111 protein-coding genes and 2 tRNA genes are annotated in these 109823 nt (G+C 68.0%); 61 read left to right on the top strand and 52 right to left on the bottom strand.

Features of this window, described 5'->3' with window-relative positions; all coding sequences use genetic code 11:
* Positions 1-89: 89 nt before the first annotated feature.
* Positions 90-2219, bottom strand: coding sequence for a putative bifunctional diguanylate cyclase/phosphodiesterase (locus AC3WRN_RS10750; RefSeq protein ID WP_492622957.1), 2130 nt, complete (start codon positions 2217-2219; stop codon positions 90-92).
* Positions 2220-2240: 21 nt separating this feature from the next.
* Here AC3WRN_RS10750 and AC3WRN_RS10745 point away from each other — a divergent pair, with 21 nt between their 5' ends.
* Positions 2241-2684, top strand: a complete 444-nt coding sequence (locus AC3WRN_RS10745; protein WP_492622956.1) for a hypothetical protein — start codon at positions 2241-2243, stop codon at positions 2682-2684.
* A 223-nt stretch (positions 2685-2907) separates the two neighbouring features.
* Here the strand turns inward: AC3WRN_RS10745 and AC3WRN_RS10740 are convergent, their stop codons facing one another.
* The gene (locus AC3WRN_RS10740; protein WP_492622955.1) at positions 2908-3684 is read right to left on the bottom strand and encodes an iron-containing redox enzyme family protein; all 777 of its coding nucleotides are present in this window, start codon (positions 3682-3684) and stop codon (positions 2908-2910) included.
* Positions 3685-4120: 436 nt separating this feature from the next.
* Between AC3WRN_RS10740 and AC3WRN_RS10735 the strand changes: the two genes are divergently transcribed.
* From AC3WRN_RS10735 to AC3WRN_RS10725, 3 genes are all read left to right on the top strand, one after another.
* Positions 4121-6415, top strand: a complete 2295-nt coding sequence (locus tag AC3WRN_RS10735; protein ID WP_492622954.1) for a nitric-oxide reductase large subunit — start codon at positions 4121-4123, stop codon at positions 6413-6415.
* Between the two features lie 165 nt (positions 6416-6580).
* Positions 6581-7135 carry an SRPBCC family protein gene (locus AC3WRN_RS10730; RefSeq protein WP_492622953.1) on the top strand — a complete coding sequence of 185 codons (555 nt, stop codon included), beginning with the start codon at positions 6581-6583 and terminating at the stop codon, positions 7133-7135.
* Positions 7071-7349 (top strand): DUF1428 domain-containing protein, encoded by a 279-nt coding sequence (locus tag AC3WRN_RS10725; protein WP_492622952.1) that lies wholly within the window; start codon positions 7071-7073, stop codon positions 7347-7349. The genes AC3WRN_RS10730 and AC3WRN_RS10725 overlap by 65 nt, the downstream gene beginning before the upstream one ends.
* Before the next feature lie 3 nt (positions 7350-7352).
* On the opposite strand, the gene AC3WRN_RS10720 is transcribed toward AC3WRN_RS10725, so the two are convergent.
* From AC3WRN_RS10720 to scpC, 6 genes are all read right to left on the bottom strand, one after another.
* Positions 7353-8018 carry an NAD-dependent epimerase/dehydratase family protein gene (locus AC3WRN_RS10720; RefSeq protein WP_492622951.1) on the bottom strand — a complete coding sequence of 222 codons (666 nt, stop codon included), beginning with the start codon at positions 8016-8018 and terminating at the stop codon, positions 7353-7355.
* 2 nt (positions 8019-8020) lie between these two features.
* Entirely contained in the window at positions 8021-9853 is a 1833-nt protein-coding gene (locus AC3WRN_RS10715) for an FAD-binding oxidoreductase (RefSeq protein WP_492622950.1), read from the bottom strand.
* Positions 9854-10024: 171 nt separating this feature from the next.
* The gene (locus tag AC3WRN_RS10710) at positions 10025-10537 is read right to left on the bottom strand and encodes a DUF1697 domain-containing protein (RefSeq protein ID WP_492622949.1); all 513 of its coding nucleotides are present in this window, start codon (positions 10535-10537) and stop codon (positions 10025-10027) included.
* Between the two features lie 96 nt (positions 10538-10633).
* Complete coding sequence (locus AC3WRN_RS10705; protein ID WP_492622948.1) at positions 10634-11518, bottom strand: patatin-like phospholipase family protein; 885 nt, start codon at positions 11516-11518, stop codon at positions 10634-10636.
* Between the two features lie 111 nt (positions 11519-11629).
* Positions 11630-12058: a VOC family protein gene (locus tag AC3WRN_RS10700; protein WP_492622947.1), complete on the bottom strand. Its 429-nt coding sequence runs from the start codon at positions 12056-12058 to the stop codon at positions 11630-11632.
* 92 nt (positions 12059-12150) lie between these two features.
* Positions 12151-13659, bottom strand: a complete 1509-nt coding sequence (gene scpC / locus AC3WRN_RS10695) for a succinyl-CoA:acetate CoA-transferase ScpC (protein WP_492622946.1) — start codon at positions 13657-13659, stop codon at positions 12151-12153.
* Positions 13660-13886: 227 nt separating this feature from the next.
* Between scpC and AC3WRN_RS10690 the strand changes: the two genes are divergently transcribed.
* Positions 13887-16115 carry a penicillin acylase family protein gene (locus AC3WRN_RS10690; protein ID WP_492622945.1) on the top strand — a complete coding sequence of 743 codons (2229 nt, stop codon included), beginning with the start codon at positions 13887-13889 and terminating at the stop codon, positions 16113-16115.
* A 9-nt stretch (positions 16116-16124) separates the two neighbouring features.
* Here the strand turns inward: AC3WRN_RS10690 and AC3WRN_RS10685 are convergent, their stop codons facing one another.
* The 6 genes from AC3WRN_RS10685 to AC3WRN_RS10660 form a co-directional block, all read right to left on the bottom strand.
* Positions 16125-16820, bottom strand: coding sequence for a VIT1/CCC1 transporter family protein (locus tag AC3WRN_RS10685; protein ID WP_492622944.1), 696 nt, complete (start codon positions 16818-16820; stop codon positions 16125-16127).
* A gap of 95 nt (positions 16821-16915) precedes the next feature.
* A complete protein-coding gene (locus tag AC3WRN_RS10680; protein WP_492622943.1) occupies positions 16916-17962 on the bottom strand; it encodes an SDR family oxidoreductase in 1047 nt (348 codons plus the stop codon).
* A gap of 44 nt (positions 17963-18006) precedes the next feature.
* Positions 18007-18711, bottom strand: coding sequence for a glutathione S-transferase N-terminal domain-containing protein (locus tag AC3WRN_RS10675; protein ID WP_492622942.1), 705 nt, complete (start codon positions 18709-18711; stop codon positions 18007-18009).
* 96 nt (positions 18712-18807) lie between these two features.
* Positions 18808-19374, bottom strand: coding sequence for a host attachment family protein (locus tag AC3WRN_RS10670; protein WP_492622941.1), 567 nt, complete (start codon positions 19372-19374; stop codon positions 18808-18810).
* A gap of 46 nt (positions 19375-19420) precedes the next feature.
* A complete protein-coding gene (locus AC3WRN_RS10665) occupies positions 19421-20104 on the bottom strand; it encodes a GNAT family N-acetyltransferase (RefSeq protein ID WP_492622940.1) in 684 nt (227 codons plus the stop codon).
* Positions 20105-20119: 15 nt separating this feature from the next.
* On the bottom strand, positions 20120-21616 hold the full coding sequence (locus tag AC3WRN_RS10660; protein ID WP_492622939.1) for an amidohydrolase family protein: 1497 nt from the start codon (positions 21614-21616) through the stop codon (positions 20120-20122).
* Positions 21617-21761: 145 nt separating this feature from the next.
* Here AC3WRN_RS10660 and AC3WRN_RS10655 point away from each other — a divergent pair, with 145 nt between their 5' ends.
* From AC3WRN_RS10655 to AC3WRN_RS10645, 3 genes are all read left to right on the top strand, one after another.
* Positions 21762-22595 carry an NAD-dependent protein deacetylase gene (locus AC3WRN_RS10655; protein WP_492622938.1) on the top strand — a complete coding sequence of 278 codons (834 nt, stop codon included), beginning with the start codon at positions 21762-21764 and terminating at the stop codon, positions 22593-22595.
* A 126-nt stretch (positions 22596-22721) separates the two neighbouring features.
* Complete coding sequence (locus tag AC3WRN_RS10650; protein WP_492622937.1) at positions 22722-23192, top strand: SRPBCC family protein; 471 nt, start codon at positions 22722-22724, stop codon at positions 23190-23192.
* Positions 23182-23529, top strand: a complete 348-nt coding sequence (locus tag AC3WRN_RS10645) for an ArsR/SmtB family transcription factor (RefSeq protein WP_492622936.1) — start codon at positions 23182-23184, stop codon at positions 23527-23529. Before AC3WRN_RS10650 ends, AC3WRN_RS10645 begins: the two co-directional genes overlap by 11 nt.
* A 7-nt stretch (positions 23530-23536) precedes the next feature.
* Here the strand turns inward: AC3WRN_RS10645 and AC3WRN_RS10640 are convergent, their stop codons facing one another.
* A complete protein-coding gene (locus AC3WRN_RS10640) occupies positions 23537-24016 on the bottom strand; it encodes a YybH family protein (RefSeq protein WP_492622935.1) in 480 nt (159 codons plus the stop codon).
* A 215-nt stretch (positions 24017-24231) separates the two neighbouring features.
* On the opposite strand from AC3WRN_RS10640, the gene AC3WRN_RS10635 reads away from it, so the two are divergent.
* The 3 genes from AC3WRN_RS10635 to AC3WRN_RS10625 all read left to right on the top strand — a co-directional run bounded on the left by AC3WRN_RS10635 (position 24232) and on the right by AC3WRN_RS10625 (position 27018).
* Positions 24232-26028, top strand: a complete 1797-nt coding sequence (locus AC3WRN_RS10635; protein WP_492622934.1) for a DUF885 domain-containing protein — start codon at positions 24232-24234, stop codon at positions 26026-26028.
* A gap of 77 nt (positions 26029-26105) precedes the next feature.
* Positions 26106-26552: an SRPBCC family protein gene (locus AC3WRN_RS10630; protein ID WP_492622933.1), complete on the top strand. Its 447-nt coding sequence runs from the start codon at positions 26106-26108 to the stop codon at positions 26550-26552.
* 109 nt (positions 26553-26661) lie between these two features.
* A complete protein-coding gene (locus AC3WRN_RS10625; RefSeq protein WP_492622932.1) occupies positions 26662-27018 on the top strand; it encodes a DUF1428 domain-containing protein in 357 nt (118 codons plus the stop codon).
* A 12-nt stretch (positions 27019-27030) separates the two neighbouring features.
* Here the strand turns inward: AC3WRN_RS10625 and AC3WRN_RS10620 are convergent, their stop codons facing one another.
* Positions 27031-27324 carry a hypothetical protein gene (locus AC3WRN_RS10620; RefSeq protein ID WP_492622931.1) on the bottom strand — a complete coding sequence of 98 codons (294 nt, stop codon included), beginning with the start codon at positions 27322-27324 and terminating at the stop codon, positions 27031-27033.
* Positions 27325-27439: 115 nt separating this feature from the next.
* On the opposite strand from AC3WRN_RS10620, the gene AC3WRN_RS10615 reads away from it, so the two are divergent.
* Positions 27440-27745: a hypothetical protein gene (locus AC3WRN_RS10615; protein WP_492622930.1), complete on the top strand. Its 306-nt coding sequence runs from the start codon at positions 27440-27442 to the stop codon at positions 27743-27745.
* 77 nt (positions 27746-27822) lie between these two features.
* Here AC3WRN_RS10615 and AC3WRN_RS10610 read toward each other — a convergent pair whose 3' ends face one another.
* Positions 27823-28119, bottom strand: a complete 297-nt coding sequence (locus AC3WRN_RS10610) for a hypothetical protein (protein WP_492622929.1) — start codon at positions 28117-28119, stop codon at positions 27823-27825.
* Between the two features lie 211 nt (positions 28120-28330).
* Here AC3WRN_RS10610 and AC3WRN_RS10605 point away from each other — a divergent pair, with 211 nt between their 5' ends.
* The 5 genes from AC3WRN_RS10605 to AC3WRN_RS10585 all read left to right on the top strand — a co-directional run bounded on the left by AC3WRN_RS10605 (position 28331) and on the right by AC3WRN_RS10585 (position 32451).
* On the top strand, positions 28331-28795 hold the full coding sequence (locus tag AC3WRN_RS10605) for a GFA family protein (RefSeq protein WP_007511099.1): 465 nt from the start codon (positions 28331-28333) through the stop codon (positions 28793-28795).
* A gap of 60 nt (positions 28796-28855) precedes the next feature.
* Complete coding sequence (locus tag AC3WRN_RS10600) at positions 28856-29617, top strand: metallophosphoesterase (RefSeq protein WP_492622928.1); 762 nt, start codon at positions 28856-28858, stop codon at positions 29615-29617.
* Positions 29618-29716: 99 nt separating this feature from the next.
* Complete coding sequence (locus AC3WRN_RS10595) at positions 29717-30196, top strand: VOC family protein (protein WP_492622927.1); 480 nt, start codon at positions 29717-29719, stop codon at positions 30194-30196.
* 84 nt (positions 30197-30280) lie between these two features.
* The gene (locus AC3WRN_RS10590) at positions 30281-30925 is read left to right on the top strand and encodes a glutathione S-transferase family protein (RefSeq protein ID WP_492622926.1); all 645 of its coding nucleotides are present in this window, start codon (positions 30281-30283) and stop codon (positions 30923-30925) included.
* 137 nt (positions 30926-31062) lie between these two features.
* Complete coding sequence (locus tag AC3WRN_RS10585) at positions 31063-32451, top strand: chloride channel protein (RefSeq protein ID WP_492622925.1); 1389 nt, start codon at positions 31063-31065, stop codon at positions 32449-32451.
* Positions 32452-32496: 45 nt separating this feature from the next.
* On the opposite strand, the gene AC3WRN_RS10580 is transcribed toward AC3WRN_RS10585, so the two are convergent.
* Complete coding sequence (locus AC3WRN_RS10580; protein ID WP_492622924.1) at positions 32497-33033, bottom strand: GNAT family N-acetyltransferase; 537 nt, start codon at positions 33031-33033, stop codon at positions 32497-32499.
* Between the two features lie 78 nt (positions 33034-33111).
* Here AC3WRN_RS10580 and AC3WRN_RS10575 point away from each other — a divergent pair, with 78 nt between their 5' ends.
* The 3 genes from AC3WRN_RS10575 to AC3WRN_RS10565 all read left to right on the top strand — a co-directional run bounded on the left by AC3WRN_RS10575 (position 33112) and on the right by AC3WRN_RS10565 (position 35796).
* A complete protein-coding gene (locus AC3WRN_RS10575) occupies positions 33112-34362 on the top strand; it encodes a hypothetical protein (protein WP_492622923.1) in 1251 nt (416 codons plus the stop codon).
* A gap of 235 nt (positions 34363-34597) precedes the next feature.
* On the top strand, positions 34598-35638 hold the full coding sequence (locus AC3WRN_RS10570) for a cytochrome-c peroxidase (RefSeq protein ID WP_492622922.1): 1041 nt from the start codon (positions 34598-34600) through the stop codon (positions 35636-35638).
* A 14-nt stretch (positions 35639-35652) separates the two neighbouring features.
* Positions 35653-35796 (top strand): hypothetical protein, encoded by a 144-nt coding sequence (locus AC3WRN_RS10565; RefSeq protein ID WP_492622921.1) that lies wholly within the window; start codon positions 35653-35655, stop codon positions 35794-35796.
* A 216-nt stretch (positions 35797-36012) separates the two neighbouring features.
* Here the strand turns inward: AC3WRN_RS10565 and AC3WRN_RS10560 are convergent, their stop codons facing one another.
* Both AC3WRN_RS10560 and AC3WRN_RS10555 read right to left on the bottom strand, forming a co-directional pair.
* On the bottom strand, positions 36013-37542 hold the full coding sequence (locus AC3WRN_RS10560) for a hypothetical protein (protein ID WP_492622920.1): 1530 nt from the start codon (positions 37540-37542) through the stop codon (positions 36013-36015).
* Between the two features lie 596 nt (positions 37543-38138).
* On the bottom strand, positions 38139-39242 hold the full coding sequence (locus AC3WRN_RS10555; protein WP_492622919.1) for a HEAT repeat domain-containing protein: 1104 nt from the start codon (positions 39240-39242) through the stop codon (positions 38139-38141).
* 358 nt (positions 39243-39600) lie between these two features.
* On the opposite strand from AC3WRN_RS10555, the gene AC3WRN_RS10550 reads away from it, so the two are divergent.
* Positions 39601-40470: a hypothetical protein gene (locus AC3WRN_RS10550; RefSeq protein WP_027484305.1), complete on the top strand. Its 870-nt coding sequence runs from the start codon at positions 39601-39603 to the stop codon at positions 40468-40470.
* Positions 40471-40670: 200 nt separating this feature from the next.
* On the opposite strand, the gene AC3WRN_RS10545 is transcribed toward AC3WRN_RS10550, so the two are convergent.
* Positions 40671-41609 carry a cation diffusion facilitator family transporter gene (locus AC3WRN_RS10545; RefSeq protein WP_492622918.1) on the bottom strand — a complete coding sequence of 313 codons (939 nt, stop codon included), beginning with the start codon at positions 41607-41609 and terminating at the stop codon, positions 40671-40673.
* A gap of 127 nt (positions 41610-41736) precedes the next feature.
* Positions 41737-41877: a hypothetical protein gene (locus AC3WRN_RS10540; RefSeq protein ID WP_155950912.1), complete on the bottom strand. Its 141-nt coding sequence runs from the start codon at positions 41875-41877 to the stop codon at positions 41737-41739.
* Between the two features lie 157 nt (positions 41878-42034).
* On the opposite strand from AC3WRN_RS10540, the gene AC3WRN_RS10535 reads away from it, so the two are divergent.
* From AC3WRN_RS10535 to AC3WRN_RS10525, 3 genes are read left to right on the top strand one after another with little or no spacing between them, the layout of a single operon-like run.
* The gene (locus AC3WRN_RS10535) at positions 42035-42454 is read left to right on the top strand and encodes a DUF1924 domain-containing protein (protein ID WP_492622917.1); all 420 of its coding nucleotides are present in this window, start codon (positions 42035-42037) and stop codon (positions 42452-42454) included.
* A gap of 36 nt (positions 42455-42490) precedes the next feature.
* Positions 42491-42982, top strand: coding sequence for a diheme cytochrome c (locus AC3WRN_RS10530; protein ID WP_043795346.1), 492 nt, complete (start codon positions 42491-42493; stop codon positions 42980-42982).
* Positions 42954-43706: a cytochrome b/b6 domain-containing protein gene (locus AC3WRN_RS10525; protein ID WP_492622916.1), complete on the top strand. Its 753-nt coding sequence runs from the start codon at positions 42954-42956 to the stop codon at positions 43704-43706. The genes AC3WRN_RS10530 and AC3WRN_RS10525 overlap by 29 nt, the downstream gene beginning before the upstream one ends.
* A gap of 229 nt (positions 43707-43935) precedes the next feature.
* On the opposite strand, the gene AC3WRN_RS10520 is transcribed toward AC3WRN_RS10525, so the two are convergent.
* Positions 43936-44607, bottom strand: a complete 672-nt coding sequence (locus tag AC3WRN_RS10520; RefSeq protein WP_492622915.1) for an XAC0095 family protein — start codon at positions 44605-44607, stop codon at positions 43936-43938.
* A 264-nt stretch (positions 44608-44871) separates the two neighbouring features.
* On the opposite strand from AC3WRN_RS10520, the gene AC3WRN_RS10515 reads away from it, so the two are divergent.
* The gene (locus AC3WRN_RS10515) at positions 44872-45231 is read left to right on the top strand and encodes a helix-turn-helix domain-containing protein (protein ID WP_007511070.1); all 360 of its coding nucleotides are present in this window, start codon (positions 44872-44874) and stop codon (positions 45229-45231) included.
* Positions 45232-45532: 301 nt separating this feature from the next.
* Here the strand turns inward: AC3WRN_RS10515 and AC3WRN_RS10510 are convergent, their stop codons facing one another.
* The 7 genes from AC3WRN_RS10510 to hutU all read right to left on the bottom strand — a co-directional run bounded on the left by AC3WRN_RS10510 (position 45533) and on the right by hutU (position 52931).
* On the bottom strand, positions 45533-46321 hold the full coding sequence (locus tag AC3WRN_RS10510) for a PA3715 family protein (protein WP_492622914.1): 789 nt from the start codon (positions 46319-46321) through the stop codon (positions 45533-45535).
* A gap of 365 nt (positions 46322-46686) precedes the next feature.
* Complete coding sequence (locus AC3WRN_RS10505) at positions 46687-47202, bottom strand: hypothetical protein (protein ID WP_492622913.1); 516 nt, start codon at positions 47200-47202, stop codon at positions 46687-46689.
* Between the two features lie 635 nt (positions 47203-47837).
* Positions 47838-48530 (bottom strand): aspartate/glutamate racemase family protein, encoded by a 693-nt coding sequence (locus AC3WRN_RS10500; protein WP_492622912.1) that lies wholly within the window; start codon positions 48528-48530, stop codon positions 47838-47840.
* A 232-nt stretch (positions 48531-48762) separates the two neighbouring features.
* Positions 48763-50061: a coiled-coil domain-containing protein gene (locus AC3WRN_RS10495; protein WP_492622911.1), complete on the bottom strand. Its 1299-nt coding sequence runs from the start codon at positions 50059-50061 to the stop codon at positions 48763-48765.
* A gap of 504 nt (positions 50062-50565) precedes the next feature.
* Positions 50566-50883, bottom strand: coding sequence for a helix-turn-helix domain-containing protein (locus tag AC3WRN_RS10490; RefSeq protein ID WP_231381715.1), 318 nt, complete (start codon positions 50881-50883; stop codon positions 50566-50568).
* The gene (locus AC3WRN_RS10485) at positions 50867-51190 is read right to left on the bottom strand and encodes a hypothetical protein (RefSeq protein WP_492622910.1); all 324 of its coding nucleotides are present in this window, start codon (positions 51188-51190) and stop codon (positions 50867-50869) included. Before AC3WRN_RS10485 ends, AC3WRN_RS10490 begins: the two co-directional genes overlap by 17 nt.
* A 70-nt stretch (positions 51191-51260) precedes the next feature.
* Positions 51261-52931: a urocanate hydratase gene (gene hutU, locus AC3WRN_RS10480; protein ID WP_492622909.1), complete on the bottom strand. Its 1671-nt coding sequence runs from the start codon at positions 52929-52931 to the stop codon at positions 51261-51263.
* Between the two features lie 213 nt (positions 52932-53144).
* Between hutU and AC3WRN_RS10475 the strand changes: the two genes are divergently transcribed.
* From AC3WRN_RS10475 to AC3WRN_RS10455, 5 genes are all read left to right on the top strand, one after another.
* A complete protein-coding gene (locus tag AC3WRN_RS10475) occupies positions 53145-54218 on the top strand; it encodes a catalase family peroxidase (protein ID WP_492622908.1) in 1074 nt (357 codons plus the stop codon).
* Positions 54215-54757 carry a cytochrome b gene (locus AC3WRN_RS10470; protein ID WP_492622907.1) on the top strand — a complete coding sequence of 181 codons (543 nt, stop codon included), beginning with the start codon at positions 54215-54217 and terminating at the stop codon, positions 54755-54757. The genes AC3WRN_RS10475 and AC3WRN_RS10470 overlap by 4 nt, the downstream gene beginning before the upstream one ends.
* A 186-nt stretch (positions 54758-54943) precedes the next feature.
* Entirely contained in the window at positions 54944-55483 is a 540-nt protein-coding gene (locus AC3WRN_RS10465) for a hypothetical protein (protein WP_492622906.1), read from the top strand.
* A gap of 79 nt (positions 55484-55562) precedes the next feature.
* Positions 55563-57068, top strand: coding sequence for an AlkA N-terminal domain-containing protein (locus AC3WRN_RS10460; protein ID WP_492622905.1), 1506 nt, complete (start codon positions 55563-55565; stop codon positions 57066-57068).
* Complete coding sequence (locus tag AC3WRN_RS10455; RefSeq protein WP_492622904.1) at positions 57065-57577, top strand: methylated-DNA--[protein]-cysteine S-methyltransferase; 513 nt, start codon at positions 57065-57067, stop codon at positions 57575-57577. The genes AC3WRN_RS10460 and AC3WRN_RS10455 overlap by 4 nt, the downstream gene beginning before the upstream one ends.
* A gap of 117 nt (positions 57578-57694) precedes the next feature.
* Here the strand turns inward: AC3WRN_RS10455 and AC3WRN_RS10450 are convergent, their stop codons facing one another.
* Positions 57695-58099 carry a hypothetical protein gene (locus tag AC3WRN_RS10450; RefSeq protein ID WP_492622903.1) on the bottom strand — a complete coding sequence of 135 codons (405 nt, stop codon included), beginning with the start codon at positions 58097-58099 and terminating at the stop codon, positions 57695-57697.
* Between the two features lie 51 nt (positions 58100-58150).
* Between AC3WRN_RS10450 and AC3WRN_RS10445 the strand changes: the two genes are divergently transcribed.
* Positions 58151-59425 carry an alkaline phosphatase family protein gene (locus AC3WRN_RS10445; protein WP_492622902.1) on the top strand — a complete coding sequence of 425 codons (1275 nt, stop codon included), beginning with the start codon at positions 58151-58153 and terminating at the stop codon, positions 59423-59425.
* Between the two features lie 125 nt (positions 59426-59550).
* Here the strand turns inward: AC3WRN_RS10445 and AC3WRN_RS10440 are convergent, their stop codons facing one another.
* A complete protein-coding gene (locus AC3WRN_RS10440) occupies positions 59551-60837 on the bottom strand; it encodes an MFS transporter (RefSeq protein WP_492622901.1) in 1287 nt (428 codons plus the stop codon).
* Positions 60838-61155: 318 nt separating this feature from the next.
* Between AC3WRN_RS10440 and AC3WRN_RS10435 the strand changes: the two genes are divergently transcribed.
* The gene (locus AC3WRN_RS10435; RefSeq protein WP_068095769.1) at positions 61156-61449 is read left to right on the top strand and encodes a GYD domain-containing protein; all 294 of its coding nucleotides are present in this window, start codon (positions 61156-61158) and stop codon (positions 61447-61449) included.
* A 51-nt stretch (positions 61450-61500) separates the two neighbouring features.
* Here the strand turns inward: AC3WRN_RS10435 and AC3WRN_RS10430 are convergent, their stop codons facing one another.
* Both AC3WRN_RS10430 and AC3WRN_RS10425 read right to left on the bottom strand, forming a co-directional pair.
* Positions 61501-62487 (bottom strand): DMT family transporter, encoded by a 987-nt coding sequence (locus tag AC3WRN_RS10430; protein WP_492622900.1) that lies wholly within the window; start codon positions 62485-62487, stop codon positions 61501-61503.
* A gap of 109 nt (positions 62488-62596) precedes the next feature.
* A complete protein-coding gene (locus AC3WRN_RS10425) occupies positions 62597-63964 on the bottom strand; it encodes a formimidoylglutamate deiminase (protein WP_492622899.1) in 1368 nt (455 codons plus the stop codon).
* Positions 63965-64047: 83 nt separating this feature from the next.
* On the opposite strand from AC3WRN_RS10425, the gene AC3WRN_RS10420 reads away from it, so the two are divergent.
* From AC3WRN_RS10420 to hutI, 3 genes are read left to right on the top strand one after another with little or no spacing between them, the layout of a single operon-like run.
* Positions 64048-65607: a GNAT family N-acetyltransferase gene (locus AC3WRN_RS10420; protein WP_492622898.1), complete on the top strand. Its 1560-nt coding sequence runs from the start codon at positions 64048-64050 to the stop codon at positions 65605-65607.
* Positions 65608-65632: 25 nt separating this feature from the next.
* On the top strand, positions 65633-67102 hold the full coding sequence (locus tag AC3WRN_RS10415) for a chloride channel protein (protein ID WP_492622897.1): 1470 nt from the start codon (positions 65633-65635) through the stop codon (positions 67100-67102).
* Positions 67103-67127: 25 nt separating this feature from the next.
* Entirely contained in the window at positions 67128-68357 is a 1230-nt protein-coding gene (gene hutI, locus AC3WRN_RS10410) for an imidazolonepropionase (RefSeq protein ID WP_492622896.1), read from the top strand.
* On the opposite strand, the gene lpxK is transcribed toward hutI, so the two are convergent.
* From lpxK to AC3WRN_RS10340, 14 genes are all read right to left on the bottom strand, one after another.
* Positions 68343-69326 carry a tetraacyldisaccharide 4'-kinase gene (gene lpxK / locus AC3WRN_RS10405; RefSeq protein ID WP_492622895.1) on the bottom strand — a complete coding sequence of 328 codons (984 nt, stop codon included), beginning with the start codon at positions 69324-69326 and terminating at the stop codon, positions 68343-68345. The two genes, hutI and lpxK, sit on opposite strands and share 15 nt — an antisense overlap.
* 10 nt (positions 69327-69336) lie before the next feature.
* Complete coding sequence (msbA, locus tag AC3WRN_RS10400; protein WP_492622894.1) at positions 69337-71121, bottom strand: lipid A export permease/ATP-binding protein MsbA; 1785 nt, start codon at positions 71119-71121, stop codon at positions 69337-69339.
* On the bottom strand, positions 71118-71549 hold the full coding sequence (locus AC3WRN_RS10395) for an ExbD/TolR family protein (protein ID WP_068095758.1): 432 nt from the start codon (positions 71547-71549) through the stop codon (positions 71118-71120). The genes msbA and AC3WRN_RS10395 overlap by 4 nt, the downstream gene beginning before the upstream one ends.
* An 8-nt stretch (positions 71550-71557) precedes the next feature.
* A complete protein-coding gene (locus AC3WRN_RS10390) occupies positions 71558-72208 on the bottom strand; it encodes a MotA/TolQ/ExbB proton channel family protein (protein ID WP_068095755.1) in 651 nt (216 codons plus the stop codon).
* A 99-nt stretch (positions 72209-72307) separates the two neighbouring features.
* Complete coding sequence (locus AC3WRN_RS10385; protein ID WP_492622893.1) at positions 72308-74608, bottom strand: DNA internalization-related competence protein ComEC/Rec2; 2301 nt, start codon at positions 74606-74608, stop codon at positions 72308-72310.
* 130 nt (positions 74609-74738) lie between these two features.
* Complete coding sequence (gene lolD / locus AC3WRN_RS10380; RefSeq protein WP_492622892.1) at positions 74739-75437, bottom strand: lipoprotein-releasing ABC transporter ATP-binding protein LolD; 699 nt, start codon at positions 75435-75437, stop codon at positions 74739-74741.
* A gap of 7 nt (positions 75438-75444) precedes the next feature.
* The gene (locus tag AC3WRN_RS10375) at positions 75445-76686 is read right to left on the bottom strand and encodes a lipoprotein-releasing ABC transporter permease subunit (protein WP_068095753.1); all 1242 of its coding nucleotides are present in this window, start codon (positions 76684-76686) and stop codon (positions 75445-75447) included.
* Positions 76687-76783: 97 nt separating this feature from the next.
* Entirely contained in the window at positions 76784-77224 is a 441-nt protein-coding gene (locus AC3WRN_RS10370) for a protein YgfX (RefSeq protein WP_068095752.1), read from the bottom strand.
* Positions 77196-77444, bottom strand: coding sequence for an FAD assembly factor SdhE (locus AC3WRN_RS10365; RefSeq protein WP_492622891.1), 249 nt, complete (start codon positions 77442-77444; stop codon positions 77196-77198). The genes AC3WRN_RS10370 and AC3WRN_RS10365 overlap by 29 nt, the downstream gene beginning before the upstream one ends.
* A gap of 206 nt (positions 77445-77650) precedes the next feature.
* Positions 77651-78433: a succinate dehydrogenase iron-sulfur subunit gene (locus AC3WRN_RS10360; RefSeq protein ID WP_068095748.1), complete on the bottom strand. Its 783-nt coding sequence runs from the start codon at positions 78431-78433 to the stop codon at positions 77651-77653.
* A gap of 100 nt (positions 78434-78533) precedes the next feature.
* A complete protein-coding gene (gene sdhA, locus AC3WRN_RS10355; protein WP_068095746.1) occupies positions 78534-80321 on the bottom strand; it encodes a succinate dehydrogenase flavoprotein subunit in 1788 nt (595 codons plus the stop codon).
* Between the two features lie 4 nt (positions 80322-80325).
* On the bottom strand, positions 80326-80739 hold the full coding sequence (gene sdhD / locus AC3WRN_RS10350) for a succinate dehydrogenase, hydrophobic membrane anchor protein (protein ID WP_068095745.1): 414 nt from the start codon (positions 80737-80739) through the stop codon (positions 80326-80328).
* Positions 80736-81131 (bottom strand): succinate dehydrogenase, cytochrome b556 subunit, encoded by a 396-nt coding sequence (gene sdhC, locus AC3WRN_RS10345; protein WP_068095744.1) that lies wholly within the window; start codon positions 81129-81131, stop codon positions 80736-80738. The genes sdhD and sdhC overlap by 4 nt, the downstream gene beginning before the upstream one ends.
* 87 nt (positions 81132-81218) lie before the next feature.
* Positions 81219-81386 (bottom strand): DUF1674 domain-containing protein, encoded by a 168-nt coding sequence (locus AC3WRN_RS10340; protein ID WP_082823549.1) that lies wholly within the window; start codon positions 81384-81386, stop codon positions 81219-81221.
* A gap of 130 nt (positions 81387-81516) precedes the next feature.
* On the opposite strand from AC3WRN_RS10340, the gene ygfZ reads away from it, so the two are divergent.
* On the top strand, positions 81517-82320 hold the full coding sequence (gene ygfZ / locus AC3WRN_RS10335; protein WP_492622890.1) for a CAF17-like 4Fe-4S cluster assembly/insertion protein YgfZ: 804 nt from the start codon (positions 81517-81519) through the stop codon (positions 82318-82320).
* Positions 82321-82805: 485 nt separating this feature from the next.
* A complete protein-coding gene (locus AC3WRN_RS10330; RefSeq protein ID WP_492622889.1) occupies positions 82806-83240 on the top strand; it encodes a cell wall hydrolase in 435 nt (144 codons plus the stop codon).
* 83 nt (positions 83241-83323) lie between these two features.
* On the opposite strand, the gene AC3WRN_RS10325 is transcribed toward AC3WRN_RS10330, so the two are convergent.
* Positions 83324-83827, bottom strand: coding sequence for an outer membrane lipoprotein (locus AC3WRN_RS10325; protein ID WP_492622888.1), 504 nt, complete (start codon positions 83825-83827; stop codon positions 83324-83326).
* A gap of 28 nt (positions 83828-83855) precedes the next feature.
* Positions 83856-84443, bottom strand: coding sequence for a glycine zipper 2TM domain-containing protein (locus tag AC3WRN_RS10320; RefSeq protein WP_068095737.1), 588 nt, complete (start codon positions 84441-84443; stop codon positions 83856-83858).
* A 167-nt stretch (positions 84444-84610) separates the two neighbouring features.
* Here AC3WRN_RS10320 and AC3WRN_RS10315 point away from each other — a divergent pair, with 167 nt between their 5' ends.
* From AC3WRN_RS10315 to AC3WRN_RS10215, 21 genes are all read left to right on the top strand, one after another.
* Positions 84611-85378 carry a TatD family hydrolase gene (locus tag AC3WRN_RS10315; RefSeq protein ID WP_492622887.1) on the top strand — a complete coding sequence of 256 codons (768 nt, stop codon included), beginning with the start codon at positions 84611-84613 and terminating at the stop codon, positions 85376-85378.
* A 79-nt stretch (positions 85379-85457) separates the two neighbouring features.
* Positions 85458-85982: a MarR family winged helix-turn-helix transcriptional regulator gene (locus tag AC3WRN_RS10310; protein ID WP_492622886.1), complete on the top strand. Its 525-nt coding sequence runs from the start codon at positions 85458-85460 to the stop codon at positions 85980-85982.
* A gap of 11 nt (positions 85983-85993) precedes the next feature.
* Positions 85994-87466 carry an efflux transporter outer membrane subunit gene (locus AC3WRN_RS10305; protein ID WP_492622885.1) on the top strand — a complete coding sequence of 491 codons (1473 nt, stop codon included), beginning with the start codon at positions 85994-85996 and terminating at the stop codon, positions 87464-87466.
* Positions 87463-88671, top strand: coding sequence for an HlyD family secretion protein (locus tag AC3WRN_RS10300; RefSeq protein WP_492622884.1), 1209 nt, complete (start codon positions 87463-87465; stop codon positions 88669-88671). Before AC3WRN_RS10305 ends, AC3WRN_RS10300 begins: the two co-directional genes overlap by 4 nt.
* Before the next feature lie 8 nt (positions 88672-88679).
* The gene (locus AC3WRN_RS10295; RefSeq protein WP_492622883.1) at positions 88680-90242 is read left to right on the top strand and encodes a DHA2 family efflux MFS transporter permease subunit; all 1563 of its coding nucleotides are present in this window, start codon (positions 88680-88682) and stop codon (positions 90240-90242) included.
* Positions 90243-90321: 79 nt separating this feature from the next.
* Complete coding sequence (gene phaR / locus AC3WRN_RS10290) at positions 90322-90819, top strand: polyhydroxyalkanoate synthesis repressor PhaR (RefSeq protein ID WP_068095727.1); 498 nt, start codon at positions 90322-90324, stop codon at positions 90817-90819.
* 114 nt (positions 90820-90933) lie between these two features.
* A complete protein-coding gene (gene phbB, locus AC3WRN_RS10285) occupies positions 90934-91695 on the top strand; it encodes an acetoacetyl-CoA reductase (RefSeq protein ID WP_492622882.1) in 762 nt (253 codons plus the stop codon).
* 78 nt (positions 91696-91773) lie between these two features.
* Entirely contained in the window at positions 91774-93228 is a 1455-nt protein-coding gene (locus AC3WRN_RS10280) for an FAD-dependent oxidoreductase (protein WP_492622881.1), read from the top strand.
* Positions 93221-93628, top strand: coding sequence for a DUF3293 domain-containing protein (locus AC3WRN_RS10275; RefSeq protein ID WP_068095725.1), 408 nt, complete (start codon positions 93221-93223; stop codon positions 93626-93628). Before AC3WRN_RS10280 ends, AC3WRN_RS10275 begins: the two co-directional genes overlap by 8 nt.
* Before the next feature lie 61 nt (positions 93629-93689).
* Positions 93690-94325 (top strand): cytochrome c biogenesis heme-transporting ATPase CcmA, encoded by a 636-nt coding sequence (gene ccmA, locus AC3WRN_RS10270; RefSeq protein WP_492622880.1) that lies wholly within the window; start codon positions 93690-93692, stop codon positions 94323-94325.
* Positions 94326-94478: 153 nt separating this feature from the next.
* Positions 94479-95165 carry a heme exporter protein CcmB gene (ccmB, locus tag AC3WRN_RS10265; RefSeq protein ID WP_068091150.1) on the top strand — a complete coding sequence of 229 codons (687 nt, stop codon included), beginning with the start codon at positions 94479-94481 and terminating at the stop codon, positions 95163-95165.
* 6 nt (positions 95166-95171) lie between these two features.
* On the top strand, positions 95172-95930 hold the full coding sequence (locus tag AC3WRN_RS10260) for a heme ABC transporter permease (protein ID WP_492622879.1): 759 nt from the start codon (positions 95172-95174) through the stop codon (positions 95928-95930).
* Entirely contained in the window at positions 95927-96133 is a 207-nt protein-coding gene (gene ccmD / locus AC3WRN_RS10255; protein ID WP_068091155.1) for a heme exporter protein CcmD, read from the top strand. Before AC3WRN_RS10260 ends, ccmD begins: the two co-directional genes overlap by 4 nt.
* Positions 96134-96157: 24 nt before the next feature.
* On the top strand, positions 96158-96628 hold the full coding sequence (gene ccmE / locus AC3WRN_RS10250; protein ID WP_201028721.1) for a cytochrome c maturation protein CcmE: 471 nt from the start codon (positions 96158-96160) through the stop codon (positions 96626-96628).
* Entirely contained in the window at positions 96625-98604 is a 1980-nt protein-coding gene (locus AC3WRN_RS10245) for a heme lyase CcmF/NrfE family subunit (RefSeq protein WP_492622878.1), read from the top strand. Before ccmE ends, AC3WRN_RS10245 begins: the two co-directional genes overlap by 4 nt.
* Entirely contained in the window at positions 98601-99143 is a 543-nt protein-coding gene (locus tag AC3WRN_RS10240; protein WP_492622877.1) for a DsbE family thiol:disulfide interchange protein, read from the top strand. The genes AC3WRN_RS10245 and AC3WRN_RS10240 overlap by 4 nt, the downstream gene beginning before the upstream one ends.
* 140 nt (positions 99144-99283) lie before the next feature.
* Positions 99284-99709: a cytochrome c-type biogenesis protein gene (locus AC3WRN_RS10235; protein ID WP_492623002.1), complete on the top strand. Its 426-nt coding sequence runs from the start codon at positions 99284-99286 to the stop codon at positions 99707-99709.
* Positions 99706-100755 carry a tetratricopeptide repeat protein gene (locus tag AC3WRN_RS10230; protein WP_492622876.1) on the top strand — a complete coding sequence of 350 codons (1050 nt, stop codon included), beginning with the start codon at positions 99706-99708 and terminating at the stop codon, positions 100753-100755. Before AC3WRN_RS10235 ends, AC3WRN_RS10230 begins: the two co-directional genes overlap by 4 nt.
* Before the next feature lie 2 nt (positions 100756-100757).
* Positions 100758-101867, top strand: a complete 1110-nt coding sequence (metX, locus tag AC3WRN_RS10225; RefSeq protein WP_492622875.1) for a homoserine O-acetyltransferase MetX — start codon at positions 100758-100760, stop codon at positions 101865-101867.
* A 49-nt stretch (positions 101868-101916) separates the two neighbouring features.
* A complete protein-coding gene (locus AC3WRN_RS10220) occupies positions 101917-102498 on the top strand; it encodes a cysteine dioxygenase family protein (RefSeq protein WP_492622874.1) in 582 nt (193 codons plus the stop codon).
* Positions 102499-102525: 27 nt separating this feature from the next.
* Positions 102526-102611: transfer RNA gene (locus AC3WRN_RS10215), tRNA-Leu, on the top strand.
* A 43-nt stretch (positions 102612-102654) separates the two neighbouring features.
* On the opposite strand, the gene AC3WRN_RS10210 is transcribed toward AC3WRN_RS10215, so the two are convergent.
* Complete coding sequence (locus AC3WRN_RS10210; RefSeq protein ID WP_492622873.1) at positions 102655-104592, bottom strand: formylglycine-generating enzyme family protein; 1938 nt, start codon at positions 104590-104592, stop codon at positions 102655-102657.
* Between the two features lie 99 nt (positions 104593-104691).
* Between AC3WRN_RS10210 and AC3WRN_RS10205 the strand changes: the two genes are divergently transcribed.
* Positions 104692-105804 carry a ribonuclease D gene (locus tag AC3WRN_RS10205; protein WP_492622872.1) on the top strand — a complete coding sequence of 371 codons (1113 nt, stop codon included), beginning with the start codon at positions 104692-104694 and terminating at the stop codon, positions 105802-105804.
* Positions 105805-105863: 59 nt separating this feature from the next.
* Positions 105864-105939 (top strand) — tRNA-Ala (locus tag AC3WRN_RS10200).
* Between the two features lie 145 nt (positions 105940-106084).
* Here the strand turns inward: AC3WRN_RS10200 and ppk1 are convergent.
* Entirely contained in the window at positions 106085-108256 is a 2172-nt protein-coding gene (gene ppk1 / locus AC3WRN_RS10195) for a polyphosphate kinase 1 (protein WP_492622871.1), read from the bottom strand.
* A gap of 274 nt (positions 108257-108530) precedes the next feature.
* On the opposite strand from ppk1, the gene AC3WRN_RS10190 reads away from it, so the two are divergent.
* Positions 108531-109778, top strand: coding sequence for an MFS transporter (locus AC3WRN_RS10190; protein ID WP_492622870.1), 1248 nt, complete (start codon positions 108531-108533; stop codon positions 109776-109778).
* Positions 109779-109823 lie beyond the last annotated feature (45 nt).

Here is a 109823-nt window from a genome sequence, read left to right as displayed (position 1 = left end):
GGACTGCATCCAGTGTCCCGCTCCGCCCGCCCGCACGCCCTGATGCACATCAAGGCAGCCGGAGCGGTTCCGTGCGCGGGACCGTCCGCTCAGCTGCGCTTCGGCGGCACCAGTTTCAACCGTGTCGGCACCGGCGGCTGGCTCGGGCACAGCAAATGCTGCACCTCCTCGGGCCGCAACGGGTAGGAATACAGGTAACCCTGCCCTTCGATGCAACCGCTGCGCAGCAGGAAATCATGCTGTGCCTCGGTCTCGATGCCTTCGGCGATGGTGGTCAGGCCGAGACTCTTCGCCATCGCCAGCATCGCCCCGGTGATCGCCGCGTCGTTGCTGTCACCCGGCAGGCCAGTGACGAAGGAGCGGTCGATCTTCAGGCAGGCCACCGCCGGCAGCTTCAGGTAGGCCATCGAGGAATAGCCGGTACCGAAATCGTCGATCGCCACCGCGATGCCGAGCGCGTCCAGGGTCTGCATGGTGCGCTCGATGTCGTCGCCCAGCCGCAGCATCGCGCTCTCGGTGATCTCCAGCAGCAGGCGGCCGGGCGCCAGCTGCCGTGACTGCAGGGTGCGGCTGACCCCGTCGACGAAGGCCGGGTGGCCGAACCAGCGCGCCGAGATGTTCACCGCCACGCGGATCGGCGGCACGCCGGCCAGGTCCCAGGCCTGGATCTGAGCGCAGGTGGTCTGCATCACCCACTCGTCGATGCGGCGGATCAGGCCCAGGCTCTCCGCCACCGGGATGAACTCGCCCGGCAGCACCTCGCCGCGCTCCGGATGCCGCCAGCGCAATAGCGCCTCCACCGCCACGATGCGCCCCGTGCGCAGCTCCACGCTGGGCTGGAACACTAGCTGGAATTCGTTGCGCGCCAGCGCCTGGCGCAGCTCGGTGGCCAGTTGCAGGCGCCGTCGGGTGTCGGCGTGCATCATCGGCGTGTAGAAGCGGAACGCGTTGCGCTCCTCGGTCTTCGCCGCGTACATCGCCGCGTCGGCGTTCGCGATCAGCGCCAGCGCGCTGTCGCCGTCCAGCGGATAGCCGGCCACGCCGATGCTGGCGCTCAGCACGATCTCGTAATCGTCCACCAGCAGTGGTTCGCACAGGCTGGCGAGCAGCCGGTTGACCATGGCCCGCGCGTCCTCGCGCAGGATCAGCCGCGGGATCAGCACGGTGAACTCGTCGCCGCCGATGCGCCCGGCCACGTCGCCCTCGGACAGTTGCCGGCGGATCCGCTCGGCCACCTTGACCAGCAGGCGGTCGCCGATCGCATGGCTGTAGCTGTCGTTGACGATCTTGAACGCATCCAGGTCGATGAACAGCACCACCACTGCCAGCCGCTCGCGCTCGGCCACCGCGATCGCCTCGGCGCAGCACCGCTCGAACTCCGCCCGGTTGGCCAGCCCGGTCAGCGGGTCGTGCCGTGCCAGGTGCTCCAGCCGGAGCTGGTTCGTCTTGGCCTCGTGGATGTTGCTGAACACGGCAACGTAATGGACCACCTGGCCATCGGCATCGCGGATCGTGCTCAGGCTCAGGTGCTCGGGGTAGCTGCTGCCGTCGCTGCGGATGCTCAGCACCTCGCCCATCCAGGCGTGGCCAGCGTTGACACTGTCCCAGATCGACTGCGGCAGCGGCTTGCCGTCGGGCAGGCGACGGCTGTCGTCGAGGCGCCTGCCCTGCAAGGCCTGGCTGGTGAAGCCGGTGAGTTCGGTATGCGCCGCATTGGTCGAGATCACCCGTCGCCCGGCGTCGGCGATGATCACGCCTTCGGCGATGCTGGCCAGAGCCTCGGCGGCGATCCGGCGCTCGCGCTCCATCACCACCCGCTCGGAGATGTCGCGGATGATCGCCTGACGCACCGGTTGGGCGCCCCAGTTCGCCACGCTGGTCTGCGTTTCCACCGGGCGGGTCTGGCCATCGGCGCCCAGCAGCACGTTGGTGGCAGCCCGCCCGGCCTGCTGGCCCGCCATGGACTGCATGAACAGGTGCACGAAGCGGTCGCCGACCAATTCCTTCGCAGTCCGTCCAGTCCACGTTTCGGCCATCCGGTTGACGCCGAGTATCCGTCCGCTGGTTTCATCGACCATCACGATCGCATCGGCCGCGCTGTCGAACAGCAACTGGTATCGCTCCTCGCTGCCGCGGAGACTGGCCAGAGTGCGGCGCGCCATATCCAGCCACAACAGGACAGCAATGCAGGCTGCACTCAGCACCCCAGCAAACAGCATCCGCCCCATCCAGGTGGTGCCGTGGGCGATTTCGAGCGAAAACCGGTTGGCCTTCGGCTCAATCAAGTCATTCAAAGTGTGAATGCGACCACGCTGGAGGGCCGCCTGCTCAACCGGCAAGGTCCCGGCGGCATATGCGTGCTCCAGCTCCGTGGCAATCAAGGCAAGCTGAGCAATCTCGGCATCACTGGATCGCCACGCATCCAGTGCTTCATGCAGATAGGGCGCCCCGGAGAAATGCTTCAGCACGAAAATCATGCCCGGCTTCGCCGTCGGCATGACGTTGCCATGAATAAAGGCCTTGTCCACCACTTTCTGGTCGAAATGTCCGGATGCTATCTCGTCGCGCGCCAGCCGATCGGAATCGAGAATGGAGTAGTTCCGTCGAAAACCAGCAAGATCGGCGGAATTACCCGTAATTGCATAGGCATCAAGAGCAATCACTGCCTGCTTCTGGGCCTTTGACCAGACACTCTCGCTGTTGAGGAATCCAGCGAGAGTGACCTGGATTTGCAAGGCGAACCATGTCAGCCCAAGGATCGTCGCCAACATGACTACCAACGCGTACGCCAGTGGCAACAGGCGTCGTGACAAAGGTCTCTGCAACATGGGGGACACCTTGCGCATGCGCAAGTTATCTCATGCCTGCCCCATCAATGGAACGCCTTGCCCTCCATCACGACGACCATCAGGCAGCCGCTTCCTCCATCGCCATGGACGGTCGATGTGCCTGGATACAGAGGTCGCCGACGATCCGCATACTTGTATAGCTCCTGCGGACGCACTCGCCCAGATGAGCCACTTCATCAGCCTGGGGTGTCATGCCTACCAGGGTGCAGACAATCTCCAGTGCCTCCCAGGGATGAATGTCGTCGTAGGCAGCATGCAACTGAAGCCAGCGCAGACTGCCTACCCTGGTCTTCGAAGGGAGGCTCTCGGCGTAAGCGGCGCTTTCATAGATGGGCCGCGACCATTCGCCAGTCACCCCCTCGATTGCATAGTTGGTGGCGATCATTCCCGCAGCCAGGGTTCCGCCAGCACTGATTTCCTCGCACCAATTGGCCAGAGTCTGGGTGCCATGCGGTGGCCGTGCATGCAGCACCTTTTCGCGTGGCACACCCGAGCCCTCGGCCCAGTTGAGCCAGTATTCGGCATGATTCTGTTCGACCCGGATATTGCGCACCAGCCAGCGGCGCGCCAAGTCGTCGCCAGGGCTGCGGCCATAGCGGGTTTTCAGCAAATTCAAGGCCATGAAGCTTGGGAAGCGCTCAATGAATGGCCAGACACCCACCATGAAATTAGCGGTGGAAGCATGGTCCAGCCGCACCTCGCGCATCATCGCCCACAGCTCGTGATCCAGCACACTTTGCTTCGTGCTTTCGCAGTCGGCCACCATGTCCTGCGCCCACTGCGGATAACTGCTCAGTTCGGTCAACGGGCCGGTACGCTCAAAAGGAGTATGCATAACGTTTTTCCTCGGTCGTCAATGGGTGCTGCATCCAACCGCAGCGTCAATGACCGGCACGGAAGACAAAATTCCCGATACCGGCCGTCATCCGGCATCGCGGGTGATGTCGGAATTCTTCATGCTCGACCACCGTGGCGGCGCCTTTCCACGCGCGCTGTCGGAGCCGAGCGTTGCCACTGGCGCGACGCGGTGCTCCAAGGCGCATGTCCGGAGTGCGCGCGTCCGCCTGTTTCGCTGCCGATCCGATTCGCCTCGACCGAATGGATGGCCAGCCCAACCGTCGTTCACATGTCCTGCACGGAAAGAAGAAAATGCTTGCCGCCACAATTCGGGGAAAATCTGCACAAGGCTCGGTCCGGTTCCGGTACTGGCGGGCGGACGCGTTTCCGATACCGCCCGATACTCACCCACACGTCGCGGAAGAGGAAGCACCATGAGCATTACCGCTCAGCCATTGACCCCGGAGGATCCCGAACTTTCCCCCTGGTGGCTGCGCACGGTGCTGATCGTGATGGTGCTCGGCTTTGCCGGGTTGTTCGCGATCACCGGGCTGGCCTACCGCAATGCCCCGCCGATTCCCGCCCAGGTGGTGGACGCGCAGGGCGCCCGGCTGTTCAGCGGCGACGACATCCGCGACGGCCAGGCGGTTTTCCTGAAATACGGGCTGATGGACAACGGCAGCATCTGGGGCCACGGCGCCTACCTGGGGCCGGACTACTCGGCGGTGGCGCTGCACCGGATCGGCGAGGACACCGCCGCGGCCACTGCGCAGCAGCAGTACCAGCAGCCACTGGCCGGGCTGACCCCGGGCCAGCGCGCCGCGGTGCGGGCGGAAACGGCGGTGGACCTGAAGACCAACCGCTACGACGCCGCCAGCGACACCCTGCAGCTGACCGCGCCGGAAGCGGCGGCGTACCGCCAGCAGTTGCCCTACTGGACCGACTACTTCCTGCACCCGGAGCGCAACGGCGGCCTCAAGGCCGGGCTGATCACCGACCCGACCGAGCTGCACCAGTTCACCGCGTTCGTGACCTGGGCCGCCTGGGCCTCGGTGGCGAACCGCCCCGGCGAGAACTACTCGTACACCAACAACTTCCCGTACGACCCCGCCGTCGGCAACCTGCCGGTGCCGGGGGCGCTGCTGTGGAGCGCACTGAGCCTGATCGTGCTGCTGGCCGGCATCGCCGTGGTGCTGCTGATGTTCGGCAAGTTCGACTACCTCGGCTGGATCAGCCGCGGCCAGCACATCCACCCGCACCTGCTGCCGGGCGTGGCCAGCCCCGGCCAGCGCGCGCTGGTGAAATTCTTCGTGGTGGTGGCGCTGCTGTTCCTGGCGCAGACCCTGGTGGGCGGCGCGGTGGCGCACTACCGCGCCGATCCGGGCAGCTTCTACGGCTTCCAGCTCGAAACGATCTTCCCCAGCAACCTGATGCGCACGTGGCACCTGCAGACGGCGATCTTCTGGATCGCCACCGCCTACGTGGCGGCCGCGCTGTTCCTGGGCCGCACGCTGCGCAACGACGAGCCGCGCTGGTTCGCGCCCTGGGTGCACCTGCTGTTCGGCGCATTCGTGGTGGTGATCGGCGGCAGCCTGCTCGGCGAGTGGCTGGGCATCGCCCAGATGCTCGGCAAGTGGTGGTTCTGGTTCGGCAACCAGGGCTGGGAATACCTGGAGCTGGGCCGGGTCTGGCAACTGCTGCTGGTGGTCGGCCTGCTGGTGTGGTTCGCCCTGCTGTGGCTGCTGGTGCGCCCGCGGTCGCTGGTCAGCCAGGAGTCGAAGCCGCTGGTGAAGATGTTCCTGTTCGCCGCCGTGGCGATCCCGGTGTTCTACATCCCTGCACTGTTCTTCGGCGCGAAGACCAACTACACCGTGGTCGACACCTGGCGCTTCTGGATCATCCACCTGTGGGTCGAGGGCTTCTTCGAGTTCTTCGCCACCACCGTGGTGGCGCTGACCTTCTACCAACTGGGGCTGACCCGCCGCAACGTGGCGCTGCGGGTGATCTACCTGGACGGCATCCTGTACTTCCTCGGCGGCCTGATCGGCACCGGCCACCACTGGTATTTCACCGGGCAGACCAGCGTCAACATGGCGATGTCGGCGATGATCTCGGTGCTGGAGGTGGTGCCGCTGACCCTGCTCACGCTGGACGCGTGGGACTTCGTGCACACCACCCGCGGCCAGTGCGACGTCTGCGGCAAGTCGGTGGCGGTGCCGCACAAATGGACGTTCTATTTCCTGGTCGCGGTGGGCGTGTGGAACTTCGTCGGCGCCGGCATCTTCGGTTTCCTGATCAACCTGCCGATCGTCAGCTACTACGAAGTCGGCACCCAGCTCACGCCGAACCACGGCCACGCCGCGATGATGGGCGTGTTCGGCATGCTGGCGCTGGCGCTGATGGTGTTCACGCTGCGCCAGACCAGCAGCGAAGAGCGCTGGGCCGGCATGGAGAAATACGTCAGGGTCGGCTTCTGGGGCACCAACATCGGCCTCGCCATGATGGTGGTGTTCAGCCTGTTCCCCAGCGGCGTGCTGCAGGTGTGGGACGTGATGCAGCACGGCTACTGGCACGCACGCTCGCTCGACTACATCGGCAGCCCGCGCTCGCACCTGATCGAATGGCTGCGCCTGCCCGGCGACCTGGTGTTCATCATCTTCGGCGCGATCCCGCTGACCATCGCCGCGGTCAAGGGCTACCTCGGCGTGCGCGCCTTGCCGCGCCAGTGACGGGCCTGCTACCGGCCGGGGCGCGCTTGACGCGCTAATCCCTGGCCGTAATTTGTCGTTGGGCAAATTATCGCCAGGCATCCCGCCGCCCCGGTCCCGGCAGCGGGCGAAAAAAGCCGCCCCGCACCGATCGCGCATGCGCAAAACCACAGAGGCAACCCCGCCATGAACCCATCCGACGCCGATACCGGGCCACTGGCCCAGGTCGATTGCCGACGCGATGCCGACGGCTGGACCCTGGCCTTCGTGCGCGAACTGCCGCAACCACCCGAGCGCGTGTGGGACGTGCTCACCGACCCCGCCCGCTTGCGCGCCTGGTCGCCGTATACCGCCGACCGCAACCTCGGCCAGGCCGGTGACGCCAGCCTGCGCATGCTCGACAGCGAGCAGCCCGACATCCCCACCGCGGTGACCCGCGCCGACCCGCCGCGACTGCTGGAATACGGCTGGCAACTGGAGCAGTTCGGCCGGAGCGTGCTGCGCTGGGAACTGGAGCCGTGCGCGGGCGGCACGCGGCTGACCTTGCGCCAGACCATCCGCGACCGGGACTGGATCCCGAAGGTGGCCGCCGGCTGGCACCTGTGCCTGTTCGTGGCCGAGCGCCTGCTGCAGGGCCGGCCGATCGCGCCGATCATCGGCGAGACCGCGCTGGCCCATGGCTGGGCCAGGTTGCGCGACGCCTACGCGGCACGCCTGCACATCACCAGCGACGACCACTGACCTTCTAACCGCGTTCCCGCAAGCGGTAAGACTGAAGAACGGCAAGGCCGCAGTGTTCTCGTGGATCGTCTACCGCTCGCGCAAGGATCGCGACCGCATCAACAAACAGGTGATGACCGACCCGCGGCTGGCCCCGATGATGGATCCGGGAACGCTGCCGTTCGACGGCAAGCGGATGTTCTTCGGCGGCTGCAAGACGATCATCGAGTTATAGCGGTCACCGGCCGAGCGCACTGATATCCGCCGCCTCCAGCACCGGCTTCGGCGCCCCGCGCCGGGCCACCGCCAGCATCGCGCGACCGACAACCGCGGTGCTCAGCACGATGTTCGGCATCAATGCGCGCAGCAACGGCAGCAGCGGCCGGCTCAGGCTGTAGAACCAGCGGTACGCATCCGTCTTCGAGCGGATGCCGTGCAGCGGCTGGATGATGCCGGGGCGGAATACGTAGACCGCCTTGAACGGTAGCCGCTGCAACGCGTTCTCGATCCGCCCGCGCACCCGTTTCCACATGGTTGTGCTGGTTTCGCTGCTGTCCGCGCCGGCGCCGGACACGTAGACGAAACACATCGACGGGTTGAGCCGGGCCAGCGTCTGCGCCACCGCCAAGGTGAGGTCGTGGGTGAACCGGGTGTACTCGGCCTCCGCCATGCCGGACGAGGCCACGCCGATGCAGAAGAAGCCGGCGTCGAAGCCTCCCAACTGCGCCTCGATCGCGCTGCAGTCGAACAGGTCCGCATGCACCAGCTCGCGCAGCTTCGGGTGCCGCTGCCCGGTCGGCGTGCGGCCCAGCGTCACCACCTCGGCCACGTCCTCGGCGAGCAGGCATTCGCGCAATACGCCTTGCCCCACCATGCCGGTGGCACCGAGCAGCAGCACCTTCATCTTCAACCTCCTTTCAGTCGGGTGAACCCGTCCGCGCTCCACGCCTCGCTGCCCACGCCGTGGTGCACGAAGAACAGGCCAGCCGGGTCGTACTTCTGTTTCGCCGCCGCCAGCCGCGGGTAGTTTGCACCCCAGAACGAGGTCGGCCAGTCGCGCTCGAAGTAGTCGCTCTCCGACACATACGAGCCCACTCCGGGCGCCGCGCGCCGCAGCGCCTCGATCGCCTTGCCCATGGCCTCGGCGCGATCGCGGGCGCGCGCCAGATCCGGCTTCGGGCCGGGCATGCCGGGAAACGCCGGCGGCCCGTTGCCGGCGATGATCGCCAGCGCGAACGCGTCCAGCACCTGCGGGTTCGTCGCGGTATCCCCGGCCGCGGCGAGTTCGGCCGCCGGCGCACCGGCCAGGCCCTTGTTGAAATGCAGGCCCACGCCCCAGTGGCGCGTGCAGGCGAACAGCGCATCGGCCAGCCGCGCCTGCCGTTCCCCGCGCAGCAGCGACGCCGGCAGCCACGCCGACTTGAAGCCGTGGATGAACCAGCCCACCTGGCCCTGGTCGCCCGCCCACAGCACGTGGTTCCGCGGCGCGGCGGGACGGTCGTCACCGACCTGGACGCCCGGCGCGTGCTGCCGGAAGAACTCGGCATCCCACATGTGCCTGGCCGGCAGCGCGCGCGCCTGGATCGGTTTGACCAGCTCGTATTCCTTGCGCGCGCGAACCCAGTCGAGCAGCGGCGCCCAGGCCTGCTCCGCCTGCGCCTGGCTCAGGCCCTGGAACACCATGTCGACCCGCACGGTGTTGTCCGAGCCGAAGCCGATCTGCTCGCCCCAGTGCGGGTTGAACAGGCTGCTTTGGTAGAAGCCGATCACCCGTGCGATCAGGGCGCGGTACGCCGCATCCGACACGGCCTTGATCGAACCGGACACGCCGCCGAAGAACTCCGGCAGTTCGCGCGTGCGCAAGGTCAGTCGGGTCACCACGCCCAGGCTGCCGCCACCGCCGCCCTTGATCGCCCAGAACAGGTCCGGGTGGGTGCAGGCGTTGGCGATGCGCGCCTGGCCATCGGCGGTGACGATCTCCGCCTCCAGCAGGCCCGCCGCCGCGGTGCCATAGCGCTTCGAGAAGCTACCGAAGCCGCCGCTTTGCACCAGTCCGGCCACGCCCACCGTGGTGCAGCCGCCGCCCTGCACGTAGCGCCCGCCGCGGGTGGTCACCGCGTCGTAGGCGTCGATCCACATCGCACCGGCACCCAGCGTCACCGCCGGCTGCGGCGCCTGCGTGCCCGCGCAACCCTGCGCCGTGAAGGCGTCGTGCAAGGCGACGTCGTTCATGTGCCGCGTCCACACCAGCAGCGAATCGGGCGCGTCGGAGGTGCCCTGGTAACTGTGCCCGCCGCCCTTCACCACCAGGCGCAGGTGATGCTCGCGCGCGAAATTCACCGCCGCGACCACGTCCGCCGTGCTTTCGGCGGCGACCGCATACGCGCTCGGCTGCGAAGTCCACGCATCGACCCAGCCGCTGGTCTGGGTCAGCGCCGGCTGGTCGCCCAGATAGAACGGGTTGTCCAGGTGCTTCAGCGCCTCGTCGCAGGCAGCGCCGGCCACTGTCGAGCCGCAGTCGGCAAACGGCGATTCCAGCTTGAGCAATCGGCCACCCACATCGTGCTTCAACTTGTCCCAGCTGGTTGCGGAAGGCCACCCCGGGTCGCCGGGTCGCACCCGCGAACGCGAACGCGCCGGCATCGCACCGGCCGCCCGGGCCGTAGCCGGCCCGCCGGAAAGGATGCACGGCAGGAACGGGATCGCCAGCGCCGCTTTCAGCAAGTCTCTTCGTTTCATCGAGTCACCCCTCCGGAAAGGTCGCCTTGGATGCCGCCACGATGGAGCGCCGCCGTCCGCTACGCCAGCCGGCAGTGGCGAACCGCGCCGTGCCGGTGACCAGTTGCGGCGGGACGGGATGGATCGCTGCCGCCCTGGGGCTTGCCCATGATCTCCGGGCACCCCGCATCGTCACCGCGCGGCGGCCATGGCCGCCAGCTTCGCGATGGTGTTCATGTTGCGTGCGGTGCCCGCCTTCGCGGCCGGGATCTTCAGCCGCGAATCGGCCATGCCCCCGCCATAGTGCACATAGATCTCGCGCCGCCCCAGCACCAGCCGCTCGCCATCGGCGCCGGTGACGTCCTGCAGCGCCGTCGTCGCCGGCGGCGCGTCGAGGAAGATCGCCACCGTGCGGTTCGCCGGCGCTTCCGGAAACGGGTTGGCCGCCAGCACGGCGGCCATCTCGGCCGCCGTGCGCACCACCACGCCGACCGGCTTTCCCGCGTAGCCCTGCAGCTGCCGCTCCAGCGCCTGCTTCACCGCCTTTTCGCCGAGCCGGCTGCCGAAGACCACGTTGCCGCTGGCGATATAGGTGCGCACCTCGGCAAAGCCGGCGGCCTCGCACATCGCCTTGAGTTCGTCCATCGGCAACTTGCCGGTGCCGCCCACGTTGACGGCGCGCAGTAACGCCACGTACCTGGTCATGACCTGCCGATGCGGTTGGCGAGAAAGCCGCCAGTCTCTTCGCCGCCGCCGACTGGTTCAAGTGTGCCGCGCAGCGTCCTGCCCTCGCGGCGCACGTCAGTCGTGGTGCTCGCGCAGCTGCGGAGGCGTTCCGGCGCGCTCCAGTCCGCCGCGTTCCAGCCAGCGGCAGGTTTCCGCCCGGGCGCGGGCGATCAGCCCGGCCGCCGCGGAGTAGTCGTACGGCGAGACGTCGAGCGGGCACAGGCTGGGCACGATGCGCAGTTCCACCGCACTGCCGGAAAAACGATCGGCGTCGTAGACCAGCTGGCGCGCCACCAGCAGGCTGAGCGCGTGCATCGCGCGCGCGATCGCGCCCGACGGCGCCCGCTCGAGCGCGCAGGCAAACCCGGTGGGCAGCACGATCACCCGCGTGGCACCGAGGCCGATCGCCACCGAGATCGGCGTGTTGTTGGTCACCCCGCCGTCGACCAGCCAGCGCCCGTCGATCCACACCGGCGGGTACACGCCCGGAATCGCGGCACTGGCCAGCACGGCGTCGACCACCGAGCCGGCAGACAGCAGTACCTCCTGCCCGGTCAGCATGTCCGACGCCACCAGGTGGACCGGCAGGGCCGCGTCTTCCAGGCGCCGATAAGGCAGATGGCGTTCGAGCAGGCGCCGCAGGCCGGCCGAATCCACCAGATGATCGCGCCGGAACAGCAGGCCGAACACGCTGCCCAGGTTGAACGGAAATACCTCGCGCCGTTTCAGCGCGCACCAGATCCGTTCCAGCTCGAGGGCACCGGCGGAGGTCGGCTCGCCGGCAAAATACGCCGCATTGATCGCACCGGCGGAGGCGCCGACCAGGAACGCCGGCGTCTCGCCCCAGTCGAGCAGCGCCTGCAGCATGCCCACCTCGATCGCACCGAGGCTGCCGCCGCCGGCCAGCACGAAGGCGGTGCGCCGCGGCGCACTCCCGACGACCGGCATTGCCTCTGCCATCTCAGCCACCTGCATGAGCCGATAGTACGACGCGCCCAGCCATCTGACGCATGCCGTGGCAGCAGGTTCCTCGTGCGGACCGCGGCAGGCAAGCCCGCCGCCGCTACGCCATCAACCGGCCGGCGCGCTCGGCACCAGCACCATCCACGACACGCCGAAGCGGTCGACCAGCATGCCGAAGCTGGAGGAGAAGAAGGTCGGCGCCAGCGGCTGGTGCACCTGGCCGCCGGCGGCCAGGTTGTCGAACAGGCGTTTCGCCGCGGCATCGTCGTCGGCGGAAAGCGCCAGCGAGAAGCCCTTGAACTCGGGCTGGCCGCGGCTGAAACCGTCCGACACCAGCAGCTGGGTCGCGCCGATCTGCAGGCAGGCGTGCATCACCTTGTCCGCCGGCGGCTGCGTACCGTCCGGGCACCGGGCGGAACCCTCCGGGCCATCGCCGTAACGCATCAGCATCACCACGTCGGCACCGATCGCCTCGCGGTAGAAGGTGATGGCCTCTTCGCAGCGGCCGTCGAAGAACAGGTAGGGCTGGGTTTGCATGGGGCGGCCTCGTCGTTGGGTGGGCAAAGCGGAGCCGGCACACCGGGCTCTCCCGACTGCGACGAACGGCCCGGCCGCAAATCGACAGGCGGTCAGCGCATGCTGCCGCTGTCCAGGTAGCGCTGGTGCCACGACAGCGCCTCGTCCAGCAGGTGCGGGGTGTGCTTGCCGTAGCTGTCGCGGCAGGCGCGGTCGAAGTAATCCTGCAGCATCGGCCGGTAGTCCGGATGCGCGCACCGTGCAATCACCGCCCGCGCGCGCTGCTTCGGCGACAGCCCGCGCAGGTCGGCCAGGCCCTGCTCGGTGACCACCAGGCCCACGTCGTGCTCGGTATGGTCGACGTGGCTGACCATCGGCACGATCGCGGAAATCGCGCCGCCCTTGGCCGTGCTCGGGCTCATGAAGCAGGACAGGAACCCGTTGCGGGCGAAATCGCCGGAGCCGCCGATGCCGTTGATGATGCGGCTGCCGGCGACATGGGTGGAATTGACGTTGCCGTACAGGTCGGCCTCGACCATGCCGTTCATCGCGATGCAGCCAAGCCGGCGCACCAGCTCGGCGTGGTTGGACATCTCCTGCGGCCGCAGCACGATGTGCCGGCGGTAGAAGTCGATGCGGCGCACGAACTCCTCCACCCCCTCGGGGCTCAGCGACAGCGAGGTGGCCGAGGCCATCTCGATGGTGCCGTCGCCGATCAGCTCCAGCATGCCGTCCTGGATCACCTCGGTGAACGCGGTCAGCCCGCGGAAGCCGCCCTCGCGCAGGCCGCCCAGCACGGCATTGGCGATGTTGCCCACGCCGGACTGCAGCGGCAGCAGTTGCTCGCCCAGCCGCCCCGCGGCGATCTCTTGACGGAAGAACTCCACCAGGTGCCCGGCGATGCGCCGCGACGCCTCGTCCGGCGGCGCGAACCGGCCCAGCCGGTCGGGTGCGTCGCTTTCCACCACCGCGACCACCTTGTCCGGGTCGCAGCGCAGGTACGGCTCGCCGATGCGATCGCCCGGCTGCAGCAGCGGAATCGGCCGGCGGTGCGGCGGTAGCGCAGTGCCGTAGTAGATGTCGTGCATGCCATCGAGCCCTTCGGGCTGGCGCCGGTTCACCTCCAGGATCACCTTGTCGGCCAGGTCTAGCCAGGTCTTGTTGTTGCCCACCGAGGTGGACGGCACCAGCCGGCCGTCCGGCAGGATGGCGGCAACCTCGATCAGCGCCACGTCGATCTTGCCCAGGAAACCGCACCACGCGTACTGCGCCACCTGGCCCAGGTGGATGTCCATGTACTCGATCTGGCCGGCGTTGATGCGTGCGCGCAACTCCGGATCGGACTGGTACGGCAGGCGGAAGTCGATGCCGCCCACGCGCGCCAGCGCACCGTCCAGTTCCGGCGCCGTCGAGGCCCCGGTGAGGATGCGCAGCGCAAACTTGTCGCCGCGCCCGTGCGCCGCGGCGATGCGCGTGGCCAGCGCCAGCGGTACGGCCTTGGGGTAGCCGGCGCCGGTAAAGCCGCTCATGCCCACCGTCATGCCCGGCAGGATCAGCCCGGCCGCCTGCTCCGCCGACATGCGGCGCTCGGCCAGGCCGGAATGCGCAATGCGTGCTGTCATGGTTTTCCAATTCGTCAAAGGAGGCTTGGACGGCAAGCGCGTCGCCCCTTGAGGCCGGCCGCGAGCGTGCCGAGACCCATTCTGGACACGCGGACGCGGCCCGCCAAGACGACCTTCGGCGCATGCGTCAAAGCGCCGCCGCAACCCGGGTTTTGCAAGAGCGGCCCAGTGATGGTCAACTCCCTGAAACATGACGGCACCGACGACCACCAGGGGATGACACGCCGATGCACCCGCATACCTCGAAGACTTCCTGCCCGCGAGCACGCCGCCGCCACCTGCCGCGCCTGCTGCTGGCGGTGGCGCTGCTCGCAGCCGGCCTGCTCGCCACCGCGCAGGCCGCCGAACCCGGGCAGGCGCGCCGGCAACGCCAGGCGCAGGCGGTCACGATCACCCGCGACGACTGGGGCATCGCCCACGTGCACGGCCGTACCGACGCCGACGCGGTGTTCGGCATGGCCTACGCCCAGGCCGAGGACGACTTCAACCGGGTCGAGACGAACTACCTCAACTCATTGGGCCGACTCGCCGAAACCGAGGGCGAATCCGCGATTTGGAGCGATCTGCGGCAGAAACTGTTCATCGATCCGGTCGAGTTGCAGGCGCTGTACGCGAAGAGTCCCGCCTGGCTGCAGGCGCTGATGAACAGCTGGGCCGACGGGCTCAACTACTACCTCGCTACGCATCCGGACGTGCATCCGCGCGTGATCAAGCACTTCGAACCGTGGATGGCGCTCAGCTTCAGCGAGGGCAGCATCGGCGGCGACATCGAACGGGTGTCGCTGAAGCAGCTCGAAGCTTTCTACGGCCGCAATTCTGCCGCGCTGGCGCGCGCGGATACGCCGGCCAGCTGGGTCGAACCGACCGGCTCGAACGGCTTCGCGATCGCGCCGAAGCTCAGCGCCAACGGCCATGCGTTGCTGTGGATCAACCCGCACACCTCGTTCTTCTTCCGCTCCGAGCTGCAGATGTCCAGCGACGAAGGGCTGGACGCCTACGGCGCGGTGACCTGGGGCCAGTTCTTCGTCTACCAGGGCTTCAACCGCCACATCGGCTGGATGCACACCTCGACCGGCGCCGACGTGGTCGACGAGTTCGCCGAAACCATCGTGCACCAGGGCGGCAAGCTGTTCTACCGCTACGGCAAGGAACTGCGGCCGGTCGCCACGCGCACGATCCGCGTGCCATACCGCGCGAAGGACGGCGCAATGGCCACGCGCAGCTTCGACGCGCACTTCACCCACCACGGCCCGATCGTGCGCGCGGCCGACGGCAAGTGGATTGCGGTGGCGATGATGAACAAGCCGCTGGAAGCGCTGCAGCAAAGCTGGCTGCGCACCAAGGCCAGCGACTACGCCAGCTACATGAAGATCGCCGAGCTGAAGGCCAACTCATCGAACAACACCATCTTCGCCGACGACAAGGGCGAGATCGCGTACCTGCATCCGCAGTTCATCCCGAAGCGCGACAGCCGCTTCGACTACACGAAACCGGTCGACGGCAGCGACCCGGCCACCGATTGGAAAGGCCTGCACGCGCTCGACGAGGCGCCGCACCTGCTCAACCCGCCGAACGGCTGGATCATGAACACCAACAACTGGCCCTACTCCGCCGCCGGCAAGTTCAGCCCGCGGCAGCAGGACTACCCGCGCTACATGGACAGCTTCGGCGAGAACCCGCGCGGCATCCACGCCACCCGCGTGCTGGATGGCGTGCGCGATTTCAGCAAGGCCTCGCTGATCAGCGCCGCGTTCGACTCGTACCTGCCGGCGTTCTCGCGACTGGTGCCGGTGCTGGTGCACGACTACGACACGCTGCCCGACAACGATCCGCTGAAGCCGCGCCTGGCCGGCCAGATCGCCCTGCTGCGCAGCTGGGACTACCGCTGGGGCATCGCCTCGATGCCGACCACGCTGGCGGTGTTCTGGGGCGACATGCTGTGGGACCAGGTGCATGCCCAGGCCGAAGCCGAGCACCAGTCGGTGTACGACTACATGGCCGGTGACGCCGGCGCCAAGGTGCGGCTGGGCACGCTGGCCGAAGCCTCCGACCGGCTGGAACAGGATTTCGGCAGCTGGGGCGTGCCATGGGGCGAGGTCAACCGCTACCAGCGCAACGACGGCGCCATCGTACAGAAGTTCGACGACGCCAGGCCAAGCATCCCGGTGCCGTTCGTGTCCTCGCGCTGGGGCTCGCTGGCCTCGTTCGGCGCGCACCGCTGGCCCGGCACGAAGAAGTACTACGGCACCAGCGGCAACAGCTTCGTGGCGGTGGTCGAATTCGGTCCGAAGGTCAGCGCCCGCGCGATCACCGCCGGCGGCGAGAGCGGCCACCCGGGTTCGAAGCACTTCAACGACCAGGCCGAGCGCTACACCACCGGCAACCTGCGCACGGTGTACTTCTGGCCGGAGCAGCTCAAGGGGCATACCGAGCGGGTCTACCACCCGGGCGAATGAGCCGCCGCGCTACGCGGCGGTGCCGAACAGCATGCCCACGCCGGTGGTGATCGCCATCGCCAGCGCACCCCAGAAGGTGATGCGCATGGCGCCGACGCCGATCTTCGCGCCGCCGGCCCACGCCGCCACGGCGCCGAGCACGGCGAGGAACACCAGCGAGGTGGCGAACACCAGCCACAGCAGGCTCGCCGCCGGCGTCAGCGCCACCACCAGCAGCGGCAGCGCGGAACCCACCGCAAAGCTCAGCGCCGAGGCGCCGGCGGCCTGCAGCGGCCGCGCCTTCAGCACCTCGGTGATGCCCAGCTCGTCGCGGGCGTGCGCATCGAGCGCATCGTGCGCCATCAGCTGCTCGGCCACCTGCCGGGCCAGCTGCGGGTCGAGCCCGCGGCCAACGTAGATCGCCGCCAGTTCGCGGTGCTCGGCTTCCGACTGGGTCTGCAGCTCCAGGTGCTCGCGCGCGAGTTCGGCGCGCTCGCTGTCGGCCTGCGAATGCACCGACACGTACTCGCCGGCAGCCATCGACATCGCACCGGCGACCAGCCCGGCGACGCCGGCGACCAGGATGTTCTGCCCGCTGGCATGCGCCGCCGCCACGCCCAGCACCAGGCTGGCGGTCGAGACGATGCCGTCGTTCGCGCCCAGCACGGCGGCGCGCAGCCAGCCGATGCGGTCGGTACGGTGGCGTTCGTGATGGTGTCGGGGCATGCCGGTAATCTCGCGGGTCGGGTGGCGCATTGTGCGCAGGTTGGCCGGCGGCCGTGCAAACGCTTCTCGTCCCGCCGGGGCCGGCAACGGCGGAACTAAGCCCGCGCCTTCGCGCCGCCCTTCAGCAGCCCCAGCTGCAACAGGCTCTCGGCGGTGGCGACGACGGCCTCCTGCGGCGGACGCGGCGACCAGCCCAGCACGCGGCGGGCCTTGGCACTGCTGGCGTTCTTGGGCATGCCCAGCTCGGGCAGGATCTGCCTGACCGCCGGGTCGCGCAGCGCCGCCAGGCGCACCAGCCAGTTGGGCAGTTGCCGCGTGGGCACCTTGCGCGCCGACGCGCCCAGCCGCTCGCGCAACGTGGTGGCGATCTCGCGAATCCACAGGAAGTTGCCGGCGACGGCGAGGAAGCGCTCGCCGGCCGCGGCCGGGTCGGTCATCGCGCGCAGGTGCAGGTCGGCCACGTCGCGCACGTCGACCACGCCGAAACACAGCTGCGGGCAGCCGGGCATAGCGCCATCCATCAGCCGCTGCACCAGCAGGATCGAGGTGGAATAGTCCGGCCCCAGCACCGGCCCGAACACGCCCACCGGATTGACCACCGCCAGCTCCAGCGCGCCGCCCTCGCGCGCGATGAAATCCCACGCGGCGCGCTCGGCCAGCGTCTTGGACTTGATATAGGGCAGCACGCCCTCGCCGTCGAGGTCGGTCCAACTGGTCTCGTCGAACGGCGCCGGCTGCGGCGCATGGCCGTAGCCGACCGCGGCGAACGAGGAGGTCAGCACTACGCGCCGCACGCCCGCGTCGCGCGCGGCACGCAGCACGCGCAGCGCGCCCTCGCGCGCGGGCACGATCAGCTCGTCCTCGTGTTTCGGAAGGTCCGGCGGGAACGGCGAGGCCACGTGCAGCACGTAGTCGCAACCGGCCACCGCTACCGGCCAGCCGGCATCGCGCTCCAGGTCGGCCTCGACGAAGGACAGCCGTTCGCCCGGCTCGGCCCCGCCCTGCCTGAGCAGGGCGCGCACCACGCCTTCGCGCCCGCGGCTGCGCACGCTGGTGCGCACGCGATGCCCCGCGGCCAGCAGTTGCAGGATGCAGTGGCTGCCGATGAAACCCGACCCGCCGGTGACCAGTACCGTGCCCATGACGATCCTCCCGATGTGTCTGCTTGCCGCGCCGGACCGCGTGTTCAGCCGCGGCCGGGAATCTGCAGCCCGCGCTGCACCGCCGGTCGCGCCAAGCCGCGTTCGAGCCAGCCGGCGACGTTCGCGAAGTTGTCGTAGCCGACCAGCTCGCGCGCCTCGTAGAACGTGATCAGGTTGTCCACCCAGCCCAGCGTGGCGATGTCGGTGACGGTGTAGTCGTCGCCCATCAGCCAGCGGCGGCCTTCGAGTCGATCGTCGAGCACGCCGAGCAGGCGCTTCGACTCGTCAACGTAGCGCTGGAGCGGGCGCTTGTCCTCGTATGCCTTGCCGGCGAACTTGTTGAAGAAACCGACCTGGCCGAACATCGGGCCGATCGACGCCATCTGGAAGAACAGCCACTGGATCGTCTCCCAGCGCCGCGCCGGGTCGGCCGGGATGAACTGCCCGCTCTTGTCCGCCAGGTACAGCAGGATCGCGCCCGACTCGAACAACGCCAGCGGCGCGCCGCCGGGACCGTGCGGGTCGATGATCGCGGGAATCTTGCCGTTCGGGTTGAGCGCGAGGAACTCCGCCGTGTGGCTCTCGCCCTGCGTGATGTCGACCAGGTGCGGCTCGTACGGCAGGCCGGTCTCCTCCAGCATGATCGACGCCTTCACGCCGTTCGGCGTGTTCAGCGAATACAGCTGGATGCGTTCGGGATGCGCCGCTGGCCAGCGGCGGGTGATGGGGAAGTCGGACAAACGGGTCACGCGGCACTCCTGCGGCGGGGGGAACGGCGCAAGGTAAGGCGTTCCCGCATCCGGTTCAACACGGCGCAGGACGCATCCCGCTCCGCGCCGGCGCTTTCACCAGCTTGCCTTCAACGCGCGCTCGATCTCCTCCAGCGGTGCGCGGAACAGCGACTTGTTCAACTCCCCCACCATCCGCCGGGCGGTTTCCTCGTGCAGCAGCGGGCGCATCTGCCCCAGCGTCTGCGGATCGGCCGCCAGCACCAGATGGGAGAATTCGTTCTTCAGCGCGGCGGCGTTGAGACGGCGCGCCAGCTGCTTGGCGAAGGTGGCGGCATCGATCTCGGCGGTGCTTCGCTCCGGCGGCTGACGCCCGGCCGGGCCTTCGCTGGCCAGGTCCTTCGGCTCCACCAGCTTCATCTGTTCGAGCGATACGTTGAGGCCCTTGCCGACGTTGCGCAGGAGCCGCGCGCCACTGCCATCGGCCACCACGACCCAGGCACCAGTGGGAATCTTTTTCATCGGGATCTCCTCGGGCTGGCCGGCGCGGTGGGCGCTGGTGCGCGACGTTGCCAAGGCTAGTGCCCGGGAGGTGATGCCGATGGGAACGGGGCGCCGCTCAGCCGGCATCAGCCGCACGACGTCCGCGCGCACCTGCGCCGGGCTGCGCGGCAGCGACGGCACACGCCGGGAGGCCGGCCAGCAGCGCGACGGCCAGCCAGGCAACGGCTCACGCCGGCACCCGGCGCAGCGACCAGAAGCCGATGTCGCGCCGATGGACATAGCCCATCCGCTGGTACAGCGACTTCGCCCGCGGGTTCTGATGGCTCACGTGCAGGAACGGCAGGCGGCCGCGCTCGAGGTTGTCGTTCGACAACAATGCCAGCAGGCGGCGCGCGTAGCCGCGGGCGCCGAAGTCGGGGTGTGTGCACACCGCGCTGATCTCCTGCTGCGCCTCCATGCCCAGCCGTTCGCCGATCATCGCCGCCAGTCGGCCGTCCTGGTAGATGCCGAAATAGCGGCCCAGCTCCATCGTGCGCGGGCGGAAGTAATGCGGATACACCAGCGCGGTCAGCGCCAGCACGTCGGCGCGATGCGCCTGGGTCAGCTCGATCACCGGCGGCCCGTCGATCACCGCGATCGGCGCCGGGCAGATCATCTGCGCCAGCGGGGCGAACGCCTCGATCAGCCACCCCACCGGCGGCTTCGGCGCCACGCCGAGCAGGTAGACCGATTCGCCCGGCTCGACCAACGACGCCAGCGCTTCGGTCACGCTCGCCTCCGCGCTGGCCACGCCGAGAAACGGGGCAAATGCGGCGGGATAACGCGCCACGTCGCCGTGGCGCAGCGCGATGGCCCGGTGCCGGCTGCACAACGAAGCCCAGAAAGGATTGTCCAGCTCCGAATCGATCATGTCGCAATGCTTCCGCTAGCGCAGGCCCACCGTGCCGTTCGCCGCCTTCACCAGTCTGGCCGGGTCGTAGCCCACGCCGTCCTTGAACACCAGCGCGACGTGCTCGACGTCCTTGATGTTTGTTGCCGGGTTGCCGTCGAGCAGCACCAGGTCGGCGGCCTTGCCCACTTCGATCGAGCCGATGCGCTGGTCCTCGCCCATGAAGCGCGCGCCGTTGAGGGTGGCGATCCGGATCGCCTGCAGCGGCGTGAAGCCGGCTTCCACCAGCAGTTCCACTTCGCGCTGGTCGCCGTAGCCGGCGATCACGCCGCCATAGCCAGTGGGGTCGAGGCCGGCCAGCAGGGTGCCGCCCTGCTGCACGAAGGCGTGCTCGAAGTCCTGCTCCAGCTTGAACACCTTCGGCCACGGCGAATCGTGCATGCCGGCGACGCGCTCGCGGCTGGCCAGGTACTCCACCCGCGTTTCCGGCAGCATTGCGTCCAGCACGCGCGGGTCCACCGGCGCGCGGCCGGGCACGAAGGTCTCGAACACCGGCAGGGTCGAGGTGACCGCCACGTGCTTCGCCACCAGGGTGCGGATCAGCTGCTGGATGCGCGGATCGTCCACGCGCATCGTCGCCAGCTGGGCCAGCGCGGCCTTGGTGTCGGGGCAGACGTCGGGCTGCTTGCCGGCGCTGAACTCGGTGTCCACCGGCAAGCCGTGCTCCAGGTCGTCGATGCCAAGCCCGGCTGCCTCGGTGAAACCGATCGCGCACAGGTGGCCGGTCACCCGCACGTGCTTTGCATGCGCCGCCGCGATCGCTGCGGACAGCTCGGCGCGGGTGATGTGCATGTACGCCTTGAACGAGGTGGCGCCCTCGCCGATCCAGTAGTTGACCGTGTCGGTGGCGTCGGCCGCATCCGTCAGCTCGTGCATCTGCGGCGTGAAGCTGCCCTTGCCCTCCAGGTACGGCCCGGTGGTGTGCATCTTCGGCCCGGGGATCCGTCCGGCGTCGATCGCCTTCTTCAGCTCCAGGTCGGTATACGGCTCGGTGCTGCCGGTGGTGCGGATGCTGGTGACGCCGCCAGCCAGGTACAGCTTGGGAAAGCTCGACGCCTGCTCGGGGTAGATCGCCTCCTTCGCCTCCGGGTTCACCTTCGGCGCCGGATAGAACATGTGGTCGTGCATGCCGACCAGACCGGGGATCAGCGTGTGCCCGCTGGCGTCGATCACGGTCGCCCCCTTCGGCAGCTTCACGTGCCTGCCGACCGCCGCGATGAGGCCGTCGCGCAGCAGCACCGTCTGCTTCTCCCGCGCCGGCGTGCCGGTGCCGTCGATCACCCGCACATGAGTGATCGCGATCAGCGGCTGCGCGTATTTCACGTACTGCAGCGTCCGCGCCGACAGCTGTGGCGCCTGCGCCCAGGCGGACGAAACGGCGCACAGCCCGGCCAGCGCGGCGGCCAGCAGGGCACTCCGACGGGGGTGTGGCGGCGCCATGACGGGCGCGGGGCGGCGGGCTTGCACGGGCATGATCGGATTCCCCAGTGGCAGGGCGGGCAGCGGCCCGCGAGCGCGCCAAGTTACTCCGATGAAATCCGCGATGTAACAATGGCGCGACGTCGTTCCGCCTACTCGCGTTCTGTTTTCCGGCCCACCGCGCCCCCATATCCAGCCGATGACTCCGTTGCAGCGATTCCTCGAAGCCCATCCGCGCCTGTTCGTGCTGACCGGCGCCGGCTGCAGCACCGACTCGGGCATTCCCGACTACCGCGACCGCGACGGCCAGTGGAAGCGTCCGCCGCCGGTGAACTACGGCGCGTTCATGCACGAGCCGGCCACCCGCCGGCGCTACTGGGCACGCAGCATGGTCGGCTGGCGGCGCTTCGGCAGCGCGCAACCGAACGCCGCCCACCGCGCCTTGTCCAGGCTGGAGCGACGCGGCCAGGTCGAGTTGCTGGTGACGCAGAACGTGGACCGCCTGCACCAGCGCGCCGGCAGCGAACGGGTGCTCGACCTGCACGGTCGCCTCGACCAGGTGCGCTGCATGAGCTGCGACTGGCGAGGCGCCCGCCACGCGTTCCAGCAGGCGCTGGTCGAGCGCAATCCAACGTGGACCCGGCTCGACGCCGTCGACGCGCCGGACGGCGACGCCGAGCTGGAAGGCCTCGACTTTGCGTCGTTCGAGGTGCCGCCCTGCCCGCGCTGCGGCGGCATCGTGAAGCCCGACGTGGTGTTCTTCGGCGAGGCGGTGCCACGCGAGCGCGTGGAGACCGCCACGCGCGCCTGGCAGGCCGCCGATGCGGTGCTGGTGGTGGGTTCCTCGCTGATGGTCTATTCCGGCTACCGCTTCGTGGCGGCTGCGGCGCAGGCCGGCAAGCCGGTCGCGGCGGTGACGCTGGGGCGTACCCGCGCCGACGCGCTGCTCACCCTGAAGGTCGACGCGCCCTGTCAGGACGCGCTGGCGTTCCTGCATGCGGACGAGCCGGCGGCCACCGCGCCACCCCCCTAGCGCGGCGCCGCCCGCTGCCGCACCACGCGTGGCCGCGCGCTGGCGGCAGGCCCTCGGATGACGCAACCCAAAGGTTGCATTTCATGCCATGTCGGCACAAGCTCACATGCAACCCAGAGGTGGCACATGAGCGATCGCATCGAGAAACGCATCGAGCTGAAAGCGCCGGTGGCGCGCGTGTGGCGCGCGCTGACCGACTACCGCGAATTCGGCGCCTGGTTCCGCGTGGAGCTGTCCGGGCCGCTCGAGCCCGGCCGGGAAGCCATCGGCCACATCACCTGGCCCGGCTACGAGCACATCGTCTGGCGCGCCGTGGTGCAGGCGATGGAACCGCAGCGGCTGTTCAGTTTCAGCTGGCATCCCTACGCCATCGAGCCGGGCGTGGATTATTCTGCCGAGCCGCCGACCCTGGTCGAGTTCCACCTCGAAGCGCACGGCGATCACACCGTGCTGACCCTGGTCGAGTCGGGCTTCGAGCGCATCCCGGCCGGCCGCCGCGCCGAGGCGTTCCGCATGAACGACGACGGCTGGAGCGTGCAGATGGCGAACATCCGCCAGCACGTCGAAGGCAGCTCGGCGGATGGCCATGCCGGCTAGCGCACGCGCGCGCCTGGCGCGGCGCCTGCCGCAGGCGGCCACGGTGTTCGCCGCGCTCGGCGAGCCCACGCGGCTGGCGCTGGTGACCCGGCTGTGCGACGGCTCGCGCTGCTCGATCACCCAGCTCTGCGCTGACCAGCCGCTGACCCGGCAGGCGATCAGCAAGCACCTGCGCGTGCTCGAGGACGCCCGCGTGGTGCGCAGCGAGCGTACCGGCCGCGAAAGCCTGTACACGCTCGACCCGCAGCCGATCGGCGAACTGCGCGCGTACATCGACCTCGTGTCGAGCCAGTGGGACGACGCGCTGGCACGGCTGAAATCGTTCGTGGAGAAGTGAGCGCCGGTCAGCTGGTGTGATCGAGGATGATCTTCCAGCCGTCGGCGGTCTTTTCCCACAGCAGCGAGAACACGCCATCGTCCTGCGCCACCTCGCCATGCGTCGCGCGGTCGAGGTGGAAGCGGCCGGTCACCACCGCGTAGCGCAACTCGCCGCCCGCGCCCGGCAGCAGGCGCACGTCCAGTTCGGAGAAGGTGAGCCGGCCCATCTGCTGCGTCGTCGCGTAGTGCTTGCGGTAGCTGTCGAGAATGGCGCGGTAGCCCTTGCGCACGCTGCTGCCGATGAAGGTGGTGTCGGGCGCGTCCTTGTAGCCGCGCATGTAGCCTTCCACGTCGCCGCGGTTCCACGCCGCCGCCTGCTGCGCCATCACCTGACGGATCGCCGCGGCCTCACTGCCGGGGCTGGCCGCGTGGCCGCGAACCGTCCCCCCCAGGCCGGCCAGCGCCAGCAGCATGCCGAGCCCGATAAGCCATGGTCTGGTCGTCATGCCGCGCCCCTCGCCCTGTGTGATGGCCCAGTATCGCCGGCAACGCAGTGCGCAGGAACCGCCGACGATGCCGCTGCGGGGTTTGCGTGGCCCGTCGCGGCAAGGCGCCGAAGCACCGCCCCGCCCCGGCCCGAGCTACGCCACGGCGGCGAAGCAGGTTGCACTCAACCACCGCGCTGCCTACTCTCGACAGTCCTTGCCATGGAGCCGCCTGCATGCGCCCGATCCGCATCCTCACCCTGTGCGCCGCGGCGACTGCCGCACTCGTTGCCGGCTGCCAGCGGGAAATTCCCGCCGCCGCCACGCCGCCTGCCAGCGCGGCAACGGCCAACGACGACGCCCGGCTGGATGCCGCCGTCGACGGCTTCATCGACGGCATGTTCAAGCGCTACCCCACCATGGCCGCCAACGCCGGCAAGCACGAGTTCGACGGCAAGCTGCCCGACTACAGTCAGGCCGCGCTGAAGGCGGACGCCGACTGGCTGCATGCCGAGCGCGCCAGGTTCGCCGCCTTCGGCGACGACCGGCTCGACCAGAGCGGCCGCTTCCACCGCGACTACGTGCTCGCGGTGATCGACGGCCAGCTGTTCTGGCTGGAGGAGTCCGGCTTCCCGTACAGCAATCCGGCCTTCTACACCAGCGACCTGTCGCCCAGCATGTACCTGACGCGCCCCTATGCACCGCTGCCGCAACGGATGGCGGCCTTCGTCACCTACCAGGAAGCGCTGCCCAAGGCGATCGCCCAGATCAAGGCGAACTTCAAACTGCCACTGCCGGCGTCGTACATCGAGCTGGGCGTGAACAGTTTTGGCGGGTACGCGAGCTTCTTCAAGACCGACGTCCCGGCGATCTTCGCCGGGGTCGAGGACGACGCGCTGCAGGCGCGTTTCAAGGCGTCCAACGCCGCCGCGATCAAGGCCACGCAGGGCCTCGCCGACTGGCTGAAGGCGCAGCAACCCCATGCCACCCAGGACTACGCGCTGGGCGCGGCGAAGTTCTCCAAAATGTTGCACGCCACCGAGCGGGTCGACCTGCCGCTGGACCGGCTCAAGGCGATCGGCGAAGCGGACCTGCAGCGCAACCTCGACGCGCTCAAGGCGGCCTGCGACAAGTTCGCGCCGGGCCAAACGCTGAGCGCGTGTGTCGCCAGGGAGGGTGCGGACAAGCCGGCCGGCGGTGCCGTGGAAGGCGCGCGTGCGCAGCTCGCGGGCCTGCGGCAGTTCATCGTCGACAAGGATCTGGTGACCATCCCCGGTCCCGAGCAGGCCGAGGTCGAGGAAGCGCCGCCGTTCAACCGCTGGAACTTCGCCTACATCGAGATCCCCGGCCCGTACGAGAAGAACCTGCCCTCGGTGTACTACATCGCGCCGCCGGACCCGACCTGGAGCAAGGCCGACCAGCAGGCTTACATACCGGGCAAGGCCGACCTGCTGTTCACCTCTTCGCACGAGGTGTGGCCGGGCCACTTCGTGCAGTTTCTGCACGCCAACCGCGCGCCGTGGAAATTCGGCCAGCTGTTCGTCGGCTACGCGTTCTCCGAAGGCTGGGCGCACTACGCCGAGGAGATGATGTTCGACGCCGGCCTGGACGGCGCCACGCCGGAGGTCCACATCGGCCAGCTCACCAACGCACTGCTGCGCGACGTGCGCTACCTCTCCGCCATCGGCCTGCACACCGGCGGCATGACCGTCGCCCAGTCCGAGCAGATGTTCCGCGACAAGGCCTTCCAGGACCCGGGCAACGCGCGCCAGCAGGCGGCCCGCGGCACCTACGACCCGGCCTACCTGAATTACACGCTGGGCAAGCTGATGATCATGCAGCTGCGCCAGGACTGGATCGCCGCGCACCCGGGCCCGCACGCGCTGAAGGCGTTCCACGACCAGTTCCTCGACTACGGCGGCCCGCCGATCCCCCTGGTGCGCGCGCAGATGCTGGGCGGCAAGCCGGTGGCCAGCCTGTGGACGGCGCCGGCGGCGGCCGCGGCGGAAACGGCCGCGGCCACGTCCAGGTAAGGCCGGACGCCGGTCGATTTCCGCCACGCCCGTTCGTCCTGAGGGCGAGGGCTCGTCCTCCGCCACGGAAAACCGCCATGACCACCCACACGCTTCGCCTCCACCGCGTGCTGCGCGCCCCGCCCGAACGGATCTACCGCGCCTTCCTCGACGCCGAGGCGATCGCCAAGTGGCTGCCGCCGCACGGCTTCACCTGCAAGGTGCACGAGCTGGACGCACGGGTCGGCGGCCAGCACCGGATGACCTTCACCCACTTCGCCAGCGGCCACGGTCACGGCTTCGGCGGCACCTACCGCGAACTGGTGCCGGGCGAACGCATCCGCTACAGCGACCGCTTCGACGACCCCGGCCTGCCCGGCGAGATGACCACCACCGTCACCCTGCGCGCGGTGTCCTGCGGCACCGACGTGCAGGTGGTGCAGGAAGGCGTGCCCGCAGTCATCCCGGTCGAGCAGTGCTACCTGGGCTGGCAGGAATCGCTGCTGCTGTTGGCACAACTGGTGGAGCCGGACATTCCGGACTGACCGGCGCCGCAGGCGGAATCGACGCCGACCGCTGTCGATTCCGCACGCGCCCGTTCGTCGTCAGCAAAGAAGACGGCCCCGTCGGCCGTCGTTTGCGCAGGAGTCCGCCATGTCCTATGTCGATGGTTTCGTGATCGCCGTGCCCGACGCCAACCGCGAGCAGTTCATCGCGCACGCCCGCCACTTCGACGCCATGTTCCTGGAGTTCGGCGCCACGCGGGTGGTGGAGTGCTGGGGCGACGACGTGCCCGACGGCAAGCTCACCGACTTCCGCCGCGCCGTGCAGGCCGAGCCGGGCGAATCGGTGGTGTTCTCCTGGATCGAATGGCCCGACAAGGCCAGCCGCGACGCCGGCATGGAGCGGATCATGCAGGACCCGCGCATGCCCGGCCCCGGCGACATGCCGTTCGACGGCAAGCGCATGATCTTCGGCGGCTTCGTGCCGGTGGTCAGCCTGCCCGCCTAGCGTGCGGCGCGCTCACTCCTCTTCTTCCTCGAACTCCACCAGCGCATCCAGCTCGAACGCCAGCGCCTCGACCGCCTCGCGCACCTTGCGCGCGGTGGAGGCGTTCGGCGCCTCGATCTCCAGCTCGTGCGCGTCGGGCCCGTGGGTGTCGCTCAGGCCGGCAGAGCTGGAATCCGCGTCGTCCATGCGGTCCATCATGTCCGCAACCTCCTCCACGCGCTCGATGCCGTCCATGCTCTGCAGCAGATTGGTCACGGCGCGGACGTCATCGTCGCTTCCGGTCAGGCGCAGGCGTAGTGTCGGCATGGCGGCATCTCGTGGCGGGATGCAAATCAGCCTAGGCATGCCCGGGCCAAGGCGGCGTGACGATGATCACCCCAGCCGCCTGCGAGGAAGCCGGCCCCGCAATTTGCGCAGGGCCTTGCCGCAACCCAGCGCTGCCGTCGACGGCAGCGCAGCCGGACCGCGCAACCCGCGCTCGCGCCAATGCAGCCTCAACTTCGCCAACAGCAGCAGCGGAGCGCCGGGGCAGCCGACGATCGGCCGATTCGTCGACGGCCGCGGCGAGTTCTACGACCAGGAAGACGTCAACGGGCGCGCCATTCTCGTCCGCTTCGTGATCACGCCGCTCGACGCCGACACGATCCGCTTCGAGCAGGCTTTCGCGGACGACGGCGGCAAGACCGGGGAGACCGACTGGGTGGCCACCGACACGCGGATGAAGTAGCGAGGCGAAGCGAAGGGCCCGCTTTCCCGGCGCCAAAAGCGAACCCGGCACCGTTTCCGCCTTCGGCGGCCGAACGGCTAGAACAGCGTGCAGCCCCGGCGGCCCGAAAGAACCCTGGCCTCGTGGATGTCCTGGTTGACCCGGCCGGAGTGCCGCAACGGCTCCTTCTTCATGGCGTCGTCGCCCTGACCCTCTTCGAGCATGGCCCAAAGGCTGCTCGCGCGGTCGCCCCCCAGGTACTTCTCGACCGTGGCGCCGTTGTGCAGCCGGCTGAGTTCGGCCGTCCATTCGCCGCAGCTTCCGACGAAGATCGGCGGCTTTCCGTCGTCCTGCCCGGCCCTGCAGAACTGGCCGACGGTGGAATCCACGATCACCGGATGTTCCTCAGCTGATACAGCGCGTCGCCCAGGCACGCAGCCTCTCGTCGCTCGATCGAGGCATGCCGCTCTCCCGCAGCCAGGGAGACGGCATCGCATTCCCGGGCCTGGGGATGGCGACAAGTGACCTGCCGCGGCCGGTGTGACTAAATAAGCCGTCCGCGGCACCGGCATTGCCCGGCACCTTTCCCAAGCGAGGAACCCGCCCATGCCTTATCCGCGCCAGCTTCCCGCCACCGGCACCTGCCGCTGCGGCCGCGTGCGCCTGCGCGTCACCAAGCCGGCCATGCTCAGCATGGCCTGCCACTGCCACGGCTGCCAGAAGATGACCGGCAGCGCGTTTTCGCTGTCGCTGGCGATGCCGGCCGATGGCGTGGAAGTACTCGAGGGCGAACTGGTCCGCGGCGGCCTGCAGGGCGAGCACAGCCACCTGTACTGCGCGTTCTGCAAGTCGTGGGTGATGACCCGCCCGGCCGGGCTCGACTGGCTGGTCAACCTGCGCGCCTCGGTGCTCGACCCGCACGCCGACTTCGTGCCGTTCATCGAAACCTGCACCGACGCCCGGCTACCCTGGGCATCGACCCCGGCGAAGCACAGCTACACCGGTTTCCCGGCGATGGAGGATTACCAGCCGCTGGTCGAGGCCTACGCCGCCGAGACCGCGGATGCCTGATCGACGCGCCCGAGCCAGCCGGCTCCGGGCGCGCCGCGATGGCCGTGAACGGAGTACCGCATGCGCCTGCATATCCTGTCCGACCTGCACCTGAGCACGCACGGCATGCCGTCGCCGGAAGTGGCGGCGGACCTGACGATCCTCGCCGGCGACATCCGGCGCCCCGCCGCCGAGGCGATGCAGTGGGCGGCCGGGCTGGGGCGCCCGGTGCTGTACGTGCCCGGCAACCACGAGTTCTACGGCGGCGCGATCCCGCAAGTGCGCCAGGCGCTGGCCCGCAGCGCCCGCGAGCACGGCGTCCAGCTGCTGGACCAGGGCACCTGCACGATCGGCGGCGTGCGCTTCGTGGGCACCACCCTGTGGACGGATTTCGAGCTGTTCGGCGCCGAGGGCAAGGACCTTGCGATGACGGCGTCGGCGCAGTTCATGCGCGACTTCGCCGCCATCCGCAACGCCGACGGCAGCGTGTTCACCCCCGCCGACGCCGCCGCGCTGTTCGCCGAACAGTACGCATGGCTTGCGGCCGTGCTGGAAGAGCCGTTCGCCGGGTCGACCGTGGTCATCACCCACCATGCGCCAACCCCGCGCAGCGTCCACCCGCGCTTTGCCGCTTCGCCGGTCAGCGCCGCCTTCGTGTCCGACTGCAGCGCGTTGATGGGCCGCGCCGTGTTGTGGGTCCACGGCCATACCCACGACAGTTTCGACTACACGGCGAACGGCACCCGGGTGGTGTGCAACCCGCGCGGCTACAGTGCCGGCGGGGTGAACGAGAACCCGCAGTTCGATCCATGCCTGTGCATCGAGGTGGCGACCGGCGCGTAAAAACGCGTCCCGGCCGTGCGGCGCGTGTCGATCCACGCGCTCGCCATTCGTCGCAGGCATGAACGGCACCCTCGCCGCCCTTGGACCTGGAGAAACGACATGCGCAGCAAGAACACGATCTGCCTCTGGTACGACGGCACCGCGCTGGACGCCGCGACGTTCTACGCCAGCACGTTTCCGGACAGCGCCGTGGGCGCCGTCCACCGCGCGCCGGGCGACTATCCGGCGGGCAAGCAGGGCGACGTGCTGATGGTGGAGTTCACGGTGATGGGCATCCCCTGCCTTGGCATGAACGGCGGCCCCGGCGTCCCGCACACCGATGCGTTCTCGTTCCAGGTAGCCACCGACGACCAGGCCGAAACCGACCGCCTGTGGCACGCGATCATCGACCACGGCGGCCAGGCCAGCGCCTGCGGCTGGTGCAAGGACAAGTGGGGCCTGTCGTGGCAGATCACCCCGCGCGCGCTGATGGCCGCGGTCACCGACCCGGACCCCGCCGTCGCCAAGCGCGCGTTCGACGCCATGATGGAGATGACGAAGATCGACATCGCGGCGATCGAGGCGGCACGGCGCGGCTGACGACGGCCGCGGTCGGCCTCGCCCTCGGGGAGAGCGCACAAGCCAGCCGGGCGTCGTTGCCCATCAAGCCACCAGGAGCCGCCCATGGTCCCCACCATCACCGCCTTTGAAAGCTCGCCCGATCGCGGCCGCGGCCTCGCGCGCGACATGCGTGTGCGCTGGGCGCTGGAAGAAACGGGTCAGCCTTACGAGGTTCGCCTCGTCTCGTTCGAGGCGATGAAGAACCCCGCGCACCGCACGCTGCACCCGTTCGGGCAGATTCCCACCTACGAGGAAGGCGAGCTGGCGCTGTTCGAGTCCGGTGCCATCGTGTTCCATATCGCCGAGCGCCATGCGGGCCTGCTGCCGGACCAGGCGAATGCGCGGGCGCGCGCCATCATGTGGATGTTCGCCGCGCTCAACACGGTGGAGCTGCCGATCCTCGAACTGCAGACCGCCAAGTTTGCCGAAGCCGGCCAGCCATGGACCACCGAACGCCTGCCGCTCATCAAGGAGCGCATCCGCACCCGGCTGGGCGAGCTTGCCGTTCGCCTGGGCGAGGCCGACTGGCTCGACGGCGCGTTCAGCGCAGGCGATCTCATGATGGTGCACACGCTGCAGCGGCTGAAGCCATCGGGTCTGCTGGACGACTACCCGAACCTTGCCGCCTACGTCGCCCGCGGCGAAGCGCGGCCGGCCTACCAGCGCGCCTTCGCCGCGCAGCTGGCGGTGTTCACCGGGAAGAACTAGGGCCTGCGTTCGGTTACCAGAAGAAATCGGCTCTGCTTCCCCGCATTGTCCGGCCCCGGGCCTTCCCCGCTTCTGATAAAGCCGGGGCGCCTCTCTATACTTGCAGCCCCGCCATCGCCCGGTCCGGTGCCACGCCCATGCCACGCTTACGCCTTGCCGAACCGCTCGTGATGCTGGCGACCGTGGTGCAGTGGCTGGCGCTGTCGATGCTGACCGGCGCCGTGGTCGGCGTGGGTTGCAGCGTCTTTCTCCACCTGCTGTTCGCCACCGAGGGCCACGTTTACGCCGTGCCGCTGGGGGTGCAGATGAGCCTGCTGGTCGTGGGTGGCTTCGCCAACGGGCTGTTGCTGCATTACGGCTATCGGCTGAGCCGCAGCGGCTACAGCGATTCGCCGATCGTTGCGGTGAACGAGCAACGCGGCAGGATGCCGTTCCGGACCCTGTGGGTGAAGCCGGTCGCCGCGCTGATCACCCTGGGCTGCGGCGGCTCGGCCGGCAAGGAAGGGCCGTGCTCGCACATCGGCGCCAGTCTGGCCGCCGGCATCGGCCGGCTGCTGCACCTGAACCCCGAGCTGCGCAAACGGCTGCTGGCGTGCGGGGTGAGCGCCGGCTTCGCCAGCGTGTTCGGCACCCCGATCGCCGGCGCCATCTACGGCGTGGAGATGCTGGCGATCGGCCGCATCCGCCACGACTTCCTGTTCCCCGGCATCGTGGCCGGCGTCACCGCGTTCCAGATCAGCAAATACCTGGGCGTGCCCTACCCCCACTACCACATCGCCTTCATCAGCGACTTCACCGAGCTGCTGTTCCTGAAAACCGTGCTGATCGGCATCCTGTGCGGCGCGGCCGCGTGGGTGTTCGTCGAGCTGCTGCAGCAGGCGAGGCGGCTGTTCGGGCGTCTGCGCGATCGCTACGCGCTGTGGCCGCCGCTGGTGCCGCTGCTGGGTGGCGTGGTGCTGGCCCTGCTGGTCATGGCCGTGCCGTCCGATTACCTCGGGCTGAGCCTGCCGATCATGGAACGCGCCCTGCACGGCGAGACGATGCCGTACCTGGGTTTCCTGTGGAAAGCCCTGCTGGTGGCGATCACGCTGGGCTCGGGCTTCTATGGCGGCATCGTGACCCCGCAGTTCGTGATCGGCGCCGTGCTGGGCGGCGCGTTCGCGCACCTGCTGGGGCTGGCACCGGCGCTGGGCGCGGCGGTGGGGCTGGTGGCCGTGGTCGCCTCGGCATCCAACGCGCCGATCGCCGCCATCCTGATGGGCATCGAGCTGTTCGGCGCCGATTCGACGCTGTACGTCGCCGGCGCCTGCGTCGCCGCCTATCTCATCATCGGCCACCGCAGCGTCTACCCCGCCCAGCAGATCGCGTTCAGCAAATCGTCGTGGATCTTCGCCCACACCGACCTGCCGGTCGGCCAGGAAAAGACCCGCCTGTCGTACGGCTTGCTGCGCTGGTGGAGCAAGCGCCGCCGCGCCCTGCAAGGCCCAGGGCGGCCGGGAACGGCGAAAGGGGAACGTGACCGATGATGCCGCGGACCACCGGCAATCGGCCGCGTCCCTTCTGATCGCTTGCTATTCCAGGCTCAGGTCGTAGATCACCGTGGCCGGATCCCGCGGATCCAGGCGGCGCTGGAATCCGATGTTCGCCGCAAGGCGATCGCCGCCGCCGGATCGGCTCGGGGCATAGGCGCGCATGTGCCGCATGCCGCGTGCCCTTGCCGCGGCGATCAGGTGGCGCATCAGGAAGGAACCGACACCGCGCTTTCGCCATTCGTCGCTCACCGTGAGCGAAGCATCGCAGCTGTCGCCGGCGGCATTGACATGAAACTGCGCGGCGCCGATCTGATGCTCGCGTCCCTGCTGCGAGACCAGGGCGATGAAACCCACGGCACGGGCCGGATCGAGACGGGTGAGCTCGCGCGCCACCTCCGGCGTCGGGTCGCGGACCAGGCCGAGAAAGCGCGAACTGCGGAACGCGGGCGACAGATGGGTGAGAAATTCAAGCTCGAGCTCGGCGTCCTGCTCGCCGATCGACCGTATCTGCACGGTCGTGCCGTCCTGCAGCTTCTCGTTCCAGCCCTCGCCCGGGGGTGCGTCGGTCTGTGCCATGACATGCTCCGTCATCAAGCAATCAAGCAGGTGCTTCACACCTAGCAGCTGCCTCTTGCGGTCAATTGACCAGCATCAATGGAACGGGCGTTGCCGCGCCGCTGGCGGAACCGGGCGGGCCAAGTCGAGCTGGCTCCGCTGGTTGCCCTGCACCTGCCGGAAAAAAAACGCCGCCCCGGCGTCGGCCGTCGCCACCGACCAGATGGCGGCGACATGGCTCTTCCCGGCCACGGGCACGAAGGTCCTGTCGGCCGAGCCGGCCGCAGCAAAATCGGCACGCGCTTCCTCGATGGGAATCGCCTCGACCCGCCTTCCCGCGCACCATCAACCATGGTCCGTGGTAGCGCCGCAGTTCCTCGGCATCGCCCCACGCCGTCCTTCACGCTGACCGCAACCTTCGCGCTGCCCGCCTCCACGAAGCGCAACCATCGCCATGACAGACATTCCCTCAACGCCCCACGTAGCGGCCACGACAAGCTCGCCACTCGTCGGGAAGTCGAACCTGACTATTGTTTCGCCAGCGATACCGGTGACCATCTTTTCATGACTTCGCGCCCCTCAATGACGCGGCCGGCTTCGTTCAGGAAAATCGCCAACACCTGTTGCGGGCCGGTGAATGCGCACCGCAAGTGCCGACAGGCCGCAGGCCGGATGCCGACCTTCGTTTTCGCTATCGCTTTTGTTGATCCCAGTCAACAGCCATCCATGCCGATGAACCGAACATCCGGGTGTTGCCACACTCCCGGCGACATCCCTGCAACTCGAGGCGAGGCTACTTCCATGCGAATCAGATACGTTTTCATGTCCGGTATCTCTGCGCTTTGCCTGCTCGCCACCCTGCCGGCGTTTGCCTACCAGGGCGGCGGCGGCCAGCGAGTTGGCCAATCCGCACCTGTCGGACAGCCGGCAGGCGGCATGATGCAGCGGGATCAGCTGCGCACACAGGACCGAACCACGCTGAAGGATCGCAGCCAGATCTATGGTTCCCAGCTGATGACTCCGGCCGAGCGCAGGGCGTATCGCGACCAGATGCGCAGCCTGAAGACGGCGCAGGAGCGCGAGGCGCTGCGAAAGCAGCACCATGAGCAGATGCAGAAGCGTGCTGCCGAGCGTGGCATGAGGCTGCCCGACATGCCGCCCGGGCAGGGTGCGGGCATGGGGCCCGGTGGCGGCATGGGTCCGGGCATGGGACCAGGTGCCCGCATGCGGCAAGGCACGCAACAGCAGACTATGCAGCAACAGCAAAACCAGGGCACGGAAAAGCAGGTCGAGCAGAAGCAGAGTACCGAGCAGCAGACCCGGCAGCAGAAGGATGACGGCAGTCGCTGACCGCAAGATGTCTCGCACCGTGCCCGGCGCCGATGGTTGCACCGGCCCGCGCGCCTTGGCATCGACAGCCGCGGCCGACGGCTGCGCTTGAATCAGGACGACGGATGGGGCGACGACCCCGACGACATCGCCAGGGCGTCCGTTCCACGCCGCGTTCCCCGCATCTCCATGGTTTCCCCGATACGCCACAGACATTGATGATCTCGATTACCACCCAACTGCGGAGGGTCAGCTCATGTCGTCGATCAAGCTGGTTTCACTGATGGTTCTCGCCTCCCTGGCAACAGGCCAGGCATGGTCGCAAACCGCATTGATGAAGCAGGCCCAGGGCCTGTTCAAACCGATACCCGCCAACGCGCCGCCATTGCCGGGCAATGCGGCGACCCCGGCCAGGGTGGAGCTCGGCAAGATGCTGTACTTCGAGCCCCGGCTGTCCGAAAGCCACGCCATCAGCTGCAATTCTTGCCACATGGTCGGCATGGGCGGGGTCGACCTGCAGGAGACTTCGCTGGGTCATCGCTGGCAGCATGGCGGTCGCAATGCGCCAACCGTCTACAACGCGGTGTTCGACGTCGCCCAATTCTGGGATGGGCGTGCCAAGGACCTTGAACAGCAGGCCGGCGGCCCGCTGGTCAACCCGGTCGAGATGGACACCACCGAGGCACATGTCGTCGAACAGCTCAAGGGGATTCCCGGCTACGCCGCCGTGTTCGCCAGGGCCTATCCGGCCGTGCCCGATCCGATCACGTTCGACAACGTGCGCAAGGCCATCGCCTTGTTCGAGGCCACCCTGACCACGCCGAACGCGCCGTTCGATCGCTACCTCCAGGGCGACGAGAAAGCACTCGACGCGAACCAGAAGGAAGGCCTGGCGCTGTTCATCAACAAGGGCTGTGCGGCATGCCACAACGGCATCAACGTGGGCGGCGGCATGTACGCCCCGTTCGGCGTGGTCGAGCGGCCCGGTGCCGACATTCTCCCGCCGGGGGACAAGGGGCGCTTCGCGGTGACCAAGACGGTCAGCGACGAATACGTGTTCCGGGTGCCCTCGCTGCGCAACATCGCGCTGACCGCGCCCTATTTCCACACGGGCAAGGTGTGGGATCTTCGCCAGGCCGTCGCGATCATGGGCAGCAGCCAGCTCGGCGCGAAGCTAAGCGACGAGGAGGTCGGCAAGATCGAGGGCTTCCTCGGAGCTCTGACCGGCGACCAGCCGAAGGTCGCGCTGCCGATCCTGCCACCCAGCGTGGCAACCACCCCGCAGCCCAAGCCGTAACCTGCACGAAGAGGATGCCCGCATGGTCGAAATCCAGCCGCTGCCACCGGGTGGTCCGCTGCGCGCACTGGCTGACCGTGCTGGCCATCGTGCTGGCCTACGTGTTGGCGGGCCTTGTCGATGACGAGGGCACCGAAGGGAACTCCCGCCCTCGCTGATGCTGCAGGGCCATTACCTGGCCGGGCTGGCGGTACTGGTAGTGCTGGTGCAGCCGATCCTCGGCGTCTTGCCGGTGAACTACGCCGGGCAGCAGTTCGCACCGCGTCGCGGACGTGTAGAGCCCACTGCGCGAGGCGGGTTGCCTCATGCACCGGGCTTGGACGCAACAGGCGCTGGCCCGCTCATTTGCCAGCTCTGCACGGTTAGCTCGGCGCTCAATACGCCAGCGCGACGACGTCGAAACGCTCGACCCGACCGACTTTCGCCAGAGCGGCCTGGACATCGGGACGTGCGGTCACGGCATTCCAGCGCTGGTCCATCGTCTTCATGATCGGCGTCTGTTCGATGTGGACGTAGTGCTGCTGCATCTCGACCAATGCACCGCTACGCCAGTCTGGGGCGTTCAAGCGCTGGATCAGTAGCGCTGCAGCCGCATCGAGATCGCCGTGCCTCAGCAGGGTGCGCTCCCATGTGGCGATGTCATCGGTGCGGTGTTGCTGCAGATAAGCCATGTGCCTGGCAATGGCGCCGGTGTCGTTCTTCTCGATGGCGATCTGCAACTTGACGTACTGCAGCTGCATGTTGCCGTACGGCGACATCTCCCCCGGCTCGACGACGGCGGCAGCAGCCTTGTCGGGCTGGTCCAGGTCGGTAAACAAGCCGGCGAGGTTGATCGACTGGCTGACGTTCACACCGCCACCCTCTGGACGTTTCGCGGCGCGCGTCATTTCCCGCACGGCGTCGTCCCAGCGACCGTCATGCGCGAGCGCGAGCGAACGCTGGTTCAATACCCAGTTGTAGGCCTCACTGAAGTCGGTATAGGTCTTGTTGCCGTCGCCGCGTTCGGCGTGCGCCACGGCTGCGTCACTGACAGCAAGGACCTCGGCATTCCGTCCCTTCTCGATCAACAGATCCCGCAAACGCACCACGGGCCTGAGCTGGTCAGGATGAGCCCTGATCTGCGCCCGTGCCGCCTGGATCTGCGCTTCGAGCAGGTGGTCGACATCAAAAGCCTGCGGCTGGCCGCGGGTAATCGGGTCGAAGCGCTTGTCGATGCGCATGCTCAAGGCCGCGTCGGCGCTGCGGATTCGCTGGGCGACCATGACGGCATGCTTGTTTTCGTTGTGCTCGATCTCCAGCAATGCCAGGTCGCGCCAAAGGGTATCGTAGTCGCTGTATTCGGCCTGCCAGTTCGCATCGAACAGTGCATTGAGCATGGCGCGATCGACGTCATCTTCATGCGCAATGCGGAGCGCATAGTGGCTCTGTGCTATGCCCTGTGGGCGTATGTCATCGAGCTGCTGCGGCCATTGCCTGGCGAGGGCCTCCACGCAACGCCCGGCATCAGGGTTGTCGCCGGCATACAACGCAGCGAACAGACGTGCCGTCCATGCCGCACCGGTGGCCTGGTCGAAGCCGGTGGCCCTGATCGCAAGCCGATGCGCCTTGGCGTACTGCTTGTCCTGGAACGCGATGACAGCCGCCACGTTCAACGTCTGGAAGCGGAGCTCGGCCGGCAACTGGTCGAAGCTCGGGGCGGCGATGACCCTATCCAGCTCGGGCGCGGCCTTTTTGTCGTCGCCGTTGCCCACGTCGGTGAAGGCCTGCTTGAGTTGAAGCGTGGCCTCGCTGACCTCGGCGGACGGTTGCGCGCGCCCCGCCCCTGCCGGCGCGATCGACCCGCACGCCATTCCAGCAGCCAGCAGCAACCCCAACGCCGCAGCTATCGTGATCGTCCTGTTCATTTGTCTCCCCTGTAATGTCGGACGCGGTGCTTACGCCACGCGCTTCCCTTCGATGCTATAGCGTCCATGCGACAGGTAGCAAAAGCCACGCTGGGTCCGTTTGAAAGGGGATCGAACAAAGGGGTCGGGAATCCGGCAGAGACTGGGTGGTGTCGGTGTCAGGGACAATTTGAGCGCACTGTAACCGCCTAAAAATTGTCCCTGGCCTGGTCGAGCGCAGCCAAGCATTGCGGCCGGCGCCGGGAAGCGTGGCTCATGCCTCACCCAACTTATACGTCACTGGGCCTCACGCCCGAGACGCGCGCGGCAACCTACTGGCAACTGCTGCGCGAAATGCTCTGCGACGACGACCTCGCGGCGATCCGAAGCTGCCTCCAGCAACAGCGCGCGCTCGGGCGACAACTTCCACACCACGGTCGAAGCCGGGACCCAACGCTTCGCTGGCATCCGACCCGCTCATCGACCGCCACGCAACAAGTAGGCCTCGGGAAGTGAACCTGACTCCACTTTTGTTTGACAGGTCCATGGCTATCGACTGTCGTCAAATGGCGCCGAATGGCTCCCCGAAATTGTCCCTGACACCTTTTCTACCTTTTCTACTTACTTGCTCGCGTGGTCCAGTCCAGCTTGGCGAGGGCAGTATCGACCTCGCTTCGCACCCAGTTGTTCGAGTCGTGCAGGTGCGTGCGCAGCGGGGGAATTGCTGCAGCCAGTCCGATTTCTCCAAGCGCAGCGGCCGCTTCCGCCCGCAGCTGGGGGTCGGGGTTGTCGAGGAAAGAAACGATGCGCGCCAACGCGGGCTGGGCGAGCGTCTGCATTCGCCCCAGCGCGGCCAGGCCGTTGCTTTGCTCAGCGACGCTGACAGAGTCCAGTTGACGACACGCTGCGCGAACGATGCCAGGTTGGCGTCGTGCGACTGCGGCGCGCGAACGCGGCGTGTCGATCTGCTTCAGCGCCAGCAGTATGTCAATGCGCGCGTCGGCGTTCGCCTTGGGGAATATCCGTTCGAGAGGAGCGACGCCAGCTTCGCGGCTTTCCACCAATGCCTCGTACGCGTCGACGGTGCAAAACCCGCCACACGAAAGCGCTGCGTCCGCAACGACGGCCAGTGCTTTCGGATCGCGCGTGCGCGCCAATGCATGGAGAAGACGAATGCGCACGTCCGTCTGCGTTCCACCGTCGTCGGCAGGCGTTTTTTCGAGCACTTCCAGCAGCGGGGCGGCCATCCAGCGTGGCAGCGCTGGCGCCTCCTTCAAGTACTCGATGGCAGAAAATTCGAGGTCCTTGCCATGGTGAAGCGCATGAAGCGCTGCGAGCAGCGCCTCATGCGGATAGGCCTGCAGAAACCCGAGCGAGTCAAATGCGGCCCCTCGTACATCGGCATCGGAGTCATGCAATGCGCGCAGCAGCAGGGGCTGCACCGCCTTTCGACGTGGCGGCAAGCGATCACCGCCAAGTGCCTTGGCAATTTCCAGGCGCGTCTCAACCGTGCCGCTGCGAAACAATTTCGTGAGCAGCGGAATGGCCTTGCCCGCATGCCAGTCCAGTATCGCTTGCGCGGCACAGCGCGCGTCCAATCCGCTGCCGGTCTGCACATCCCTGCTCAACTCGGCAATGGGCAGGTTCAGTCGGGTGTCCCTGGCCAGGCAATGCGGAGCCATGATGCGGGTGGCGCTGCCGTGTTGCGCGGCGAACGCCATGACAAACGCGATGAAAAGTACCGCAAACCCTCGACCGTGCATTGCCAGTTCCCCTTCTTGTTGTCGCCCTCGGAGAGTGAACTCGCCCCCGCCTGGCCGTGGTTCGGCAACCCCTTCAACCGGGAATGGGGTCAGGTTCACTTGCGAACGAAGGATAAGTGAACCTGGCCCCGTTCCCTCCGATATGTCCGAGAAAGCCGGGCCACCTCACCCCGACACTTTTTCCTTCACCCCTTTTTTCTCCCTGTTTGGAAAAAGTGCACTCTGCCCCCTGTTTCGGCCCGCGAGTAAACTGGCGGCACAGGTTCAGGGCATCCATGTCGGGTCGAGGCGGCTTGCAATCCCGTGCCACACAGCCATGTTCAGAACGAAATCCTATCCGCGGTCCATCCTGGGCAGCGCTGCCTTGCTGGTCGGGACGGCTGGACTGATCAGCCTTCCCGCGCACGCTGACGACGACAGCTGGCACGTGGCGGTCCGCGCCGAACAAGCGACGCCCGGGGGCTGGGTCCGCGTGCGGGAAAACGCCATCGAGGGCACGCAGCTGCCCATCCACGACGGGCTTGGCGTCGACCATATGCAGACCCTCAGGCTGGACGCCTGGAAGCCGCTTTCCGACGCCAGCGAGCTGCACTTCGGGTTTTCCACCAGCCGGCTGAGCGGCCACGCGCTGATCGGCACGCCGGCGTATTACAACGGCACCACCATCGCTCCCGGGCGCCTGGACACCGTCACCCGTTTCCAGGATTTCGTCGCGTTCGACGCGTCGTACTGGCACCGGCTGGCCGGCTTCGGCCATGGCGGCCGCTTGTGGGGCAGCGTGGGCGCGACCTACGTGATGCTCAACTTCCGGCTCGACGGCAGCATCGCCGCCGACAGCGCCGGTCACGAGTTGAAGGAGGACTTCTATGTGCAGGAGCTTCCCGTGCCCACGCTGGGCCTGCACTTGCGCTATCCGTTGACCGACGCGCTGAAGCTCACGGCAGACGTCGCGCTGGGACGGCTGCCCTGGGTCAACAGCCTGCGCACCGAAGGAGGCGAGGTGCGGCTCGCTCAGACCCATGAGGAAGAGGAACTGGGCCTGGAGTACAAGTTCGCACCGCACTGGCAGGCGGTCGCCTACGTCGTCCATCGCTATCTCGGGCAGGACGAACGCAGCCGGGAAGACGGCAACGTCATCCATCTCAGCGCGAACGGCATCGGCCTCGGCGTTGGCTACCAGTTCTGAGCCTTCGGAAGGGGCAAGCGGCAATGCGATAGAGGCGCTCGCCAAACCCTCGCCCTTGCACCCAGTTCGCGCGACGTCCCCCCGCTACTCAAGGCGGGGGGACGTCGGCTGAAGAAAAGGGATCGGGCAGTTCTCCGGATTTGATTGCCTCCGTCCCCTTATCCCCGAGCGGCGCTACGCGCAACGAAGGTCCTGAGTGTCTACGGAACCCTGGGCGGTTCAGGGCGCTTCCACGGGTCCAGGTGGGTCATCAGGTTGAGAACCCGGTGGCGCTGCAGCACCCGCTGGCGGGCCGCCACCGCAATGTCGTGCCCCGCTTCCACGCTGATGGACGCCTCCACCTCCAGGTGCGCATCCACCACGATCATGTCTCCCATCTTGCGGGTACGCACGTCGTGCACGCCGCTGATACCGGGGGTTTCCAGCAGCGTCTGGCGAATGGCCTGCACTTCCTGCTCGTCCACTGCCCGATCCATCAGGTCATGCAGGGCATCCCGGGCAAACTCCCAGCCCATTCTGGTCACCATGAGACCCACGATCAGCGCGGCAATGGGGTCCAGAATGGGGTAGCCCGCCAGGTTGCCGGCAATGCCCACGCCCACCACCAGTGACGATGCCGCGTCGGAACGGGCGTGCCAAGCATTGGCCACCAGCATGCTGGACTTCACCCGCTTGGCCACGGACAGCATGTAGCGAAACAGCGTTTCCTTCGCCACCAGGGCACCCCCGGCCACCCACAGGGCGACCACATGCACCTGCTGCACGGTTTCCGGCGCCTCCAGCTTGCGAAAGGCCGACCACAGCATGCCCAGACCCACGGCCAGCAGCAGGCTGCCCAGCACGAGCGACGCCGCCGTCTCAAAACGCTGGTGGCCGTAAGGGTAGTCCTCGTCAGCGTCCTTCTTGCTGTAGTGGCCAGCGAACAGCACGACGAAGTCCGCCACCAGGTCGGACAGCGAATGGATACCGTCGGCGATCAGGCCCTGCGACTTGGCGAACACGCCCACCACGATCTGCGTGGCGGTCAGCGCCAGATTTACGCCGACGCTGACCCAGGTGCTGCGCGACGCCGCCGCCGCGCGCTCCTCGGGGCAGTGTTGCGTGTCTTCGGGGTCATCAGGAAGTTCAATGAAATTCATGGCAACAAGGCAGTGGGGTAGGCAAACGCGCATTCGGCGTTCACGCCGATTTGCGCCCCGGATTAAGGACAAATGGACACACGACCCAGCCGTGCGGACTCCACGGCGCTACGAGACGCGGCGCCGATCAGCTCATGTGGCGATCACTCTGTGCGGCAACTGCCGGGAACTCGCCCGGATGGCCGCCCAGGCTGACCGGAACCGACAGAAAGGTCGTCAGGACAACGGGCACCAACGCGGCGCGAACCACGTCGAAATACTGGCGCATGAAGCGATAGGGGGTAGGTGTGCACAGAGAGTTCCCTGGGGTTGCTGGTGAATGCCTGGATATTGGCCCTCCCGGCTTAAGCGAGACTGAGGGTGTCCATGGCCGCTTAAGAAAACCCTAAGAACCCGGCGGCACCCTTGTCAAAAAAGGAGTTGCCATGAACCTGTTCTCTCTGTCCGCCACTTTTCCGCGCGCGCTCGCAGCCCTGACGCTGGCCTGTGCCGCCCTCGCGCCCGCCGCCCGGGCCGCCACGCCCGCCGAGCAATTGGCCGGTTATACGGCCCAGGCCGGGGCTCCCGCCTCGCCCGCCCGCGGGCAGCAACTGTTCACCAACAAGCACGGTGGCGAGTGGAGCTGCTCCTCCTGCCACGGCGCCGTCCCCATCCAGGCCGGCAAGCACGCCTCCACCGGAAAGACCATAGGCGCCATGGCGCCGGCCTTCAATCCCGAGCGCTTTACCGATCCGGCCAAAACCGAGAAATGGTTTCGCCGCAACTGCAAAGACGTGCTGAGCCGTGAATGCACCGCCGGCGAAAAAGCCGATGTGCTGAGCTGGCTGATGACGCTCAAGCCCTGAAGACCTGCATTTCCATTCACTCTCACGGAGGATTCCATGCCATACCCACTACACACCCGGATCGGCCGACTTGCCTTGGCGCTGCTCGCCGCCAGTGGCTTTGCCCTGCCGGCCCTGCCGGTCCTGGCGGACGGCAACGGTCGCATGGTGCCCCTGACACCCAAATACAAGGAAGAATGCTCCGCCTGCCACGTGGCCTACCCTCCCAGCCTCATGCCGGCGGCGTCGTGGAACCGGATCATGAACAACCTGCCCAACCACTTCGGCACGGACGCCTCGCTGGATCCGGCTACGGTCAAGGAACTGTCGGGCTGGATCAACGCGCATGCCGGCACCTACAAGCGCGTTCGCGAAGAGCCGCCACAGGATCGCATCACGCGCACCGCCTGGTTCATCCACAAGCATGACGAGGTATCTGCCGCCACCTGGAAACGCGCCTCGATCAAGAGCGCATCGAACTGCATCGCCTGCCACACCACGGCCGACAAGGGAGACTTCAATGAAGACAATGTCCGCATCCCCCGTTGAGGAAGCCGTGCCCGCCGTCACGCACACGCCGGCTGCCGCCCCGATCCTGGTCTGGGACGCACCGGTTCGCGTCTTCCACTGGCTCATGGTGCTGAGTTTTGCCGGCGCCTACTTGTCGGCCGAGAGCGAACACTGGCGCCTGCTGCACGTCACCCTGGGCTACACCATGGGCGGCCTGGTGGCCTTTCGCATCGTTTGGGGCCTGCTGGGCACGCGCTACGCGCGCTTTTCCACCTTCGTGCGCGGCCCCCGGGCCGTTGCCCGCTACGTGCGCGCCCTGCTGCAAGGTCGGCCGGAACACCACACCGGACACAACCCGGCCGGTGCGCTGGCCATTCTGGCCCTGCTGGGCCTGACCGTGGTCATCGCGGCGTCGGGCTGGACCACGTACAACGACCTGGCCGGCGAATGGGTGGCAGAAGCCCATGAGGCGGCTGCCAACCTGATGCTGCTGATGGTGGGCGTGCACATTGCCGGCGTGGTGGTGGCCAGCTGGCTGCATCGCGAAAACCTGGTGCGCGCCATGATCACCGGGCGCAAGCCCGGCCAGCCCGCGGACGGCGTGCGCAGCCCATGGTGGACGGTGGCTGTCCTGCTGCTGGCGGGCGTGCTGGGATTCTGGTGGCTGCAATGGCAAGGCGCCCCCACGGGCAGCGGCGCTGCCAGCCCCTCCACGGCAGCCGTGCAGAAACACGGCGGCGACGGCGACGGCGACGCTGATTGAGCGCCAATTCGTACGACCGAAAACCGGAGTCCGAAAACCTGGGTCAGCGAAAACCGGAAAACCGGGGTGAGGTAGTCAGTTCACCTTAACTTTCTCCGTCCCGGTTTCTGCTCCACGATATAGATCCGCCCCGCCCTACCCCCACGGCCAGCTCGGCGCCCCAGGTGGCGACGTCCAGTGTCGCCCTGGCGTAAAGCACGATCTGGCAAGCGATCGCCGCGACTCCCGGCTACTGCCAGGTTGGATGCTGCCGCACGACGTGCGACGCGCTGCCCAGGGGCAAACGCGCGGGCAGCGCAAGGTAGGTGGCCCACTCTTCACGCACACCGGGTTTCGTCCGGTGCGAGGGCTCCAGCTCCTGCGCATTCACGTCTCTGTTGATGTCTCGCAGCTTCTCCACGTCGCGGACGATGGCATCGCCCATGATCGACAGCGTGACGTCGGACAACTCGGCGTGATCGCTGCAGGTCACCACATTGCCAAGGGCCCGGAGGCTAGCGAGCAGCAGGTTGATCTCGTCGACCTGATCCAGGGTGACGCCGAAGAGGAAGCGATTGCCGGCTTCATCCTTCACCGGCTCGGCGGCATCCGGTGCTGCGGCTTGCGTGCAAGTCTCCGCGTCCGCATCGACCTCGCCTGCTGCCGCCCTCTCGCCACGTTCTGCCGGCCACGAGAGTTCGTCCAGCACCTGAGCGATCTGCTCCTCCAGCAGTTCCAGGCAGATCGCCACCTCGCCCGGGCGAATCTCCGAGAACCATTCCCGGTCCTCGTCCGGCCTGCGCGGTCGCGCCAAATTGGTCAGAAACCCCACGTACTCGCGTAGCTGCTTCAGCCGCAGCTGGCTGTCCTCCGGCAGGAAATAGCCCGTCGTTCCCAGATCATCCGAATCGAACGTCGACATGGTCGCCTCCTCGTTCCATGAAATGCCGTCGGAAGCAGGAGTCAGGGAAACAGGGGCAGAGTCGGCTCTACGCCCCTTCCTTCAACAAATGCATTCCGACGCCCGTTATCACCCCCGCCATCCATGGCCATAATCCAACTATAAATTGCTCATGTCAACAACCATAAATGGCATATCCGCAAATGCGCGTGCGCAACAATGGACCGCACTTGCCAAGCCTCGCCGCGCGCAAGCGCGGGGACGATGCGACAACCAGGAATTGGAATGGCAGCACCCTACGAGCACTTCGCGAACCGCCTGCGCAAGGCGCTGGACCGGACCGATTTCGTTCCTGGGCGCGGAAGGACAAGTGCCCTGGCCGCCCGCTACGCGGTATCGCGGGAAACCGCCCGCAAGTGGCTCACCGGCCTCGCCCTGCCCGAGCTCCCGCGCATCATCGAACTGGCCAAGGATTTCGACGTCAACCTGGAATGGCTCGCCACCGGACGAGGCCCCATCGCGCCGGGCGTGGGTGAAGCCAGCGCCCTCTATCGTCGCCTGAGCGACAACGAGAACCATCTGCTCGATGCATTCCGCAAGCTGCCTGAATCGAAGCGGCAGTTGCTGGTGAAGTTCCTTTCCTGAAGACGAGACAAAACAGTGTCGAGGACAATCAACGAATAGGGAACAATGGTGTCAGGGACGATTTGAGTGGCGGGGTGACCAGTCGAAAATCATCCCTGACATATTTTCAATTTGTCCCTGACACCTTTTTGGGGAGGTTGCTGGAGCGGCTAATCCCATCACGCCGAGCACCGAAGACTGGCGAAATTGTCCCTGACACCTTTTCCGACGACTCCTGTTGCCGCCCCGAAATTGTCCCTGACACCTTTTTTTTCGCATTGTTCTGACACCTTTTCGCATTCCCCTGTTTTGTCGCCTGCGACTACCGGATATTCTTCAATAGATAGGCCTGGCCGTCGTACTTGAGGGTCCAGTACTGATGCCCTGCCGCATCGTGCTTCCGGTCCCCGCTCGACTCCACGTCCCCGTCCAGATAGGACGAGCTCGTTACCCGGAGATCATGAAAGCCATGGGTGGTTCCGGGCAATACGCTGAGCGTGTAGAGCGTATGCTCGATCACGGTGGGCGCGCCCTCCGGCGCCATCGAGTTACAGCGGTCGTTTCCTCGCTTGATGAATTGCCAGCGCGACACACCGAGACGCTGCATCACCGGCCGGATGTGCCCGCCCTCGCGCACGTACAGCGATCGCTCGGCTCCCTCCCCGCCATCCCCGCAGTTCGGCATATAGCCGCTGGTCACATCCAGCCCGAACGCCCGTATCCCGGGCGCCAGCAGGTACGGCGCGGTATCGATCCACAAGCTTCCCGGCTGCACCTCCATGGCGGCGTCCTCGTCGATCTTGCCGCGGTAGTCAGCAAGCACCCGACTGCTGCCACTGTCGACGATCAACAGGACCAGCGCCTTCTCGTACTCCTCGCCGGCGTCGTAAGCGAGGGCCACGAACGTGTGTGCCCTGTCCTCAGGATCGACCTTGCATGCCGCGGCTACGAGGGCGGAAGGATGGTCATCCCAGCCGATCAGGTCCGGCAACTTGAGCTCGTCGGCGAGCAGATCGATGATGGATTGAGGGCATATCTGCTCCTCCTGCGCGCCCACGTGCAACTCGTGCAACGACTGCGCGTAACCGCGCGGAACCAGCAGCACCATCATGGCCACAGCACATAAGATCGTCCTCATTACGCCTCCTGTTGGCACCAACGTCGACTCCAGGCAGGCAGCATGCCATCCAGCCGGGGTCCCCTGATGTCCCGCGCATGGCGGTTCCAGGCGAGAATGGTGTCCGAGAATGGTGTCAGGGACAATTTGACGACGCCTATTGCCGCCCCGAAATTATCCCTGACACCTTTTTTCCCAAGCGAGTCAACGGACGTTGCCCGTTGATGCTGACAGTGGATGCGTCGCGCCCAAAGAAGTGCACTCTGACCCGGGCTCCACCTTTGGCGTTTTCTCCGGTAATGCATAAACCTCAGGGTTTGCTGAAACAAGGTGGCGCCTAAATTGTCCATGACACCTTTTCATGGAGCGGAGGATGAGTGAACCTGACCCCATTTTGATTCGCAATCATTTGATTTTGAAATCACGTCGGCATAAAAGCCAAATAACCATTTACGTCCATGCAAAATAATACAATCACCATTCCCCATAGAGTTCACCAGACCCGTCCTCGTCCACATGAATTTACCATTCAAATCACCTTGTTTGTAATAGATCCATACAAAATGCCCATAATTAATCCGGAACCCCGACACTTTACTTACAATAACATGCTCATCAACCGTATGATCTGCAAGATATTTCGTAGGGATAGCCGGAACCACCGACATCATTAGTGCCCATAAAATGGACAATATAGCTCCAGAAAACATTGGACCAACCCAATTCTCCTGAAATGCCATCGAATGGCCACCGCCTCGCTTGGCAAGCAAGTTGCCCGCCAGCCCAACCCCCATTAGCAGTAAAAATAAAATGAAGGGGAGTATGTAGTAACAGAAAGAACTCACCTCATGTGAAGGGACATAAGGAAAGAACATCGAAACCACGGCCAACACGGAAGTCGCAAAAAGCAATACAAAAGTGCATATAGCGAGCCATGCAAGCCAACCTAGATGTCGAGCACCTCTGGCCATCACTCATGAAACCCCTTTGAGAGCAAAAATACCTTCCCAGGAACGGGGCCGGGTTCACTTCCGCGCCTCTACTAAGCGAACCTGACCCCGTTTTTTCTTGAACTCTGCGGTGAATCGTTGACGCTTGACCATCTGACACCTCCCAGGGGATTGTCCCCGTTCAAAGGTGTCCGTCAAACCCGGGCCAGCTCACCCTGACACCTTTTTCCCCTATTGCCGCCCCGAAACTGCCCCTGACACCTTTTCTGGAGAACAACGCCTTCGCCGCTGCCTTGCGCAACGCCGGCGACACGCACGTGACCACCCGGCATTTCGCCACCGACCACGCCTATTCGGACAAGCGCATCGAGCTGTCACACGCGGTGCTGGCGTGGCTGGCGGGGCTGCCGAAATAAAACCGGGGTCAGAGTGAGATGGCCTGGCTTTGACGGACATCTTTGAACGGGGACAATTTGACGACGCCTGTTGCCGCCCCGAAATTGTCCCTGACACCTCTTCGGACTGAAAGTGGATCAGGTCGCGTTCTTATAGCCGGAGCGTTACGCGAGCATCCAAGCCACGGCGGCCTGGCAGTGGAGTTCGGTTGTGTCGACGCGGGGGATGTCTGGCGCGTCCTCTGCGCGCAGCAGCATGCCGAACTCGGTACAGCCGAGGATCACCGCCTGCGCGCCCGCGGCGTGCATCCGGCGCATGATCGTGATGAAACGTTCGCGCGATGCCGGTTCAATGCGCCCCTTCACCAGCTCATCGAAGATGATTTGGTGCAGCGCGTCTTGTTCTTCCGATGTCGGCACGCTGATGGACAGGCCGTGGCGTTCCAGCCGTTCGCGGTAGAACGGCTGGGCCATGGTGAAGCGGGTGCCGAGCAACGCGGCGCTGCGGTAGCCGTCGGCCAGCAAGGCGTGGGCGGTGATGTCGGCAAGGTGCAGCACCGGAACGCTGACGGCCGCCTCGACCGCAGGCGCCACCCGATGCATCGTGTTGGCGCAGATCAACAGGCCTTCGGCCCCGGCGTGTTCCAGCCGGCGCGCGGCACCTGCGAGGATGCGGCCGGCCGCATCCCAGTCATCGGCGTGTTGCAGGCGCGCGATCTCGGCGAACTCGACACTCCACAGCAGCAACCTGGCCGAGTGCAGGCCGCCCAGGCGTGCGGCAACCAGCTCGTTGATGCGCTGGTAGTAGTGCATGGTGGATTCCCAGCTCATGCCACCGATCAGCCCGATAGTTCTCATGCCGTGCAACGCCCAATGGATTAGCGGTAATTCTCGCACAAGGTAAAACAGCGGTCAGAGTCGACTTTCCAGCAGGTCTAAGGTTTCGATGGCGGTCTTTCTCGGCCGGTCGATCTTCCTTGGTGCGAGTTTGCGCCCCAGTTGCTGTTTGATCGCAAGGCGGCCCAAAAAAGCAAAAAAGGGTCGGAGGCAATTATCGAAATTAAATTACCTCCGTCCCCTTTGTTGTTAATCATGACTTGCCAAGTCCAAAGATCGACTGGAGCTTTACCCAAGCTTTTATTGTTTCATTCGATTCTAATTTGGATAATAGATCATCCGTTGGAGAAGCTGCATCTTTTACAGCGTGCTCATACAATCTAACCGGATTGTCTCCAAAATTAGTAATTGTTGTCTTGAGAAGATCTGACATAAGGGCGTCATCATTGGAGTCCTTTACTTCATTCCGATAGCTTTCAAAGGCGAGCGCAGTGGCAGCTTTATACTCATAGTCCTCTTGAACCCTGCTCAGGCGGCCAAGTTGTTTCGCAGCGTACCAACCTATCCAAACCATCGGAGCAGCCAGTGCCAGCCGCCTCAAAAGTGCAACCAGTAGCGCTTCGTAGGTTAACGCCTCCAGCACCAGCGCAAATCGTATGGCCGTGCAAGCCAGACCGCCAACAGCGGCCGCAAATACTACCAACCAGATAATTCGTTCTCGAAAAATCCTTGTAGCGCGCTCACTAAACGCTCTCGCGAGTCCTTGCCGGCGTACGTCCACAAGCGCTTTTTTCAGGCTCTGCATCGCTTCAGCGGTTTCAGCCTTTGCTGCTGCAACATCTTCGGTTAACTCGCCGAGTTTTTGGTCGAATTCACCGGATTTTGTTTCTGCGCGAGATCGAAAGCCAACAACATCAGTGTGCAAGGTTTCAATTTCAGCACGGCGCTCGCTTATCGCCTTGTGAGAATCATTAATCTCCGTTCTAAGAGTGTTTAACTTCTCAGATGCAGCTGAAATTTCCGTCAACGTGTCATTCGCTTGCTTCGTAGATTGAGCGAGCTTTTCTGAAGTGTTTTCAGCAACCTCAGACTGCCGTTCTATCTCCTTGGCGCGATCTCCTGCCTCAAGCACAGCTGCCAACTCTTCGACACCCCGAAGCTCGAGTTCCTTGGCCAATATTCTAGCGGCTCCAGCCCGACGGTCGGAGATCACCGCCATCGTTTGACCGATATCGACTACTCGTCGAACAAACTCGGTTGAGTTTAGAAGCCAGTTGACCCCATTGCCTGGTGCTTGCGCCGCGAATCCATGCGCTTCAACTATCTGCTTGGACAGTACAGCATCTGTCAATTCTGCCTGGACGGTTTCCATCCACTTGCTTTTTTCAAGTTTATCTAATCTAGCCCTCCAATCATTGAATACGTCTTCAAAGGACTGATAGTTAAGCCCTTCAAATCCAGCGACACCAACCTCGAAATCGCCGGGCCTCTGGCTTTTCAAAGCTGACCACTGGGTCTCCAGCTTTGCTAACGCATCTAGTGTCCTACGCACGTTGATCCCTCCCCTAGTTCAACTCCATCTTCAGACAGCGCTATGAGTATAGGAAGGTGCGGGCTCATTCCTCGGATCACATTCGCCATCACACCATCGGTAGCTTCAACCCCCATTCCTTCGCACATTCCACCGCCACCTCATACCCTGCATCCGCATGCCTCATCACCCTGTCCCCGGATCATTCCACAACGCCCGCGCAATCCGCTCGTCCGCCGCTTCCGTGCCAACAAAGGGGTCAGCAAAGGGATCAGGTCCATTTAAAGCGTTTCACCGGAAGATGGGCTGATAGCGTTTAAGGCCAACGACAAGACGCTCCGCGACTTTCTTCGGTATGGCAGCCATTCCAAGTCCCCCTTTGGCATGTGGCTCCGCCGACCATACAAGCATGGTGTTCGTCACACAATGCTCCGATGCTTGTGTGGTGCTTGGAAGTTGAAGAAGCAAAAGGCCCGCAATCGCTGCAGGCCTTCAAGATTTCAAGAACGGGGTCAGGTTCACTTATCAAGCCGCCGCAAGCACCTTGCGCACCGTCTTCGGCGCGGCCACGGTGACTTTCAGCAGCGCCTTCGCCGCACCGCTCGGTTCGCGCCTGCCCTGCTCCCAATCCTGCAATGTACGTACCGATACGCCAAGCATGGCCGCGAAATCTGCTTGCGACAGGCCTAGCTTGAGACGGGCTTCGGTGGCCTGGGTCACTTCGACGCGGAATACGCGACCGGTACGGCCAGCCTTGATGTCGCGCACCGCCTGCAGCAGTTCTTCGCCGAGGTTGCGCTTGCTGTCACGCTCCGCCAATTGAGCTTCAGTCATTTTCGCCATGAACAAATTCCTCTTTCAGAGCCTTGAGGACATGCGCGGGGACATTCTCCTGCATGCTCTTGCCGTAAACAGCCAGTAACCAGATGCGTCCATCGCGCAACTTGACGTAGTAAACGACGCGAAGGCCGCCGCGTTTGCCCTTGCCCGGCAGATGCCAGCGCAACTTCCGGCATCCGCCCGAACCCGGGATCAGATCGCCCGCTTCCGGCCATTGCGACAATGCGGCTTGCAACGCGCCATAGCCTTCATCGTCAAGATAGTCATAGATCAATCGCTCGAAGACCGGCGACTCGATGAACTCGAACATGGACAGACTCCTTTCCGCCTCGCTCCATCATACGGCATTGCCGTATATACGGCAATGCCGTAGTTGGCACTCAAACCATCGGCAACTTCAACCCCTGCTCCCTCGCACACTCCACCGCAATCTCATATCCCGCATCCGCATGCCGCATCACGCCGGTGCCCGGATCGTTCCATAACACCCGCGCGATCCGCTTGTCCGCCTCGGCCGTGCCGTCGCACACGATCACGATGCCGGAGTGCTGCGAGTAACCCATCCCCACCCCGCCACCATGATGCAGCGACACCCACGTCGCGCCGCCGGCCACGTTCAACATCGCATTGAGCAACGGCCAGTCGCTGACGGCGTCGCTGCCGTCCTTCATGGATTCGGTTTCGCGGTTTGGTGAGGCGACGCTGCCGGAATCCAGGTGGTCGCGGCCGATCACCACCGGCGCCTTCAGCTCGCCGTTGCGCACCATTTCGTTGAAGGCGAGGCCGAGCTTGTCGCGCAGGCCCAGGCCGACCCAGCAGATGCGCGCGGGCAGGCCCTGGAAGCTGATGCGCTCTTTCGCCATGTCCAGCCAGTGGTGCAGGTGGGCGTCGTCGGGGATCAGCTCCTTCACTTTCTGGTCGGTCTTGTAGATGTCTTCCGGGTCGCCCGAGAGTGCCACCCAGCGGAACGGGCCGATGCCGCGGCAGAACAGCGGGCGCACGTAGGCGGGCACGAAGCCGGGGAACGCGAACGCGTTTTCGCAGCCGACGTCCTGCGCCATCTGGCGGATGTTGTTGCCGTAGTCGAAGGTGGGGATGCCCTGCGCGTGGAACGCGAGCATCGCTTCCACGTGGGTCTTCATCGACAGCTTGGCGGCGCGCGCGGTGCCGACCGGGTCGGCCTTGCGGCGCTCGAACCATTCCTCCACCGTCCAGCCCCGCGGCAGGTAGCCGTTGACCGGGTCGTGCGCGCTGGTCTGGTCGGTGACGGCGTCGGGGCGCACGCCGCGCTTGACCAGCTCGGGCAGGATGTCGGCGGCGTTGCCGAGCAGCGCGATGGATTTCGCTTCACCGGCCTTGGTGTATTTCTCGATGCGCGCCAGTGCGTCGTCGAGGTTGCTGGCCTGCTCGTCGACGTAGCGGGTCTTCAGGCGGAAGTCGATGCGGCTCTGCTGGCATTCGATGTTGAGGCTGCACATGCCGGCCAGCGAGGCGGCCAGCGGCTGCGCCGCGCCCATGCCGCCGAGGCCGGCGGTGAGCAGCCATTTGCCCTTGAGGTTGCCGCCGTGATGCTGGCGGCCCATCTCGACGAAGGTTTCGTAGGTGCCCTGGATGATGCCCTGCGAGCCGATGTAGATCCACGAGCCGGCGGTCATCTGGCCGTACATCATCAGGCCTTTCTTATCGAGCTCGTTGAAGTGTTCCCAGGTGGCCCAGTGCGGCACCAGGTTGGAGTTCGCGATCAGCACGCGCGGCGCGTCGGCATGCGTGCGGAACACGCCGACCGGCTTGCCGGATTGCACCAGCAGGGTCTCGTCGTCCTCCAGTTCGCGCAGCGATTTCAGGATCGCGTCGAAGCACTCCCAGTTGCGCGCCGCCCGCCCGATGCCGCCATACACCACCAGCTCGGCCGGGTTCTCCGCCACCTCCGGATCGAGGTTGTTCTGCAGCATGCGGAACGGCGCCTCGCTGAGCCAGCTCTTGCAGGAAAGCTCGCTGCCGCGTGGCGCGCGGATGGTGCGGGTGGTGTCGATGCGGGTGGGTGCGTTCATCACGAAGGGCTCCGATGAGTCAGACCGATGAGTATAGGTCAGCCGGTGCTGCACCCGAACGCTGGCGCATGGAGCCATATCCAGGCGTCGCAGCCAACCGGCAAGCCACATGTAACGAAGCGCCGCCGCGGAGCGAAGACCTGACGGCACGGCATGAAACCCGACACCGTGCGCCCCGCCATCACAGGTGGCCCCAGCGGCCAGGAGTCGAGCATGCACGATCCCGCCCCACCGGATTCACCCGCGCGCCGGATCGGCTCGTGGGCGCTGATCGCCGCCGCGGTTGGCCTCGCCGCGGTTTCCTTCGGTTATGTCGGCGGCTGGCTGGCGCCGTGGCGGCTTACGCCGGCGAAGTTGATCGACCAGTTGCAGGACAACGCCGGCACGTTCGCCGGCTATCGCCGCAATCATGCGAAGGGCGTTTGCGTGACGGGCTATTTCGACAGCAACGGCCAGGCCCAGGCGTATTCCGTGGCGCAGGTGTTCGCACCCGGCCGCACGCCGGTGGTCGGCCGCTTCGCGATCCCCGGCGGCAACCCATATGCGCCGGACGGCAGCGTGCCGATCCGCAGCATGGCGTTGCGCTTTGCGCTCGCGAACGGGCAACAGTGGCGCACCGGCATGAACAGCATGCCGGTGTTTCCCGTCGCCACGCCGAAGGCGTTCTACGCGCAACTGCAGGCGCAGCAGCCGGACCCGGCCACCGGCAAGCCGGACCCGGCGAAGCTGGCCGCGTTCTTCGCCGCGCATCCGGAGACGGCAGCATTCCGCGCCTGGGCGAAGACGGCGAAACCGTCCGCCAGCTTCGCGAGCGAAAGCTACTGGAGCCTCGACGCGTTCGTGTTCGTCGACGCGAACGGCAAGCGCCAGCCGGTGCGCTGGCGCATGGCGCCGGAAGCGGTCGATGACGGAGGCAAGGCCGGCGACACGGACTATCTGGCGACGGATCTGGCCGAACGCCTGGCGCGAGGCCCGCTGCGCTGGCACTTGCAGGTGACGCTCGCGAACCCGGGCGACCCGACGAACGACGCGACGAAGACCTGGCCGGACGATCGCCGCACGATCGACGCCGGCACGCTGGTGCTGGAACGCACCGAGCCGCAGGACAGCGGCCCCTGCCGCGACATCAACTACGACCCGCTGGTGCTGCCGGCCGGCATCGCGGCCTCCGACGACCCGCTGCTGCCCGCGCGCTCGGCCGCGTATGCGGATTCGTACCTGCGCCGCACCAGCGAGGAAGCCCGCCTGCCCGGCAGCACCACGCCCTCGGCGGAGACGAAGCGATGAAGGCCGACCCGAACACGTTCACGCCCGCCGCGCGCGCGCTGCACTGGCTGATGGCCGGCATGATCCTGGCGATGCTGTTCATCGGCGTCGGCATGGTCGCGTCCGTCTCCGCACGCCACGAATGGCTGCTCGCGATCCACAAGCCGCTCGGCATCGCGATCCTGGTGCTGGCCGTGGTGCGGCTGGCGGTGCGCCTGCGCCATCCGCCGCCGCCCTTGCCGGCGGACCTGCCCGCGCTGCAGAAACTGGCGGCGCTGGCGTCGCACTGGCTGCTGTATTTGCTGATGCTGGCGATGCCGCTGATCGGCTGGGCGATGCTGTCGGCCGGCGGCTATCCGGTGATGCTCGGCGCGTCGCTGCGGCTGCCGCCGATCTTCCCGGCCAGCCCGGCCGCGTTCGCGATGCTGCGCCACCTGCACGGCGGGCTCGCGATGCTGCTGTTCCTCACGTTCCTGGCGCACATGGCGGCGGCGCTGTACCACGGCCTGATCCGCCGCGACGGCGTGTTGTCCGGCATGCTCGGCCGGCGGCGGGATTGATGCGCGGCAGCGGCGGCTTTCGGGCCGTTCCGGCCGCCCGGCCGAAGTACCTCCGCGACGGGTGCCGGTGCCGATTGACTGGCGTCAGACAGCGGCAGAGACTGGCCGGACGGGGGAAGTCCTGGAGTGGCCATCGCAAGACTTTGCGGGGAGGCTGCCATGCGTGCAACAGAGTCGATGTACCGGTTGGCCATTGCCACCACGATGCTCGTCGCCATGGGGGGGCTGCAGGCGGCGGGCAAGAAGGCCCCCACGGACGCCCAGATGATCGCGAGCGCGATGCGCGCGGCGCCGGCCGGCGTCGCGAAGGGCGCGACGATCGTCGCGATGGACGCGGACGGCAAGATGCGCACGTTGCGCAAGGGCACGAACGATTTCACCTGCATGCCGGACCTGCCGACGATCCCGGGGCCGAACTCCATGTGCATGGACAAGAACGGGATGGAGTGGGCGCAGGCGTACATGGACCACAAGCCGCCGCCGGCCGGCAAGCTCGGCATGGTGTACATGCTGGAAGGCGGCACGGACGCGAGCAACACCGATCCGTATGCGAAGAAGCCGGAGCCGGGCAACCACTGGGTCAGGACCGGGCCGCATTTCATGGTAGTGGGCGCCGACCCGGCGTTCTACGACGCGTATCCGAAGAACGCGAATCCGGATACGACGGTCCCGTACGTGATGTGGGCCGGCACGCCGTACCAGCACCTGATGGCGCCGATCAAGTAAGTCGCGCGGGCTCGCCGTTTCCGCCATGGATGTCCGAAAACGGCGAGTCCGCCCGCCCGGGCGGTGCTAGCCTGCGCGCATGGATGCCCTGCCCCATTTGCCCGATCCCCGCGTCTGCGAGCAGGCGCGGCTGAGCCGCGACGCGCGCTTCGACGGCCTGTTCTTCACCGCGGTGAGCAGCACCGGCATCTACTGCCGGCCGGTATGCCCGGCACCGGCGCCGAAGCGCGAGAACGTGCGCTACTACGCGAACGCGGCCGCCGCGGAAGCGGCCGGTTTCCGGCCGTGCCTGCGTTGCCGGCCGGAGCTGGCGCCGGGCAACGAGCACTGGCGGCGCGGCGACCATGTCGTGGCGCGCGCGCTGAAGCTGATCGAGGCCGGCGTGCTGGCAGAGCAATCGCTGGACGAACTGGCGGCGCGCGTCGGCATCGGTGCGCGGCAGCTGCGCCGGCTGTTCGTCGAGCGCCTCGGTGCGCCGCCGGTCAGCGTGCACACGACGCGCCGGCTGCTGTTCGCGAAGCAGCTGCTGACGGAAACCGCGTTGCCGGTGACGGAGGTCGCGCTCGCGTCCGGTTTCCGCAGCCTGCGCCGGTTCAACGCGGCATTCACGCAGGCGAACCGCATCGCGCCGCGCGAACTGCGCCGGCATCCGCGCGCGGCGGCCGGTGCGACGCTGCTGCTGCGGCTCGGTTACCGGCCGCCGTACGCGTTCGACGCGCTGCTCGCGTTCCTGCGCACGCGCGCGCTGCCGGGCGTGGAACTCGTCGACGAAGGGAGCTACGCGCGGGTGTTCGGCCCGCCCGATTCGCCGGGATGGTTGCGCCTCAGCGCGTGGCCGGGCGGCGAGCATGCGCTGCGGCTGCAACTGCATTGCCCGCAACCGGCGCGGCTGCTCGGCGTGGTGACGACGCTGCGGCGGATGTTCGACCTGGACGCGAACCCGCAGGCGATCGCGGACACGTTCCGCCACGACGCCGTGCTCGGTCCGCTGGTCGCGCGCCACCCCGGCCTGCGCCTGCCCGGCGGCTGGGACGGTTTCGAGATCGCGGTGCGCGCGATCCTCGGCCAGCAGATCAGCATGGCGGCCGCACGCACGCTGGCGACGCGCATCGTGCGGCGCTGGGGCGAACCGTTGCCGGCGCCGCCGCTGCCGGGGCTGGAGCGGCTGTTCCCGACACCGGCCGCGCTGGCGCGGGCGGACCTGCGCGAGGTCGGCCTGACCGCGGCACGCGCCGCGACGATCAGCACCATGGCGCAGGCGCTGCTGGACGGCCGCGTGGATTTCCGCGCGGAGCAGTCGCCGGACGCGTTCGTGGCACGCTGGATCGCGCTGCCCGGCATCGGCGCATGGACGGCGCATTATATCGCGATGCGCGCGCTGGGCGACCCGGACGCGTTCCCGGCGGCGGACCTGATCCTGCGCCGCGAGGCGGCGCCGAATGCCGCGCCGCTCGGCACGAAAGCGCTGGCCGAACGCGCGGACGCGTGGCGGCCATGGCGCGCGTACGCGGTGATCCACCTGTGGCGCGGCGCGTCGGAAGCACCGGCGCCGGCACGCCGGAAAAAACCGGAGGCGATCGCATGACGAACCTGCCCGACACCGTTTACTACGACGAGATGGACAGCCCGGTCGGCACGCTGCGCCTGGTCGCGGACGGCCGCGGCCTGCGCGAGATATGGTTCGAGCGCGAACGCCATCCGAAGCAGGCTCATCCCGGCTGGGTCCGCGCAGTCGCGCCATTGAAGTTCGCCCGCGTGCAGCTGGAGGAATATTTCGCCGGCGAGCGCCAGCACTTCGAGCTGCCGCTGCATCCCGTCGGCACGCCGTTCCAGCTGGAGGTGTGGCACGAACTGGGGCGGATTCCCTACGGCGTCACGATCAGCTACGGCGAACTGGCCCGGCGCATCGACAAGCCGCTGGCAGTGCGTGCGGTCGGCGCCGCGAACGGGCGCAACCCGCTGCCGATCGTGCTGCCCTACCACCGCGTGATCGGCGCGAACGGCAGCCTCACCGGCTTCGGCGGCGGCCTGCCGACGAAGCGCTACCTGCTGGACCTGGAGGATCGCATCGCGCGCGGGGATCTGTTCGGCTGAGGCAAATTCCCCGTAGGAGCGCACCCTGTGCGCGAATGCTCTTCGCTTCGATCAACATCAGAGCATTCGCGCACTAGGTGCGCTCCTACAAGAGACGGCTTCCAGCGCGGCGCTCGATCAGCCGCCGTCCTGCTTCGGTACCGGCGATGTTTGCGGCACGACACGCGGCGGGGTCGGCGCGTCGCGCTCCCGGTCGAGCAGGTCCTGCAGCCGGGCGCGATCGCGGTCACGCTGCGCCTGGTCGGCCTGCTCGAGTTGCCGCTGCTGGCGCGGGTTGCCCGCGCTCGGCCGCTTCGCGTTGTCCGACACGCCTTGGTGCAGTTGCTGTTCCAGCAGCCCCTGCTGCAGCTGGTCGCGCGCCTCCTGCTGCTGCGCAGCCTGCTGGAACTGCACGCCCGGCGGCGCCGGCCTGATCAACGGCCGGGTGTCGGACTGCCAGGCCGCGGCGATGCCGGGCAGGCCGAGCACCAAGGCAACGAGCAACCCTGCGGGAACGTGCCGGGCAAGACGTGAAATGGTCATGGCAGTGCGCGATGATGAAAGGCTGACTGTCCGCACCATAAGGTTCCACGCATGAAAATCCCGTTTCGCCTGCTGCTGTGTTCCCTGGCAGCGTTCAGCTTCGGCTGTGCCACCCATCGCCCGGCGCCCACCGCCACCCCGGCCAGCGAGATGGCGCCGCTGCTGCTGATCTCGATCGACGGCTACCGTCACGACTACATGCAGCGCGGGCTCAGCCCGACCCTGGCGATGCTGGCGCAAGGCGGCGTGCAGGCCGCCTCGATGCAGCCGGCGTTCCCGTCGCTGACGTTCCCGAACCACTACACCCTCGTCACCGGCCTCACGCCGGACCACCACGGCATCGTCAACAACACCATGTTCGACCCGCGGCTGGGCAAGTTCTCGCTGGGCAACCGCGAGGCGGTCAGCGACGGCCGCTGGTGGGCCGAGGGCACGCCGATCTGGGAGACCGCCGACCGGCACGGCGTGCGCACCGCCACCATGTTCTGGCCCGGCTCGGAGGCGGATATCCACGGCCACCGGCCGGATTACTGGAAGCCGTTCGACGGCAGCGTGACGGCCAACCAGCGGGTGGACCAGGTGCTGGCCTGGCTGGACCTGCCAGCCGCCGAGCGGCCCCGCTTCCTCACCCTGTACTTCGACGAGGTCGACCACGCGGGCCATGTCCATGGCCCGGACTCGACCGAGGTGGACGCGGCGCTGCGCGACACCGACGCGGCGCTCGCCCGGCTGGTGGGCGGCCTGAAGCAACGCGGCCTGTTCGACCGGATCAACCTGATCGTGCTGTCCGACCACGGCATGGCCGGCGTGCCGGAGGCAAACAGCGTGATGCTCGACGAACTGGTACCGCTCGACCGCGTGCAGACGGTGAGCATGGGCATCCTGGCCGGCTTCAACCCGGCGTCGGACAGCGCCCAGGCGCGCGCGGATTTCGCGCAGGTCGAGCAGACCCTGGAACAGCCGCAGCCGCACATGCAGTGCTGGGACAAGACCCGCGTGCCGGCGCGGCTGGCCTACGGCAGGAATCCGCGCGTGCCGCAGTTGCTGTGCCTGGCGAACGTGCACTGGCGCATCACCACCAGCGACTACGCGGCAAAGCGCAAGGGCCGGCTGAGCCTGGGCGAGCACGGCTACGACAATGCCGAGCCGCTGATGCAGGCATTGTTCGTGGCGCACGGCCCGGCGTTCCGCGCCGGCGCGAAGGTGCCGGCGTTCCCGAACCTGGACGTCTACCCGCTGATGACCCGCCTGCTCGGCCTCCCCGCCGCCGCGAACGACGGCGACTACGACGCGGTGAAAGGAATGCTGAAGCCCGCAGCACGCTGAACCTTGCCTCCCTCCCCTGCTTGCAGGGGAGGGTTGGGGTGGGGTTCGCTCTTGCTCTGATCCATCAAGTCAAAAGCACCCCCTCCCTACCTCGCCCTGCGCGCAGGGGAGGAGTGGTGCAGGCGCTATGGCATCGCCCCCCGGCTCATCGGCGTCGGCGGCGTCGCCACGTTCACCAGCGGCGGCAAGCGGAACAGCCGCAGCGCGATCAGCAACCCCGCCAGCACCAGCACGCCGGTGAACAGCGCCACGCCGCTCCAGCCGTGCGATGCGTAGAACAGCCCGCCGCTGGCGCCGGCGATGCTGGAACCCATGTAGTAGCAAAACAGGTACGCCGAGGCGGCTTGCGCCTTCGCCGCGCCGGCGCGCCGCCCGACCCAGCTGCTGACGATGGAGTGGCCGCCGAAGAAGCCGAAGGTGATCGCCGCGATGCCCAGGATGATCAGCGGCAGCGGCCGCGCCAGGGTCAGCGCCACCCCGGCCAGCATCAGTGCGAACGCCGTCCACAGCACCTTGCGCCGCCCGAGCTGACCGGCCAGGTGGCCCATCCACGCCGAGCTGAACGTGCCGATCAGGTAGATCGCGAAGATCAGCCCGACCACCGCCTGGCTCAACTTGTACGGCGGCGCCATCAGCCGGTAGCCAAGGTAGTTGTAGACGGTGACGAACGCGCCGAGCAGCAGGAAGCCTTCGACGAACAGCCACGGCAGGCCGCGGTCGCGGAACATGCCGGCGAAGCGCCCCAGCAGCGTGCGCCAGTGCAACGGCCGCGCCGTGAAATGCCGCGACGGCGGCAGCGCGCGCCAGAAGACCAACCCGGCCACCACGCCGATCACGCCGACCACCGCCACGCCGATGCGCCAGCCGAAGAAATCGGCCAGCACGCCGCTGATCAGCCGCCCGCCCATGCCGCCGACCGCGCTGCCGCTGATGTACAGGCCCATGCCCAAGCCGATCGACTCGGCGTCCATCTCCTCGCCGAGATACGTCATCGCCACCGCCGGCAGGCCGCTCAGGGTGAGCCCCAGCAGGGTGCGCACCAGCAGCAGCGCGGTCCAGTCCGGCATCACCGCGGTAACCAGCACCAGCAGCGCGGATACCAGCAGCGACGCCGCCATCACCGGCTTGCGCCCCCACCCATCCGATACGCCGCCGGCGAACAGCATCGCGAACGCCAGCACGCCGGTGGTCAGCGACAGCGACAGCGCCGCGCCCGCCTCGCTCACCCCGTAGTGCCGGCTGAACTCCGGCATCAGCGGCTGCACGCAGTACAGCAGTCCGAACGTGGCGAAGCCGGCCGCGAACAGTGCGAGATTGGTCTGCCGGAACGCCGGCGTGCCGTGGTGGATGTACGGCGCGGTCGCCTCGACGGTGGGTGGTTCTGCCGCGCCCGGCTCCACGTCACTCTTCATCTCATCCGCCTGCTGCTGGGTAGGTCGACCTGGCAAGGATAGAGCCGTGCGGCCGAACGAAGGCCAACGCGCGTCGCACCCGAGCCGATCTTACACGCCGGAAATACATGCGCTGGCGGAAGATCGCACGCTTGAACGCCTGTGTTCCGCCCGACGGCAGGGGCTTCGTCGCGGCATCCGGTGCCGTCTGCCCATGCCGGCCGGAGCCGCTGCGCTGTGCAATCGAACATCAGACACAGGCCAGCGCCACGGGGCCGGCGCTGGCGCAGGGGCGTCCCGGTCCCGCGTCGAAGATGCACCCGGTCGAGGAGATCGCTCATGGCGACTTATATCGGTCTTACCCATCTCACGGATCAGGGGATGCGCAACATCAAGGAAACCACCAAGCGGGCCGAGGCCGTCAAGGGGGCCGCCGGCAAGTTCGGGGTCAAGATCAAGGAGATCTTCTGGACGCTGGGGAAATACGACATCGTCATCATCTCCGAAGCGGCCGACGAGGCGGCGGCAACCGCTTTCATCCTGAGCATCGGCAGCCTGGGCAATACCCGGACGCAGACCATGCGGGCCTTTTCCAGCGACGAGATGACCGCCATCCTCGGCAAGATGCCCTGACGCCACCGGTATGCCGGCCCGACCGGACGAACCGCCGGCATGTCTCCTGCCTCAGGCGCTGCGGTCGCCGCGCAGCGCGCGCACTTCCTCGTCGTGTCCTGCCGCGCCGCGCCCGCTGAACCAGCCGAACAGCGCGATGCCGACGATGATCGCCAGCGCGCCAGACGCGGCGTAGCCGCGCGGCCACGCCTCGCCGAGGAACAGCACGCCGAGCACGGTGGCGAACAGCAGCTCGGCAGCCTGCATCGCCTCCACCGCGGCCAGCGCGGTCGGCTCGCTGCGCACCATGTCGGTGGCGCGAAAGAACAGGATGGTGGCGATGGTGCCCGAGGACAGCGCCACGCCGCCGGCCAGCAGCGCCTCGCGCGGCGTGGGCGGGCCGACCGTGATCCACGCGACCACCGCGAACAGCAGCCACAGCGGCCAGCTGCACAACGTCATGCCGAACACCCGCTGCACCGCGTTGAGCCGGCTGCCGCAGTGCTCCAGGTGCAGCAGCAGCTTGCGGTTGCCCAGCGGATAGGCGAACGCGGACAGCACCACCGCGCCGATCGCCAGCCAGTCGCCGGCATGCAGCCGGCCCTGCGCATGGCCCCATTGCAGCGCGAACACGCCGGCCACGATCAGCACGCCCAGCGCCAGCGTGCGCCAGGCCAGCCGGCGCCGCTCGTCGCGATAGATCAGCGACGCCAGCAACGGGCCGGCCAGCACGGTGGTCTGGAAACTGCCGGCGACCAGCCACGACGGCCCGCTGCTGGCCGCCCAGGTCAACGGCACGCCGAACAGCACGAAACCCACGCTGCTCCACAGCAGCCACGGCCGGGCATGCCGGCGCAGCTCGCGCGGCAGTTCGCCCAGCCCGCCCTGCAGCGGCAGCACCATGGCCAGCAGCGGCAGCGTGATCAGGTAGCGCAGGATCACCGCCCACGCCCAATGCCCGCCGCCGGCGACGAGGCTGCGGTTGAGCACGTAGGTAAGCGTGAAGAACAGCGCCGAGACCAGCGCCAGTCCCACCGCGGCAAGGGCATTCGTACGCATGCGGCGCCATCGGGCAAAGTACCGAGTTTGGCAAATCGCGCCGCGCTTGCGTAGCCGGCGATCGCGCGGCGGGCGCGATCCCGCCCCGCCACGCCCGCCCGCAGGCGGATCAGCCGCCGGCCAGCCGCGCCACCACGTCGCGGTAGCGCGCCGCGATGCGCTCCTCGTCCCGATGGCGGAAGTCGCGCACCTGCCAGCGGCCGCCGACCATCACGTCGCGCACCAGCGGCGTGTTGCCGGCGAACAGGAAGCTGTCCAGCACCGAGCGCGCGTCGCGCGCGGCGAGCAGCGGCGAGTCGTCGTCCAGCACGATCAGGTCGGCGCGCGCCCCGTCGCGCAGCTCGCCGACCGGCCGGCCCGAGGCCAGCGCGCCGCCGCGCAGCGCGGCGCGCCACAGCGTCTCGCCCACGCTGTCGCCCTGGCGCCGCGCCGCGATGTTGCGGTGGCGGGTGGCCAGGCGCTGGCCGTATTCCAGCCAGCGCAGCTCCTCCACCGGCGAGATCGAGATGTGCGAGTCCGAGCCGATGCCGAGCGTGCCGCCGGCGTCCAGGTAGTCGGCCAGCGGGAACAGGCCATCGCCCAGGTTCGCCTCGGTGGTCGGGCACAGCCCGGCCACGGCGCCGCTGCGCGCCAGCTGCGCGGTTTCCGCCGCGGTGAGGTGGGTGGCGTGCACCAGGCACCAGCGTGCGTCGACCGCGGCATGCGCGAACAGCCACTCCACCGGCCGCGCGCCGCGGGTGGCCAGGCAATCCTGCACCTCGCCGACCTGCTCGGCGAGGTGGATGTGGATCGGGCCGGTGGCCGCCAGCTCGCTGGCAAGCACCTCGCGCAGCGCCGCCTCCGGCACCGCGCGCAGCGAATGCAGCGCGATGCCCACGCACACCTCGTCGCCCTGCTGCCGGCGCAGCGTTTCCAGCAGGCGCAGCCAGGCGTCGACGGCGTGGCCGAAACGGCGCTGGCGCGCGACCAGCGCACGGCCGTCGAAGCCGCCGCTGATGTACAGCACCGGCAGCAGGGTCAGGCCGATGCCGGCCTCGCGCGCCGCCTCGATGAGCGCCAGCGACATCGCTTCGGTCGGCGCGTACGGCGTGCCGTCCGGCTGGTGGTGCAGGTAGTGGAACTCGCAGACGCTGGTGTAGCCGGCCTTGAGCATCTCGACGTAGAGCTGGGCGGCGATCGCCTTGAGTTCGTCCGGGCCGATCGCGGCAGCGAACGCGTACATCGTCTCGCGCCAGCTCCAGAAACTGTCCTCGGCCTTCCCCCGCCGCTCGGCCAGGCCGGCCATCGCGCGCTGGAACGCGTGCGAGTGCAGGTTCGGCATGCCGGGCAGCACCCAGCGGCCGAGCGCCGTGCCGCCCGGCTCCGCCGTGGCCTGCAGCCGCCCGCCCGCGTCCACGCCCAGCGCGGCACCGGCCTGCCAGCCGTCGGCGCGCCACGCCTGGCCGGCCTTGAAGTGGGCAATGGCGTTGCTGCTCATGGTTCCGGCTCCGGATGACGATGCCGCGCAGTGTAACCGGCCCGATGAAATCGCCTTCACCCCGCCGCGGGCATACTCGGGCGATGGTCAGGAAAAACAGCGAAAACAAGCCGAAACTGCTGCTGCGCCAGGCCGTGCCCGCCGACGTGCCGGCCCTGGTCGAACTCACCGCCCGGGTCTACACGCCCGAATGGGGCCACTCGGCGGAGATGCTGCGCTCGCAGCAGACGCACTTCCCGGAAGGCCAGTTCGTGGTCGAGTACGAGGGCGCGATCGTGGGCTACTGCGCCACCTTCCGTATCGACGAGGCCACCGCGCTGGCGCCGCATACCTGGATGCAGGTCACCGGCGGCGGCATGGGCTCGCGCCACAAGCCGGACGGCAACTGGCTGTACGGCATGGAGGTGGTGGTGCGCCCGGACTACCGCGGCATGCGCATCGGCCAGCGGCTGTACCAGGCGCGCAAGCGGCTGTGCGTCGACCTGAAGCTGCGCGGCATCGTGTTCGGCGGGCGCATCCCGGGGCTGGCGCGAAACGTCGCGCGCTACGGCGACGCCGCGTCCTACGTGCAGGCGGTGGTGGAGGGCCGCCGGCGCGACCCCACGCTGAGCTTCCAGCTGTCCAACGACTTCGAGGCGATCGGCCTGCTGCGCGCCTACGTGCCGTCCGACCACGAATCGCTGGGCTACGCGGCGCACCTGGTCTGGCGCAACCCGCAGCTGCTCGACCAGCCCGACATCCCGCCGATCACCTCGGCACGGCTGCTGCCCGACTCGGTGCGGGTGGCTTCGGTGCAATACCAGCAGCGCCGGATCGGCTCGTTCGAGGAATTCGCCACCCAGGTCGAGTACTTCACCGACATCGCCACCGAGTACAGCGCCGACTTCGTCACCTTCCCCGAACTGATCACGCTGCAGTTGCTGTCGATCGAGAACACCGAGCTGTCGCCGGTCGAGTCGATCCGCAAGCTGAGCCAGTACACGCCGCAGGTGAAGGAACTGTTCAGCCGCCTGGCGGTGCACTACAACATCAACATCATCGCCGGCACCCATCCCACCGAGCAGGCCAACGGCGACATCCACAACGTCTGCTACGTGTGCCTGCGCGACGGCTCGCTGCACGAGCGCGAGAAGCTGCACCCCACGCCAAGCGAGCGCAACGTGTGGAACATCACCGGCGGCGACAGCGCGGCCACCGTGCAGACCGACTGCGGCCCGATCGGCGTGATGATCTGCTACGACGCGGAGTTCCCCGAGGTGGCGCGCTACCTGGTCGACCAGGGCGCGCTGATCCTGTTCGTGCCGTTCTGCACCGACGTGCGCGAGGGCTACCTGCGCGTGCGCTACTGCGCGCAGGCGCGCGCCATCGAGAACCAGTGCTACGTGGTGCTGTCCGGCAACGTGGGCAACCTGCCGGGCGTGAACAACTTCGACATCCAGTACGGCCAGAGCTGCATCCTCACCCCCAGCGACTTCCCGTTCGCGCGCGACGGCATCGCCGCCGATTCCACGCCGAACATCGAGACCGTGCTGTTCGCCGACCTGCGCCTGGAAAGCCTGGCCAGCGCACGCAACGCCGGCGCGGTGCAGAACCTCAAGGACCGCCGCTTCGACCTGTACGAGACGCGCTGGCGGCCGCGTTGACGGGGCAGTCTGCGATAATCGCGCCATGTCCGAGTCGCCCGAACCCGCAGCGAAGTCAGCCAACCCGCGCCTGCAGGCGCTGCTCGGCCACGAATTCTTCGCGCCGCACCACTGGAAACGCCGGCTGGTACTGTGGTCCGGCGCCGTGCTGGTGGCGCTGGCGGCGATCCTGTTCGCCAAGGCCAGCACCTGGTCCTACCACTTGTTCCTCGGCATCCTCGGCCACGGCAGTTGGATCCCGCTGGTGCTCACCCCGCTGGTGTTCGGCCTGCTCGCCTGGGCCACCGAGGGACGCCTGCGCGCCACCCGCGGCAGCGGCATCCCGCAGGTGATCGCCACGCTGCATGTCGAGGACGCGGGTTTCCGCGCGCGGATGCTGGCGCTGCCGATCGCCGCGGGCAAGATGGCGCTGACCCTGATCGCGCTGGCCGCGGGCGCCTCGATCGGCCGCGAGGGGCCGACCGTGCACGTCAGCGCCGGGCTGTTCTATTCGCTGGGCCGCCGCTTCGGCTTCAGCGACCCCAAGGCTGCCTCGCGCTTCATCCTGGCCGGCGGCGCCGCCGGCATCGCGGCCGCGTTCAACACGCCGCTGGCCGGCGTGGTGTTCGCGATCGAGGAGCTGGCCGGCACCTTCGAGCACCGCTTCAGCGGCCTGCTGCTCACCGCGGTGATCATCGGCGGCGTGGTTTCGCTGGGCATCATGGGCAACTACTCGTACTTCGGCGAAGTCGAGGCCAGCCTGCCGCTGGGCCACGCCTGGCTCGCCGTGCTGCTAACCGGCGTGGTCGGCGGCCTGCTCGGCGGGCTGTTCGCGCGGCTGATCCTGCTCAGCCGGCACGGCCCGCTGGCGCAGGTCGGCCGCCTGCGCGCACGCTGGCCGGTCGCCTTCGCCGCGGCTTGCGGCCTGGCGCTGGCGCTGCTCGGCGCATGCACGCACGGCAGCGTCTACGGCACCGGCTACGACCAGGCCCGCGCGATCGTGCAGGGCACGGCCGGCATGCCGGACCAGGGTTTCGGCATCGCCAAGCTCGCGGCCAACGTGGTCTCGTACTGGGCCGGCATCCCCGGCGGCATCTTCTCGCCGGCGCTGGCGGTCGGCGCCGGGCTGGGCCAGAACATCGCGCACTTCCTGCCCGGCGTTCCCGCCGCCGCGGTGGTGCTGCTGGGCATGAGCGCGTACCTGGCCGGCGTTACCGGCGCGCCGCTGACCTCGGCGGTGATCGCGATGGAGCTGACCGACAACCAGGACATGGTGATCCCGATCATGGCCGCCTGCCTGCTCGCCCGCGCCGCGTCGTCGCTGTTCTGCCCCACGCCGGTGTACCGCGATTTCGCCGAGCGCATGGTGCAGGACTTCGAACGCCGGCAGGCCAGCCCTCCGCCGGCCGACGAAGCCGGGGACGAACCGGACGAGCCGCTGCCGCCCGGCGGCCACACCAGCGCGTTCGGCGAGCCGGTCGCGCCGACCCGGCCGCAGGCGCCCGGGCAACCCTGAGCATCCACACGGAATCGGTACCGACATGAGCGAGACCCACTGGGATCGACTGCTGCTGAATGCCACCCTGGCCACGTTCGCCGGCGACGCGCCGTACGGACTGATCGGGCACGGCGCGATCGCGCTGCATCACGGCCGCATCGCCTGGGTCGGACGCATGGACGCGCTGCCGGACGCCCCCGGCGCGCTCGCCGCCACGGTCGAGTCGCTGGACGGCGCCCTGGTCACGCCGGGACTGGTCGACTGCCATACCCACCTGGTGTTCGGCGGCGACCGCGCGCAGGAGTTCGAGCTGCGCCTGAACGGCGCCAGCTACGAGGAGATCGCCCGCGCCGGTGGCGGCATCGTCTCCAGCGTCAACGCCACCCGCGCCGCCAGCGAGGAACAGTTGTTCGCGCAATCGCTGCCGCGCGCCCAGGCGTTGCTAGCCGACGGCGTCACCACGCTGGAGATCAAATCCGGCTACGGACTGGAGCTGGAGACCGAGCGCCGCATGCTGCGCGTGGCGCGCCGGCTCGGTCGCGAGCTGGGGCTCGGCGTGCGCACCAGCTTCCTCGGCCTGCATGCGTTGCCGCCGGAATACCGGGACCGGCGCGACGATTACGTGGCGCTGGTCTGCGACGCCATGCTGCCGGCGCTCGCCGCCGAGGGCCTGGTCGATGCGGTCGACGCGTTCTGCGAAGGCATCGGCTTCAGCCGCGAGGAAACCCGCCGCGTGTTCGAGCGCGCGAAACAGCTCGGCCTGCCGGTGAAGCTGCATGCGGAGCAGTTGTCCGATCTCGGTGGCGCGGCGCTGGTCGCCGAATACGGCGGACTCTCCGCGGACCACCTGGAACACCTCGGCGAATCCGGCATCGCGGCGATGGCGCAGGCCGGCACCGTCGCCGTGCTGCTGCCCGGCGCGTTCTACGCGTTGCGCGAAACGCGGCTGCCGCCGGTGGCGGCGCTGCGCGAACACGGCGTGCCGATCGCGATCGCCACCGACTGCAACCCCGGCACCTCGCCGCTGCTGTCGCTGCGGCTGGCCGCCGGCATGGCCTGCACGCTGTTCCGGCTGACTCCGGAGGAAGCGTTGCGCGGCATCACCGTCAACGCCGCCCGCGCGCTGGGCCTGCACGACCGCGGCACGCTGGCCGTCGGCCAGCGCGCCGACCTGGCGATGTGGAACGCGCGCCAGCCCGCCGAGCTGTGCTACTGGACCGGCGGCCCGTTGGTACGGGAAATCTGGATCGGCGGTGAATCAGCCGCGGTATGAGGCCGCGATCCGCTCGGCCAGCGCAGCGAAGAACGCCGCCGGCAGTTCGGCGCGGACCGGCACCCGCCACCAGTTCGCCTGGGCGAAGCGCCGGCATTTGACCGCATCCTTGTCGGTCATCAGCACCGGCAGGCCGTCCGCGAAATCCAGGTCCACCGGGACGAAACCGTGGTGGTCGGCGAACGCGTGCTCGACGACCTCGATGCCGGCGACGCGCAGGCTGTCGAAGAAACGCCGCGGGTTGCCGATGGCCGCCACCGCGTGGACACGCCGGCCGCTGAAGTCCGCCAACGCCTGCTGCCGGCCATCGGCCAGGGCCACCGTTTCGCCGCCGCGCAGCTGCATCGGGTATTCGCCCGCCCCGGCCGGGCCGCCATTGCACACGCGCAGGTCGACGCGCTGCAGCCGGGCCAGCGGCTCGCGCAACGGCCCGGCCGGAAGCAACCGGCAGTTGCCGAAGCGGCGCACGCCGTCGATCACGCAGATTTCCACGTCGCGCGCCAGGCGGTAGTGCTGCAGGCCGTCGTCGGCGACCAGCACGTCGCAGCCGGCATCGAGCAGCAGCCGCGCCGCGGCCGGGCGGTCGCGCCCCACCGCCACCGGCACGCCGCCGGCGCGGATCAGGCACGGTTCGTCGCCGACCTGCGCGGGATCCGGCGCATCGCCGAGCAGCAGCGGTTCGCGCCGGCTGCCGCCGTAGCCGCGGCCGACCACGCCGGGCCGGTAACCGCGTTCGCGCAGGGCTTCGACCACGGCGATCGTCAGCGGCGTCTTGCCGGTGCCGCCCACGCTGAGGTTGCCGATCACCACGACGGGCACCGGCAGGCGCACGCTGCGCAACCAGCCGGCTTGATAGAGCGCGCGGCGCAGACGCGCCGCGCCGCCGTACAGCGCCGCCAGCGGCCGCGTCCACCACGGTGCCCGGCCGCCGCCGTACCAGGCTGATTCGAGCGTGTCGATCAGCGCCATGGAAGCTCCCTCAGTCGCCGGCCTGCTCGGCCGCGTGGTCGTGGAACTGCATGCGGTACAGCGCGGCGTACTGCCCGCCCAGCGCGATCAGCTCGGCGTGGTTGCCGCGCTCGATGATGCGGCCCTGGTCCATCACCGCGATCTGGTCGGCGCCCTCGACGGTGGACAGGCGGTGCGCGATCACCAGCGTGGTGCGGTCGCGCATCAGGCGCTGCAGGGCCTGCTGGATCAGCTGTTCCGACTCGGTATCGAGTGCGCTGGTGGCCTCGTCCAGCACCAGGATCGGCGCGTTCTTCAGGATCGCGCGGGCAATCGCGATGCGCTGGCGCTGGCCGCCGGACAGCATGTTGCCGCTTTGCCCGACCTGGGTATGGATGCCTTGCGGCATGCGCGCGATGAACTCCATCGCGTTGGCCGCCTCGGCGGCGGCCACGATTTCCGCCTCGCTGGCGCCGGCCAGTTCGCCGTAGGCGATGTTGTTCGCCACGGTGTCGTCGAACAGCACCACGCCCTGCCCGACCCAGGCGATCTGCCGGCGCAACGAGGCCAGCGTGTAGTCGCGGTAGTCCTCGCCGTCCAGCGCGATGCAGCCGGCACTCGGCTCGTAGAAGCGCGGCAACAGGCTGACCAGGCTGCTCTTGCCGCTGCCGGAACGCCCGACCAGCGCGGTCACCGTGCCCGGCGCGCAGGCCAGGTCGACCCCGCGCAGGGCCTCGAAATCGTTGCGCGGATAAGTCAGCCGCACATCCTCGAAGCGCAGGTCGCCGCGCGTGCGGACCAGCTCGCGGGTGCCGCGGTCGACTTCCGGCGGCATGTCGATGACCTCGAACAGGTCCTCGGCCGCGGATACGCCGCGCTGGATGTTCGCCTGCACGTTCGCAAGCCGCTTCAGCGAGGGCATCAACGCCCCCATCGCCGTCAGCACGGTGACGAACACGCCGGGGGAAATGTTCGCGATCACGTCGGGCCGCGTCGCCAGGAACACCAGCACCGCCAGGGCGACCGCGGCGACGGACTGGATGGCGGTGCTGGCGGTCGCATTGGTGGCGGCGATCTTCAGGTTGAGCCGACGGGCACGGTGGGTCACCTCGTCGAAACGGGCAGCCTCGTGTTGCTGCCCGCCGTAGACGCGCACTTCGTGGTGGGCATTGACCGACTCGTCCACCGCGCCGGTGATCGACCCCATCATGCCCTGGATGCGTCGGCTGATCAGGCGATAGCGGCGGCTCACCATGGTGGCGATGAAGGCAATGGCGGGCACCATCACCAGCAGGGCCATGGACAGGTAGGCGCTGTTGCTCAGCATCACGTACAGCATGCCGATGACCGTGACGCCTTCGGTCACCATGATCTTCACCGCATCGGTGGACGCCGAGGCCACCTGCTCGCTGGTGTAGGTGACGCGCGAGATCTGCTGTCCCGACGGCTCATTGCCGAAGAACGTCGCCGGCAGCCGCAGGTAGGCGGCGAACACGTCGCGCTGCATCGCCTGCACCACGTTGCGCCCGATGTAGGCGATGCCGTAGCTGCTGACGAAGGTGCCGATGCCGCGCACCGCGAAGATGCCGACGATCCAGATCGGCATCCAGAAAATCAGGTAGGCATCCTTCTTCGCGAACAGGTCGTCGATCATCGGCTTCAGCTTCTGGGTGAAGGCCGCCAGTGCGCCGCCATCCAGAACCATGCCGACCAGGGCGATCAGCCCCATCAGCCAATAGCGTTTCGTGTAGCCGAGCAACCGCGTGTAGACGCGCCAGGTCTGCGCGTCCCACACGGCGACCTTCCCGCCATTCATTTGCCCCGGCCCGGCTTGCTCGGCGTGGTGGCGATCGACAGCCGGGTGAAGCCGAGCTGGCCCAACGCGTCCATCGCGGTGACCACGTCCTGGTGCGGCGTGTTCGCGTCGGCGCGGATCGTCACCTGGCGCTCGCGGTCGTCGCCCGCGTTGCGCGCGATGGTCTGCTTCAGCGCCTCGATGCCCTCGCCCATCACCTCGTCGCTGCCCACGAAGAAACGGCCGTCGCGGTCGATCATCACGGTCAGCGCCGGGGCGTTCATGTCGCGATCCTGCGTGCTCGCCTGCGGCAGGGTCACCTGCAGGCGCGAGTGCTGCACGAACGTGCTGGTCAGCACGAAGAACATCAGCAGGGTCAGCAGCACGTCGATCAACGGGATCACGTTGATCTCGAAGTCGTCGCCGCGGCGGTCGTTGCCGATACGCATGGGTGCGCTCAGCCTGCGCCCGGCACGGACGGCGCCGGCGTGCGCCGCGGGCGCGCCGGTACCGCCGCCGCGGGGGACAGGGTCAGGTCGTCGAGCAGGGCCGTGGCCTGCTTCTCCATCTCCACGCGGTAGCCGGCCACGCGCGAGCGGAAGTAGCGGTGCAGCACATAGGCCGGGATCGCCACGGTCAGGCCCGACGCGGTGCAGATCAATGCCTCGCCGATGCCGCCGGCCATCTTGGCCGGGTCGCCGATGCCGCCGGCCATCACTTCCATGAACATGCGGATCAGGCCGATCACGGTGCCGAACAGGCCCAGCAGCGGGCCGATCAGCGCGATCGTGCCCAGCGTGTTGAGATAGCGCTCCATCCGGTGGACGACATGCCGGCCGGTATCCTCGATGCGCTCCTTGATCAGGTCGCGCGACTGCCGGCGCACGACCAGGGCGGAGGCCAGCAGCTCGCCCAGCGGCGAGCCGTTGGCCAGGGTGTCGAGATGGCCCGGGTCGAGCTGGCCGGAACGCGCCCATTCGCGTACTTCCTCGCCCAGCCCCGGCGGCAGCACGGACTTGCGGCGCAAGGTCCAGCAACGCTCCAGCACGATCGCCAGGGCAATCGCCGAACAGATCAGGATGGGCACCATCGCCCACCCGCCAGCCATCAGAATCTCCAGCACTTTTCGACCCCGGACGCGCTACCTGACAGGAAGCGCGCATCATAGCAGTCCCGCCGGCCCGTACTGCGGCAGGCGTGGCATTCCTCATTCGCGCCAGTAGCGCGGCCGGCGCTGGCGCCAGCCGGCATCGCGCCGCGGCGGAGCATCGGCGGGGAAATCCAGCGGGATGGCGCCCAGTTCCGCCGTATTGAATACCGGCACGCGGGCGTCGGCATAGCGTGCCAGCACCTCCGGTTTCGGATGGCCGAAGCGGTTGCGCCAGCCCGCCGACACCACCGCCAGCGGCGGCTGCAGCGCCGCGATGAAGGCCGCTCCGGACGAGGTCTTGCTGCCGTGATGCGGCACCAGCAATACCGGCCGCGGACCGGGGCCCAGCGCCGCCGCGACCCGGGGTTCGGTCGCCGTGCTGATGTCGCCGGCCAGCAGCAGGCGTCCGCCGCGCCCCTCGACCAGCAGCACGCAGGAACTGTCGTTGTTGCGGTCGCCCTCGCCGGGGACCGGCCCCAGCACCCGGAAATGCACGCCGTCCCATTGCCAGGCCTGGCCGGCTTCGCACTGCTGCGTCGGCATGCGCATCCGCGACGGCTCGCCCGCGTAGCGTTGCGCCCGCGGAAACGCGCCGGCCACCGCCCCGGCACCGCCGGCGTGGTCGTTGTCGCCGTGACTGATCATCAGCATGTCCAGCCGCGCGATGCCCAGCGCGTGGATCGACGGCAACACCACCGCCTCGCCCAAGTCGAAGCCCGACGGGTAGCGCGCGCCGGCGTCATAGACCAGGGCATGCCCGCGGGTGCGCAGCAGTACCGACAGGCCCTGCCCCACATCCAGCACCCAGGCCTGGAACGCTCCCTCCGGCGGCCGCGGGTTCGGCGGCCACAGCAACGGCAGGAACAGCAGCAGCCCGAGCCAGCGCAGCGGCACGCCGCGCGGCAGGAACAGCCACACTGCGCCGAACAGGGCCAGCGCGAGCGCATGCAACTGCACCGCAGGCAGGTACCAGTTCGCGCCGGGCCAGGTCGCCAGGTGCTCCAGCAGCCACCATTGCGCATGCACGATCCACGCTGCCAGCCACAGCACCGGCCCGGCCAGCGGCGGGCACAGTCCCAGCATCAGCATGCCGGCCAGGGTCGACGGCACGATCACGAAGCTGACCACCGGCACCGCGACCAGGTTCGACAGCGCGCCCACCAGCGAGGCCTGGCCGAAGAACCACAGGGTCAGCGGCAGCAGCGACACCGTCATCACCAGTTGCCCGGCAGACAGCTCGTGCAGGAACGCGCGCAGGCCGCGGCCGCGCGACTGCAGGCAGAGCATCAGGAACGCCACGCCCACGAACGACAGCCAGAACCCCGCCGCCAGCACCGCCAGCGGATCGGCCAGCAGGATCGCGATCATCGCCAGCGCCAGCGACTGCGGGCCGCTGCCGGCGCGCCGGCCGCAGCGCGCCAGCGCCACCACCGCGATCATCAGCAGCGTACGCACGGTCGGCAGCCCGAACCCGGCCAGCGCGCTGTACGCGCCGGCCACCAGCAACGCCGCCGCGGCTTGCGCCTGCGGCCGCGGCAGCCACAGGCCCAGCCGCGGCCACAACGCGTAGACCAGCAACGCCAGCCATACGCCGAACACCGCCGCCACGCCGACGTGGAAGCCGGAGATCGCGATCAGGTGCGAGACCCCGTTCGCGCGCGCCACCGCCCAGTCGTGCGGCTGCAGCCCGCGCGTGTCGCCCACCGCGAACGCCTGCAGCAGGGCCGCGTCGCGGCGGTCGGGCACGCGCGCCGCGATGCCGCGGGCCACCGCGTCGCGCACGCCGTCGACGCACCAGGGCGCGCCGTCGAGCGGCGCGTTGTCGGGATCGTCGCGCACATAGCCGGTGGCGACGATGCCGCGCTCCAGCGCCGAACGTTCGCTGTCGGCGCCGCCGGGGTCGATCAGCCCACGCGGCCGCCTCAGGCGCAGCTGCAGGCGCCAGCGGCTGCACGGCGGCAACGCCGGCGCGTCCTCGTACCAGGTCACGGTGACGCGGCCGCGCAACGCGACCGGCTCGCCGTCCGCGGTGGCCCGTTCGACGTGCAACGTGAAGCGGCTGGCATCCGGGTGCGCCAACGGCAGGTCGGCGATGGTGCCGACGACGGCGAGATCGCGCCCCTCCTGCGCCGGCGGCAACCGCGCCTCCATCGCCAGGCCGCCGCGCCACGCCGCCCACACGATGCCGCACAGCAACCAGGCGAGCCAGCGCCAGCGCGGGCAGCGCCAAGCCAGCAGGACGATGATCGGCAACGGCAGGCCCAGGCACCAGCGCGGCGGCAACTGCGGCAACCATTGCACCAGCAGCACGCCGGCCAGCAGGGCCACGGCCGCGGTGGTCGCCGTCAATCGCCTCATGCCGCCCGCCCGTCCATCCTGGAAGAGCCCCGAGCCTAGCGCCCCGGCGGCGGCGATGCGGATGAAAAACGCGTAGGCGGACGCCGGCATCCGCCATCGCCCGCACCAGCGCGGGATTCGCCCGCGGGGTTCAGGCCTTCGGGCTTTCCTGCAGCGCACCGTTGTGCAGCACCAGGGTGCGGTCCATCTTCGCCGCCAGGTGCGGGTCGTGGGTGACCAGCACGAAGCTGGTGCCGATCTCGCGGTTGAGTTCCAGCATCAGCGCGTAGACCTGCGCGGCATTGCCCTCGTCGAGGTTGCCGGTGGGCTCGTCGCCGAGCACGCAGGCCGGTCGCGTGACCAGCGCGCGGGCCACCGCGCAGCGCTGGCGCTCGCCACCGGACAGCTCGGACGGCTTGTGGTGCGTGCGCCTGCCCAGGCCCACCCGCTCCAGCAGGGCAACGGCTTGCTGCTGCGCCTCGGCGATCGCCGTGCCGCGGATCAGCAGCGGCATGCACACGTTCTCCAGCGCGGTGAACTCGGGCAGCAGGTGGTGGAACTGGTAGATGAAGCCGAGCGAGCGGTTGCGCACGCGGCCGCGCTCGGCGTCGGACAGCTTCGACAGCACGCGGCCGTCGACTTCCACCTCGCCGGCGGTCAGCGTGTCCAGCCCGCCGATGATGTGCAGCAGGGTGCTCTTGCCCGAACCGGAAGCGCCGACGATCGCCATCGTCTCGCCCCGCTTCAGGGTGAAGCTGACGTCGCTCAGCACGTCGGTGCGCAGGCCGCCCTCGTCGTAGGTCTTGGCGACGTGGCTGGCGCGCAGCACGTTTTCGGTCGTTGGGTTCATGACGGCCTTATTCATAGCGCAGCGCCTGCGCCGGTTGCGTGCGCGAGGCGCGCCACGCGGGGTAGAGGGTGGCCAGCAGCGAGAACGCGAAGGTCAGGAGCGCGGTCCAGCCCACGTCGCTCCACAGCAGGCGGCTCGGCACCTCGCTGATGTAGTAGACGTCCGGCGACAGGAAGGTGACGTGGAAAGTGTGCTCGATCCACTTGATGATGCCCGGCAGTTTCCACGACAGCAGCGAGCCGAAGCCCACGCCGAAACCGATCCCTACGAAACCCACCAGCACGCCCTGCACCATGAACATGCCCATGATGCTGCGCGGGGTGGCGCCGAGCGTGCGCAGGATCGCGATGTCGGCCTGCTTGTCGGTGACCAGCATCATCAGCATCGAGATCAGGTTGATCACCGCGACCAGGATGATCAGCGACAGGATGATGAACATCACCATCTTTTCCATCGACAGCGCGGCGAACAGGTTCGCGTTGGTGTCCATCCAGGTCTGCACCCGGTAGACCTGGCCCAGCTGGTCGGCCAGCTCGCGCGCGACCGGACGGGCGTTGAACAGGTCGTCGAGCTTGAGGCGGATGCCGGTGGGGCCGTCGAGGTCGTTGAGCTTCTCGGCATCGCCCATGTTGACCAGGGCCAGGCCGGAATCGAACTGCTCCATGCCCAGTTCGAACGTGCCCACCACGTGGAAGCTGCGCATGCGCGGCACGCTGCCCATCGGCGTGGCGCGCAGCTGCTGCACGGCCATGGTGACGCGGTCGCCGACGGCCACGCCGAGCGTCATCGCCAGCTCGCGGCCCAGCACGATGTTCCAGCTGCCCGGTGTCAGTTCGCCGAGCTTGCCCTCGATCATGTGCTTGTCGATGTCGACGACCTTCGGCTCCTGCGCCGGCTCGATGCCGCGCACCAGCGCGCCGCTGGAGCGCCGCGCCAGCAGCATTGCCTCGCTCTCCACGTAAGGCGCGGCACCGAGCACGTGCGGGTTCGCCTCGGCGACCTGCAATGCGCGCGGCCAGTCCTGCACGCTCTGGCCGACGCCGGAGACGGTGGCATGCGAGATCGCGCCGAGGATGCGCGAGCGCATCTGGTAGTCGAAACCGTTCATCACCGACATCACCGTGATCAGCGCGACCACGCTGATCGCGATGCACACGATCGACACGGTGGAGATGAAGGAGATGAACTGGTTGCGCCGCTTGGCGCGGGTGTAGCGCAGGCCGATGAAGAGTTCGAGCGGTCGGAACATGGGCGGGTCGCTTGTGGGGATCGCAGGGCGGGCCGCCCGGACGGGCATTATCAGGTATTCGTTCGGACCGCGCTGGAGCGTTGAAGTTGCCGCCCGGTCAAAGGCGCGGCACGGCCTCGCCGGGCTGCACGGTCGCCAGGCGCATGCGCAGGCGACGGCGGATGTCCGCGTCGCTGTTGTCCGGCACCAGCAGCAATGCCTGCGCGCCCTGCTCCGCCGTGCGCAGGCGCAGCAGCACGAAGAACACGCCGTACACCCGGAACGAGGCCAGCGTGGCCGGTACGTCCTCGTGGCTGCGCAGGTGCAGCGTCCAGGCGCCGTCGGCACCCCAGCCGGCGGCCGTGACGGGATCCGCGGCGAGCCGGCGCAACCGGCGCCAGGTCGCCAGCGCCACGGCCACCGCCAGCAGCAGCTTCAGCCACGCGGGCAGCGCGCTCAGCGCCACCGCCAGCACCGCCAGCGCGGCGACCAGGACCAGGGCCCGCCGCAGCCACCGCGACGGCCGGTACTCAAAGCCGATGGCGGGCGCGGATGTCATCGATGATCGCCTGCCAGTCCGCCCGCCCGGGGCGTGCATGGCCCATCACCCAGTCCCACAGGTCCGGGTCCTGCACGTCGAGCAGTTCGTCGAACGCCTGCCGCTGCGCTTCGCCCGCACCGGCAAAACAGTCATCCAGCCAGCCGCCGAACAGCGCGTCCAGCTCGCGGGTACCGCGGCGGGTGCGCCAGCGCAGGCGCTTGATGCGTGCAGCGTCCATAAGATCAAAGCGCGCGTAGCGCCTCCTTTGCCTCCTCTCCCCGCCGGGGAGAGGATTGAGGTGAGGGGTCAATCTTGCGGCATACCTGCGCCGGAAAGAAAGCTTCGACTATCTTTCCCGCGAGCACCCGCCCCTCATCCGCCCTGCGGGCACCTTCTCCCCGGAGGGAGAAGGAACACGGTGTCGCCGCTTCGCGACGACGCGGCTTACGCGGAACGCCGCTCCACCATCAGCTTCTTGATCTCCGCGATCGCCTTGGCCGGGTTCAGTCCCTTCGGGCAAGTGCGCGTGCAGTTCATGATGGTGTGGCAGCGGTACAGCTTGAACGGGTCTTCCAGGTCGTCCAGGCGCTCGCCGGTGGCTTCGTCGCGGCTGTCGACGATCCAGCGGTGGGCCTGCAGCAGGATCGCCGGGCCGAGGTACTTGTCGCCGTTCCACCAGTAGCTGGGGCAGCTGGTGGAGCAGCAGGCGCACAGGATGCACTCGTACAGGCCGTCGAGCTTCTTGCGGTCTTCCGGCGACTGCAGGCGCTCCTTGTCGGGCACCGCACTCTGCGTGCGGATCCACGGCTTGATCGATGCGTACTGGGCGTAGAAATGGGTGAGGTCGGGCACCAGATCCTTCACTACCGGCATGTGCGGCAACGGGTAGATCTTCACGTCGCCCGAGGCCGCCTTGTCGATGGCGCAGATGCAGGCCAGCGTGTTGGTGCCGTCGATGTTCATCGCGCACGAGCCGCAGATGCCCTCGCGGCAGGAACGGCGCAGGGTCAGCGTGGGGTCGATCTCGTTCTTGATCTTCAGCAGCGCGTCCAGAACCATCGGGCCGCACGCGGCCAGGTCGACCTCGTAGGTGTCGATGCGCGGGTTCTGGTCGTCGTCCGGACTCCAGCGATAGATCCGGAAGGTACGCGGCTTCTTCGCGTCCTTCGCCGGCCAGTGCTTGCCCGGCTGGATCTTGGAATTTTTCGGTAAGCTGAACTCGCCCATGGTTTTACGTCCGGGATTCGGGATACGGGATTCGGGATACGGTCAACGCGGTGCGGGAGCCGGCTGTGCCGCATCCCGCATCCCCGATCCCGGCTCTTGCTCAATACACGCGCTTCTTCGGCGGCACCACCTCGACCTCGTCGGAGAGGGTGAACATGTGCACCGGACGATAGTCGAAGCTGGTCTTGCCGTTCTCGTCCACCTTCACCAGCGTGTGCTTCATCCATTCGGCGTCGTTGCGCTCGGGGAAGTCCTCGCGCGCGTGGGCGCCGCGGCTCTCCGGACGCTGTTCGGCCGAGTGCATGGTGCCTACGGCCTGGTCGAGCAGGTTGGCCAGTTCCAGCGTCTCGACCAGGTCGGAGTTCCACACCATCGAGCGGTCGCTGACGCGCACCTGCTTGAACGAGGCGTGCACGGCGTCGATCTTCCCGCAGCCTTCCTTCAGCGTCTCGCCGGTACGGAACACCGCGGCATCGGCCTGCATGGTGCGCTGCATGTCGAGACGGATCTGCGCGGTGGGCAGCTCGCCATTGGCGTGGCGCAGGCCGTCGAAGCGGGCCAGCGCCTTGTCCAGCGCGCTGGCCGGCAGGTCCTTGTGCGCGGCGCCCGGCTTGATGAGTTCGGCACAGCGGTGCGCCACCGCGCGACCGAACACCACCAGGTCGAGCAGCGAGTTGGAGCCCAGGCGGTTGCCGCCGTGCACCGACACGCAGGCTGCCTCGCCGATGGCGAACAGGCCCGGCACCACGGCGTCGACGTCGTCGCCCTTCTTCTGCACCACTTCGCCGTGGTAGTTGGTGGGGATGCCGCCCATGTTGTAGTGCACGGTGGGCAGGATCGGGATCGGTTCCTTGGTCACGTCCACGCCGGCGAAGATGCGCGCCGACTCGGCGATGCCCGGCAGGCGCTCGTGGATCACTTCCGGACCGAGATGCATCAGGTTGAGGAAGGCATGGTCCTTGTGTTCGCCCACGCCGCGGCCTTCGCGGATCTCGATGGTGATGGCGCGGCTGACCACGTCGCGCGAGGCCAGGTCCTTCGCGCTGGGTGCGTAACGCTCCATGAAGCGCTCGCCCTTGGAGTTGGTGAGGTAGCCGCCCTCGCCGCGCACGCCCTCGGTGATCAGGCAGCCCGCGCCGTAGATGCCGGTGGGATGGAACTGCACGAACTCCAGATCCTGCAGCGCCAGGCCCGCGCGCAGCACCATGCCGCCGCCGTCGCCGGTGCAGGTATGCGCGGAAGTTGCGCTGAAGTAGGCGCGGCCGTAGCCGCCGGTGGCCAGCACCACGGCCTGGCCGCGGAAGACGTGCAGCGTGCCCTCGTTCATGTCCAGAGCCAGCACGCCGCGGCAGACGCCTTCCTCGTCGAAGATCAGGTCGGTGGCGAAATACTCCACGAAGAAGGCGGCGTCATGCGCCAGCGCCTGCTGGTACAGCGTATGCAGGATGGCGTGGCCGGTGCGGTCGGCGGCGGCACAGGTGCGCTGCGCGGTGCCCTTGCCGTAGTGCGTGGTCATGCCGCCGAACGGACGCTGGTAAATGTGGCCGTCCTCGGTGCGCGAGAACGGCACGCCGTAGTGCTCGAGCTCGATCACCGATTGCGGCGCGTTCTTGCACATGTACTCGATCGCGTCCTGGTCGCCCAGCCAGTCGCCGCCCTTCACGGTGTCGTAGAAGTGGAAGCGCCAGTCGTCCTCGCCCATGTTGCCAAGCGCGGCGGCGATGCCGCCCTGCGCCGCCACGGTATGCGAGCGGGTGGGGAACACCTTGGTGACGCAGGCAGCCTTCAGGCCCTTCTCGGCGAGGCCGAAGGTGGCGCGCAGGCCAGCGCCGCCGGCGCCGACCACCACCACATCGTACTTGTGCTGCTGGATCTTGTAGCTTTCCACGGTTTCAGACTCCCAATGCGATGCGCAGCACGGCCAGCACGCCTGCGAGCGCACCCAGCACCGCGAGGAACTTGATCGCCACCAGCAGCACCACTTCCTTCCAGCGGGTGTGCACGTAATCCTCGATCACCACCTGCAAGCCGAGCACGGCATGCCAGAACGCGGTGACCACAAACAGAATCAGCAGCAGCGCATTCCACGGCCTGGCCACCATGGCCTTCGCCGTGGCGTAGTCGGCATGCAGCAGGGAGAGCACGGTGACCACGAACCACAGGCCGAGCGCGATCAGCGCGGCGGCGGTGACGCGCTGCGTCCACCAGTGATCCACGCCATGCTGCGCCGAGCCCAGGCCACGCGCATGCTTCATCGGGTGGCGCAGCTGGCTGCGCACGTCGTCGGTACCCGCGCGCAGGTTCATGCCGCACCTCCATGGATCAGTACGCAGGCCCAGATGGCGACCGTCAGCACGATGCTGCCGATCACCGACAACCAGCTCGAACGCACGAACTGGGGAATCGCGTAGCCCGCGCCGGTGTCCTGCACCAGATGGCGGATGCCGTTGCACAGGTGATAGCTGAGCGCCCAGCTCCAGCCCGCCAGCAGGATGAGGCCGACCGGGCTGCCGGTGCAGGTCTTGAATTGCTCGAAGGCCGCCTCGCCGGAGGCCAGCGCCAGAATCCCCCAGACCACCAGCAGCGTGCCCACGGCAAGGGCGACGCCGGTGGCGCGATGCAAGATGGAAGTCACCATCTGTATCTGCCACCTGTATACCTGCAGGTGCGGGGAGAGCGGTCGTTGCGTATCTGCCATGGCGGCTATCCTGTGTGGAATCGCTGATGCCCATGCCGCACCTTCCCCTGTCCTGATACGCAACGGCGACGTGCGCCGCGCGGTCGTTCAGAAGTCGATACAGCGCCCGTTCTTTTCCCAATCACCATAACGCGTGGGATCGGGAGCCGGCCGCTCCCCCGATGCCTTGTCCGCTGCCGGGCCCACAGGCACGGCAGTCGTTTCCGCCGGAACGGAAACTGGTGTGGATTCGGCTGGAGAGGAGGTATCGGACATGGTTTTCTTAAGCCGCCAAAGGTTAATACTTGCGGCAGTGCAGTACAACCATGCGCCACGCTTCGGCGTCGCTGCATCACGATGTCGCCACTTGTGGCTTGCCCCGCTTGCCCCCAACTCCGCCAGTCTCATGCCGACACATCATCCCGCCGAAACCCTGCTGATCGAAGGCCCCGACGCGACGGCTTTTGCCCATGCCCAGTTCAGCAGCGTGGTCAGCTCGCTCGCCACCGGCCAGTGGCAATTCGGTGCATGGCTCGATCCGCAAGGACGCGTGCGCGCACTGTTCCACCTGGCCCGGCTCGCCGACGATCGCTACCTGCTGCTGCTGCGCGGAGGCGTCGCCACGGTGATGGCCGATGCGCTGCGTCGCTTCGTGTTCCGCTCGAAACTCAGCGTGACGGCATTGCCGTCGCGCACTCTCGCGACTGGCCCGGCACTGCCGCTGCACACCGTCATGGACGATGGCGAAACCATGTCGCTCGGCTGCGACACGTACAGTCTGCGCATTACCACCTCCGGCATCGGCGACGACGCATGGCGCCTGCCGCAACTGCGCGCGGGCTGGCCCTGGCTGCCCGCGCGGCTGCTCGATCAACTGCTGCCGCCAGCCCTGTCGCTGCATCGCCTGCACGCCGTCGCCATCGACAAGGGTTGCTACCCCGGCCAGGAGATCGTCGCGCGATTGCACTTTCGCGGCGGGCACAAGCGGCACCTGCACCGCGTCAGATTGTCGCAAGCGATGGAGGCCGGCGATGTCCTGCGCGGCGAAGACCGCGATGCCGGTTGCGTAATCGACGCCGTCGTTGCGGACGACGTCATCGAAGCGCTCGTCGTGTTGAACGACGACGTTGCTGCACATGCCGGCGGCGGGCGCGCACTTGTATTCGGCGACGGCATCACGCTGCAACTCGTCGCCTCGTGGCCGGCATGAATGATGATCGCGTGATGCCTGCGTGATGCATCGGTTTTTAGCGACGACACTTGTCAACGTATCGTGAGCGTCAGTTAAACTTCGCCGCCCCGGCACTTGCCAGCGGAAAATTCCGCCACTAGGCTCCGCCGATCGAATATCGCGGCATCCGGAATACGGGGTGCCGATACGCGCGACGAACCGGATGAATCCGAATCGGCGCGACCCGGCAGAAGCAGCGCCGGATGGAACACCGCCTCGCAGCCAAACGAGTGCGCAGCAGTCGATGGCAACACGGCCGATGCGGCCGCGCAACGCCCGACACCCCAATCCCGATCGGCATCGAATCCGCCGCTCGACCGCCACAATCCCGTGGCAAAACGCCGTGGCCACAAGTTTCGGCCATGGCGGTAGATCCAGGTGGAACGGCCTGCCCGCCCGTCCACCGCAACGGCGCATGAAGCTGCAATCCGGCTTCGCGCGTACAGCACGTTGGAGGCAGAACCATGAAACTTTCCATGCTGTTGTGGTTGACGTCCCTGATGCCCCAGCCCGTCGCCGACCAGGCCTGCCTGGCCACCACGGTCTACCTGGAAGCACGCAGCGAACCCCTCAATGGGCAACTGGCCGTGGCCGAGGTCGCGATGCGCCGGCTCGATCGCGGCCGCTGGGGCAACACCGTGTGCAAGGTGGTCACGGCGCCGCACCAGTTCGCGATCACCACCACGCCGGGCTCGTTCGAGGTCAACAACCTGGAAGCCTTCAACAAGGCATGGCAAGTGGCCGGCACGTCGCTGCGCAACTGGCAGCTGCCGATCGCGCAGCGGCGCATGCTGGTGCCGCACGCGGATCATTTCGCCACGACCGCGATCGCACCGGCGTGGTCGCACAACCGGCCCAGCGTGACGATCGGCGAACATGCGTTCTACGCCGTGAACTGATCTTCGCACTGGCGTCGAAATAAAAAAGGCCCTCTTTCGAGGGCCTTTTCCGTTTGGACATCCAGACGTCCAGACGTCTTCACTCAGCGTGGATAGACGTGGTCGCCACGTACCTCGACATAGTCACCGTTGCGGACACCCGGATTCTCGCGTTGGGTCACCGTGGCGTACTGGCCATTGTCCAGCCTCACCACGATGCGCCATGCGACACCGCCGCCGTCATTGCGCTTGCCGATCTGGTTGCCGACCACGCCGCCGGCAACCGCACCCACCACGGTGGCGGCCTTGCGGCCGTCGCCCTTGCCGACCTGGTTGCCGAGCACGCCGCCGGCAACCGCACCGATGATCGCGCCCAGCGTGCCGCCGTTGCCGTTGCCATCGATGTTGACCTGCTGCACCTCCTGCACCACGCCGCAAGCCTGGCAGCGGACGTTCCGGTCGCCATAGCCGTAGCCACCCTGCGACGAGCCCTGATAGCCGCGATCGTAATTGCCGTTGTTGCCGTAGGGGCCGGTGGCGCAGCCGGCGAGGGCCAGGCCTGCGGCCATCGCCGACACCAGGGCAAATTTGCTGGCGAGTGCATTCATGGGATCACGTCCTTTCCTGTGGTTGGTTTCAGCGAGCGTCGGACACGGCCGTCACGCCTTCCTGCACCTGCACCCGATCGCCGGGGTCGTGGTCCATCCGCACCGTGCGGGTGACGCCGTTGTATTCGTAGCGCACGTCATAGCCGACGATCTTGTTGCTGGTGTTGTTGACGGTATCGCACTTGCGTTCGACCGAAGTGCTCACCTGGGCATGCTGACGGCTGGCCTGGATGCGGTTGCCGGCGTAACCGCCGCCGACCGCTCCCGCCACCGTGGCCAGGGTCCGGCCCTTGCCGCCACCGACCTGGTTGCCGAGGAGACCGCCCACCACGGCACCAATCGCCGTACCGGCGATCTGGTGCTGATCCTTCGGCGGCTCGGTGTGCGTGACCGTCTCGTCGTGGCAGACCTGTTTCGGGTTGTTCACCGTCGAGCGCACCGGATCGACGCTGACCACCTTGGCGTACTTGACCCCAGCATCCGCACTGGCGCTGGCGCCGGCATCAGCAGAGGCATTGGAAACACCCGCATCCGCGTTGCGGTTGCAGGCCGAGAGACCGGTGGCCAGCGCTGCCGCGACGGCGATATTGAGTACATTGACTGTCAACCTGTTCATCACAATCCTCTCCTCTGTTTTTGTTGGGCCGTATTGCCGGGTACCCGCCGCAGCAACCCGTGTGGTCATTGAACCGTTTTCCAACTGAATCGGAGCTAGCTCACGCCCGTTACATTATCTTCACGTCAAGGTCGCGGAACTCTCTGCCAGTGCACGAAAAACGAATCATGTCCCAGCTCGTCGACAGCCATGTTCACCTCGATGACCGCGCCTTCGCCGACGATCGCGCGGCAGTCATCGAACGCGCCTGCCTGGCCGGGGTCGACAGGATGGTCGTTCCCGCCGTCGATGCCGGAAGTTGGCCGAAAATCCGCGACCTCTGCGCCCGTCATGCCGGCCTGTATCCCGCCTACGGGCTGCACCCGATGTTCCTGTCCCAGCATGCGCCGGAACATGTCGAAGCGCTGTCTTCCTGGCTGAACGAAAACCATCCGGTGGCGGTCGGCGAGATCGGCCTGGACTTCCACGTGGACGGCCTCGACCGCGAGTTGCAGCGGCATTATTTCGCCAGTCAGCTGCAACTGGCGCGCGAACGCGACCTGCCGGTGATCGTGCACGCCCGCGGCGCGCTGGAGGAAGTCACCCTGACCCTGCGCCGCAGCGGCCGCTTGCGCGGTGTGGTGCACAGTTTTTCCGGCAGCGAGCAGCAGGCCCGGCAACTGTGGGCCATGGGTTTCCACCTGGGCATCGGCGGCCCGGTGACCTACGAGCGTGCACAGCGCCTGCGCCGCATCGTGGCGCAGATGCCGATCGAGTTCCTGCTGCTGGAAAGCGATGCCCCGGACCAGCCCGCTGCCGCCCACCGCGGCGAACGCAACGAGCCGGCGTGCGTCGCCGAGGTTCTGCGCTGCATCGCGGCGCTGCGCGGCGAACCGGAGGCCGGCATTGCCGCCGCCACCACCGCCAACGCCCGCCGCCTCTTCGGCCTCGGCTGACACCCTGCCATCCGTCACTTGCAAGCCCCGCCGAAGGCTTGCTATCTTTTACTTCATTGGTGAATTATAAATCAGTGAAATGGCACGCATCACGAATTGTATTGCGATGATGGATGAAGGCATCGGCCGGGTGAGCCAGCTCATCCCGCGGATGCCCGAGCAGGAGGCGCGGTTGTGCCGGCTGATGCTGATGGTCGGCGCAAGCATGGAGGAAGGGCTCGAGTTCAAGCTCATGCCGCACAAGCTCAACCACAGCGAGTTCATCACCCTGATGATCCTGTACAGCCGCCCGGACGGCAGTTCGACGCCCGGCGAGCTTTGCGAGTTCACCAGCCAGGGCGCCACCAACATGACCCGCATCGCGAATGCACTGGTGAAGCGCGGCCTGATCACCCGCGGCACCAGCGAGGAGGATCGCCGCCGCGTGGTGATCCGCATCACCACGGCAGGCCGCCACTTCGTGCAGAAGATGCTGCCGCCGATGTTCCCCCGCCTGGACGCCATGTTCGCCGGCTTCAGCGCAACCGACAAACGGCACTTCAGCCGCCTGCTGCGCAAGCTCGCCCGCAACCTCGATCAGCTCGGCGAGGCCTCCCATCCATGAAGGAAACACCGATGAAGCACGCCCCGCTCCGCGGTCGCCCGGTGCTGGTCGCCGCGATCGTGCTGATGCTGGCCGGCTGCGCCACCGCGCCGGCCAGGCTGGGCCCGCCCGCGCTGCGCGACGACGTGCCGCTGGCCGGCCTGCAGGCACCCGCCCGCGCCGGCTGGCCGGCCGCCGATTGGTGGCGCCAGTACGACGATCCGCAGCTGGACGACCTGATCGACCGCGCCATGCGGCAGTCGCCGGACCTGGCCCTGGCGCAAAGCCGCGTGCAGGGCGCCGAGCAGTCGGCAAAGCTGGCGGCGGCACAGCTCGGCCTGTCGGTCAACGGCAGCGCGCAGGTGTCACGCCAGCGGATGAGCGAGCACGGCCTGATCCCGAGCAAGTTCCTCGGTTTCACCTGGTACAACCAGGCCGACCTCGGCGTGCAGCTGCAATACGACTTCGACTGGTGGGGCAAGAAGCGCGCGACGATGGAAGCGGCGCTGGACCAGGCGCGCGCCGCCGAAGCGCAGCGCAGCGCGGCCGCCCTGGCGATCCAGTACGCCGTCGCCGATACCTATTTCGGCTGGCAGGCCGACCAGGCCCGGCTGCAGCTCGCCGACCAGTCGCTCGCCACGCAGCAGCGGCTTGCCGACGTCGCCGGGCTGCGCGTGCGCCAGGGCGTGGACCTGCCCGACGAAGCGCAGAAGGCGCAGGCCCAACTGGCCGCGGTGCGCGAGATGCGGGTGGCGCTCGACGGCTCGGCGAAGATCCGTCGCGCCGCGCTCGCCTCGCTGCTCGGCGTGGCGCCGGCCGACCTGCCCATACTGCAGGCGCGTCCGCTGCCGGCGATCGCGCGCGGCGTGCCGGCCGATGCCGGGCTGGACCTGATCGCGCGCCGCCCCGACATCGCCGCCAGCCGCTGGCAGGTCGAGGCGGCGCTGAAACAGACCGATGCCGCACGCGCCGAATTCTTCCCCGACATCGGCATCACCGCGCTCGCCGGCCTCTCCAGCATCGACCTGGACAAGCTGCTCACCGCCGGCAGCCGCACCTTCGCGCTGACCCCGGCGCTGCACCTGCCGATCTTCAGCGGCGGCGCACTCGAGGCCAACTATGGCGTGCGCAGGACCCAGCTCGACGCCGCCGTGGCGCAGTACGACGGCGCCGTGCTGGGCGCCGCGCGCGAGGTGGCCACGCAGGCGTTGAGCGCCGAGCAGGTCGCCGCCCGCCAGCGCGAGCAGCAGGCCCAGCTCGACGCCGGGCAGCGCCTGCTGGAGAGCGCGCAGGCGCGCGCGCGCCAGGGCGTTCGCGACATCCGCGAGAGCCTGGGCGCGCAGGCCGCGCTGTTGCAGCAGCGCGACGCCGCCGCCCAGTTGCAGGCGCAGGCCGTGAGCACCGACCTGGCCCTGATCAAGGCGCTTGGCGGCGGTTACCGCCGCGCCGGCGAAACCGACGCACCCTCCTCCCCTTCCGCCAACGCCGGAGCCGCCCGCCCATGAGCGCCACTGAATCCGCCACGACCTCCGTCGACGCCAATGACAGCGGCATGGCCGCGAAGGATCCGGCCAAGCGCCGCCGCACGCTGCTGATCGTGGCCAGCGCCTTCATCCTCGCCGCGCTGGCCTGGTTCCTGCTCTGGTTCTTCGTGTTCTCCACCCGCGAGAAGACCGACAACGCCTACGTGGGCGGCAACCAGGTGGCGATCTCGGCACAGGTGCCGGGCACCGTGGTGGCGATCCTCGCCGACGATACCCAGCACGTCGAGGCCGGCCAGGTGCTGGTGAAGCTGGACAGCACCGATGCCGACACCCGGCTCGCGCAGGCGCGCAGCGCGCTGGCCCAGTCCGTGCGCGGCGTGCGCCAACAGACCAGCTCGGCGACCAGTGCCGACGCGCAGGTGGTCGCCGCGAGGCTCGACCTGAAGGAGGCCGAGGCGGACCTGCAACGGCGCCTGCCGCTGATCGCCGCCCAGGCCGAATCGCCGGAGATCGTGCAGCACCTGCGCGACGGCGTGGACCAGGCGCGCGCCGCGGTGGACGCCGCCGCGGCGCAGTCCGCCGCGGCGCACGCGGCGATCGAGGGCACCGACGTGGCGCAGAACCCGGTGGTGATGCAGGCCCGCGCGAACTTCCGCGCCGCCTGGGTCGCCGCGCAGCGCAACGCGATCTATGCGCCGGTATCCGGCTACGTGGCCGAGCGCAGCGTGCAGCTGGGCAACAGCGTGCAGCCGGGCCAGCAATTGATGACCGTGGTGCCGCTGCACGACCTGTGGATCGACGCCAACTTCAAGGAAAGCCAGCTGCGCCACATCCGCATCGGCCAGCCGGCGACGATCGTCTCCGACCTGTACGGCAGCGACGCGGTCTACCACGGCAAGGTGGTCGGCCTGGGCGCCGGCACCGGCAGCGTGTTCTCGTTGCTGCCGGCGCAGAACGCCACCGGCAACTGGATCAAGGTGGTGCAGCGCGTGCCGGTGCGCATCGCGCTGGACAACAAGGAACTGGACCAGCACCCGCTGCGCATCGGCCTGTCCACCGACGTCACCGTCGACATCCGCAACGACCGGGGCAGCGTGCTGGCCAACCCGGCGACGCCGCAGCCGGTGGCGCAGACCGACGTCTACGAGCAGATGGCCAGCAAGGCCGACGCGGAAGCGGAGCGGATCATCCGCGCCAACCTGTCCCACGCCACCGCCGCAAACTGAGCCGCAGCATGGCCGCCACGCCGAACGACGCCGCCCCCGCCGCCCCGCCGAAGCCGCTGCACGGCGCGCCGCTGGCGCTGCTCACCATCGCCGTCGCGTTCAGCACCTTCATGGAGGTGCTGGACATGACCATCGTCAACGTCGCGGTGCCGCACATCGCCGGCAGCCTCGGCGTGAGCCCCAGCGAAGGCACCTGGACGATCAGCTCCTACGCGCTGGCCAGCGCGATCATGCAGCCGCTCACCGGCTGGCTGGCGCGCCGCTTCGGCGAGGTGAAGACCTTCGTCGGCTCGGTGCTGCTGTTCGTCATCTTCTCGATGCTGTGCGGCCTGGCCACCAGCATGCCGATGCTGGTGATCGGCCGCCTGCTGCAGGGCGCCGGCTCCGGCCCGATGGTGGCGCTGTCGCTGACCCTGCTGCTGTCGAACTACCCGAAGGAGAAACAGGGCATCGCGCTGGCGCTGTGGGCGATGACCGTGGTGGTGGCGCCGATCTTCGGCCCGATCCTGGGCGGCTGGCTCACCGACAATTTCTCGTGGCCGTGGATCTTCTATATCAACCTGCCGGTAGGGCTGGCGGCGGCGGCGGTCACCTGGGGCCTGCTGCGCAAGCGCGAGACGAAGACCTACAGGGCGCCGATCGACGCGATCGGCCTGCTGCTGCTGGTGGTCGGCGTGGGCTGCCTGCAGTTCATGCTGGACAACGGCAACGACCACGACTGGTTCGCCTCGCCGATGATCCTCACCCTCGGCCTCACCGCGCTGGTCTGCCTCACCTTCCTGATCGTGTGGGAGCTGCACGCGAAGCATCCGGTGGTGGATCTGTCGCTGTTCAAGGAGCGCAACTTCACCGTCGGCGTGATCAGCCTCTCGCTGGGCATGTTCGCGTTCTTCGGCATCAACGTGGTGTTTCCGCTGTGGCTGCAGATCACCCTGGGCTACACCGCCACCTGGGCCGGCCTGGCCACCGCGCCGGTCGGCGTGCTGGCGTTCCTGATCGCGCCGGTGCTGGGCAAGAACATGCACCGGCTGGACCTGCGCGCGGTGGTGACGTTCGCGTTCCTGGTGTTCGCCGGCACCGCGTACTGGTTCTCCACCTTCGACAGCTCGGCCTCGTTCTCCACCCTGGTGGTGCCGCGCTTCGTGATGGGCCTGGCCATCCCCTGCTTCTTCATCCCGCTGAACCAGGTCTACCTGTCCGGCCTGCCGGTGGACCAGATCGCCAGCGCCTCGGGCCTGTCCAACTTCTGCCGCACCATCGGCTCCAGCGTGTCCACTGCGATCATGGTGACCCTGTGGCAGCATCGCGGCGAATCGCACCATGCCAGCCTGACCGAATACGTCAGCCCCGGCCATCCGGCGGCGACCGAGTTCGTCGGCCAGCTGTCGCATGCCGGGCTGTCGCACACGCAGAGCCTGGGCCTGGTCGACCAGTTGCTGACGCGCGAAGCGCTGACCCTGGCGGTGAACGACGTGTTCTGGGGGTGCGCGATCCTGTTCGTGCTGCTGATCCCGGTGCTGTGGTTCGCCAAGCCGCCGTTCGGCAGCGCCGGCGGCGCGGTCGGCCACTGAAATGCTGCAGCCGTCGGCTGCAGCATGAAAAATCCCGTCCGACTGGTGCGTCGCAATATCTTCTGCTAGCGTTCGCCGCATGGCACAAACTAAACGCATCATCAAGAAGTATCCGAACCGGCGTCTCTACGACACGGAGATCTCCAGCTACATCACGCTGGAGGAAGTCCGCCAGCTGGTCCTGGACAACGAGGACTTCGAGGTCCGCGACGCCAAGACCGGCGAGGACCTGACCCGTTCGGTGCTGCTGCAGATCATCTCCGAGCACGAGGACAAGGGGCAGCCGATGCTGTCGCCGCAGTTGCTCAGCCAGATCATCCGCTTCTACGGCGACTCGCTGCAGGGCTTCATGGGCCCTTACCTGGAGCGCAGCCTGCAGGTCTTCCTCGACCAGCAGACGCAGTTCCGCAGCCAGCTCAACAGCCTGATGGGGCAGACTCCCTGGAACACGCTGAACGACCTCACCGAGCGCAACCTCGCCGCGTTCCAGGCGCTGCAGCGCGGCCTGATGGACACCGCCGCCAAGGTGATTCCCACCCCCGGTGCGACCGGCCGCAGCGGCAAGAAATCCGGCTGATTCCGGCCTGACTCCCACGGCGCGCTTCGGCGCGCCGTTCGTTTGCACCCCATCCCGATCGCTGCAGCACAACATGTGCTGCCCTGCGGCATGAACGCACCGATGGATCCGAACATGACTCGAACCGACCTTTCTTCCCGCCTTGCCCTGGTCACCGGCGGCATCGGCGGCATCGGCACGGAAATCTGCCGGCAGCTGGCCCGCACCGGGCGCAAGGTGGTCGCGCTGGACCTGGCTTCGCGCGAAGAGCGCGTGGCCGCATTCCACGATGAGGTCGCCGGCTTCGAGGGCGCCATCGCGTTCGAGCCGGCCGACGTCAGCGATTTCGACAACTGCCGGCATCTGGTCGAACGGATCGAGCAGCAGCACGGCAGCGTCGACATCCTGGTCAATGCCGCCGGCATCACCCGCGACGCCAGCCTGCGCAAGATGACGCCGCAGCAATGGCACGAGCTGATGCGGGTGAACCTGGACGGCGTGTTCAACATGTGCCGCCACGTAGTCGAGGGCATGGCCGCGCGCGGCTTTGGCCGCATCGTCAACATCAGCTCGGTGAACGGCCAGACCGGCCAGTTCGGCCAGACCAACTACTCCGCCGCCAAAGCCGGCGTGCACGGCTTCAGCATGGCGCTGGCGCGCGAGACCGCGCGCAAGGGCGTCACCGTCAACACCGTCTCGCCCGGCTACTGCGACACCCCGATGGTCGCCGCCGTGCCCGCCGAGATCCGCGCGCAGATCATCGCCGACATCCCGGTGGGCCGGCTCGGCCTGCCGTCCGACATCGCCCGCGCCGTGGCCTTCCTCACCGCCGACGACGCCGGCTACATCACCGGCGCCAACCTGCCGGTGAACGGCGGCTACTTCATGAGTTTCTGAGGAACGTTCCGGCCGCACGGGATTGCAGTCGCGCGCCGCTTGCGGAACAGTGGGCGGACTTCCTCCACGGACCGCAGCATGGCGCAGCCCACCATCACCCTCATCGGCGGCGGCCTGGTCGGCGCGCTGCTGGCGCAGCAGCTGGCCGGACGCGGCTTTGCCGTCGAGGTGTTCGAAAAGCGGCCTGATCCACGGCTGGCCGGCATCCTGGGCCGCTCCAGCGCATCCTGCGCCCGCGGCACTCGTCCATCCATGGACAGCGGCGGCCGCTCGATCAACCTGGCACTGGCCGAGCGCGGCCTGCAGGCGTTGCGCACGGCGGGCCTGGCCGACGACGTGTTGCGGCATGCGGTGATGATGCGCGGGCGCATGGTGCACACGCAGGACGGCGCCAGCGGCCTGCAGCGCTACGGCGTGGACGACAGCGAGGTGATCTGGTCGGTCTCGCGCGGCGCGCTGAACACGCTGCTGCTGGACGCGGCCGAGGCGGCCGGCGTGCGCTTTCATTTCGGCCAGTCGCTGGTCGGCGCCGACCTCGACCGGCAGCGCATCCGGCTCGCCGACGAGGCGGGCGTGCAGCGCGAACGGGATGCCGGGCTGCTGATCGGCGCCGACGGCGCCGGCTCCGCGGTGCGCGCGGCGATGAACGCGCATGCACCGCTGGGCGAACGGATCGAATCGCTCGGCCACGGCTACAAGGAGCTGGAAATCCCGCCGGCCGGCGAGTTGCCAGCCGCGGTACTGCAGCTCAGCGGCGGCCACGACCAGTTCGCGCTGGAGCCGCACGCGCTGCACATCTGGCCGCGCGGCGGCTACATGTGCATCGCGCTGCCGAATACCGAAGGCAGCTTCACGGTGACCTTGTTCCTGCCGGCGCAAGGCGCCGCGCCGAGCTTCGCCACCCTGCCCGACGCCACTGCCGCGGCCGCGTTCTTCCGCGAACAGTTCCCGGGCCTGCTGCCGCTGATCCCGCGCTTCGGCGAGGATTTCGACAGCCACCCGGTCGGCACGCTGTCCACCCTGTACCTCGAGCGCTGGCACCTGGATGGCCGCGCGCTGCTGCTCGGCGACGCGGCGCACGCGATCGTGCCGTTCCACGGCCAGGGCATGAACTGCGGCTTCGAGGACACCGTGGTGCTGACGGACCTGCTGGCCGAGGCGCCGGACGACAGCGCCGGGGTGTTCGCCGAATTCCAGCGCGTGCGCCAGCCGAACGCCGACGCGATCGCCGCGATGGCGCTGGAGAACTACGTCGAGATGCGCGACTCGGTGGCCGACCCGCACTACCTGGCCAAGCGCGAACTGGGCGGCGCGCTGGCCGCGCGGATCCCCGGCCATTACATGGCGCGCTATCGCCTGGTGACCTTCACCCACGTGCCCTATGCCTACGCGCTCGAACGCGGCCGGGCGCAAGACCATTTGCTGGAACAGCTGCTGCGCGACACGCCGAACGTGGCGGATATCGACATCGAAGCCGCCGCGCGGCTGTTCCAGTCGACGCTGGAGCCACTGCCGAGACTGCGCCATGGATGAAGCCCTGCTCGAAGCGTTTCACGCCACCGCCTACCACGTCTGCCTGGATACGGTGACTTGGGCAACGATCCGCGTGGACCTGCCCCTGCCGGCCCGGCTCGCGGCCGCGGTCGGTTCGCGCCCGTGGGCATTCATTACGGCATGGAATCCGCAGGCGCGCCGACGCCCGCCGGCGGAGAACCTGGCCGCACAGGGCGAACTGCTGGCCGCACTGCAGGCCCAGCCCGGCGTCGTCGTCCATCCGGCCATCGGGGTAGGCACTTCCGGCTGGAGCGAGCCCAGCCTGTTCGTCGCGGGGGCGGCTGTCCCCGTGCTGGACAAGCTGGCCAGGACCCACGGGCAGCTGGCCTACGTGCACGGCGAAGCCGGCAGCGCCGCCCTTCTGCGGGTGCTGGACTGACCCGCGCAGCGGCAGCGCGCCGCATGGACAAGCGCCCTCGGCATTGCGGACAATCGAGGCGATGACCGCCGCCGACACCGCCATGCCCCTGCTCGAAGCTCGGGCCTTGAGCTTTTTTCGCCAGGATGAGCCGGTGTTCGCACCGCTGAACTTCCGGTTGCGCGCGGGCGAACTGGCCCTGGTCGAAGGCGACAACGGCAGCGGCAAGACCACCCTGCTGCGCATGCTGGCCGGGTTGCTGCACATCGGCGCCGGCGAGCTGCACTGGCGCGGCGAACCGCTGCAGCGCGACCGCTGCGCCGGCGAGATCCTGTTCCTCGGCCACCAGCTCGGTCTCAAGGCGGATCTCAGCCCGCGCGAGAACCTGCACGTCGCCGCCGGCCTGCACGGCATTCGTGACGGCGCCAGCGTGGCCGCGGTACTGGCCCGGATCGGCCTGCGCGGCTACGAGGACGAACCGGTGCGCCGGCTGTCGGCCGGCCAGAAGAAGCGCGCCGCGCTGGCCCGGCTGCTGTTGCTGCCGGCCAGCCTGTGGCTGCTCGACGAGCCATACGCGAACCTCGACCGCATCGGCATCGCGCTGGTGAACGCATTGCTGGAAGCGCACACCGACGCCGGTGGCGCGGTGATGGTCACCAGCCACGGCACGGTGAGCTTCCATGGCGGCGAGCCGCGACGGATCCGCATGCATGATTAAGGTGGCCGGAAATTCCATGCATGGACCCCTCCCCCTGCTTGCCCCGAAGGGACTTCCTTCGGTCGCAGAGGGAGGCCGGGAGGGGGTTCACTCTTGCGCAAGAGCGTTACCCCTCCCCAACCCTCCCCTGCGCGCAGGGGAGGGAGCACAACGATGAACCGTCCCGCCCTTACCAGCGCCTGCGCCGCGATGCTGCGGCGCGACCTCACCCTCGCCTGGCGCCGGCGCGGCGACATCGCGATGCCGGTGCTGTATGCGCTGATCGTGACTACGCTGTTCCCGTTCGCGCTGGGCCCGGAGGACACCCTCCTGCAGCGGATCGCCGGCGGCGTGGTACTGGTCACCGTGCTGCTGGCGATGCTGCTGGCGCTGGACGCGATGTTCTCCAGCGACATCGAGGACGGCTCGCTGGAGCAACTGGTGCTGGCGCCGCAGCCGCTGGCGCTGATGCTGGGCATGAAGATCCTCGCCCACTGGCTCGCCACCGCGCTGCCGCTGATCCTGATCGCGCCGCTGATGGCCGCGATGCTGCACCTGCCCGGCGCGGTGATCCCGGTGCTGCTGCTGGCGCTGGCGCTGGCCACGCCGCTGCTCAGCCTGCTCGGCGCGGTGCTGGTGGCGCTGACGGCCGGCACCCGGCGCTCTGGTATGCTGCTCGCCTTGATGCTGTTGCCGCTTTGCGTGCCGGCCGTGATCTTCGCCGCCGGCGCCGTGGCGGCCGCCCAACAGGGTTTGCCGTGGCTCGCACCGGTCGCCTGGCTCGCTGCCGCCCTGGTGCTGGCCGTGGTGCTGGCGCCACTGGCCTGCGCGGCGGCCCTCCGTATTGCCCTGGATGCTTGATGGGTTATGTCTAGCTGGATTCCGCTCTGGTTGCACAAGCTCGGCTCGCCGCCGACGTTCTACCGCTTCGCCGGCACGCTGCAGCCATGGGCGACGGCGCTGGCGCTGCTGCTCGGCGTTGTCGGGCTGTACGGCGGCCTGGTGCTGGCGCCGGCCGACTACCAGCAGGGCGACGCCTACCGGATCATCTTCATCCACGTGCCCAGCGCGTGGATGAGCATGTTCATCTACGGGGTGATGGGCGTGGCCTCGTTCATCGCGCTGGTATGGCGGATCAAGCTGGCCGAGGTGGTGGCGATGGAGTCGGCGCCGATCGGCGCGGCGTTCACCTTCATCACCCTGGTCACCGGCTCGCTGTGGGGCAAGCCGATGTGGGGCACCTGGTGGACCTGGGACGCGCGGCTCACCTCCGAGCTGGTGCTGCTGTTCCTGTTCCTCGGCGTGATCGGGCTGTACCACGCGTTCGAGGATCGCCGCCAGGGCGCGCGCGCCGCGGCGTTCCTCGCCATCATCGGCATCATCAACGTGCCGATCGTGCATTTCTCGGTGAACTGGTGGAATACCCTGCACCAGGGCAGCACGGTCAACGTGTTCGGCCCGTCGAAGATCTCCGGCGCCATGCTGTGGCCGCTGCTGACCATGACCCTGGCCACCAAGTTCTACTACGTCGCCAGCCTGTGCCGCCGCGCGCGCACCGACCTGCTGGACCTGGAGAGCGGCAAGGACTGGGTGCGCCGGATCGCCGAAGACGAGGCCGGCCGATGAGCGCCCTGCAGCACTTTTTCGCGATGGGCGGTTACGCCGCCTACGTGTGGCCGGCCTACGCGCTGTTCTTCGCCGTGCTGGTCGCCGACACCGTCGCGCCGCGGCTGCGCCGCCGCCGCGTGCTGACGGAACTTCGTGCCCGCCTGGCGCGTCAGAGCGCGCGACAGGAACGCAAGCCCCCTTCCACTCCAGCGTCCCCCTGACCGGGGCGGTCGATCGCCATGCCCATGAATCCCACCCGCAAGCGCCGGCTCACCATCGTGCTGTCGATCCTCGCCGCAGCCGCCGTCGCCGCCGTGCTGGTCGTGCTGGCGCTGCAGAACAACATGAACTACCTGCTCACGCCGAGCCAGGTGCAGTCGGGCGAGGCCGCCGGCTACAAGACGTTCCGGCTCGGCGGCATGGTCAAGGCCGGCTCGATCCAGCGTGCCAGCGACTCGCTCAAGGTCACCTTCACCGTGGTCGATGCCGGCGGCGCGATGCCGGTGGAGTACACCGGCATCCTGCCGGACCTGTTCCGCGACAACCAGTCGGTGATCGCCACCGGCCACATGGACAATGCCCACTTCGTGGCCACCGAGGTGCTGGCCAAGCATGACGAGACCTACATGCCGAAGGAGCTGAAGGACGCCATGGCCAAGGCTCACGCGGACAAGAAGATCGAGGAAGCGGCCGCAGTGCAGGACAAACTGCCATGACCCCCGAACTCGGCCAGCTCGCGCTCATACTCGCCCTGCTGCTGGCGCTGGCGCAGAGCATCCTGCCGCTGCTCGGCGCGTGGCGCGGCAACCGCGCGCTGATGGCGGTGGCGCGCCCGGCCGCGGCGGGCCAGGCGGTGTTCGTGGCGATGGCGTTCGGCATCCTGGCGTGGGCGTTCCTGCGCTTCGACTTCTCGGTGCAGTACGTGGCCGACAACTCGAACCTGGCGCTGCCGTGGTACTACCGCATCGCCGCGGTGTGGGGTGCGCACGAGGGTTCGCTGCTGCTGTGGATCTTCATCCTCAACGTGTGGACGGTGGCGCTGGCCGCGTTCAGCCAGAAGCTGCCCGAGGTGTTCGCCTCGCGCGTGATCGCCGTGATGGGGCTGATCGCGGTGGGCTTCCTCGCCTTCATCATCTTCACCTCCAACCCGTTCGGCCGGCTGCTGCCGATGCCGGGAGACGGCGCGGATCTCAACCCGGTGCTGCAGGATCCGGGCATGACCTTCCACCCGCCGATGCTGTACATGGGCTACGTCGGCTTCTCGGTGGCGTTCGCGTTCTCGATCGCCGCCCTGCTCGGTGGCGAGCTGGAGCAGGCCTGGGTGCGCTGGGCACGACCGTGGACGAATATCGCCTGGGCCTTCCTCACCTGCGGCATCGTCGCCGGCAGCTGGTGGGCCTACGCCGAGCTGGGCTGGGGCGGTTGGTGGTTCTGGGACCCGGTGGAAAACGCCAGCTTCATGCCGTGGCTGGTCGGCGCGGCGCTGATCCATGCGCAGGCGGTGACTGAGAAGCGCGGCTCGCTGCGCGCGTGGACCATCCTGCTGTCGATCTTCGCGTTCTCGCTGAGCCTGCTCGGCACCTTCCTGGTGCGTTCGGGCGTGCTCACCTCGGTGCACGCGTTCGCCTCCGATCCGCGCCGCGGCATCTTCATCCTGGCCTTCCTCACCATCGTGGTCGGCGGCTCGCTGCTGCTGTATGCCCTCAGGGCACCGCAGGTGCTGGGCGGCAAGCCGTTCAAAGTGCTCTCGCGCGAAACGGTGCTGCTGATCGGCAACCTGATGTTCGCGGTGGCCGCGGCGATGGTGCTGCTGGGCACGCTGTTCCCGCTGATCGGCGACGCGCTGAACCTGGGCCGGATCTCGGTGGGCCCGCCCTACTTCGGCTTCCTGTTCCCGCTGCTGATGCTGCCGGTGGTGCTGCTGCTGCCGTTCGGCCCGTTCCTGCGCTGGGGCAAGGGCGAGGCGCCGGCGATCGGGCAGGTGCTGCTGCGCGCCGGCGTCGCCGCGGCGGCCTGCGCGATCGCGGCGGCCTTCCTCGTCGACGGCCAGCTCAAGGCGATCGCCGGCGTGGCGGCGGCGGCATGGGTGATCGCCGGCGTGCTGCTGTACGCGCTGAAGCGCTGGCGTGAACTGCCGCGCGGCCGCCGCTACCCGGCCGAGATGGCCGGCATGCTGCTGGCGCACCTGGGCGTGGGCGTGTTCGTGGCCGGCGTGCTGCTGTCCGAGTCGCTCAGCGTGACCCGCGACGTGCGCATGGCGCCGGGCGAGAGCCAGCACATCGGCAGCTACGAGTTCCGCTTCGACGGCGTGCACCGCGCCAACGGCCCGAACTGGAAGGCCGACCAGGGCGTGGTCACGGTCATCCGCGACGGCAGGGAACTCACCGTGATGCACCCGCAGAAGCGCACCTACCTGCGCGGCCAGGTGCAGACCGAATCGGCGGTTGACGCCGGCGTCACCCGCGACCTGTACGTGGCGCTGGGCGAACCGATGGATGCCGGCAACGTCGAAGGCGCCTGGGCGCTGCGGCTGTACTACAAGCCGTTCGTTCGCTGGATCTGGGCCGGCGGCCTGCTGATGATGCTGGGCGGCCTGGTCTGCGCCACCGACAAGCGCTTCCGCCTCAAGCGCGGCGCCGAAACCGAAACCGGCGCCGTCGCCGGCCTGCAGGTACAGGAAAACCGCGCATGAACCGGCTGCTTCCCTTCATCGGTTTCATGCTGCTGGTCGGGCTGTTCGGCTTCGGCATCTGGTGGAATACCCGGCACGACCCGAACGCGATCCCCACGCCGCTGCTGAACAAGCCGGCCCCGGCCTTCAACCTGCCCAAGCTGTACGAGCCCGCGCAGACGGTCGGCAAGGCCGACCTGCTGGGCAAGCCCTACCTGCTCAACGTGTTCGCCAGCTGGTGCATCGAGTGCGGCGTGGAGCACCCGGTGCTGACCGCCGAGGGCCCGTCCCTCGGCGTGACGCTGGTCGGCTACAACTACAAGGACGCCCCGGCCGACGCGAAGAACTGGCTGGCCAGGCACGGCAACCCGTACGATCTGCTGATCGCCGACGAACCCGGCCAGACCGCGATCGACTTCGGCGTGTACGGCGCGCCGGAAAGCTTCCTGATCGACGCGAAGGGCGTGATCCGCTACAAGCACATCGGCCCGCTGACCCCGGGCGTGGTGGCGAAGGAACTCAAACCGGCGATCGCGGCGATGCTCAAGGAGGCGCCGTGACGCGCCACCACCCTTGTAGGAGCCCGCTTGCGGGCGATGCTCCTGCTTTTGCAGAGCCCGGCTCTCAACAGACGAATGTCTGGCTATCCCGAATCCCGAATCCCGTGAAGAGAGCATCGCCCGCAAGCGGGCTCCTGCGGGTGATCTTCGTGGTGTTGCTCACGTTTGCCGGTGTCGCGCATGCGCAGGCGATCGAGCCGATGCCGTTCCGGGACCACGCGCAGGAGCTGCGCTTCCAGCACCTCACCCACCAGCTGCGCTGCCCGATGTGCCAGAACGAGACGCTGGCCGACTCCAACGCGCCGATCGCGCGCGACCTGCGCAACCAGATCTTCCGGATGATGCAGCAGGGCAAGAGCGACGAGGAAATCAAGCAGTACCTGGTCGCGCGCTATTCCGAGTTCGTACTGTACGACCCGCCGCTGAAACCGGGCACCTGGCTGCTCTGGTTCGGCCCGCTGCTGGTCCTGTGCGGCGGCACCGGCGTGGTGCTGGCGGCGATCCGCCGGCGCAACCGCGGCGACAGCGCCGCCGAGGCACCCACCGATAACGGGGACGACTGGTGAAGACCGTTTTTATCATTGCCGCCGCCGCGATGATCGCCGTGGCGCTGGCCGTATTGTTGCTGCCGCTGATGCGTCAGGGCCGCAAGTCCGGCCGGCCGCGCAGCGTGTTCGTGACGAGCCTGCTGATCGCCCTGGTGCTGCCGCTGGGCGCCGGCGCGCTGTACCTGCTGGTGGGTACGCCCGCCGCCCTGAACGGGGTGATCGCCCAGCCCGCGCCGATCAGCCTGCCGCAGGCGATCGCCGAACTGCGTACGCATCTGCAGCAGCAGCCGGACGACCTGCAGGGCTGGATGTTGCTGGCGCAGACCAGCAGCATGCTGCGCCAGCCGGCCGATGCGCGCGATGCGTTCGACCACGCGCTGAAACTCGACCCCAACAACGCCGAGGCGATGATCGGCTGGGCCGAGAACGATTCGATGACGCGCAACGACCACCTGATCGAGGGACGTGCGCTGGAACTGCTCAAGCGCGCCGTGCAGTTGCACCCCGACAGCCAGCGCGGCCTGTGGCTGCTGGGCATCGGCAACTTCCAGCGCGGCGAATACCGCGAGGCCGCCGCCACCTGGCGCCTGCTGCTGCCGCAGCTGGAGCCCGGCTCGTCGGTGGCGAAGGCGGTTGCCGAACAGATCGCCGTCGCCGACGCCCGCGCCGGCGGCGCCCCGGCCAGCGCATCGAGCGGCGCCGCCGCACCCGCCCCGCAGGGCGCCGCCCTGCAGGTGCAGGTGACGCTGGCGCCGGCGTTGAAGGACAAGCTCGCCCCCGGCGATGCGTTGTTCGTCTATGCCCGCGCCGAGAACGGCCCGCCGATGCCGCTGGCCGTCGCCAAGATCGACCCGGCCCAGCTGCCCGCCACCGTCACCCTTTCCGACGCGATGGCGATGACGCCGGCGTTCAGGCTGTCCTCGGTCCAGCGCGTCTTCGTCGGCGCGCGGATCAGCCACAGCGGCCAGCCGATCGCCCAGTCCGGCGACCTGGAGGGCGACGCCGGCGTGGTCGCGGTGGACAGCAAGACGCCGGTCGAGATCAACATCGACAAGGTGCGCTGAGCATGGGCGACGCGCGCCGCTACCTCCCGCTGCCCTCGCCGTTCGCGATGAAGCGCGGCGGCGAACTGCACGGCGCACACGTCGCCTACGAGACCTGGGGCACGCTGAACGCGGCGCGCGACAACGCCGTGCTGGTGCTGACCGGGCTGTCGCCCAGTGCGCACATGACCTCCTGCGAGGAGGATCCCGCGCCGGGCTGGTGGCAGGAAATGGCCGGCCCCGGCAAGGCGATCGACACCACGCGCTGGTTCGCGATCTGCGTGAACTCGCTGGGCAGCGACAAGGGCTCCACCTGCCCTGCCTCGATCGACCCGGCCACCGGCGAACCGTACCGGCTGAGCTTTCCCGAACTGGCGCTGGAGGACGTCGCCAACGCGGCGCACGCCGTGGTCGCCAGCCTCGGCATCGGCCAACTCGCCTGCCTGATCGGCTGCTCGATGGGCGGCATGAGCGCGCTGGCCTACATGCTGCTGCACCCGCACAGCGTGCGCGCGCACATCAGCGTGGACACCGCGCCGCAGGCGCAGCCGTTCGCCATCGCGATCCGCTCGCTGCAGCGCGAGGCGATCCGGCTCGACCCGCACTGGAACGAAGGCCGCTACGACGACGACAGCTATCCCGACACCGGCATGAGCATCGCGCGCAAGCTCGGCGTGATCACCTACCGCTCGGCGATGGAATGGAACGGCCGCTTCGCGCGCATCCGGCTCGACCCCGAGCAGCGCGAGGACGAGCCGTTCGGCCGCGAGTTCCAGGTGGAGTCCTACCTCGAAGGCCACGCCCGCCGCTTCGTGCGCCACTTCGACCCGAACAGCTACCTGTACCTGTCGCGCGCCAGCGACTGGTTCGATATCGCCGAGTACGGCCGCGGCAGCGTGCTCGAAGGGCTCAAGCGCATCTGCATCGAGCAGGCGATGGTGATCGGCGTCAGCACCGACATCCTGTTCCCGCTGCAGCAGCAGGAACAGATCGCGGAAGGCCTGGAAGCGGCCGGCGCGCGGGTGGAGTTCGTGGCGCTGGATTCGCCGCAGGGACACGACGCCTTCCTGGTCGACATCGACAACTACAGCCGCGCGATCGGCGGCTTCCTGAACCGGCTGCCGGCCTCCTGACCGCTGCGCTGGTAAGATCCGCCCCATCACGCATCCGACCGAGACCGTCATGCTCACCCTGGATTTTCCCGGCAGCCGCACCCTGATCGACGCGATCGACGCCGCCGTGGCCAAGCCGACCACCCACGAGCTCACCGACAGCCTGCGCCACAGCCTGTGCAAGCTGATCCGCGACAACGCCGTCACCCTGCCCGACTGCGTGTTCGAGGCCAACCCCGACCACTACGCCCGCCGCGAGCTGTACCGCAGCGAGGAGCACGGCTACTGCGTGGTGGCGATGACCTGGGGGCCGGGCCAGGGCACGCCGATCCACGACCACGACGGCATGTGGTGCGTCGAGGGCGTGTGGAACGGTGCGCTGGAGATCGTGCAGTACGAGCTGGTCGAGCACGATGCGCAGCGCTACTGCTTCCAGCCGGTCGGCTCGATCCAGGCCGGCGCCGGCTCGGCCGGCAGCCTGATCCCGCCGCACGAATACCACAGCATCTGCAACCCCAGCGACAGCGCCGTCACCGTCAGCCTGCACATCTATTCCGGCCCGATGACCCGCTGCTCGGTGTTCCAGCCGCTGCCGGAAGACCGCTGGTACGGCCGCGACGTGCGCCAGCTGGGTCTCGACCGCGTGCACTGAACCCGGCATAATTCCCCGCTCGCACATGCCGGTGTGGCGGAATGGTAGACGCGGCGGACTCAAAATCCGCTTGTGGTGACACAGTGGAGGTTCGAGTCCTCTCACCGGTACCAGACACCGGAAAACCCCGCCCCGCGCGGGGTTTTTCATGTCCGCCTAAAGCTCCCGCACCACCCGGAAGCCGACCCGGCCGCTGCGCGCGTCGCCGCTGCTGCCCTGGCGGTAGGCCGAGTCCACCTGGTCGGGCGAGCTGCCCCAGGATCCGCCGCGCACCACGCGGGAACGGCAGCCTGGGTTGATCCAGGCGCTGCCGTCGCCGGGGGCGCGGATGTAGTTGTCGTGCCAGCAGTCCAGCACCCATTCGGAGACGTTGCCGTTGATGTCGTACAGGCCGAACGGATTGGCGGCGAAGCTCATCACCGGCGCCGGCCCCCAGTAGCCGTCGCGATAACCGCGGAAGGCATGGCTCCAGCGCCGGCCGCTGCGCGAGCGGTCGCCGGAGCCGGTGAGGTTCTCCACCGGGTGCGTGGGCGTGCCGTCGCCCCACCAGTAGCGGCTGCGGGTGCCGCCGCGCAGCGCGTACTCGAACTCCGCCTCGCTGGGCAGCCGGTAGACCTTGCCGGTGCGCTGGCCGAGCCAGTCGGCGTAGGCCTTGGCGTCGTTCCACGAGACGTTTACCACCGGCAGGTTGTCGTCGGCCTTGCGGCCGGCGTAGTCGTCCTGCCAGGTCGCGTCCGAATCGTCGCGCAACGCGCCGCTGCGCTCGTCGTACACGCTGGCGCCGCCCAGCTTGACCGAGTCGGGCACGTAGCCGCTGGCGCGGACGAACTCGCGGAATTCCGCCACCGTCACCGCCGTGCGCGCCATCGCGAAGCCCTTGCCGATGGCGACCGCGTGTTGCGGCAGCTCGGCCTCGTTGCGGTCCTCGTCATCGGCGGACGCGCCCATCTGGAAGCTGCCGGTGGGAATCACCACCATCGCCGGCGTCTTGCCCGGGAGGTCGATGTAGCGGTCGGTGAACACCTGGCCGGGTTTGTAGCTGGCATACAGGCGCGCGTTGGTGAGCTGGTCGCCGAACGCGGCCAGCGTCGGCAGGTTCGGGTCGATCGCGCGCGCCTGCGCCGCCAGCTTCGTGGCCAGCTCGAGGTTGCCGGCATCCAGCGCCGTGTGCGCCTGCGCCAGCACGCCGCCTGCGCGTTGCACGCGCATGTCGTCGACGCGCTTGTGCACGTCGATCATCTGCTGCGAACCGGGACGGATCGCCTGCGCCGCCGCCAGCTCGCGGTCGGCCCCGGTGAAATCGTTCTGCGCCACCGCCGCCAGTGCGCGATCCAGCACCGCGCGCTGCACCTCGAAGATGCCCTGCTCGGCCACCGCGTTCTGCGGGTCGAGCTTCTGCACCTCGCGGTACAGGTCCAGCGCACTGCCGCCCGGCGGCTGGTCCGCCTTGCCCCGCCGCAGCAGGCCGGCAGCCTCGGCCAGCATCGGCCGCACCTTCTCCAGGGTCTTCAGGCCCGCTTCCAGCTGCGTCACTTCCGCGGCGGCGTTCGGCAGCGTGCGCAAGGCGACGAGCAGTTCCCGCGCCGCGTCGGCGTCACCCAGCGCGATGTCCTGGTCGATCTCCGCCACCAGCCTGGCGCGCACGTCGAACAGGCCCTGCGCGGCGCGGCGGCTGTCCGGCTTCTCCTTCAGCGCCTGTCCGAACAAGGCGGCGGCGCTGCTCGCGTCGCCGACCAGCTGGCCGGCGTGCAGGGCCCGGGTTGCCCGCGCCAGCAGGGCCTGCACCTCCGGTGGATCGGCGCTGAGCTGCTCGGGCAGGTTCGCGCCCCTGCCGCTACGCGCGGCGATCACCGTCGCCGGCGCCAGCGTCAGCGGCGGCCCGGCATTGAGCTCGCTGATCGCCGAGCCCCGTTCCGGCTGCAATCCGCTGCCCGGCGCGGCGGCGCCGAGCGACATCGAGCGGCGCGGCGCCTCGGCCGGATTGACGTGGAACAGCCGCGGAAAGAAGTGGTACAGCAGCGCGAACCCCAGCACGATCACCCCGAGCGCGCCGCCGAGAGCACGCTGACGGCGCAGGGTTGCGTTGTTCGGCATAGATGGGCGTCCTTGGTGCAGCCTGTTATCGTGCGCTGCTCACCATAGGCACAAACCGCCTGCAGGGCAATCCGCGCCCGCAGCCTCCAAGGAGTACCGATGCCCCCATCCGAAACCGCCGCCGACTGGATCGACCGGCCCGACGCGTTGCGGGAGTGGCTGGCGGCGATGCCCGCCGACGCCATGGTCGGCATGGACACCGAGTTCATGCGCCGCAATACGTTCCACCCCCAGCTGGCGCTGCTGCAGCTGGGCTGGAACGGCCGCCATGCGCTGGTCGACCCGCTCGCCTTCGACATCGGCGACGCGCTGCAGCCGCAACTCGTCGCCGGTCCGGCCACCACCGTCATGCACAGCGCCGGCGAGGATCTGGAAACCCTCGCGCCCCTGCTGCCGGACGGCCCGCACATCCTGTTCGACACCCAGATCGCCGCCGCCTTCGTCGGCATGGGCCTGGGGCTGAGCTACCGCGCGCTGGTCGCCGAACTGGCCGGCGTGGAACTGGACAAGGGCGAGACCCGCTCGGACTGGCTGCAACGCCCGCTCACCGACTCGCAACGCCGCTACGCCGCGCTGGACGTGGTGTACCTGCAGACCATCCACGAGCAGCTGGCCGAACGCCTGTTGCGTCGCGACCGCCGTGCCTGGCACGCCGAGGATTGCGCACGCCTGAAACAGCGCGCCAGCCACCGCGACGGCGACCCGCAGCCGCAGCGTGCGCTGCGCGCCGCCGCCGACTGGCCTGTCGCGCGGCAGGCTCTGCTGCGCCGCCTGCTGCTGTGGCGCGACCGCGACGCACGCCGCCTCGACGTGCCGCGCCCGTGGCTGCTGGACGACACGCTGGCGCTGAGCCTGGCGCAACAGCCGCCGGCCAGCCTCGCCGACCTCGAGCAACGCGGCCGCGGCCAGCGCGCGCTGCGCGCGGCCCAGCGCAGCGACTTGTTCGAGCTGCTCGCCCCCGCCGTCGACGACGGGGAGATCGCCGCCACCGCGCGCATCCCCGGCCACCCGCAGGGCGAGGCGAAGAAGGCGCTGGCCGCGATGAAGACCCTGGTCGACACCCTCGCCGGCGAACTCGACCTCCCGCCCGGCCTGCTGTGCCCGCGCAAGGCGCTGGAGGAATACGTGGTCACCGCCGAGTGGCCCGAGTTCCTGGAGGGCTGGCGCCGCGAGGTGCTGCACGACCGCCTCGTCCCGCTGCTGCCCGGCTGAATCCACACGCGGGGTCTTGGCGAAGCCCCGTCACGCTGCTAACATTTGCCGCTTGTCGTGGGGCGGTAGCTCAGCTGGGAGAGCGTCGCGTTCGCAATGCGAAGGTCGTGGGTTCGATCCCCATCCGCTCCACCAATCAGAAACAACGATTTGGGCCACCTCGCCAGGGTGGCCTTTTTCGTTGCAAGCGCACGGCAGGCGGGCACCGGACGACGGCGACGGCGGGATCGTCCTGGCGGATGCAAGCCGGGGTATCCGCCGCCGGCACGACGCCCGCGACTCAATGGCCGTTGCTGTTGACGCTCCCTGCTCCGCACAGCTTGTCCAGCAGCTCGGACTGTACGTTGCGCAAGGGTTCGTCGGCGACCACGGGCGGATGCACGTAGGCGCCGTCGGGCTGCAGCAGCGAGGCACTGGCGTTGTCGGCGAGGTAGCGCAGCAGCGCGTTGTGGATGCGCTGCTGCAGTTTCTTGCCGTCGATCGGAAACGCGGTTTCGACGCGGCGGTCGAGATTGCGTTCCATCAGGTCGGCGCTGGCCAGGTACAGCTCGGGCTCGCCGTCGTTGGCAAACCAGTAGACGCGGCTGTGCTCGAGGAAACGGCCGATGATCGAACGTACCCGGATGTTCTCCGACACGCCTTCCACGCCGGGGCGCAGGCAGCAGATGCCGCGCACGATCAGGTCCACCTGCACGCCGGCGATGCTGGCCTTGTACAGCGCACGGATCACCTTCGGCTCGGTCAGCGCGTTGATCTTCAGGATGATCTGCGCCGGCTTGCCCGCGGCCGCGTGCGCGGTCTCGCGCGCGATCAGTTCGAGCAGGGCCTTCTTCAGGGTGAACGGCGCGTGCAGCAGCTTCTTCATGTGCATCACCTTGCCCATGCCGGTGAGCTGGCTGAACAGCTTGTGCACGTCCTCGCACAGCGCCTCGTCGGAGGTGAGCAGGCTGTAGTCGGTGTACAGCCGCGCGTTGCCGGTGTGGTAGTTGCCGGTGCCGAGGTGGGCGTAGCGCACCAGCTCGCTGCCCTCGCGGCGCTGGATCAGCATCAGCTTGGCGTGCGTCTTGATGCCGACCACGCCGTAGATCACCATCGCGCCGGCCTGCTGCAGGCGCGAGGCGAGCGTGAGGTTGGATTCCTCGTCGAAGCGCGCGCGCAGCTCGACCACCGCGGTCACCTCCTTGCCGGCGCGGGCGGCGTCAACCAGCGCATCGACGATCTCCGAGTTCGCGTTGGTGCGGTACAGCGTCTGCTTGATCGCCAGCACCTGCGGGTCTTTCGCCGCCTGGCGCAGCAGGTCGACCACCGGCGCAAACGATTCGTAGGGGTGCAGCAGCAGCACGTCCTGCCGCCCGATCACCTGGAACAGGTCTTCGGCGTGCAGCAGCGTCTTGGGCAGCGACGGCGTGAACGGCGGGTACTGCAGCCGCGGGTAGCTGACGTTGTTGGCGATGCGGAACAGCCGCGCCAGGTTCACCGGACCGTTCACCTCGTACATTTCCGACTCGTTGAGGCCGAACTGCTTGAGCAGGTAGTCGGTCAGCTCCTTCGGGCAGTTGTCGGCCACCTCCAGCCGCACCGCGTCGCCGAAGCGGCGCGAGTACAGCTCGCCGCGCAGCGCCAGCGCCAGGTCCTCGACGTCCTCCGGATCGAGCGTGAGGTCGGCGTTGCGGGTCAGCCGGAACTGGTAGCAGCCGAGCACGTCCATGCCCGGGAACAGTTCCTCCGCATGGGCGTGGATGATCGAGGACAGCAGCACGTAGTTGTCGCCGCCCTCGCAGATTTCCAGCGGCATGCGGATCAGCCGCGGCAGCACGCGCGGCGCCGGCACGATCGCCAGGCCGGAATCGCGGCCGAACGCATCCACGCCATCCAGCCGCACGATGAAGTTGAGGCTCTTGTTGACCAGCAGCGGGAACGGATGGGTCGGGTCGAGCCCGATCGGGGTGACCAGCGGCGCCACCTCCTCGCGGAAGTAGCGGCGCACCCACATCTTCTGCTTGTGCGTCCACTGCGTGCGCCGCACGATGCGGATGCCGTACGTGGCCAGCTCCGGCAGGATGCGCTCGTTGAGGATCGCGTACTGCCGTGCGATCTGCCGGTGCGCGATCTCGCTGATCTCGGCCAGCGCACGCTTGGGCGGGATGCCGTCGGGGCCGATCATCTCGTGGTCCAGCGCGATCTGGCCCTTCAGCCCGGCCACGCGGATCTCGAAGAATTCGTCCATGTTCGCGGAGAAGATCAGCAGGAACTTCAATCGCTCCAGCAGCGGCGTGCGCTCGTCCAGCGCCTGGTCCAGCACGCGGATGTTGAACTGCAGCTGTGACAGCTCGCGATGGATGTACAGCCGGCTGTCGCCGAGGTCCGGCCCCGGCGCCACCGGCGCGGCATCGTTGGCGGCCGGCGTGCCGGCGTCGGTCGGCGAGGTTCCGCGAATCAGACGGCTGTTCATCGGTGCTCCATGCAACAGGAGGTGGATAGCATCCCGCATGGTAGCGCGCCGCCCGCAGGGCCCGCTCCCGATGCGGCCGGGCCGGGTCAGGTATCACTCAGTCTGCGACATTTCGCTGACGACGCTGTGACGCCGTTCACCCGGGTCCGGGCAGCGCTCCGGCACGAACACGGCCCGGTGGCGCAAGCCGCCATCGACGGCCGGCACATGCGGAATGGCGGCGGCCTGTCTTATGGTTGCTACCCCCGCGCCGCTCCGTCCAGCCGAACACCCCATGCAGACCCGCGTCGAAAGCGCCCCGCTGTCCCCTTCCGCGATTCCCCTCTCCAGCGATCCGGCGCCGCCCGGCGAATCCACCGCATACGCGGTACTCGGCGGGATCAGCTTCGCGCACATGCTCAACGACATGATCCAGTCGTTGATCCTGGCGATCTATCCGATCCTCAAGCACGACTTCCAGCTCAGCTTTGCCCAGGTCGGCCTGATCACGCTGACCTACCAGCTCACCGCCTCGATGCTGCAGCCGCTGGTCGGCATGGTCACCGACCGCCGGCCGATGCCGTACTCGCTGCCGGTGGGCATGGGCTTCACCCTGTGCGGCCTGCTGTTGCTGGCGACCGCGCCGAATTTCCCGGTGCTGCTGGCTGCTGCCGCGCTGGTCGGCACCGGCTCGTCGGTGTTCCACCCGGAATCCTCGCGGGTGGCGCGAATGGCCTCGGGCGGGCGGCACGGCCTGGCGCAGTCGTTGTTCCAGGTGGGCGGCAACACCGGCTCGTCGCTGGGGCCGCTGCTGGCCGCCTGGATCATCGTGCCGCACGGGCGCGGCAGCGTGGCGTGGTTCTCGCTGGCGGCGCTGCTGGCGATCGTGGTGCTGCTGCAGGTGGGCCGCTGGTACGGGCGGCATCATGTCGTGCGCGGCTCGGCGGCAGCGCGGCGGCGGCCCGCCGTGGCGCTGTCGCGCCGGCAGGTGCTCGGCGCGCTGGCGATCCTCGGCCTGCTGATCTTCTCCAAGTATTTCTACCTGACCAGCCTCAGCAGCTATTACACCTTCTACCTGATCCACAAGTTCGGCGTGTCAGTGCAGAGCGCGCAGGTGCACCTGTTCGTGTTCCTGTTCGCGGTGGCCGCCGGCTCGCTGATCGGCGGCCCGGTCGGCGACCGGATCGGGCGCAAGTGGGTGATCTGGGTATCCATCCTCGGCGTGGCGCCGTTCACCCTGCTGCTGCCGCACGCGAACCTGCTGTGGACCGGCGTGCTGACCGTGATCATCGGCCTGGTGCTGGCCTCGGCGTTCTCGGCGATCCTGGTCTACGCGCAGGAATTGGTGCCCGGGCGCGTCGGCCTGGTCTCGGGGCTGTTCTTCGGCCTCGCCTTCGGCATGGGCGGCATCGGCGCCGCCGTGCTCGGCGGGCTGGCCGACGCGCACGGCATCGAATACGTCTACCGGCTGTGCGCGTACCTGCCACTGATGGGGTTGATCACGGTGTTCCTGCCGAACCTGGAACGCCCGGCACGCGCCTGACCTTCCTGTAGGAGCCCGCTGGCGGGCGATGCTTCTGAGCCAAAG

Source organism: Rhodanobacter sp. FW101-FHT13A11, assembly GCF_058790335.1.
The sequence above is the reverse complement of the archived record's forward strand: the minus strand, read 5'-3'. Positions and strand labels throughout refer to the sequence as shown.

What these genes read in the sequence shown, in the direction of transcription:
- AC3WRN_RS10310 (WP_492622886.1), top strand. Translation starts at nt 85,458, where the DNA reads ATGGCACGCATCACGAATTGTATTGCGATGATGGATGAAGGCATCGGC.
- AC3WRN_RS10550 (WP_027484305.1), top strand. Translation starts at nt 39,601, where the DNA reads ATGTTCAGAACGAAATCCTATCCGCGGTCCATCCTGGGCAGCGCTGCC.
- AC3WRN_RS10245 (WP_492622878.1), top strand. Translation starts at nt 96,625, where the DNA reads ATGACCCCCGAACTCGGCCAGCTCGCGCTCATACTCGCCCTGCTGCTG.
- phbB (WP_492622882.1), top strand. Translation starts at nt 90,934, where the DNA reads ATGACTCGAACCGACCTTTCTTCCCGCCTTGCCCTGGTCACCGGCGGC.
- AC3WRN_RS10530 (WP_043795346.1), top strand. Translation starts at nt 42,491, where the DNA reads ATGCCATACCCACTACACACCCGGATCGGCCGACTTGCCTTGGCGCTG.
- msbA (WP_492622894.1), bottom strand. Translation starts at nt 71,121, where the DNA reads ATGAATGGCGGGAAGGTCGCCGTGTGGGACGCGCAGACCTGGCGCGTC.
- AC3WRN_RS10415 (WP_492622897.1), top strand. Translation starts at nt 65,633, where the DNA reads ATGTCCGAGTCGCCCGAACCCGCAGCGAAGTCAGCCAACCCGCGCCTG.
- AC3WRN_RS10365 (WP_492622891.1), bottom strand. Translation starts at nt 77,444, where the DNA reads ATGGACGCTGCACGCATCAAGCGCCTGCGCTGGCGCACCCGCCGCGGT.
- AC3WRN_RS10655 (WP_492622938.1), top strand. Translation starts at nt 21,762, where the DNA reads ATGACTCCGTTGCAGCGATTCCTCGAAGCCCATCCGCGCCTGTTCGTG.
- AC3WRN_RS10520 (WP_492622915.1), bottom strand. Translation starts at nt 44,607, where the DNA reads ATGTCGACGTTCGATTCGGATGATCTGGGAACGACGGGCTATTTCCTG.
- sdhC (WP_068095744.1), bottom strand. Translation starts at nt 81,131, where the DNA reads ATGGCAGATACGCAACGACCGCTCTCCCCGCACCTGCAGGTATACAGG.
- AC3WRN_RS10625 (WP_492622932.1), top strand. Translation starts at nt 26,662, where the DNA reads ATGTCCTATGTCGATGGTTTCGTGATCGCCGTGCCCGACGCCAACCGC.
- AC3WRN_RS10340 (WP_082823549.1), bottom strand. Translation starts at nt 81,386, where the DNA reads ATGTCCGATACCTCCTCTCCAGCCGAATCCACACCAGTTTCCGTTCCG.
- AC3WRN_RS10590 (WP_492622926.1), top strand. Translation starts at nt 30,281, where the DNA reads ATGGTCCCCACCATCACCGCCTTTGAAAGCTCGCCCGATCGCGGCCGC.
- AC3WRN_RS10395 (WP_068095758.1), bottom strand. Translation starts at nt 71,549, where the DNA reads ATGCGTATCGGCAACGACCGCCGCGGCGACGACTTCGAGATCAACGTG.
- AC3WRN_RS10360 (WP_068095748.1), bottom strand. Translation starts at nt 78,433, where the DNA reads ATGGGCGAGTTCAGCTTACCGAAAAATTCCAAGATCCAGCCGGGCAAG.
- AC3WRN_RS10650 (WP_492622937.1), top strand. Translation starts at nt 22,722, where the DNA reads ATGAGCGATCGCATCGAGAAACGCATCGAGCTGAAAGCGCCGGTGGCG.
- AC3WRN_RS10190 (WP_492622870.1), top strand. Translation starts at nt 108,531, where the DNA reads ATGCAGACCCGCGTCGAAAGCGCCCCGCTGTCCCCTTCCGCGATTCCC.
- AC3WRN_RS10205 (WP_492622872.1), top strand. Translation starts at nt 104,692, where the DNA reads ATGCCCCCATCCGAAACCGCCGCCGACTGGATCGACCGGCCCGACGCG.
- AC3WRN_RS10585 (WP_492622925.1), top strand. Translation starts at nt 31,063, where the DNA reads ATGCCACGCTTACGCCTTGCCGAACCGCTCGTGATGCTGGCGACCGTG.
- scpC (WP_492622946.1), bottom strand. Translation starts at nt 13,659, where the DNA reads ATGACAGCACGCATTGCGCATTCCGGCCTGGCCGAGCGCCGCATGTCG.
- AC3WRN_RS10600 (WP_492622928.1), top strand. Translation starts at nt 28,856, where the DNA reads ATGCGCCTGCATATCCTGTCCGACCTGCACCTGAGCACGCACGGCATG.
- AC3WRN_RS10705 (WP_492622948.1), bottom strand. Translation starts at nt 11,518, where the DNA reads ATGGCAGAGGCAATGCCGGTCGTCGGGAGTGCGCCGCGGCGCACCGCC.
- AC3WRN_RS10455 (WP_492622904.1), top strand. Translation starts at nt 57,065, where the DNA reads ATGACGAACCTGCCCGACACCGTTTACTACGACGAGATGGACAGCCCG.
- AC3WRN_RS10435 (WP_068095769.1), top strand. Translation starts at nt 61,156, where the DNA reads ATGGCGACTTATATCGGTCTTACCCATCTCACGGATCAGGGGATGCGC.
- AC3WRN_RS10240 (WP_492622877.1), top strand. Translation starts at nt 98,601, where the DNA reads ATGAACCGGCTGCTTCCCTTCATCGGTTTCATGCTGCTGGTCGGGCTG.
- AC3WRN_RS10275 (WP_068095725.1), top strand. Translation starts at nt 93,221, where the DNA reads ATGGATGAAGCCCTGCTCGAAGCGTTTCACGCCACCGCCTACCACGTC.
- AC3WRN_RS10525 (WP_492622916.1), top strand. Translation starts at nt 42,954, where the DNA reads ATGAAGACAATGTCCGCATCCCCCGTTGAGGAAGCCGTGCCCGCCGTC.
- AC3WRN_RS10210 (WP_492622873.1), bottom strand. Translation starts at nt 104,592, where the DNA reads ATGCCGAACAACGCAACCCTGCGCCGTCAGCGTGCTCTCGGCGGCGCG.
- AC3WRN_RS10470 (WP_492622907.1), top strand. Translation starts at nt 54,215, where the DNA reads ATGAAGGCCGACCCGAACACGTTCACGCCCGCCGCGCGCGCGCTGCAC.
- AC3WRN_RS10440 (WP_492622901.1), bottom strand. Translation starts at nt 60,837, where the DNA reads ATGAAGAGTGACGTGGAGCCGGGCGCGGCAGAACCACCCACCGTCGAG.
- AC3WRN_RS10545 (WP_492622918.1), bottom strand. Translation starts at nt 41,609, where the DNA reads ATGAATTTCATTGAACTTCCTGATGACCCCGAAGACACGCAACACTGC.
- AC3WRN_RS10385 (WP_492622893.1), bottom strand. Translation starts at nt 74,608, where the DNA reads ATGAGGCGATTGACGGCGACCACCGCGGCCGTGGCCCTGCTGGCCGGC.
- hutU (WP_492622909.1), bottom strand. Translation starts at nt 52,931, where the DNA reads ATGAACGCACCCACCCGCATCGACACCACCCGCACCATCCGCGCGCCA.
- ccmA (WP_492622880.1), top strand. Translation starts at nt 93,690, where the DNA reads ATGACCGCCGCCGACACCGCCATGCCCCTGCTCGAAGCTCGGGCCTTG.
- AC3WRN_RS10605 (WP_007511099.1), top strand. Translation starts at nt 28,331, where the DNA reads ATGCCTTATCCGCGCCAGCTTCCCGCCACCGGCACCTGCCGCTGCGGC.
- sdhD (WP_068095745.1), bottom strand. Translation starts at nt 80,739, where the DNA reads ATGAACCTGCGCGCGGGTACCGACGACGTGCGCAGCCAGCTGCGCCAC.
- AC3WRN_RS10370 (WP_068095752.1), bottom strand. Translation starts at nt 77,224, where the DNA reads ATGACATCCGCGCCCGCCATCGGCTTTGAGTACCGGCCGTCGCGGTGG.
- AC3WRN_RS10715 (WP_492622950.1), bottom strand. Translation starts at nt 9,853, where the DNA reads ATGAAACGAAGAGACTTGCTGAAAGCGGCGCTGGCGATCCCGTTCCTG.
- AC3WRN_RS10260 (WP_492622879.1), top strand. Translation starts at nt 95,172, where the DNA reads ATGTCTAGCTGGATTCCGCTCTGGTTGCACAAGCTCGGCTCGCCGCCG.
- AC3WRN_RS10720 (WP_492622951.1), bottom strand. Translation starts at nt 8,018, where the DNA reads ATGAAGGTGCTGCTGCTCGGTGCCACCGGCATGGTGGGGCAAGGCGTA.
- AC3WRN_RS10505 (WP_492622913.1), bottom strand. Translation starts at nt 47,202, where the DNA reads ATGTTCTTTCCTTATGTCCCTTCACATGAGGTGAGTTCTTTCTGTTAC.
- AC3WRN_RS10690 (WP_492622945.1), top strand. Translation starts at nt 13,887, where the DNA reads ATGCACCCGCATACCTCGAAGACTTCCTGCCCGCGAGCACGCCGCCGC.
- AC3WRN_RS10575 (WP_492622923.1), top strand. Translation starts at nt 33,112, where the DNA reads ATGGAACGGGCGTTGCCGCGCCGCTGGCGGAACCGGGCGGGCCAAGTC.
- AC3WRN_RS10445 (WP_492622902.1), top strand. Translation starts at nt 58,151, where the DNA reads ATGAAAATCCCGTTTCGCCTGCTGCTGTGTTCCCTGGCAGCGTTCAGC.
- AC3WRN_RS10330 (WP_492622889.1), top strand. Translation starts at nt 82,806, where the DNA reads ATGAAACTTTCCATGCTGTTGTGGTTGACGTCCCTGATGCCCCAGCCC.
- ccmE (WP_201028721.1), top strand. Translation starts at nt 96,158, where the DNA reads ATGAATCCCACCCGCAAGCGCCGGCTCACCATCGTGCTGTCGATCCTC.
- AC3WRN_RS10570 (WP_492622922.1), top strand. Translation starts at nt 34,598, where the DNA reads ATGTCGTCGATCAAGCTGGTTTCACTGATGGTTCTCGCCTCCCTGGCA.
- AC3WRN_RS10515 (WP_007511070.1), top strand. Translation starts at nt 44,872, where the DNA reads ATGGCAGCACCCTACGAGCACTTCGCGAACCGCCTGCGCAAGGCGCTG.
- AC3WRN_RS10580 (WP_492622924.1), bottom strand. Translation starts at nt 33,033, where the DNA reads ATGGCACAGACCGACGCACCCCCGGGCGAGGGCTGGAACGAGAAGCTG.
- hutI (WP_492622896.1), top strand. Translation starts at nt 67,128, where the DNA reads ATGAGCGAGACCCACTGGGATCGACTGCTGCTGAATGCCACCCTGGCC.
- AC3WRN_RS10665 (WP_492622940.1), bottom strand. Translation starts at nt 20,104, where the DNA reads ATGATCGATTCGGAGCTGGACAATCCTTTCTGGGCTTCGTTGTGCAGC.
- AC3WRN_RS10535 (WP_492622917.1), top strand. Translation starts at nt 42,035, where the DNA reads ATGAACCTGTTCTCTCTGTCCGCCACTTTTCCGCGCGCGCTCGCAGCC.
- AC3WRN_RS10220 (WP_492622874.1), top strand. Translation starts at nt 101,917, where the DNA reads ATGCTCACCCTGGATTTTCCCGGCAGCCGCACCCTGATCGACGCGATC.
- AC3WRN_RS10730 (WP_492622953.1), top strand. Translation starts at nt 6,581, where the DNA reads ATGAACCCATCCGACGCCGATACCGGGCCACTGGCCCAGGTCGATTGC.
- AC3WRN_RS10315 (WP_492622887.1), top strand. Translation starts at nt 84,611, where the DNA reads ATGTCCCAGCTCGTCGACAGCCATGTTCACCTCGATGACCGCGCCTTC.
- AC3WRN_RS10485 (WP_492622910.1), bottom strand. Translation starts at nt 51,190, where the DNA reads ATGTTCGAGTTCATCGAGTCGCCGGTCTTCGAGCGATTGATCTATGAC.
- AC3WRN_RS10630 (WP_492622933.1), top strand. Translation starts at nt 26,106, where the DNA reads ATGACCACCCACACGCTTCGCCTCCACCGCGTGCTGCGCGCCCCGCCC.
- AC3WRN_RS10320 (WP_068095737.1), bottom strand. Translation starts at nt 84,443, where the DNA reads ATGAACAGGTTGACAGTCAATGTACTCAATATCGCCGTCGCGGCAGCG.
- AC3WRN_RS10390 (WP_068095755.1), bottom strand. Translation starts at nt 72,208, where the DNA reads ATGGCTGGCGGGTGGGCGATGGTGCCCATCCTGATCTGTTCGGCGATT.
- AC3WRN_RS10295 (WP_492622883.1), top strand. Translation starts at nt 88,680, where the DNA reads ATGGCCGCCACGCCGAACGACGCCGCCCCCGCCGCCCCGCCGAAGCCG.
- AC3WRN_RS10595 (WP_492622927.1), top strand. Translation starts at nt 29,717, where the DNA reads ATGCGCAGCAAGAACACGATCTGCCTCTGGTACGACGGCACCGCGCTG.
- AC3WRN_RS10565 (WP_492622921.1), top strand. Translation starts at nt 35,653, where the DNA reads ATGCCCGCATGGTCGAAATCCAGCCGCTGCCACCGGGTGGTCCGCTGC.
- ccmD (WP_068091155.1), top strand. Translation starts at nt 95,927, where the DNA reads ATGAGCGCCCTGCAGCACTTTTTCGCGATGGGCGGTTACGCCGCCTAC.
- AC3WRN_RS10300 (WP_492622884.1), top strand. Translation starts at nt 87,463, where the DNA reads ATGAGCGCCACTGAATCCGCCACGACCTCCGTCGACGCCAATGACAGC.
- metX (WP_492622875.1), top strand. Translation starts at nt 100,758, where the DNA reads ATGGGCGACGCGCGCCGCTACCTCCCGCTGCCCTCGCCGTTCGCGATG.
- AC3WRN_RS10425 (WP_492622899.1), bottom strand. Translation starts at nt 63,964, where the DNA reads ATGAGCAGCAACGCCATTGCCCACTTCAAGGCCGGCCAGGCGTGGCGC.
- ppk1 (WP_492622871.1), bottom strand. Translation starts at nt 108,256, where the DNA reads ATGAACAGCCGTCTGATTCGCGGAACCTCGCCGACCGACGCCGGCACG.
- lolD (WP_492622892.1), bottom strand. Translation starts at nt 75,437, where the DNA reads ATGAACCCAACGACCGAAAACGTGCTGCGCGCCAGCCACGTCGCCAAG.
- AC3WRN_RS10735 (WP_492622954.1), top strand. Translation starts at nt 4,121, where the DNA reads ATGAGCATTACCGCTCAGCCATTGACCCCGGAGGATCCCGAACTTTCC.
- AC3WRN_RS10700 (WP_492622947.1), bottom strand. Translation starts at nt 12,058, where the DNA reads ATGCAAACCCAGCCCTACCTGTTCTTCGACGGCCGCTGCGAAGAGGCC.
- ygfZ (WP_492622890.1), top strand. Translation starts at nt 81,517, where the DNA reads ATGCCGACACATCATCCCGCCGAAACCCTGCTGATCGAAGGCCCCGAC.
- AC3WRN_RS10725 (WP_492622952.1), top strand. Translation starts at nt 7,071, where the DNA reads ATGGCTGGGCCAGGTTGCGCGACGCCTACGCGGCACGCCTGCACATCA.
- AC3WRN_RS10560 (WP_492622920.1), bottom strand. Translation starts at nt 37,542, where the DNA reads ATGAACAGGACGATCACGATAGCTGCGGCGTTGGGGTTGCTGCTGGCT.
- AC3WRN_RS10280 (WP_492622881.1), top strand. Translation starts at nt 91,774, where the DNA reads ATGGCGCAGCCCACCATCACCCTCATCGGCGGCGGCCTGGTCGGCGCG.
- ccmB (WP_068091150.1), top strand. Translation starts at nt 94,479, where the DNA reads ATGAACCGTCCCGCCCTTACCAGCGCCTGCGCCGCGATGCTGCGGCGC.
- AC3WRN_RS10450 (WP_492622903.1), bottom strand. Translation starts at nt 58,099, where the DNA reads ATGACCATTTCACGTCTTGCCCGGCACGTTCCCGCAGGGTTGCTCGTT.
- AC3WRN_RS10685 (WP_492622944.1), bottom strand. Translation starts at nt 16,820, where the DNA reads ATGCCCCGACACCATCACGAACGCCACCGTACCGACCGCATCGGCTGG.
- AC3WRN_RS10510 (WP_492622914.1), bottom strand. Translation starts at nt 46,321, where the DNA reads ATGATGGTGCTGCTGGTTCCGCGCGGTTACGCGCAGTCGTTGCACGAG.
- AC3WRN_RS10750 (WP_492622957.1), bottom strand. Translation starts at nt 2,219, where the DNA reads ATGCTGTTTGCTGGGGTGCTGAGTGCAGCCTGCATTGCTGTCCTGTTG.
- AC3WRN_RS10325 (WP_492622888.1), bottom strand. Translation starts at nt 83,827, where the DNA reads ATGAATGCACTCGCCAGCAAATTTGCCCTGGTGTCGGCGATGGCCGCA.
- AC3WRN_RS10635 (WP_492622934.1), top strand. Translation starts at nt 24,232, where the DNA reads ATGCGCCCGATCCGCATCCTCACCCTGTGCGCCGCGGCGACTGCCGCA.
- AC3WRN_RS10740 (WP_492622955.1), bottom strand. Translation starts at nt 3,684, where the DNA reads ATGCATACTCCTTTTGAGCGTACCGGCCCGTTGACCGAACTGAGCAGT.
- AC3WRN_RS10555 (WP_492622919.1), bottom strand. Translation starts at nt 39,242, where the DNA reads ATGGCGTTCGCCGCGCAACACGGCAGCGCCACCCGCATCATGGCTCCG.
- AC3WRN_RS10430 (WP_492622900.1), bottom strand. Translation starts at nt 62,487, where the DNA reads ATGCGTACGAATGCCCTTGCCGCGGTGGGACTGGCGCTGGTCTCGGCG.
- AC3WRN_RS10640 (WP_492622935.1), bottom strand. Translation starts at nt 24,016, where the DNA reads ATGACGACCAGACCATGGCTTATCGGGCTCGGCATGCTGCTGGCGCTG.
- AC3WRN_RS10375 (WP_068095753.1), bottom strand. Translation starts at nt 76,686, where the DNA reads ATGTTCCGACCGCTCGAACTCTTCATCGGCCTGCGCTACACCCGCGCC.
- AC3WRN_RS10645 (WP_492622936.1), top strand. Translation starts at nt 23,182, where the DNA reads ATGCCGGCTAGCGCACGCGCGCGCCTGGCGCGGCGCCTGCCGCAGGCG.
- AC3WRN_RS10710 (WP_492622949.1), bottom strand. Translation starts at nt 10,537, where the DNA reads ATGACCAGGTACGTGGCGTTACTGCGCGCCGTCAACGTGGGCGGCACC.
- AC3WRN_RS10475 (WP_492622908.1), top strand. Translation starts at nt 53,145, where the DNA reads ATGCACGATCCCGCCCCACCGGATTCACCCGCGCGCCGGATCGGCTCG.
- AC3WRN_RS10540 (WP_155950912.1), bottom strand. Translation starts at nt 41,877, where the DNA reads ATGCGCCAGTATTTCGACGTGGTTCGCGCCGCGTTGGTGCCCGTTGTC.
- phaR (WP_068095727.1), top strand. Translation starts at nt 90,322, where the DNA reads ATGGCACAAACTAAACGCATCATCAAGAAGTATCCGAACCGGCGTCTC.
- AC3WRN_RS10490 (WP_231381715.1), bottom strand. Translation starts at nt 50,883, where the DNA reads ATGGCGAAAATGACTGAAGCTCAATTGGCGGAGCGTGACAGCAAGCGC.
- AC3WRN_RS10680 (WP_492622943.1), bottom strand. Translation starts at nt 17,962, where the DNA reads ATGGGCACGGTACTGGTCACCGGCGGGTCGGGTTTCATCGGCAGCCAC.
- AC3WRN_RS10420 (WP_492622898.1), top strand. Translation starts at nt 64,048, where the DNA reads ATGGTCAGGAAAAACAGCGAAAACAAGCCGAAACTGCTGCTGCGCCAG.
- AC3WRN_RS10660 (WP_492622939.1), bottom strand. Translation starts at nt 21,616, where the DNA reads ATGCCCGTGCAAGCCCGCCGCCCCGCGCCCGTCATGGCGCCGCCACAC.
- AC3WRN_RS10620 (WP_492622931.1), bottom strand. Translation starts at nt 27,324, where the DNA reads ATGCCGACACTACGCCTGCGCCTGACCGGAAGCGACGATGACGTCCGC.
- AC3WRN_RS10305 (WP_492622885.1), top strand. Translation starts at nt 85,994, where the DNA reads ATGAAGCACGCCCCGCTCCGCGGTCGCCCGGTGCTGGTCGCCGCGATC.
- AC3WRN_RS10460 (WP_492622905.1), top strand. Translation starts at nt 55,563, where the DNA reads ATGGATGCCCTGCCCCATTTGCCCGATCCCCGCGTCTGCGAGCAGGCG.
- lpxK (WP_492622895.1), bottom strand. Translation starts at nt 69,326, where the DNA reads ATGGCGCTGATCGACACGCTCGAATCAGCCTGGTACGGCGGCGGCCGG.
- AC3WRN_RS10500 (WP_492622912.1), bottom strand. Translation starts at nt 48,530, where the DNA reads ATGAGAACTATCGGGCTGATCGGTGGCATGAGCTGGGAATCCACCATG.